Origin of the sequence: Massilia frigida (assembly GCF_011682175.1) — a bacterium.
Taxonomy (GTDB): Bacteria; Pseudomonadota; Gammaproteobacteria; order Burkholderiales; family Burkholderiaceae_D; genus Telluria_A; species Telluria_A frigida.
Window position 1 is genome coordinate 1 of record NZ_WHJG01000006.1, and the last position, 113,682, is coordinate 113,682.

Genomic DNA, 113,682 nt, shown 5'->3' on the forward strand with positions numbered 1-113,682 from the left:
GGCCCCGGCCCCCGGCGCCGCCGCCCCGCCCCACTTGCGCCCGCGGCGGCGGGGGCACCCGCACCGGGGGCCCGCGCCCCGCGGCGCCGGGGGGGGCGCGCGCCGGACCCCGCCCCGGCGCGCTTCTGATGCCAACCCCGGCACCGTCGTTCCTGCCATTGGCAGAAACGACGTGCGCGAAGGCGCCCACCCAGGGGTCCTGGCGTAGCATGGCAAACGGTTCCCCGACAACCCGCGCTGACGCCAGCGGGCAGCGGAGGAAGCGCATGCCAATCCGCCTTCGCAGGGAAAAACCTGGCTTATACCGCGATCTGGGCCTTGCGCTCGGCAATCTGCTGCCCCAGCGCTTCCAGATCCAGGCCGGCCGCGCGCGCCTGCGGGAACATCTCGTTCTCCTCTTCCTTGACGTGATGCTCGATCATCTCGGACAACACTTTTACCTTGGCATCGAACAGGTCTTCGGTCGCTTCCATGTCCATGATCTGGGCGATCAAGTCCTTGGCTGATGCATGCTCGACAGTAGCCTCGTCGACCAGATCTTCACTCTTCTTGGTCGCGGCGCGCACGGCCGGGTAGAAAATTTCTTCCTCGGCCGTTGCGTGCTTGGTCAGTTCGGTGCAGATCTGCGTGGCCAGTTTTTTCTTGGTTGCATGAGCGCGCTCGCCCAGGCCTTCATACTGCTCGAACATCTGCTTGACGTTCTCGTGGTCTTCGGTCAGCAGCGCAATCGCGTCCTGGGCTTCCTGGCCGCCGGGGATGGCCTTGGGCGTATTACGTGTGGTCGACGATGAGGTTCTCATGATGTGCTCCTGATATTTTCTGTGGTAACTATCGCGCTACCGGGTGGCTGGGATCTTTCCTGGCTGCCTGTCTTGTAGCAGAAAGTTCATGATAGGCGGCCTCAGTCGTGCGGGGAGTAGGCGCACTGGCAATATCGGCGTAGGACAAATCCACCTCCGGCTATCAGGACTAGGCTCGTACGCGCCTTACCCGCCGATCGGCTCGTGCGCCCATGCCCCCTCGGATATACTGTCAGGCAAGTTAATGACTATTAAGCAAGGAAGTGACAGTGGGTGACGATCGCAATCTGGAAGGACGGCTGGGACAGGGCCTGCGCGCGGCAGGCGAGCGGCTTCGGCGCGGCCGCGTGTATCTGATGGCGCAGCCGCCGTATAAGCGCGTCGGGCTGGCGCTGCTGTGGTGCGTCGGCGTCCCCCTGTCGTTGCTGCTGGTGTGGGTGCTGATCTTGCTGCCGTTCACCCCTGGCGTGGCCGGTCTCAAGCAGGCGCGTGCCGCCAAGGCGTCGATCCTGGTCGCGGCCGACGGCAAGGAGCTGGCCAGCTTTGAAGAAGGCTTGCAGGAACGCGTGACCCTGGCGCAAATTTCGCCGCACATGATCGCCGCCCTGATCGCCACCGAAGACCACCGCTTCAAGGATCACCACGGCATCGATTACAAGCGCACCCTGGCCTCGGTCGTGTACACCCTCGGCGGCGACGCCCAGGGCGGCTCGACCATTACCCAGCAGCTGGCGCGCAATATGTTCCCGGAAGAGATAGGCCGTTCGCGCAACCTCAACCGCAAGATCAAGGAAATGATCACGGCGGTCAAGATCGAATCGGCCTACAGCAAGGACGAGATCCTGGAAGCCTATCTGAACACAGTGCCTTTCCTGTACAACACGTTCGGCATCGAAATGGCGGCGCGCACTTATTTCGATACCACCGCCGCCAAGCTCGACATTCTGGAAAGCGCCACCCTGGTCGGCATGCTCAAGGGCACCAACTACTACAATCCGGTGAACAATCCCGAGCGTTCGGTGCAGCGCCGCAATGTGGTGCTGTCCCAGATGCGCAAGCACGGCATGCTCGATGACAAGCGCTACGACAGCTTGCGCAAGAAGCCGCTGCGGGTCTCCTTTTCGCGCCAGGCCGAGCGCAGCCCGACCGATACCCACTTCACCGCCTACGTGCGCAAGTGGCTGCTCGAATGGGCCGACGAGAACGACTACAACGTCGAGCGCGACGGCCTGGTGGTCCACACCACGCTCGACTACGCCTTGCAGGAAGCGGCCATGAAGGCCGTCGAGCGCCAGGGCAATGCCTTGCAGATCATCGCCGACGTCGAATGGTCGCAGCCCGACGGCGGCAATGCCGGCTCGGCCGGCGCCTACGCCGGCATGCACGGCTCGGTCACGCCCTTCGACTATTTCTGGCGCTCCAAAGGGACGCTGGTCAATGCCTTCATCCGCGAAACGCCCGAGTACAAAAAAGCCATCGAAAGCGGCGATACCGGAGCGGTGGCGCTCAAGCGGCTCAAGACCGACCGCGCCTTCATCGCCCGCTTGCGCGCCGCAAAAACGCGCCTGGAAACGGGCTTCGTGGCGATGGACCCGGAGACCGGCCACATCAAGGCATGGATCGGCAGCCGCGACTTTCATAAAGAACAGTACGACCACGTGGTGCAGGCCGCGCGCCAGCCCGGCTCGACCTTCAAGCCGATCGTGTACGGTGCCGCGCTGGAAAAAGGCTTCGCGCCGAATCGGCCTTACCGCGACGCCGTGACGAATATCAAGGCCGGCGACGGCACCATCTGGCGCCCGACCGACATGAGCGGATCGAGCGGCAACATGATGACCATGCGCGAAGGCCTGGTGTTTTCCAAAAACACGATCACGGCCCAGGTCATGCAGGATGTCGGGCTGCCCGGCATCATCAAGCTGGCGCGCGACCTCGGCATTCGCAACAGCAAGCTCGAATCGGTCCCCTCGCTGGCGCTGGGCACCAGTCCCGTGACCCTGCTGGAAATGGTCAACGCCTACAGCAGCATCGCGGCCCAGGGGCAATACCGCAAGCCGGTGTTCGTCACCAGCATCACCGACCGTTCCGGCAAGGTGGTGGCGCATTTCGGCGATCCGAAGTCGGAACAGGCGATGTCGGCGCAGAATTCCGCCGACCTGATCGACATGATGCGCGGGGTGATCAACCGCGGCACGGGCACGGGCATCCGCTATCGCTTCGGCATCAATGGCGACGTCGCCGGCAAGACCGGCACCACGCAAAACAATACCGACGGCTGGTTCATCATGATGCATCCCAAGCTGGTGGCGGGCGCCTGGGTCGGCTTCAACGACAACCGCGTCACCATGCGCAGCAGTTACTGGGGGCAGGGCGGACACAATGCGCTGCTCGTGGTAGGCGACTTCTTCAAGGCCGCAATTGCCGACGGCAAGGTCGATGCCGCTGCCGTCTTCCCGGGCGGGCGCCGTCCGGCACCGGTGGTGCAGGAAGAAAATCCGGGCGATATCGACGAAGAAGCGGGCGAGATGCAGCAAGAAGGCGTGGCGCCACTGCCGCCGCCCGCACCCGAGCCGGACGATATGGAAAACGGCGCGGAAGCACCGATGGATGGCGAGCGTGCCGAGCCATCATCCGGCTTGCCAGCGCTGCCGCAACCGCTGCCGCCGTCCGCGCCGCCACCGCCCGAGCCGGATGCCGGGGCGCCGCAGCAGCAGCGCGAATAGGGAAAGAACAGCGGGCCAGCGATGCCCGCTGTGTCACGCTGGCGACGAAGAAAAAGCAATATTTCCTCGCGGCTATGATAATGAATGATATTTACGCTATCATCGTCGTTTCTGTCGGAGACGCTGCACATGAAACGAACGCTGTACACCATTCTTGGTGTCGATCCCCTCGCCAGTTCTGAAGAGATTGCTGCGGCGTACGCGCGTTTGCATGCGGCGTTCCAGAGCGGTTCGTACGACCGCAACGACTGGGTCCTGGTGCGCGAAGCGTATGCCGTGCTGTCGAACACCGACAAGCGCGCCATGTACGACCGCAGCCAGATTGCGCCGCCGCTGACGCGCAGCGTCGAGCAGGCGCCCTCGCAACAAGGTTTCAGCCTCGACTGGCGCTATGGCCTAGCTGCCGGCCTGCTGGTGGCCGGACTGGTGTACTTTGCCAAGGGCCGCGCGCCGGCCGCAGCGCCGGTCGTTGCCACCACAGGCGCCACTCAGGGCGCGACCCCGGTGCTGATGCAGGATAGCGGCGGGCGCACCGATCAGTTCGCTGCCCAGCCGCAGGCGATGCAGGCGCCGGCCGCCGGCGGCTCGTCCGGCGCGATGGGCATGGAAGACCTGTTCGCCAAATTGTCGCCGTATGTCGCGCGCATTAATATGTACAAGGGGAGCACCCTGGTCGGGACCGGCAGCGGCGTTGCCCTGGGCGGCGACGCGATCATTACCAATTGCCACGTGGCGCTGGCGGGCTCGCGCCTTCAGGTCAAGCTGGGGCAGGACAGCTACGAGGCGAGCGTCGCCGTGGCCGATGAAGAACGCGACCTGTGCAAGCTGTCGGTCAAGGGCCTCAGTGCCCCGGCGGTGGTGATCGGCGCCTCGAGCGAGGTGCGCACCGGCCAGCGCGTGATTGCCATCGGCGCTCCGCACGGGCTCGATTTGACGATCAGCGACGGCATCGTGTCGTCGCTGCGTCCGCTTGACGGCGGCACCTTGATCCAGACCACGGCTCCCGTGTCGCCCGGATCGAGCGGCGGCGGGCTGTTCGACAGTTCCGGCCGGCTGGTCGGGATCGTCACTTTCCAGATGCGCACGGGACAGAATCTGAATTTCGCCGCGCCGGCCGAATGGATCGGCAGCATGCGCACGCGCAGCGGCGGCGGGCTGATCGGAAAGATGAGCGCGGAACGCGCGCAGGATAATCCTGCTCAAAGCGCACAGAATGGCGACATGGTGGTGGGCGCATGGCATTGCCACGATACGATAGGCGGGACCTCGGTGCTGATTTCCTTCCAGGATGACCGCACGCTGGAAATGCGCTATGAAAACAGGGTGTCGCCTGGCCGCTGGATGTACCGCGACGGCCAGCTGGCGATTCAGTTTGCGAACGTGGCCGATACCTTGCGCGTGGAAGAGCTATCGCGCGACAAGATGATCCTCAAGTTCAACGTCGGCCAGCGGCTGGTCTGCGCGCGGCGTTAAGGGTCGTCGCTGGCGCCTTCCCGTTGAATTTGCCGTCGCGGGCCGGACGGCGGGTTTCCCTGCACAGGTTCAGATAAAACCTGTGCGCACTCCCCGGGGCCAGACAGCTATGTGCTTGTGGCGGCAGCGGGGGGCGATGGTGCGCGTAGTGGATCTTCCATCTTTCTGCGAAGCCGGTGACGCCAATAGCGGGAGCGACAGGGTGAATCAACTACGTTGTCCCCGGCGCCATCAGCGCAGCAAAAAATTCCCTTTCCCCGCTGTAAGCGCACCGGCATCGGCAACCGTGTCATCCTTGAGCGACACGCCCGACATCCCCCGCTGGCGCGCCTGCGTCAGCAAATAGTGCAATCTGTACGCGGCCTCGTCATAGCCCAGCCCGGCCGGCCGCACATTCGAAATACAGTTGCGGTCGGCATCGCTCAAGCCAACGCGCGGCGCCCAGCTCATGTAGATGCCCATGCTGTCCGGCGAACTGAGCCCGGGGCGCTCGCCGATCAGCACCGCCACCGCGCGTGCGTTCAGCAACTCCCCGATCTCGTCACCGATGGCCACGCGCGCCTGGCTGGCAATCACGATCGGTCCCATACGCCATTGCTCCTGTTGCAATCGTGCCAGCAGCACAGCCAGGAAGGGCTGCGCGTTCTGCTCGATGGCCAGCGCCGACAAGCCATCGCCAATGACCAGCACCAGGTCGCACGAGGCCGGTGCTGCGGCGGCCAGCGCGGCACGCGAAGGCGCATCGAGCACGCGGCCCAGGTCTGGGCGCTGCAGGTAAGTGGCGCGGTGCGGGCAGGCACTGTGCACGGTGAGGCAAGCGTGCCCGTCCCCGGATAGCGCCGCCGCCAGCGCACCGGCATCGAGCGCCATGTGCACCGCATCGCGCGCGCGCGCATGCGCCAGCTGGAAATCAAGCTGCGCCGAGGTGGGGACACTCACGCCGCTGCGCCCGAGCGCGATACGTGCCTGCGTCAGTCCGCGCAAGGCTTGCCATGGGTTGGACAGCACATGTTTGGGAAGGTTCATAAGCGCAGCAAGGCTGGTTGAAAGGCCGGTGCCAGGGCGTCCGGCAGTTGCGCGGCGCCATCGCCGCAAAAGATCTGCATGCGGTGCAGCCAGGCTTCGAATTCGGGCGCGGCGCGCAAACCCAGCACGCGCCGCGCGTACAGGGCATCGTGGAACGACGTGCTTTGATAGTTGAGCATGATGTCGTCCGATCCCGGCACGCCCATCACGAAATTGCAGCCGGCCGCTCCCAGCATGGTCAGCAGCACGTCCATGTCGTCCTGGTCGGCTTCGGCATGGTTGGTGTAGCAAACGTCGCAACCCATCGGCAAGCCGAGCAGCTTGGCGCAAAAGTGGTCTTCCAGGCCGGCGCGGATGATCTGCTTGCCGTCGTACAGGTATTCCGGGCCGATGAAGCCGACCACCGAGTTCACCAGCAGCGGCTTGAAGGCGCGCGCCACCGCGTAGGCGCGCGCTTCGCAGCTTTGCTGGTCGACCCCGTGGTGGGCATTGGCCGACAGCGCGCTGCCCTGGCCGGTTTCAAAATACATGACGTTGTCGCCCACCGTGCCGCGTCCCAGCGACAGGGCGGCACTGCGCGCTTCGGCCAGCAGCGCCAGGTTGATGCCGAAGCTGCGGTTGGCGGCCTCGGTCCCGGCCACCGACTGGAACACCAGGTCGACCGGGGCACCACGGTTGATCGCCTCGATGGTGTTGGTGACGTGGGTCAGCACGCAGGACTGGGTCGGAATCTGGTATTGGGCAATGACGGCGTCGAGCATGCCGACCAGCGTGACGACCTGGCCCACGTTATCGGTGGCGGGGTTGATGCCGATCACGGCGTCGCCGCTGCCGTACATGAGGCCGTCGAGCATGCTGGCCGCGATGCCGCTGGCGTCGTCGGTCGGGTGGTTTGGCTGCAGGCGCGTGGCCATGCGGCCTTCCAGGCCGAGCGTGTTGCGAAAAGCCGTGACCACGCGGCATTTGCGCGCCACCAGCACCAGATCCTGGATGCGCATGATCTTCGATACCGCGGCCGCCATCTCGGGCGTAATGCCGGGCGCGACGGCGGCCAGGGCGGCGCTGTCGGCCGCGTCGCCCAGCAGCCAGTTGCGCAGGTCGCCCACCGTCAGATGCGCGATGGGGGCGAACGCGGCCGCATCGTGGCTGTCGACGATCAGGCGCGTGACTTCATCGTCTTCGTAGGGGATCAGGGGGTGCTCGAGCAGGGTGCGCAGCGGCAGCTCGGCCAGCGCCATCTGGGCGGCCACCCGCTCTTCGGCGCTGGCGGCGGCCACGCCCGCCAGCAGGTCGCCGGCACGGGCCGGCGAGGCGCGTGCCATCACGTCCTTGAGGTCGCGAAACGCGTAGGTGCGCGGCCCGACCATGTGCGAAAACCGCTGTGTTGTCACGGGGATATCCGGCGGTGGTTAGCTTGGAAACAGCATAGCACGGTCCCGTGTTACAGCAGGTCGGCACGCGGATAGCCCCAGGCCGGCACGCCGGCGGGGCAGGGCTGGCGGTTGGCCTCATCGATGGGCAAGGTGGTGAAGTTGCCAGCCGGGGTGTTGCTGAAGCGGACGTCGAACGCCGTCACCGTCCCCAGCGCCGGCATGCGCGCGAAGCGCAGCCAGGCATCGAAGCGGCAGTTGCTGGCCTGTAGCGTACGCAAGCGCGCCAGCGACGTTTCCTGGCTCCAGTCGATGACGATCTGCGCCGTGGGTCCGCGCATGCCTTCGGACAGTGCCGCCGGACAGGCATCGAGCGCGAGCATGTCCGGCGCCACGCTGAGCATGCCACGCCGTAGCCGGTAAGTGCCGGCGACGGCATCGCGTTCGGCCGACACGAATATCCAGCAGGCCGGGTTGGCGGGAAAGGCCGTCATGGCGGTGTCGAGCAGGGTGCTGGCCGGATCGAGCAAGCGCAGGTGGTCGGCCACGATGGTTTTGCCGCGCTGCATCGCCGCGCCCTGCATGCTCACGAAGCCGGCCGCGCCCAGCAGGGCGGCGCACAAGGCGCGTTTGCCGTTCTTGCCGGCACGCTGTTGCAACAGGGCGAGCCCGGCACCGAAGAGCAGCAGGGCTGTCAGCGAACCCCAGTGCAGGAAACCGCGCAGCGTGAAGTAGGCGAGCGTGGCGGCCAGTGCGCCCAGCAGGAGCGCGCGCCAGACGCGGCTGCCCAGCATCATCGCCAGCGGCACGGCGCCGGCCACCCAGAACACCGGTTCCAGGATAAACACCATGTCGCCATACATCCAGCGCGCATCGAAGGGATAGAACGGGTGCACGCCGTAGGAGTTCAACGCATCCATTCCCAAGTGCAGCAGGAAGCCGGCGCCGACGGCTGCCAGCAGTCCGGCGCGAGCCGCTTTGCTGGCGCGCAGCAGGGTGCGCGCGCCCGGCCACAGCATCCACAGCAGCGCGATCAGCAGCAATGCTTGCGGCACTTCGAGCAGCAGGGTGTGGGTGTGGCCCCGGTGATGCAGCAGGTAGCCCAGCGGCATGGGCAAGCGCCCGCTCAGCACCAGGTCGAGGTCGGGAAAATTGCTGGCAGCCCAGCAAGAGAAGAGCATCAGGCGGCGCCGGGTGCCCTGCTGGGCCGGATCGCCTTCCGCCGGCAAAGTACGGTGAACCAGTTCGCCGACGGCCAGTCCAACCAGGGAGTGACTTAAATTATCCATGAGGGCGATCTTACCGTGCCTGCATCGTTCAGGCAGACGAGTTTGCAGCGGGAGGTTTCTTGATGGCTGGATATACGCAGCATCAACCGGGGAAGCACACAATGACATTATCCATCTCAGTGGTAGCAGCAGCCGTGCCTGGTTTATTGAGCGGCTGGGCCTGTGCGCAGTCTTCCATGACCATGTATGGCGTTGTTGACGCCGGCCTAGTGCGCGAACAGGGCGGAGCCAGTGGCAACCTTGCGCGGGTCAGCAGCGGGGTCGGCTCGGCATCGCGCATCGGCTAGCGCGGCTCGGAAGACCTGGGCGAGGGCTGGAGCGCCAACTTCCTGCTGGAAGCGGGCGTGCGGCTCGACACCGGCGAGCAGGAAGCCGCCGGCGCGCTGTTCCACCGCCAGGCCTACGTAGGGGCGCGTCATCGGCAGTATGGCGCGGCCACCCTGGGGCGCCAGTACACGCCTTACTATACTGCGCTGGTCAGCGTGGCGGTCCCGTTCGGCGGGGGCTACGCCGGTAGCGCGAAGAACCTGTCCCCGGCTGGCGGCCAGAAAACGCGCACCAGCAATGCCATCGTCTATTCGATGCCGGAGATCATGGATGTGACGGGGGAGTTGTCGTACGCGCTCGGCGAGCAGCCCGGCAGCGGCACGCCAGTTCGGCGTGTCGCTGGGTTACAGCATGGGTGGGCTCAATGCACGCGTGGCCTATAAGCACCGCAACCACGACCTCACGGCGGCTGCCGGCGCGGCTGCCGTGCCGCCAATGCCCGCCGCCGACCGCGACATCGGACGCAACACGCTGCTGGCGGCAAACTACGATGTTGGCGTCGCCCGCGCTGATGCGGCGTATGGCGTGGACAAGGGCACCAACGGCGCGCCACTGCCCAACAACGGTAATCCGTATGGCGGCGTGCGCCCCACTGCCTCGACCGATAGCCGCGACATGCTGCTCGGTGTCTCGGTCCCGTTCGGCGTGATGACGCTGATGGCATCGTATATCCGCAAGGATGACAGGACGGCCTACAACCAGGATGCGCACCAGTGGGGCGTTGGGCTGAGCCATGCGCTGTCGCGGCGCACCAGCCTGTACACGGCGTATGCGCGCATCAGGAACAAGCGCGGCGCTGGCTACACCGTTGGTAACAACACGGAGCCCGGCAGTGGCGACAGCGCCTTTAACCTTGGTGTGCGACATGTGTTCTGACGGGCTATCGTGTATTGCGCGGACGCGGATAAGTTCCGCGTAGCCGGGCGAACGCGTTTGACAGGGCGCAAATGCGGGTAGGCGCACAAGGCTAGTCTGTCGTTTTGAGGCGCTTGCCCCTGGGCCGCACGGGTTCGCCTATCGAGGCGTCGCATCGGCCCGCATTATTGCCGGCCGGACGGACGGTGCGGTGATTCGCGACGGGATGCCAAACTATGGGAGACCAACATGGCATATAAAACAATCCTGGTGCATGTCGACGAGTCGGCTCAGGCCGCCGCGCGCATCGACACTGCAGCCCGGCTGGCCATCGAACACAATGCGCATTTGATCGGCACGGCGCTGACCAATCTGCCGCCGCGCCTGCTCGCGCTCAGCGGGCTCGATCCCAGCTTGCCGCCCATGCAGGCTCCGCTGGACGAGTTGCGCCGCCTGGCGGACCGCGCGCTCGACGTTTTCGAACAGCGCGCCAGTGCGCTCGGCGTGCTGTCGGTCGAGCGGCGCCGGCTGGAGGAAGAAATCGGGCTGGGCATGAGCTTGCAGGCGCGCTATTGCGATCTGGTCGTGATTGGCCGGCACGATGCCGCGCATCCTGTGCCGGGTATGCGCGCCGATTTTCCCGAGTACGTCCTGCTCAACTCCGCCAAAGCAGTGCTGGTGGTGCCTGCGGCGGCGCAGGCGTCGCCCCCGGCATCGCCATTGGGACAGCGGATTGTGGTCGGCTGGAACGGCAGCGCCCCTGCCAGCCGCGCGATCGCCAGTGCGATTCCGCTGATGCAAGGCGCGCGCCAGGTCGATATTGTGGTGGCCGATGCACGGGCGCACGGCGACCTGCACGGCCCGACGCCGGGGGCGGATCTTGCCTTGTATCTGGCGCGGCACGCAATCCGGGTCAACGTTCGTGAAGTCGATAGCCACGCCGATCCGGGGCGGGTGTTGCTGGCGGCGGCAGGCGAGGCGGGCGCCGACCTGATCGTGATGGGCGCTTATGGTCGCTCGCGCTTTCGCGAAGTCTTGCTTGGCGGCGCGACCAGGACCTTGCTTCGGACATCGACGCTGCCGCTCTGGATGGCGCACTAAGGCGAGATAGCGGACGGGCGCGGAGTTGTCGGCCTGTGTATAGCGCTGGCCGAGGGAAGCTGAGGTGGCGGACGGTCACGGAGTAGCCAGGATGTAAGTAGTGCGGGCAAAGGGACGGCGATGTAGTGGACGGTCAAGGAGTCGTTGGAATGTGGATAGCGCTGGCGGGTCTGGGGGCCGCGTTTTCGTCGCGAGGAAAAGGTGCGCGCCAGCGGCCTCCCTTTCGTGCACCAACTTGCTGTATCGCCCCCCGTCCTGGCGCGATCTGGCGGCGTCGCAAGAGAATCAGGCAAGCCTGCGCGAGGATTTGATCTTGGCGCGCAGGCGTTATGCGGCTTACACTGGCGGCTGACGAACCCGCCACAGAGAAGCCGATGCCAACGCCGCCGAGCAGACAAGACCGCATGATCGCCTTGCTGGGCAGGCTGGCGCCATCCGAGGGCTACACCGCGTCCGCGCTCGACGACGTGCGGTTCATGCGCGCCAACCGGGCCGTGCCGCGCGTGCCCGTGCTGTACGAGCCATGCATCGTGATCGTGTGCCAGGGGCGCAAGCGGGGCTATCTGGGCGAGCAAAGTTTCGTTTACGATGCCCAGCAGTTTTTGGTGTTATCGGTTCCATTGCCTTTCGAGAGCGAGACCGACGCCAGCGAAGCCGAGCCGCTGCTGGCGCTCAAGATGCACATCGATCTGGCAGTCGCTGCCGAGCTCGCGCTGGCGCTCGGTCCCGCCCAGGCGGCCCACAGCACGCCGGTGAGCATGTGTTCGACCGCCATGGATGACGCCATGGGCGACGCCGTGCTGCGCCTGCTCGAAGTGCTGTTGTGCCCGGTGGAGGCGCGCGTGTTGGGGCCTGGCATCACACGTGAGATCCTGTACCGCGTGCTGACCGGGGAGCAGGGTGGCGCGGTGCGTGCGGCGCTGGCCCAGCACAGCCAGTTTGGCAAGATTGGCAAGGCCTTGCGCCGCATTCATGCGGGTTTCAGCGGCGAGCTGGACGTACCGACCCTGGCGCACGAGGCGGGCATGAGCGTGGCGGCTTTTCACGCCAACTTCAAGGCGGTGACGCAAACGTCGCCGATCCAGTATCTCAAGAGCACGCGCCTGCACAAGGCAAGGCTGTTGATGGTGCAAGAGGGCATGAGCGCCTCGTCCGCCTCGAACCGGGTCGGCTACGAAAGCAGTTCGCAGTTCAGCCGCGAATTCAAGCGCTTTTTCGGCCGCAGCCCGGTGCAGGAGGCGGCGCTGATGAAGACGATCCTGAGCCAGGCGCCAAGCGAGCCGCCGGGCTACGTCACGGCGCATTGATCGCAAAGCCAGAAGGCACGTTGGCGCCTGTTTCAGCTGGCCTCACGATCAGGGGCCATTGAAGAACGCCACCCATCCCTCGAATTGTTGCTCTGGTCAAAGGTCATATCGCCCACATCGGCGCGCACGGTGTTGAATTTTCAGATATGTTCGCTCTGAATTTTCGATCGTTGGCGAAGGCAAGGGGGCAAGCACGGCCCTGACGGCGGCAATCCGATGCCCGCCAAGGCCGCATGCGCCGGCCGCAGCGTCTTCCACATCCGTCACGGCGCCGCGGAATGCAGCAACACCGTCGTCACGCTGCCATCTTTATCCACGATCAGCTGATACAGCCGGTCGAATTCATCTTCCCCGATATCGCTCACCGGTTTGGCGCCGAACAGGCGCACCAGTTCGGGCACGGTATTCGAATGGCCGACCACCAGGGTGGTACCGCCGGTCGCCTTGACTTGCTCGACCAGTTTGACGCTCTGCGCAGGGTCGTACACGTGCACCTGCAATCCCAGCTCGGTGGCGAGTGGCTGGGCGGTCTGGCGGGTGCGCTGCGCCGTACTGCTGTAGATATGCGCAATGCCGGTTGACTTGAGAATGGCGGCGATGTTGCGCGCGCGCGCCTGGCCTTGGGTTGTCAAGGCGGGATCCTTCTCGGCCGATCCCTTTTCGCCGTGCCGGACCAGATAAATGATGGTCGGGTCGGCTGCGGCCAGAGCGGGCGCCAGCAGGGCCGCAGCCAGGAACAGGCCGCCAAAGAGGGAAGAACGCATGCGCATGGTCGGCTTTCAGGATGTAGGGATATAAAAACAGCAATGTATCCCAGGCAGGCGAGGAAGCGCAACTATTCCCGCTCCCGCTCCCGCTCCCGCTCCCGCTCCCGCATCCCCTCCCTCCCGCCAGCCGTGCCGGCGGGAGGCATGTTGGCGCGTATCTTGCTTGTCTGGTAAGGACATGGCCTCACTCCCAACCAATAAAATGCCCAAAACCCCCGCGCCACCCCCTCGCAAGCTGCGCATTGTCGTCGTCAATACGATCGTGCCGGAAGGTGGCGAGCATGATGCCGCCCTGGCAGTCCAGGTCTTGCGCGGCAACGCGTTGCGCATCGGCCTGCTCGAATCGGGCTACGACATCATCGCTTCGCTGCCCGCCGATATCTATCTGCCCGACAGGATCGCGCAACTTCAACCCGACATGATCATCATCGATGCCGAATCGGACGCGCGCGACGTGCTCGAACACATCGTCATCGCCACCCGCGACGAGCGCCGCCCGATCGTGCTGTTCACCGAGGACGACACCACCAGCAGCATGGACGCGGCCATGGCCGCCGGCGTGTCGGCCTACATCGTGGCCGGCTTGCAATCCGAACGCATCAAGCCGGTGCTGAACGTGGCGCTGGCGCGCTTCCGCCAGGAGCAGAAGCTCCTGGTCGAGCTGAACGAGACCCGCCACAAGCTGGCCGAGCGCAAGGTAATCGACCGCGCCAAGGGCCTCCTGATGACCCATCACCGGCTGACCGAGGACCAGGCCTACCAGAAACTGCGCAGCATGGCGATGAACAAGAATTTGAAGCTGGCGGAGATCGCCCAGCGCATCCTCGATGTCGAGGATCTGCTCGGTTAATTCGCCGCGGGCCACAGGAAAGCAAGGAGCTGTATGGCAGAGACAAAAGTAAATCAATTGCGTACGGTCAGGATCGGCTTCATGCCGCTGACCGACTGCGCCTCGCTGGTGATGGCGGCCGAGTGCGGTTTCGACCGTCAATACGGCATCAGGATCGTGCTCAGCCGCGAAACCTCGTGGGCCAACGTGCGCGACAAGCTGGGCTCGGGCGCGCTCGACGCCGCCCATGTGTTGTACGGCTTGATGTACGGCGTGCAGCTGGGCATCGGCTGCCAGCAGCAGGCGATGGCGGTCCTGATGAACCTGAGCCGCAATGGCCAGGCCGTGACCCTGTCGCGCGCGCTGGCGGAGCAGGGCGCGCTGGATGGGCCGAGCCTGGCGCAGCGGATGCGGGACCTGTCGCGCGGCTATACCTTCGCCCACACTTTCCCCACTGGCAATCACGCGATGCTGCTGTATTACTGGCTGGCCGCGCACGGCATCGACCCGCTGCGCCAGGCGCGCGCCTTGACGGTGCCGCCGGCCCAGATGGTGGGCAGCCTGGGCGCCGGGATGATCGATGGTTTTTGTGCCGGCGAGCCGTGGGGCCAGCGCGCCATCGACGAGGGCGTGGGCGTGACGGCCGTGACCAGCCAGCAGATCTGGCCCGATCACCCGGGCAAGGTGCTGGGAACGACAGCGGCGTTTGCCGCGAGCGATCCGGATACCTGCCGCGCCATGATTGCGGCGGTGCTCGATGCCAGCCGGTGGATCGAGGCCTCCCGGGCCAACAAGGAGCAGACGGCCACGGTGCTGGCCGGCTCGGCGTATCTGAATACGGGCAGGGCAGCCATCGCGGCGCGCCTGGCGGGGCAGTATGACAATGGCGCGGGCGGCCAGTGGACCGATGAAAAGGCGCTCAGTTTCCATGGCGACGGCGAAGTGAATTTTCCGTATCTGTCGGACGGGATGTGGTTCATGACGCAGCAGCGGCGCTGGGGTTTGCTCAGGGACGAGCCGGATTACCTGGGGCAGGCGCAGGCCGTCAACCGGATCGACTTGTACAAGGGAGCGGCGGAGATGACCGGGACCCTGGTGCCGTCGTCAACGATGCGCAGTTCGACGCTGATCGATGGCGCGTGCTGGGACGGCAGCGATCCACGCGGATATGCGGAGTCGTTCCGGATTCATCACTGCCCCCCTCGTTGAGTCGTTCCGGATTCATCACTGCCCCCCTCGTTGGCCAGCGCACCGTCTTCCCCGCGAAGGCGGGGACCCAAGTTCGTCGTTCAGTCTGCGGCGCCGAAAGAAACCCGGGTTCCCGCCTCTCCACTGCGGATGGATGCCAGGCAGCGCACGCTCCCGCGCATCATTTTCGGGCATTGGTGCACCGCAATGTAGCGTTCGCTTCAAATCCCCGCCTCACCCCTCCCATCCCGCCCCGCATCGACCCTGGCACGGCGTTTGCTAAACAGTACATATCGGATCAATGGCGATCCCCTGAACAACTTGCGCTGATCTAACGACGGATCGGCAGGACAACGGCGTCCGTCCAGCCTGGTTTTGACAACCGGGTCTGGCCGGACGCCTTTTTGTTTTTAACGGGATAAACAATGGCCACCAAAGCAAACACCATCGAACTTTTCAGTATCAGCACACCGCAGATGCGCGCCTTCCACCTGACCTGGATGGCTTTCTTCGTCTGCTTCTTCGCCTGGTTCGCCTGCGCGCCGCTGATGCCCATCATCAAAGGCGAATTCGGCCTGACCCTCGCCCAGGTCGCCAACATCAACATCGCCGCCGTCGCCATCACGATCCTGGTCCGCCTGATCGTCGGCCCCATGTGTGACCGCTTCGGCCCGCGCAAGGCCTACACCGGCCTGCTGCTGCTCGGCGCCATCCCGGTGCTCGGCGTGGCTGCATCGCAAAGCTACGAAAGCTTCCTGTTCTTCCGCCTCGGCATCGGCGCAGTGGGCGCGAGCTTCGTCATCACCCAATACCACACCTCCATCATGTTCGGCCCCAAGGTCGTCGGCACCGCCAATGCGGCTGCCGCCGGCTGGGGCAATGCCGGCGGCGGCGCGGCGCAGGCGCTGATGCCCCTGCTGGTTGGCGCGCTGCTGATGCTGGGCGTGAGCGAAGCGGCCGGCTGGCGCGTGGCCCTGCTGGTGCCGGGCGTGCTGATGATCGTCATGGCCGGCTTGTACTGGAAATTCACCCAGGACTGCCCGCAAGGCAATTACGACGACATGCGCGCCGCCGGCGTTCCTATCGAAGGCGGAAAAAAAGGCGGCTGGGAGAGCTTCAAGGCGGCCAGCACCAATCACCGCGTGTGGCTGCTGTTCGTCACCTACGGCGCCTGCTTCGGCATCGAGATCTTCATCCACAACATCGCCGCCGTGTACTACGTCGACCATTTCAAACTGAGCCTGAAGGAAGCCGGCATGGCCGCCGGCAGCTTTGGCCTGCTGGCGCTGTTTGCCCGTGCCCTGGGCGGCTGGGTGTCGGACAAGATGGCCATGCGCGGCACCATCAACAGCCGCGTCACGCTGCTGTTCATCATGATGATCGGCGAAGGCGCCGGCCTGCTGTGGTTCGCCAAGGCCGACAGTGTTACCTTCGCGGTGATCGCCATGCTGGTCTTCGGCCTGTTCACCCACATGGCTTGCGGCGCCACCTACGCCCTGGTGCCTTTTGTGGACAGCAAGGCGCTGGGCGGCGTGGCCGGGATCATCGGCGCCGGTGGCAACGTGGGCGCGGTCGCCGCGGGCTTTCTCATGAAAGGCACCGGCGACATCGGCCAAACCCTCACCATCCTCAGTGGCCTGGTGCTGCTGTCGGCGCTGTGCGCCATCGCGGTCAGGCTCAGCGCCGCCGTGGACGACCGTCCGGTCGCCGTCAACAACGCTGTCGCGTAAGGAGAACCAGCATGAAGATCATCGTCATCGGCCACGGCATGGTAGGCCACAAATTCCTCGAATCGCTCGGCGCCGCCGGCGCGCCGGCGCTCGACGTGACGGTCTTGTGCGAAGAGCCGCGCGCCGCCTACGACCGCGTGCACCTGTCCGAATTTTTCTCCGGTAAATCGGCCGAGGACCTGTCGCTGGTGCCGGCCGGCTTCTTCGAGGGCGGTAATATGCTGCTCAAGCTGAACGCGAAAGCCGTCGCCGTCGACCGCGCAGCGAAGACTGTCACTGTCGCCAGCGGTGAAGTGCTGGCCTACGACAAACTGGTGTTCGCCACCGGCTCGTATCCGTTCGTGCCGCCGCTGGCCGGCAAGGACCGCAAGGATTGCTTCGTCTACCGCACCATCGAAGACCTGGAAGCGATGCTCGAATGCGGCAAGCGCTCCAAAACCGGTGTGGTGATCGGCGGCGGCCTGCTTGGCCTGGAATGCGCCAAGGCCTTGCGCGACATGCAGCTGCAGACCCACGTGGTGGAATTTGCCCCGCGCCTGATGGCGGTGCAGGTCGACGAAGGCGGCGCGCGCGTGCTGCGCGCCAAAATCGAAGACCTGGGCGTCACTGTCCATACCCAAAAGAACACGCTGGAGATTATCGACGGCGAAGAGGGCACGCACCGCATGCGCTTCGCCGACGGCAGCCACCTGGACACCGACATGATCGTGTTTTCGGCCGGTATCCGTCCGCGCGACGACCTGGCGCGCCTGTGCGGCCTGACGATCGGCGCGCGCGGCGGCATCGCCATCGACAACAGCTGCCTGACCTCGGACCCGGACGTCTACGCCATCGGCGAGTGCGCGCTGTGGAACGGCCAGCTGTTCGGCCTGGTGGCGCCGGGCTACGACATGGCCCGTGTGGCCGCGCGCCACCTGCAAGGCGAAGGCGCCGCCTTCACCGGCGCCGACATGAGCACCAAGCTCAAACTGATGGGCGTGGACGTGGCCAGTATCGGCGATCCGCACGCGTCCAGCCCGGGCAGCCGCTCCTACCAGTTCACCGACGAGCGCAAACAGGTATACAAGAAGATCGTCGTCTCCGACTGCGGCAAATTCCTGCTCGGCGGCGTGATGGTGGGAGACGCCAGCGAATACGGCACCCTGCTGCAGATGATGCTGAATAAAATCGAGCTGCCCGAGTCGCCGGAATTCCTGATCCTGCCACAAAGCGATGGCAAGGCGCGCCCGGGTTTGGGCGTGGACGCCTTGCCCGACACGGCCCAGATCTGCTCGTGCAACGACGTTTCCAAGGGCGACCTGTGCGCCGCTGTCTGCGGTGGCGCCACCACCATCGGCGCGCTGAAAAGCTGCACCAAGGCCGGCTCCACCTGCGGCGGCTGCGTGGCGCTGGTCACGCAGGTGATGAAGGCCGAGATGAAAAAGCAGGGCATGGCCGTCAACAACCATGTCTGCGAACACTTCCCGTACTCGCGCCAGGAAATCTACCACCTGGTCAAGGTCGGCAAGATCACCTCCTTCGAAGACCTGCTGGCGCAGCACGGCACGGGCCGTGGTTGCGACATCTGCAAACCGGTGGCCGCCAACGTGCTGGCGTCGACCTGGAACGATTTTGTCCTCAAGCCGGAACACGCCAGCCTGCAGGATTCGAACGACTACTTCCTCGGTAACATCCAGAAGGATGGCACCTATTCGGTGGTGCCGCGCATGCCGGGTGGCGAAGTGACCGCCGACGGCTTGATCGCGGTCGGCATGGTGGCCAAAAAATATGGCCTGTACACCAAGATCACCGGCGGCCAGCGGGTCGACCTGTTCGGCGCGCGCGTCGAGCAGCTGCCGTTCATCTGGGAAGAGCTGATCGACGCCGGTTTCGAGTCGGGCCATGCGTACGGCAAGTCGCTGCGCACCGTCAAATCGTGCGTCGGCTCGACCTGGTGCCGCTATGGCGTGGCCGACAGCGTCGGTTTCGCGATCGAACTGGAAAACCGCTACAAGGGCTTGCGCACGCCGCACAAGATCAAGTTCGGCGTGTCCGGCTGCACCCGCGAATGCGCCGAAGCGCAGGGCAAGGACGTCGGCCTGATCGCCACCGAAAAGGGCTGGAACCTGTACGTGTGCGGTAACGGCGGCATGAAGCCGCGCCACGCGGAGCTGATCGCATCAAGCCTGGACCAGGAAACCGTGGTGCGCTACATCGACCGCTTCCTGATGTTTTATGTCCGTACGGCCGACCGCCTGCAACGCACCAGCGTCTGGCGCGACAACCTCGAAGGCGGCCTGGAATACCTGAAATCAGTCGTCATCGACGACAAGCTGCACCTGGCCGCCGAACTCGAAGCCGACATGCAGCACGTGGTCGATACCTACGCCTGCGAGTGGAAGAACGCCGTCAACGATCCGGCCACGCGCCAGCGCTTCCGCCATTTTGTGAACAGCGACCAGGCCGACCAGAACGTGGTCTTCATGCCCGAGCGCGGCCAGATTCGTCCCGCCACGATCGAGGAACGCAAGCGCGTCATTCCACTCATCGTCAAAACCGCCTAAGGAGAAGCTCATGCACCGCGATATCGAACTGACCAACTGGACCGCCGTCTGCTCGCTCGACGAGATCGTCCCCAACACCGGCGTGTGCGCGCTCCTGAAAGGCGAGCAGGTCGCCGTGTTCCACGTGAGTGATGCTGAAGAACGCGTGTTCGCCATCGGGAACTACGATCCGAACAGCGGCGTCTCGGTGCTCTCGCGCGGGCTGGTGGGCAGCCTGGGCGAACGCATCGTGGTCGCCTCGCCCATCTACAAACAGCACTTCGACCTGTTCACCGGCGAATGCCTGGAAGCGCCGGAACACTCGGTGCCCAGCTACCGCGCGCGGGTCGAGGACGGCAAGGTGTGGGTCTGCGCATGACAGAGATACCGACAGCGCCCGTCGCCAGGCAATCGCTGGTCGTGATCGGCAACGGCATGGCCGGCATGCGCACGGTCGAGGAAATGCTCAAGCTGGCGCCGGAGCTGTACGACATCACGGTGTTCGGCGCCGAGCCGCATGGTAATTACAACCGCATCCTGCTCTCGCCGCTGCTGGCCGGCGAAAAGAATATCGACGACATCATGCTGCACACGCGCGAGTGGTACGCCGCCAACGGCATCACCCTGCACGCGGGCGACCCGGTGGTGCACATCGACCGCCGCAAGCGCATGGTACGTTCGCAGTCGGGGCGCGAAGTCTGGTACGACCGGCTGCTGATGGCCACCGGCTCCAAGCCCTTCATTGTGCCGGTGCCGGGCCACAAACTGGCGGGCGTGATCGGTTTTCGCGACATCCAGGATGTCGATACGATGCTGGAAGCGGCCCGCAGCGGCGGCCACGCGGTGGTCATCGGCGGCGGCTTGCTCGGGCTGGAGGCCGCCAACGGCCTGCTGCGGCGCGGCATGCAGGTGACCGTGGTGCACGTGATGGACAGCCTCATGAACCAGCAGCTCGACAAGCCGGCCGCGCTGCTCCTGAAATCCGCGCTGGAACTGAAGGGCCTACGCTTCCTGCTTGAAGCTCACACCAGCGAGATCGTGGGCGATACCCGCGTCAAAGCCGTGCGCTTCAAGGATGGCAACGAAATCCCGGCTGACCTGGTGGTGATGGCCGCCGGCGTGCGCCCCAACATCGAACTGGCCAAAGCGGCCGGCCTGCACTGCGAGCGCGCCATTGTCGTCGACGACACCTTGCAGACCTACGACCCGCGCGTCTACGCTGTGGGTGAGTGCGTGCAGCACCGCAGCGCCACGTTCGGCCTGGTGGCCCCGATCTGGGACCAGGCCAAGGTCTGCGGTGCCCACCTGGCGCGCAACGGCCACCGCCGCTACGTGCAGCAAGCTACGCCGACCAAGCTGAAAGTGACCGGCGTCGACCTGTATTCGGTCGGCGACTTTATCGGCGGCGAGGGCAGCGAAGACCTGGTGCTGCGCGATCCGCGCCGCGGCATCTACAAACGCCTGGTGCTGGCCGGGAACCGCATCGCGGGCGCGGTCCTGTACGGCGATGTGCAGGATGGCCCGTGGTATTTCGGCCTGATCCAGAACCGCACCGACATATCGGCCATGCGCAATCGCCTGCTGTTCGGCGAAGCCCTGTGCGCCCAAGCCGCCTGACACGGAGCCCGACTTTGAACCTTTCACCTATACCACTCGCGGTGCGCAGCACCTGTCCTTATTGCGGCGTAGGCTGTGGCGTGACCGCCATGCCCTTGCCCGATGGCGCCATCGCCATTGCGGGCGACGCCAGCCACCCGGCCAATCGCGGCCGCCTGTGCGTGAAGGGAGCGGCGCTGGGCGAAACCACCTCACTTGAGGGCCGCCTGCTGCATCCGGCGCTGCGCGAAGATGGCGTGCTGCGCCAGGCGTCGTGGGACGAAGCGCTGGACCGTGTGGCCGGCGGCCTGCGCGCGATCATCGACGAGCACGGGCCGGACGCGGTGGCACTGTATGTATCGGGCCAGTTGCTGACCGAAGATTACTACGTGGCCAACAAGCTGATGAAAGGGTACATCGGCAGCGCCAACATCGACACCAATTCGCGCCTGTGCATGTCGTCGGCCGTGGCGGGACACAAGCGCGCCTTTGGCGCCGACCTGGTGCCGGGCTGTTACGAAGACTTCGACCTGGCCGACATGGTGGTGCTGGTCGGCTCGAACACGGCGTGGTGCCATCCGATCCTGTTCCAGCGCATCGCGCGTCTCAAGGAAGCGCGTCCCGACGTGCGGATCGTCGTCATCGATCCGCGCCGCACAGCCACCTGCGAACTGGCCGATCTGCACCTGCCGGTGAAACCCGGCACCGATGTGTGGCTGTTCAACGGCTTGCTCAGCTATCTGGCGCGCGCCGGGGTGCGCGACGCCGCCTTCATCGAGGCCCACACCAATGGACTGGAACCGGCGCTGGACGCGGCGCAGGTCGATTGCAGCGATCCGCTGGCGGTGGCGCGCCATTGCCGCGTCGAGCCAGGCGACCTGATGGCCTTTTATGGCGGCTTCGCGGCGACCACGAAAGTGATCACGGCGTTCTCGCAAGGCGTGAACCAGTCGTCGGCGGGCACCGATAAAGTCAACAGCATCATCAACTGCCACCTGCTCACGGGCCGCATCGGCCAGCCGGGCATGGGGCCGTTTTCGATCACTGGCCAGCCGAATGCGATGGGCGGGCGCGAAGTGGGCGGCCTGGCCAATATGCTGGCCGCACACATGGACCTGGATAATCCGCAGCACCGCGACACCGTGCAAACTTTCTGGTCGTCGCCGCGCATGGCGGCCAAGGGCGGCCTGAAGGCGGTCGACCTGTTCAAGGCGATCGAAGAGGGCAGCGTCAAGGCGGTGTGGGTGATCGCCACCAATCCGATGGTGAGCATGCCGGACGCAAACCAGGTCCAGCGCGCGCTGGAAAAATGCGAGCTGGTGGTGGTGTCCGACATCATTGCCAGCACCGACACCAATGCCTTTGCCGACGTGCTGCTGCCGGCCCTGGGCTGGGGCGAGAAGGATGGCACGGTCACCAATTCGGAACGCCTGATTTCGCGCCAGCGCGCCTTTTTGCCGGCGCCGGGCGAAGCGCGCGCTGACTGGCGCATCCTGGCGGACGTGGCGCGGCGGCTGGGCTTTGACGGTTTCGATTTCGCCGGAGCGCACGAGGTATTCGATGAACATGCGCGCCTCTCGGCCTTTCGCAACGAGGGTACGCAGCGGCGCGTGTTCAATCTGTCCGGCCTGTGCGGCTTGCAGGCGCCGGACTACGACAAGCTCGAACCGGTGCAGTGGCCGGTGCGGCGTGGCGCCGATGGTGCCCTGGAAGGCAGCGCGCGCCTGTTCGCCGACCGCCGCTTCGCCCATGCGGACGGCAAGGCGCGCTTTGTCGCCACGGCGCCGCGCGCACCGGCCAACCCGGTCGATCCGGAGTATCCGCTGGTGCTCAACACGGGCCGCGTACGCGACCAGTGGCACACCATGAGCCGCACCGGCCGCGCACCGCGCCTGGCCGACCACACGGCTGAATCGTTCATCGACATGCATCCGCAGGACGCGCTCCTGTACGGCGTGCGCGAAGGGGAGCTGGCGCGCGTATCGAGCCAGTGGGGCGCGATGGTGGCGCGCGTGCAGCACGGTGGCGGCATCGCGCGCGGTTCAGTGTTCGTGCCGATTCACTGGAACGGCCAGACGGCGTCCGACGCGCGCGTTGGCACCGTGGTCAATCCGGTGGTCGATCCGGTGTCGGGCGAGCCGGAATTCAAGCATACGCCGGTGCAGGTGGAGCGCTTCGGCGTGGCGTGGCACGCCTTCGTGTTGAGCCGCAGCGAGCTGGCGCTGGACCAGGTCGCGCACTGGACGCGGGTGCAGGGGCGCGGCTTTGCACGCTACGAGATGGCGGGGCGCGGCCAGTTGCGCGACCGCGCTGCCTGGGCGCGCGCGCTGCTCGGCGTCGCCGATGACGCCGACTGGCTCGATTACGAGGACGCCAGCGATGGCGTGTACCGCGCCGTGCACGTGGTGGGGGAGCGCATCGAGCAGTGTATCTTCCTGTCGCCGCGCACCGACCTGCCGGCGCGTGCGTGGCTGGCCAGCCTGTTCGCCAGCGAATCGCTGACGCAGCTCGACCGCGCTGGCCTGCTGGCCGGGCAGGCGCTGGGCATGCGGCTCGACAGCGGCCCGACCGTGTGTTCCTGTTTCGGGGTCGGCCGCAATACGATTTGCGAGGCGATCGCCACGCGCGACCTGAAGACGGTGCCGGAAGTGACGGCGTGCCTGAAAGCGGGCGGCAATTGCGGGTCCTGCGTGCCGGAAATCAAAGTGTTGTTAATACAGACCAGGGTACGCGAAGTTGCCTGAAAATATAGTCCAATGCTGTGATGAGAATGATATTATTGCCCACCTAAAACAATATTATCTGCGGGAACATAACGATGGCGATGGAACTGGAAGCGGTGGGCGGTTTGGCGCAGGCGTCGCTGGTGGCGCACGAGGTCGATGGCGGGCAGATGGGCGCGCATGGCGCTCACGGCCACGCGACCAGCTGCGCCAACTGCAACGCGCCTCTGGCGGGCGCCTTTTGCCATCAGTGCGGGCAGCATGCGCATGTGCACAAGTCGCTGCTGCATCTCGCCGAAGAGGTGCTGCACGGCATCCTGCACTTCGACGCCAAGGGCTGGCGCACCATTCCCATGCTGGTCGCGCGGCCGGGCCAGCTCACGCGGCGCTACATCGATGGCCAGCGCACCCGCTTCGTCTCGCCGCTGGCCTTGTTCCTGTTCCTGGTGTTTTTTCTGTTCTTCGTTGCGTCCCTGACCAGCGGCAAGTCGGACCTGACCCTGTCCGGCTCGCCGGAAGCGAAGGCGCAGATACGCGGAGAGCTCATGCGCGATGTGGAGGCGGCGCGCGCAACGCTGCGCACGGTCGATGCCGGCCAGCCGGGCAAGGAAGCGCTGGCGGAAGCCAAGGCCGACCTGGCCAGCGCCGAGAATGCACTGATCGAGTTCGATAAAACCGGCGTCATCGCGCGGGCGGGTGGCGTGACCTTGAAGGCGGACAAGTTCAAGGTGGAAACCAGCTGGCCATCGGTCAATGCCGCCATCGAGCACGCGGCGGACAATCCCGAGTTGACGATGTATAAGCTCAAGAGCAGCGGCGCCAAGTTTTCCTTCCTGCTGGTGCCGATCTCGCTGCCGTTCCTGTGGCTGCTGTTTTTCTGGCGGCGCGGCGTGACGATGTACGACCATGCGGTGTTTTCGCTGTATTCGCTGTCGTTCATGGCGCTCATGTTCGCGCTGGTGTTCGCCATCGGCCATGCCGGCTTCGGCACTCTGGCCGGGGCGCTGGTGGTGTGCCTGCCGCCGGTGCACATGTTCCTGCAACTGCGGGGCGCCTATGCGCTCAGCCGGGGCGAAGCTTTCTGGCGAACCCTGGCGCTGTTGTGCATCGCGGGCGTGGTGTTCCTGCTGTATATCCTGTTAATTCTAATGATGAGCGTCGCATGACCAAAGATGACCTTCTTGGCTGGAGCGGGCTCCTGAGCGTTATCGCAGGCCTGATGATTTTGCTGATGACCTTCGACCGGCCGGGGTGGGAGTGGCAAGCGGGTGGGGCGCTACTGGTGCTGATCGGCATCTTGCTGATCTGGTACCGAAGGCGGCGCCGCAGCGACGAATCTGGCGATGATCGCGATCTCGCCGGTCTCGATGATATCAGCAGCCTCGACGGCGACTAGACAATCCCCCATGCCGCCATGTCCGCCAACCTGACAGGGCGGAGGTTTGAAATTTCGTCGCCTTGCGGCTATCGGCATTACACTTTCTTGACGAACTCCGACTTCAAGCTCATCGCGCCGAAACCGTCGATCTTGCAGTCGATGTCGTGGTCGCTGTCGACCAGGCGGATATTCTTGACCTTGGTGCCCATCTTGACGGTGCCGCCCGACCCTTTGAGCTTCAAATCCTTGATCACGCTGACGGTGTCGCCGTCCTGCAACACATTTCCCGCAGCATCGCGGTAAACCTTGGGGCCGTCATCGGCCGCCGCCGCCTCCTGGGCGCTCCATTCGTGGGCGCACTCGGGGCAGACCAGATTGCTGCCATCTTCGTAAGTAAATTCTGAATTGCATTTAGGGCAGGGTGGAAGTGCGCTCATAGGAATCGTCCTTAATTGCTTGAAAGGGATGGAGTATACAGGCTGCGCCATGGTTGCGAGCAGTTGCATATTGAGTAGAAGCAATGCTTCTCGTAAACAGTGATGTAAAGATGGCTCTTCTTTCAGCTTCGATTTGAATGATACCTCTGATAATTGCCTAAGAGCATCAACAAATTCCCAGCAGAACGAGGAGCACGACCATGGCCAGCATTCCTTTCAGCAGCGTCCGTCAGCCAGTCATCCATCCGATCTTCAGCCGCGCCGGGGTAGGCGCCCCGGTCGCGATCGAATTGCTGCCGTTCACCGTGCGCCCGGTGCGTACCGAGGCCGACCTGCGCAAGGCGGTGGCCGTGCGTCATGCGGCCTATGCGCGCCACCTGCCGGACTTCGCGCGCTCGCTGGAGCAGCCCGAAGCGGCCGACTACGATGGCGACACCGTGATCCTGCTGGCCGAATCGAAGGCCGATGGCAGCGCGCTCGGCAGCACCCGCATCCAGACCAATTTTCGCCAGCCCCTGCACCTGGAAGGCTCGGTCGATCTGCCGCTGTGGCTGGCAACCCAGCGGCTGGCCGAGGTGACCCGGCTCGGCATCGTGGAAGGACGCATCGGGCGCCAGGTGAAGCTGGCCCTGATCAAGGCATGCTTCGAACATTGCGAGCAGAACGGAGTCGACACGGCGGTCGTCAGCGGGCGCGCGCCGATTGACCGGCAGTACGAGCAACTGCTGTTCACCGATGTGTTCGCCAGCCGCGAACCCGTGACCCTGCGTCACGTCGGCAACCTGCCGCACCGCATCATGTACTTCGACATCGCAAGCGGCCAGGAGCGCTGGGAAGCGGCGCGCCATCCCTTGCTCGATTTCTTTTGCCATACGCGCCATCCGGATATCGATCTCGTCCGCCACGTTCCTTCTGCTTGGAAACATGGCTTGCCGCGCGGTCAGCAAGCGGCGGGGGCTGTTGTTGTTGGGCTCGCCGCGTAGAAAATCAGGCAGGACGGCGTGACGGTAACGATGTATGCTTTGACATGATTGCCGCCTAACAGCAAGGAATGGCGGCGCTTGCTGGTTAGCCGGATGCCGCTCATGTCAACGCCGACTTCTTCGTCCCGCATGTTGCCCGACAGCGTACAGCACGCTCTCGAAGCGCTGTTGCGCCTGCTCGCCTTCTATCTGGTTCCGCTGGCCATCGGGCTGCTGTCGGCCGTGGCGCTGGTGTTCTGGAACAACCAGTACCGGGCGCCCGCCGGCCAGGCGCTGGCATTGCGCGTGATGGCACAAAGCATGGCACAGGGCGGGGCGCCGGCCGGGCCCGAACAGGCGCGCGCGCAGCTGGCGGGCTTGCCCGAAGTGGCCTACCGCGAAACGCGCATGTCGCCCGATCCGCTCTGGTTCAGCTTGGCCGTCGCCGCGCCGTCCGGCAGCGTGATCGAATTTCCCTCCCGTCATATGGTCGACATCGCGTGTTGGGACAGCGACACCCTGCGCCCGCTGGGAAGTTCCAGCCGCGCCGCCTCGGCGGGCGCCATGGCGCCGTTGATGGCCGGGTTTGCGCTGACATTGATGCCGCCGCTCGCGCCAGCCGACACCTTGCAGCAGGCCCAGGCGCGCATGCCGGTTCGCTTGCTGTGCCGTACCGTGCTCATCGGCCCAGCGCGCCTGTCCGCCACGCAATGGGAGGCCGCCGAACTCGCCCTGGCGGTACAACAATACCACCGCAAGTCCGGCTTGCTCGACGGCGGCATGATCGTGCTCACCTTGTTCGTGCTGACCACCGCGCTGATCAACCGCCAGGCCCTGTACGTATTGCTGGCCGGCTGGCTGATCCTGAACCTGCGCATGGGGGCGCTCTCGGCCGGCTGGGATATCCAGTGGCTGGGCCAGGTCGTACCGGCGCGCTGGCTGTTGCCGGGCAGGGCGCTCACGATTGCCCTGTACGCGGCCTCGACCCTGACCCTGTACCAGACCTTGTTCCGCGATGCCCTGGCGGCCACGCGCTACCGTGCGCCGCTGCGTTTTGCCGAATGGTGCTGCCTGCCGCTGCTGGCGCTGGCGGTGTTTTTGCCCTACCACGTTTTCCTGCCCGTGATGTGGGGCTTCGTCGCCTACGGCCTGGTGCTGATGACGCTCGGCCTGGTCAGCCTGATGTCGCAAGCGCAGCCGCAGTCGCACACGCGCGTGGCGTTCTGGTTCGCCGCCTCGTTCGCGGTGACGATGATGTCCGGCTTGGCGGAAGTGGTCGCCGCCGCGCTCGGCATACGCGACTTGACCGGCCTGGTCAACAGCGTCACGGCCGCGCTCGCGTCCAGCCTGCTGGCGGCCTTGGCGGTGGCCGAACAGATGCGCCAGGAAACCGAGCAGCGCATCGCGGCCCAGGCCGAACTGCAGCACACCTTCGAGGCGATGCCGGTCGGGCTGTTTACGCTGGACCTGGAGGGCCGCTTCCTCAGCGCCAACCCGACCTTGCACAAGATGGTGGGTGCGGACGGCCCCGTCACTGGCGGAATGCGCTTCCAGCAGTTTTTTGCCGATGGTATCTGGGATACATTGCACGCGCTGGTCCAGCAGGCCGACGCCGAACTGCGCATCGAAAACCGCGGTGGCTCGCATTGCTTCCTGGTGCGCGCCACTGTGGCGCGCGGCAAGATCGAAGGCGTGTTGCAGGATACGACCGAGCAGCACAAAGCAACCGAGCAATTGCGCTTCATGGCCAATAACGATGCGCTGACCAAGGTTTTCAACCGGCGCGGCATCGAGCGCGTGTTCGAGCAGGCGTCCTTGAAGCCGATGACCCTGGCCTATCTCGACCTGGACCGCTTCAAGCTGATCAACGACCTGTTCGGCCACGGCGCCGGCGATGAAGTCCTCAAGCAAGTGTGCGAACGGATCGGCGCCGTGCTCAGCGGCGAGCAGCAGGTCGGGCGCGTGGGCGGCGACGAATTCGTGATCATCCTGCCGGAGACCTCGATCCGGGTGGCGGCCCTGATTTGCCGCTGCCTGGTAGGGCGCATCGGCAACACGCCTTACCGCGTCGGCGACAAGGCCTTCCACGTGCGCGGCTCGATCGGCTTGATCGAGGTGCAGCCCGGTATGCAGATGAAAGATGCCGTCTCGACCGCCGACCGCGCCTGCCGCGAAGCCAAGGCCGGGCACCGCGACGGGCTGGTGGTGTACGAACGCGATTGCGCGGCCTTTCATGAGCGCGAGTCCGAACTGAACCTGGTTGAGCGCCTGTCGGCGAACGATGCGACTGCCTGCATGGTGCTCGAAATGCAGCCGATCATGTCGCTCAAAATGCCCTACGATTCGATGAACTTCGAGGTCTTGCTGCGCATGCGCGAAGCGGACGGCAGCCTGCTGGCGGCCGGGCCGATTATTGCCGCTGCGGAAAAGAGCGGGCGCGTCGGCGTGATCGACCGCTGGGTGCTGTCGACGACGCTGAGCTGGATCGAGCGCCACGCCGACATGCTGGTCAATACCCAGTTCGTGTGCATGAACCTGTCCGGGGCCTCGCTCAACGATGAACGCTTCATCCAGGACACTATCGACATCCTGCGTCGCCACCGCGATGCGGCCAGCCGGCTGTGCATGGAGATCACCGAAAGCGTGGCCTTGCACGACCTGAACAACACGCGGCGTTTCATTGAACAGGTGCGCAATTTCGGCGTCAAGGTAGCGCTCGACGATTTCGGCGCGGGCTATACCTCCTTCTCTTACCTCAAGGAATTGCCGGCGGACATACTCAAGATCGACGGCAACTTCATCGTCAACATGAACGCGCATCCGGCCGACGTGGCCATCGTCGAGGCCATCGTGAAGCTGGCGGTCAACCTGGGCATGAAAACGATCGCCGAATGGGCCGAGGATGGCGCCACCGTGCAAACGCTGGCCGATATTGGGGTGGACTACGTGCAAGGGTTTGCGATTGCGTCGTCGATGGCCCCCGATATTTTGCTGACGGTGACATCGGCCGCCGGTTTTATTATTGACGAGGAACTCAATCTCCTGGTTGGTGCGCTGGGCGGCCCGGTCAGCGCGCCGGCCACAGTCGTCGCGCTGGCCGAAGCACCGCTGACCGGGCTGCACTGAACTGTCCGGCCTCGTGCTGGTCGAATTGCGGTGAACAACCGGAAGAAGGGGAGTACCATGATCAATCATGCGGTAATGGGCGTGTTCGACGCGTTCGACACGGCGCAGCAGGCACGCGCCGCCTTGCTCGCCGATGGTTTCGGCGCCGATGCGCTTGAACTCAAGGTGCATGACGATGAAGCAGGTCCGGTGGAAGGCAATTTTTTGGTGGGCAACACGCCGGTCGAAAGCGAGGAGCACGTCTACGAACGCAACTACGCAAGGCCGGTCCAGCGCGGACAATGCATGCTGATGGTCAACGCGGCCGATGCGGCAACAGCGGCGCGCGCCTCGGCCATCCTGGCTGGCTTTGGCGCCCGCGATCCTGATCGCCTGTCCGGCGCGCCGCCCTGAACCAGGATGAACCGGTAACCGGTCCGGCATTATTGCAACATCGTGTTTTCGCTCGTCTGTTCTCCCTTGTCCGGCGGCGGGGCACCCTCCAGCAGGTTTTTCATGCGCTCCAGGTCTTCCTCCAGTTCATGTTCGGGATTGGCGCCGAACAGCGTTGCCACCGCCTTGCCCACGGCGCCGGCCGGGGGGCGGTACGATAGCCTGACCGTGGCCAGCGTGCCGCCATCCGCAGGGTCGAAGCGCACCGATCCCGATTGCTCGACTTCCGCCCCGGGCTCGCTGCGCCATGCCAGCCGGCGCGGGCGCACCTGCTCGGTCAGCACGGCGTCGAGCGTGAACTCGCTGCCAGCCGGTCCCCTGACCACCCAGTGCGAGCGGCGCTTGCCAAGGTCGCGCACCTCGATCACATTTGCCATGAAGCGCGGGAAATTCTCGTAATCGGCCCACAGGTCGTACACCTGCTCGGGCGTGGCCTCGATGCGGATGGTCTTTTCAATCTCCGTGGTGTCGCCGTGGCCCTGCTGCCGCGCGAGTCCGGGCAAGGCGCCGTTACGGACTGAGCGCATCAGCAATGCCACCCCGGCAAGGGCCATGGCAGCGGCGAGCGGCATGCGCCGGCTCAGCATGCCGCCCAGGCCGCGCATGTCGCCGCCGGGCATGGCGGCCTTGTGCGGCGACGCGGGCCAGGGCGAGCGTGCCGGGGATGCACGCCGGTCCGCCAGTTCGTCCGCAGCGCCCGTCGCCGCCGGGCTGGTGGCGGCGCCGTGTGCATTGCCGCCGCCGGACGCCTGCACGCCGGGATCGACGCCGGCCCCGCTTGCACCGATGCGTTCGCCCACGTCGTGCACGACCTTGCCGAGCATGTCGCCGCTTTGGTGGCCGAGTTCGCGCAGCCGTTCCCCGGACCTGGCCCGCCGCGCGACGCCCCGGTCCGGGTCCATCATGTACATGGCAAGCGCGCCGAGCGCAGCCCCGCCCAGCCATTTACCGAGGTGAAGATCGTGTTCGGACAAGTGTTTCATGATTGCCTCCGTTCGCTTGCATTGGTGGATGAAAGGTGCGCCCGCACCTGGTCGCGCCAGGCGATGGCCAGCAGGTCTTGTACTTCCTCGTCGCTGGTTTGCCCGAAATCCCGGTACCACCGGCTGACCGCCCCGAAGTCGGCCGGCTGGCTCAGGCAGACCAGTTGGTCGACCTGCGCGGCCAGCGTGGCGCAGCTGTCGGGCGCGCCAGCCGGCACGGCCACGACCACCTGCGCCGCACTGCGCGCGCGCGCCGCGCGCACGGCAGCGCACATGGTGGCGCCGGTGGCGAGCCCGTCATCGACGAGGATGGCGGTCTGTCCCGCCAGGTCGGGCTCGGCGCGCGCGCCCCGGTACTGGCGCTCGCGCCGCACGATCTCGCGCTCTTCGCGCGCGCACGCGGCATCGATCTGTTCGCGGCCGACACGGTGGGCACGGATGGTCGCCATATTGAGCACGCGGATGCGGCCGCTGGCGATCGCGCCCATGGCGAATTCTTCGTGGCCGGGAAGGCCGAGCTTGCGCACCAACAGCACGTCGAGCGCCAGCCCGAGCGCCCTGGTAATGGCGAAGCCGACCGGCACGCCGCCGCGCGGCAGGGCCAGCACCAGCGCATCCGCGCGGCCGGCGTATGGTGCCAGCGCCAGCGCCAGGAGTTTGCCGGCATGCATGCGGTTTTTGAATTGTCGATCGGTCGCCATATAGCTTCGACAGATGAAGCGCACGTCGGTTGCACAAATGTCGTCAAATACTTGCGCTGTCTTGCTTGGCGTGGCGCAGCGCAGAGGTTTGTGCAAATGCCGTGGTATTTGCACTGACTTTATGACGCACGATTGATCTATCACATGCCGGGCGCCTGCGCGCCGATCAAAACCGGGCGGACGCTGTCTTATCCAGCAGGGAGGAAAGATGCCATGAACGATACGCTTCTGCGGAACTGGTGGTTGCTTGCCGCGCGCGGTGCCATCGCCATCGTGTTCGGCGTGCTGGCCATTGCGTGGCCCGCCGTCACGCTGCTTACCCTTGCGGCCCTGTTCGCCGCGTTTGCGCTGCTCGGTGGCGCGGTCTGGATTTTCGGGGCCGTCAAGAACCGCAGGGAAGATCGGCACTGGTGGATACTGATGCTGTTCGGCCTGGTCAGCCTGGCTGTCGGCGTGCTCGCCACCTTCAATCCGGCGCTCACCCTGCTGACGCTGGTCCTCCTGATGGGGGCCAACGCCCTCGTCAGCGGCGTGCTCGATATCGTCATCGCCATCCGTGTACGCAAATTCATTCGCGGCGAATGGCTGTTGCTGCTCAGCGGCGTGGCGTCGATCCTGTTCGGCCTGATCGCCCTGCTGTTTCCGCTCGGCGCCGGGGCCGTCATGCTGGCCACCATCATCGGGGTATATGCGCTGATCAGCGGCGTGTTGCTGGTTTGCCTGTCCGTACGCGTGCGTGCCTGGTCGCGCATCAACACCGGACGCAGCAGCCCGGCGGCGGGAACGATCTGATCATGACATGACCGCGCGGCCGGGCGCGCACACCGGCCGGTCTGCGCGCGCGATGGCTGCCGTGACGGGCCTTAGCCCAACTGCGCCCGGTGAAAGCGCAGATGATCGTCGATGAAGGTGGAAATGAAGTAATAGCCATGGTCGTAGCCGGCGTGGCGCCGCAGTTCGAGCGGCTGGCGGGCCTTGGCGCAGGCCGCTTCAAAGGCTTCCGGATACAACTGCGGTTCCAGGAACTTGTCGGCCAGGCCCTGGTCGATCAGGATGCCGCCGGGGAAGGGCGCTTGCATGGTCAGCATCAATTCGCTCGCATCGTACTGCTTCCAGGCTTCCCGGTCGCCGCCGAGGTAGCCGCTGAAGGCTTTTTCGCCCCATGGGCACCGGGTCGGCGCGGCGATTGGCGCAAAGGCTGATACCGAACGGAACAGGTCCGGGCGTTTCAGGGCCGTGACCAGGGCGCCGTGTCCGCCCATCGAGTGCCCGAAAATGCCGACCTTGGCGGCGTTGACGGGCAGTTCGGCCAGCACCAGCGCGTGCAGTTCGAGCAGATAGCTGAACATACGGTAGTGCTTGCTCCACGGCTCCTCGGTTGCGTCCAGATAAAAGCCCGCGCCGGCGCCGAAATCCCAGGCATCGGTTTCGCCGGCAATGTTGGCGCCGCGCGGACTCGTGTCCGGCGCGATCAGGATCAGGCCCTCGCGCGCCGCTGCGCCTTGGGCGCCGGCCTTGGTCGGAAACGTCTCTTCGGTGCAGGTCAGGCCCGCCAGGTAAAACAGCGCCGGCAGCGTCTGGCCAGCGGGTACGGCCGGGATGAAGGCGGAAAAGCGCATCGGCAGGCCGGTCGCCGTCGAATCATGGCGATAAAAGCGTTGTACGCCGCCGAAACAGGCGTGTTCTGATAAAAGTTCGAGCATCGGTCCGTCCAAGTGGTGAGTGATGCGCAAGTATGCCTTGTCGGGGACCACTCGCCCAACTACTTCCTGTGTAGAGATGGACGCCGTCACCGGCGTGGCTGCGTTGCAGGTCTGGGTCGATGCCACTGAGGCGGCGTGGACGCTGCCGCGCCTGGCCAGCGGGGAAAATCCATCATGGCCGGGACGCCGGCATTGCGGCAGGAAGGGTGGTTCATCGCAGAAACAGGTGCACGGAAGTCGCTGAAGCGCCGCCGCACACGTCTGAGGCAGCGCAAAGGAAGGGCATCGATGCTCGCTACAATGCCCCATGCCCGCCCTTCACGACCTCGGATACCGTTCGCTGTTCGCCCACCCGGAACTGGTGCGCGAACTGATCACGGATTTCACTCCCTTCAAGCTGCTCGACGAGGCCGCGCTGTCTTCCTTCGAGCGGGTCAATCCGGCGTATGTGAGCGAGCGCTTGTCGGCCCGCGAGGACGACATCGTCTGGCGCGTGCGGCTGGGCGACGAGTTTCTTTACGTGTACATCCTCCTGGAATGCCAGTCAGGCGTGGACCGGTGGATGGCGCTGCGCATGCAGACCTACATCGGTTTGCTGTACCAGGACCTGGTCAAGGGCCACGCATTGTCCCCTGGCTTGCTGTTGCCGCCGGTGCTGCCGCTGGTGTTCTACAACGGCTCGCCGCACTGGAGCGCCAGCATGGACCTGGCCGGCCTCCTCATGCAAGCGCCCGCCGAGCTCGCGGCGCTGCAGCCAGCCCAGCGCTATGTGCTGATCGACCAGCAGCGCCTGGACCCCACCGCGCTGGAAACAAACGCGACCTTGCTGGCGCTGCTGTTTCGGCTGGAACTTTCGAGCGCGCCCGATGTCCTAAGGAAGGTCGCTCCTGCGTTGACGGCCTGGTTCCACGAAGCACCCCAAGCCAGCCTGCGGCGTTCGGTCGAGGTATGGGTGAACCACCTGCTGGCGCGCAGACCCGGCAAATCGGGGCCATTCACATGTAACAGTGTCAAGGAGGTCGCTGACATGGGACGTAAATTTGAAACCTGGGCCGAAGAATTCGAGGAGATCGGCTTTCAAAAGGGAAGCGCCGAAGGCATCGCGAAAGGCGAAGCGAAAGGCAAGGCGGAAGGCAAGGCGGAAGGGCAAGTCATTGCACTTCGCGGGGTACTGGGCAGTCTGCTGCGCAGCCGGTTCGGCGAATTGCCTGCGCCGGTAACGCAGCGCATCGATCAGGCCACTCAGGCCGAGCTTGAGCAGTGGTTCGAGCGCAGCCTTAACGCGCCGAGCTTGCAGGCGGTGTTTGACGCTCGTCCGGCATAGTCGGGCTAGACCAGTTGCAGCCAGCCGAGCAGGGCGCCGCCGGCCAGTATCCACAGCAAATGGAGCTTGGTGCGCCAGATCAGCATGGCGCTCGCCACCGTCAGCAGCCACGGCGGCCAGTCGCTGGCGAAGCGGCCGCTGGCGCTGCCCAGAATCCAGCTGGTCGATAGCAGCAGGGCGATGACGACCGGCGCCATGCCTTGCTTGAAGGCGCGCACGGCCCGCAAATCGCGGTTGCGATGGCCCCACTGGGCGGCGAAATAGGTCAGCACCGTCGAGGGAATCAGGATGCCGAACATGGTCACCGCCACGCCCAGGAAGGCGGCGCCGGTGCTGCCGGCGTTCATGCCGACTTGCCAGCCCATCAGCGCGACGAACAGCACGTTCGGCCCCGGCGCGGCCTGGGCCAGCGCGATGGCGTTATTGAATTGCGCCTGGGTCAGCCAATGATGCTGTTCGACCAGGTAGCGATGCATTTCCGAGGTGGTCGAGATTGCCCCGCCAACCGACATCAGCGATAGCATCAGGTAGTGTCCGAACAGGCTGAGCCAGTCGCTCCAGCTCAGGACGATCTGCGGCGCGCTCATGGCCGCAGCCGGCGGTAGGTGAGGTAACAGCCAAGCCCGCCTACCCCGAACAAGACGTAGGCCAGCGGCACCCGCACCAGCGCCACCAGCACGAAGCCGGCCACGCACAGGGCCCAGCACCACAGCTGCGGCATCGGGTTCCTGGACAGTGCCAGCGACAGCTTCAGGCCGGTGGCGCCGATCATGCCGGCCGACACCGCCGCCATGCCGCGCAACGCACCGGCCACGCCCGGATGATCGATAAAGCGCGCATGGAGCAGGGCCAGCAGCAGCACCAGCACCAGCGGCACGGCCAGCATGCCGGCCAGCGCCGAGAGCGCGCCGGCCAGGCCGAAATAGCGCCCGCCGATCATCATCGACAGATTCACCACGTTCGGCCCCGGCAGGATCTGGGCCACGGCCCAGTCCTCCAGGAATTCCTCCTGCGTCAGCCATTGCTTGCGTTCAACGATCTCGCGTTGCACGACCGCCAGTACCCCGCCGAAGCCTTGCAGCGCCAGCAAGGTAAACGACATGAACAGGTCGGCCAGCGATTGCGGACGCGGACGGGCGGGGAGGGACGGGTCGGTCATGCCGCATTATCGCGCCGGTCCGCCCGCCTGTCCATGCGGACTCAGCCGCCGCCGATGCCGCGCATCACGCGCCCCGTGCCGCCGCATTCCGTGCAGGCGCCGCCGTTGTCCAGCGTGCCCTTGCCGCCGCACGCGTCGCACAGATCCTCGGCCGCACCGGGCGTGCCCGGTTTGGCTTCGTCACCCGGGTTAAGCCTCGGTTCGCTTGTGATCTTTTCAGGGGGAATGGTCATGATGTCCTCGGTCGTCGTGGCAGGCATGCGCACAGGCGTGTGGCGGCATTCTAGGCCGCGGCGTCAGGGACCGGCGCTATGTTGCCAGCTGTAAAAATGGCGCCCGTGACACTATGCCTCAAGCATATTTTTTGCCGTTTCGATGGAACCTTGACATTGACTTTGATCTTTATTGATGGATACTCCCTAGGCAGTATTGGGTTCCCTTTCCGACGTTTCTGAATGCCCTGTAAGGAAATCACAACATGAATCGACAGCAACGCCCCGACAGCGGCGGTCTCGCCGTGGTTGAGCCACCTTATCGACGCCAGGACGTGCGCCAGCGCGACATCGTCAACCATGCCATCTCGGTCCAGGAAAGCAGCAACACGATGTGCGCCATCGAATACCTCAAGGCGCAGGAAATCCATCCCGACGTGATCGAACGGGTCTTGCTGGAACCGCAGCGCCGGCGCGAGATGCTCGCTCATTGAGTGGCGCAGGGTGGTGGCGCCGGAGCGGCACGGCGTGCGCCGCATGCATATCAGAATGTTATCAAACCACCCGCCTTGAGCCGTGTGCAAAACAGGCGGTTATGCACAAAAAAATCTTGTAGGAAATTTCTTAATATTTTTTACCGCTTTCCCCATTGACTTTGCAAGTGCTTGATTTATATAGGTATAATTTCTGCCTCACGAATGAGCATTTTGTTGAAACCCGCATCGTTACACGCTTGCGGACTGTCAAGAGGGGATTATCCACAAAGTTATCCACAGCGATTGTGGATATCCCAAAAAGCGCTTTAGAAACGGCTACTTAGCGTGCATAGGGTGATGTTGAGCGTCGCTTTCGCGGCTGGCGCGCATGCGCCACCGGCGCCGTGGCGGAACGGCGGGAAGGTTTTTACTTGCGTAATAATACTGTATAAATGTACAGTCATGTCAATCCCAGTCTGAATGCCCGCCATGACCGCTGTTCCCCTTGCCGCTTGCGCCGACGATCCCTTCGCCAGCCTCAATCCCGCCCAGCGTGCCGCTGTCGAGCATGACATCGGCGTGGCCGCCGGCAGCGCACGGCCCTTGCTGGTGATTGCCGGCGCCGGGTCCGGCAAAACCAATACCCTGGCGCACCGCGTGGCGCGCCTGATCATGAGCGGCGCCGATCCCCAGCGCATCCTGCTGCTGACGTTTTCGCGCCGCGCCGCCAATGAAATGACGCAACGCGCCGCTAACGTGCTGCACCGGATCATGGGCGCGCGCGGCGGCCAGCCACCAGCCAGCCTGCCCTGGGCCGGCACCTTCCACAGCATCGGCGCGCGCCTGCTGCGCGATTACGCCGGCCGCATCGGCCTGGAGGAATCGTTCACCATCCACGACCGGGGCGACTCCGAAGACCTGATGGGCATGGTGCGCCACGAGGTCGGCCTGAGCCGGACCGAGAAACGCTTCCCCCTCAAGGGAACTTGCCTTGCCATCTATTCGCGGGTGGTCAACAGCCGCGACACGCTGGCGCTGGTACTGCAGAGTACCTTTCCGTGGTGCAGCGAATGGGAAGCCCAGCTCAAGACCCTGTTTGGCGCCTACGTCGACGCCAAGCAAGAGCAGAACGTGCTCGATTACGACGATCTTTTGTTGTTTTGGGCCGAGATGGCGGCCGATCCCGACCTCGGCGCGCACCTTGGCGGCCTGTTCGACCATGTCCTGGTCGACGAATACCAGGACACCAACCGCTTGCAGGCCGCGATCCTGATGGGCATGAAGCCGGGCGGCGAGGGCGTGATGGTGGTGGGCGACGATGCCCAGTCGATCTACTCGTTCCGTGGCGCCACGGTGCGCAATATTCTCGACTTTCCCAGGCAGTTCGCCCGGGAAGCCTGCATCGTCACCCTGGACCGCAACTACCGCTCGACCCAGCCGATCCTGGACGCATCCAATGCCGTGATCGGCGCCGCCCTCGAACGCCACGCCAAGACCTTGTGGACCGACAAGGTCTCGACCGTCCTGCCGCAACTGGTGCTCATTCCCGACGAGGCCGAGCAGGCGCGCTGGGTCTGCAAGCGCATCCTGGAGCACCGCGAGACGGGCATGGCGCTCAAGGCGCAGGCGGTGCTGTTCCGCGCGGCCAGCCACAGCGCCGCGCTGGAGCTGGAACTCATGCGCCGCAACATTCCTTTCGTTAAGTTTGGCGGCCTCAAGTTCCTCGAAGCTTCCCACATCAAGGATGTGCTGGCGGTGCTGCGCTTTGCCCAGAACCCGAGCGGCAGGGTATCCGGTTTTCGCGTGGTGCAACTGGTGCCGGGGATCGGCGCCGCCACCGCCACCCGCCTGCTGGACGCGGTCGGCGAGGCGGCCGAGCCGCTGCTTGCGATCGAGCAATTTGCCGCGCCGGCCAGGAGCGGTGGCGACTGGCAACAGTTCGTCGCCCTGTTCCGCGCCCTGCGCGCGCCGGGGCTGCGCTGGCCGGCCGATATCGAGCTGGTCAAGACCTGGTACCTGCCGCACCTCGAACGCATGCATGACGACGCCCAGGTGCGCGTGGCCGACGTGGAACAGCTGGCACGCCTGGCGGGTGGCCACGGCTCGCGCGAAACCTTCCTGGCCGAAATCACGCTCGACCCGCCCGAAGCGAGCAGCGACCGCGCCGGGCCGCCCCATCTGGACGAGGATTATCTGATTCTCTCGACCATTCATTCCTCCAAGGGGCAGGAGTGGAAGTCGGTGCATGTGCTGAACGTGGTGGACGGCTGCATTCCGTCCGATATGAGTACCGGCAACGCCGCCGATATCGAGGAGGAGCGCCGCCTGCTGTACGTGGCCATGACGCGCGCCAAAGAGCACCTGCACCTGGTGGTGCCGAACCGCTTTTTCATCAAGCAGCAAGCCCAGATGGGCGACCGCCATGTGTACGCGGCGCGCACGCGTTTCATCAGCCCGGCCATGCTCAAGTACTTCGAGGAAACGGTATGGATGACGGCCGACACCCGGCAGAGCCGCAAACCCATGCCCGACAGCGTGCGCATGCTGGTGCGCGAGCGCGCCCGCAATGCGTGGAAGTAGCGGGCAGCGTCGTTCGGGCAGCCGCCGTCAGGGGCCTGGCGTGGGGTCGTGCAGCGTTGCCACCGCCACGTACTCGTAAGGCGCACCGCCCGGCTCGCTCAGGGCCAGCAGGGCGCAGCGCAGGTGCAGGGCGCTGCCGTCGGCCGCCCGGGTCTGGATGTCGCCCGACCAGGCGCCATCGCGCGCCAGCCCCTGTGTGATGTCGAGCACCAGCGGCGCGGGGAACGCGCCGGCATGCAAGGCGTGCAATGCGTGTCCGATGAGCGCCTCGGGGCGGGCGCCGGCCAGTTGGCACAGGCGCTCGCTGGCCTCGATGATGCGGCCTTTGGCGTCGAGCTTGAGCACCAGCGCTTGCTGGCCGAGTAGCGCCTGCACCTGGCGCGCCTTGTCGAGTTCGGCAGACATCGCGGCGCGGTCGGCCGCGGCCGCCTGCAGGCCGGCATAGGCGCGCAGCGAGGCGATCACGGTGGTAAACAGCTTGCGCGTGGTCAGGTCGGCCTTGCACCAAAAATCATTGATGTCGTAATCACAAATGATGCTGTGTTCCAGCGCCTGGCCCGGTTGCCCGGTACGCAGGACGATGCGCACCAGCTCATTGTGCAGGTCGGCGCGGATCTGGCGCGCCACGCGCAGGCCGGCATCGTCCGTCTCCATAATAACGTCGAGCAACACCAGCGCGATATCGGGTGTGGCACGCAGGGTAGCGAGGGCTTCCTTGCCGCTGTAGGCATGCAGGAAGCTCAGGCGTCGTCCCTGGAATTGGGCATTGCTGAGTGCAAACTTGGTCACCACGTGCACATCGACATCGTCATCGACGATCAGGATGCGCCAAGGGATACTTTCCTGCGCGGGCGACATGGACAGGTCGGACGGGTCGTCGTCGACGATGAGAAGGTTGCCGTGGGCGGGGGTGGCGGAAGAGGGCATGGCTCCACACTAAGACAGCTGGCGCGCTTTGTCAAAGGCCACGCGAGTTATCCCCTGTTTTGCCTGCGTGTAGGAATTTACCGAATGGACAGTTTGCCAGTGTGCTGGGGGGCGTTTTAAGTTCATGATTTCATTCAACTTAATGGCTGCCTGCTGAACGGGCATTTTATTGAAACCCGCTTAAAACCGGGCGCTAAGCGACGTTTGGCGGGGCTTATCCACAATGTTATCCACAATTCTTGTGGATATCCTTAAAAAGCCTGTGAAATCCGTGACTTGGGCGAGGAAGGGGGGCGGCTGGCTCAGACACTGGCCTTGAGCCGGTTCAGCTCATCGAGAAAGCGGGTGCAGGCCAGTTCGGGTGTCCACGGCTCCCAGGGGGTGCCGCCGTAAATGGGAAACAGGGGATCGTCGATCTGGGGCTTGGCGGAAATTTTCAGGGTGTTTTTCACCTCGTCCCTGGTCCATCCGGCAACGTGCACCGCTTCGCTGGCGGCCGCGAGGCGGTCGGCGCGCTTGTGCGAGGCATGCTCCCTGGTGGTCCAGCCCGGCAAGCCGTAGCGCAGGAAAATAACCTGTTCCAGGCGCAGGGTCAGGCTGCGGAAAGCATCGCCGAGAAAGGGCTTGATCACGGAAATGGCGTCGAATCCGAGCAAGCCTTCCTCGGCATCGTGCAGCAGTTCGCGCAGTTCGCTGAGCGGATCGAGCATCCCGCCCGCCGCGTTCTTTCTCAACTGCATAACCGCAATTGAATGCTGGGCGACCGACAGCGGCAGCGGCCACACCGAATGCCCGCCCCAGCGGTAGGTGCGGGCCAGCCCGATCGCCAGGTCGGCGTCGTCCCAGTCGAAGGGCGTGGGGTTGAGCAGGTCGAGACGGCGGCCCGATGGCATGCGCACCCAGGCACGTGTTTCCGGCATCGTTCGCAAAGTCGCTCCTTCCATCGGTTTCCCCGGATCATGCGTTCCCTCCACAGGGCGATCGCCCTATCTTACACACCGGTGTTGGGATCCGGGCGCGAGATTGGCCGGCGCCGCGCGGTCGCTGGCGCTGTTGACGGTCGTCACCGAAAGCGGCCGTTGGGCTGGCACTTGCGCGACCCTTGATTTACTGTGATTACGGCAATTTACTTGTCATCCCACTCACACCGGAGAATCAGCATGGAATCACAAGACCTGGCTTTAACGATGTTCCTCATGTGCATGTGCGCTCTGTACATGATGTATCTGAAGCAGGATGAACAGTTCAGGAGGCTGAAACGCCTGGAACGCATGCTCAGTTCGGTTCCGGGCGCCGGGTCGGGCCATGACGACCTCCACCCGCGCGTGCTGGCCAAGATTGGCGCCGGCGAGATCAGCGCCGCCATCCTGCTCCAGCGCAGCATCGAGGAAACCTCCTTCAGCGACGCCGATGCCGCTGTCAGAAGCTACATCGCCAGGCAGGACTAATCCGATTTCCCACCATCGGCCTCCAGCAGGGCGACAAACTCCTCGGCCGCGACCGGGCGGCTGAAGAAATATCCCTGCACTTCATCGCAGCCCGCGCCGTCCAGATAATCGCGCTGTTCGCGGGTTTCCACTCCCTCCGCCACCACCGTGATCCCAAGGCCATGCGCAAGCGCAATCGTGGCCTTGGCGATCGCCGCGCTCTTGGCATCCGCGGTAATATTGCGTACGAAACTCTGGTCGATTTTCAGCTTGTCCAGCGCAAAGCGGCTCAGGTAGCTGAGCGACGAATAGCCGGTGCCGAAATCGTCCAGCGCCACCGCCACGCCCATCCCGCGCAACTCGGCAATCTGCGCCATCGCCAGCTCCGCTTCCTGCATCAGCACGCTTTCGGTCAGTTCGATGGCCAGGAAGCGCGCCTGCATGCCGCTGTCAAGCAGGGCGCTTGTCACGATCGCGGGCAAGGTGCCGGCCGTGATCTGGTGTGCCGACACGTTCACCGCTACCGGCAGCGCGCGCAGGCCGGCATCCTGCCATGCCTTGTTCTGTGCGCAGGCGGTGCGGATCACCCATTCGCCGATCTCGACGATCAGGCCCGAATCTTCCGCCAGCGGAATGAATTCGGCCGGCGAAATCATGCCCAGCTCGGCGCTGCGCCAGCGGATCAGCGCTTCCGTGCCGCACACCCGCTGGTCTGCCAGCCGCACCTGGGGCTGGTAAAACAGCGAAAATTCGGCGCGTCCCAAGGCGCTGCGCAAACGGTGCTCCAGCGCCATCCAGTGCAAGGCGCGTGTGTTCATTTCTGACGTGAAATAGCGGAAGCTGTTGCGCCCGCTGTTCTTCACGTGCGACAGCGCCGTGTCCGCATTCCTGATCAGGTCGTTTGCGGTGACGCCATCGAGCGGAAACAGCGCGATCCCCACGCTGGCGGTGACCACCACCTCGTGCCCCAGCAACTGGCAGGGCGCGGCCACCGTGTCGAGCATGTGCTGGGCGACGGCGTTGATATCATCGTTGTCGTCCACGTGCGAGAGCACCAGCACGAACTCGTCGCTGCCGATGCGTGCCAGGGTGTCGCCCGGGTGCAGGCGCAGCAGCAGGCGCTGGGCCATTTCGCGCAGCAGCTGGTCGCCAGCGTCATGCCCGATGCTGTCGTTGACGCGCTGCAAGCGGTCGATATTGAGCAGCAGCACGGCAATCATGCGCTGCCCCTGGTGCGCCGCCTCGATCGCCTGTCCCAGCCGGTCGTTCAGCAGCGAGCGGTTCGGCAAGCGCGTCAGTGGATCATGGTTGACCATGAATTGCAGTTGCTCGTTGGCTTCGGTAATGTCGCTCAGGTCGGTGAACACGCCCACATAACCGGCTGTGCCGTGCTCCGGACTGGACACCGCGCTCACCGTCAGCCACTCGGGAAACACCTCGCCATTCTTGCGCCGGGTCCAGATTTCTCCGCGCCAATGGCCGTCGCGTGCGATCGTGTCCCATAGCTGCCGGTAGAAATCGCTATCGTGCACGTTCGAGCGCAGCATGCGGATATTGCGTCCCAGCACGTCCGCCTCGCTGTACTGGGTGATGCGCTCGAACGCCGCGTTCACCGCCACGATGGTGCTGGCGGCGTCGGTGACCACGATGCCGTCGCGCGTGCAGGCGAACACGCGCGCGGCCAGCTCCAGCTTTTCGTCGGACTGGCGCCGCTCCGTGATGTCTTGCAGCGTGCCCATCAGTGCCGTCACATTGCCGGCCGCATCGTGCACGCCCGTGCTGCGCGAATGAAAATAGCGCTGCGGGCCGAGCGCGGGATTGCTGCGCAGCTCGCCCGTCCAGTTCATGCCATGCCGCACGGCCGACTCGACCAGATGGCGGTCGCCCGGGTGGATTTGCTGCAGAAAAACGTTGAGCGGCGGTGGCTGGTCCGCCGCCGGCAGGCCGAGCAGGCGATACATCTGCTGCGACCACTGTCCGCTGCGGCTGACCAGGTCGAGCCGCCAGCTGCCGATCAGCGCCAGTTGCTGCGCCGCCTTGAGCGCATCGTCGCTGTTGTGCAGCGCCTGGTTCAGCCCGTAACGCTTGTGCAGTTCGCGCAGCGCCATGTAGCTCAGGCCGGCCAGGGCCGCCAGGAATGCCAGCGAGACCGCGATGTAGGCGCGCGCCATGCTGTACCAGTCGGCCAGCAATTCCTCCTCGCCCAGACCGACCACGACCACCAGCGGCCGGCCGCTGACGCGCTGGTAGAAATACCGGCGGCGGATGTGGTCGATGCTGCTGTCGGCCGTGTAGCTGCCGGCCTCGGGCGGGGATGGCGAGGCCCTGAAATCGGGGAAGAAGGTCAGGCGCTTTCCTTCGGCCATGTTGGCGACCGGCATGCGCAGCATCAGCACGCCGTCGGTGCGCACCAGGGCCACCATGCCATCCCTGCCGACCTTGACCGAGTCGTAAAAGCGGCGCAGGTAGGTCGGTTCGAGCGCGGCCACGATGACCCCGCCGAAACTGCCGTCGGGGCGGTTGATGCGGCGGCTGAAACTGATAAAGGGTACGCCCAGCTTGCTGATGACCGGCCCTTCGATGTGCATGCCATGCTCGGGATGGTCGCGATGGATGCGGAAATACGCGCGGTCCGACAGGTTGTAGGATCCCGGCAATTTCTGGCTGTCGTGAATCATCTTGCCATCGGCATCGAGCAGCCAGATGGCGCGGATGAAGGGCAGGTTGTCGATGCTGCTGTCGAGCAGTTCATTGACCAGGCGTTCGCGGTCGGCCGGTCCGCGCGGCACCATCTGCACCGCCTTGATGGTGGTCTGCATCGCCAGGTCGACCGCGAACACGCTGTCGACCGCCTGCTCCTCCAGCACCTTGACCAGCATGCGGGCACTGGTGGTCTTCTGGGTGACGACATGGTTGCGCGCCTGCACCAGCTCGAACACGAGATTGGCGATGATGCCGACGAACAGCAGGCCGGCAAAGCCGAGCACCAGCAAGGTGATGCCGCGCTCGTCGCGATTGGCAAGAAGAGGGTTCATCGAAGTGCACCTTGAAAAATTGGGCGGGACTGTGTGGCTCCCGCCATGGCATTCTGGACCCTGATGCATGTCTGTTATAGCAGATCATGTATGAGTAATAAAGTACGAATTGCCGTGCTCGATGCGCCTGCGAACGGACGTTTCCGGCACGCATTCCGGCCGACCCTTTAAAATAGCCGGTCTGTTCCCTCTAAAAGTCCGTCGTGAATGCCCGTCCGCCCACCTGCCTGCCCCCTGGCGCCGCCCGCAAGGACCTGGTGCGCGCGCGCCAGCTGCTCGCGCCGGGCGAGCTGGCGCCGCTCGCGCGCAACGGCGCCGTGCGCCTGCTGGAAGTGGGCTGCGCCGGGGCTGCCGCTTTCGAGGCGGCCCATATCGACGGCGCCGCCTGGCTCGACACCCGCTTGCTGGAAGCGCCGCCCCTGTTCAATAAAGTCGGCGATGCCGCCCTGCTGCACCTGCTGCTGGCCCACGGCATCGGCCACGACAGCACCGTCATCGTCTACGGACGCAATCCGCTGGCGGCGGCGCGCGCGGCACATTTGATGCTGTACGCGGGCGTGCTGGACGTGCGCATGCTCGACGGCGGCTTCGCCGGCTGGTGCGCGGCCGGCCTGCCGGCCGTCGCCGGCCCGGGCCGCGTACCGGTGGCCGCGCACAGCTTCGGCGCCCCGTTTCCCGGCCGCCCCGACTATGTGACCGGCATGGCCCAGGCCCGGCAGTTGCTGGCGCGCAGCGATGCGGCCCTGGTCAGCATCCGCACCTGGCGCGAATTCACGGGCGCCACCTCGGGCTACAGCTACATCGCGGCGCGTGGCGAGATTCCCGGCGCGCTGTGGGGCAGGGCCGGGCGCGAGGGCGACGTGAACAGCATGAGCCATTTCCAGCACGCGGACGGGCGCATGCTCGATGGCGACGCCATCGCCGCCCGGTGGCGCCTGGGCGGCATCCATCCCGGCCGCCACAACGCCTTTTACTGCGGCACCGGCTGGCGCGCCTCGCTGGCCTTCTTTTATGCGTGGCTGATGGGCTGGGAGCGCATCAGCGTCTTCGACGGCGGCTGGTACGAATGGAGCGCCGACCCGGCCAATCCGGTGGTCATGAATTTTTGACCGTCACGGCGGCGGCGCTGCCGCCACGATGCGAAATGCCAGCTCCATGGGATCCTGCACCGTCAGGGCGCCGCCCATCACCGACATCGGCGTGATGCCGAAATCGCTCTGGCGCAGCGTCAGCGTGCCGCTCGCGCTCACGCCATCCTTGCTGCGCTCGATGGTGGTCGGCACCTCCACCGTGCGCGACACGCCATGCAGCTCGACCGTCAGTTGCAGCGTGTCGCCCTTGCCGGCGGCGCGTTCGGCATGCAGGGTCACCAGCGGAAAGCGCTCCGCCTCCAGCACGCGCGTGAGCATATTGGTGCGCGTGGCGGCGATGGCGTCGGCGTCGGGCTGGGTGTCCAGGCCCGCCTTGCTGCGCAAGGCGGTTTCGTCGACCGTCATCTGGTCCAGCCGGAAGCGGAAGTCGGCGCGGCCGGCGTCGGGCGCGACGAAGCCTTCGATGCTGCGGCTGGCGACCACGTGGTCGTGCCCCAGGCGCGAGAACGTGCCCCCGCGCCGCACGGTGACGGTAATGAGCGACCTGGCGCTATCGATGCGCAGCACCTGCTGCGTGCGTGCCGCTTCCTGGTACCAGGGGAAGGTGGCGTCGGCCGGCGTGGGCGCCGGCGCTGGCGTGGGCGTGCTGGCGCAGCCGGCGACGAGGACCAGCAGCGGCAGGTAAGTTCGGATTGGTTTCATGGGCTCGATTGTGGCACGGAACGGCTCAGGGCGCGGTTCAGGATGGTACTGCCGCGCTCAGCGAACTGCCAAGGATCTGCACCGCCATCCACAGTGCCACCAGTGCGTAGAACAGGCGCGGCAGCCAGGCCATCAGATCGAGCTGGAAGCGGTTGATCGACTCGGTCTCGCTGGCGGCGTGCCGGCGCAGCATGGCGGGCAGGGTGCCGCTTTGTTCGCCCGTCAGCACCAGCGCGTGCAGCTGGCCGGTGTCGGCCAGGCGCAGTGCGGCGATGGCCTGCGCCAGCGTGGCCCCCGATGCGAGCGCCGGCTCCATGGCCGCCAGGTCGGCGCGCACGATGCGGTTGTCGACCGTGGCCAGGGCCTCGGGCAGGGCATCGAACAGCGGCAGGCCGGCCTCCAGCAGCAGGGCGAGGCTGTCGACAAAATCGCGCATATTGCGGCGCAGGTGCATCGGGCCGAACACCGGCAGCGCCAGCAGGGCGCCTTCGATGCCGGTGCGCGCGGGCGACTCGCTGCCGGAGCCGAACCAGGCCAAGGCACGCGCCGCCAGCAGCGCCGCGCCGCCCAGCACCAGCAGCGGCGCCAGCGCCCGCCACAGGTAGCCGCCCGCCGTCAGCGTACCGCTCACCAGCGCCGGCAGCGGCTGTACGAACAGGGCGATGGCCAGGATCGCGACCGGCAGCACCATGCGCGAGCGCAGCGTGGCCAGTTGCTGCGCCCTGGTGGCGTGAAAATCGGCCAGCCTTTGAAACGTCGCCAGCGGGCTGCCGGCGGCCAGCGCGGCGCGCACCAGGCGCGCCTCGAACACGGTGAACAGGCCGCTGGCCAGGCCGGCGCTGGCGGGATCGTTGCGGCGTGCCGCCAGCTTGCGAAATGCGGCCACGCGTTCGCGTCCCGCCGCGCCGAGATCGAGCAGCGCATACGCCCGGTCGGGCGGCAGGCCGGCCTTTTCCATCGCCGCGAGATGTTGATAAAGCTGGGCGCGCAGCAGGGCGGGAAGGGGGCGGTGGCGGGTCATCCGGCGATTGTGGCACAGCGCGTGCGGGCACGCCAAATTGACGCTATGATGCGCCTTGCTCTTTCGTCATCTACCCGAAAAGGAATGCCATGATCGACCTCTATTCGGCGCCCACGCCGAACGGCCACAAAGTCTCCATCGCGCTCGAAGAACTGGCCTTGCCGTACACCCTGCACGCGCTCGACCTGCACCAGAACCAGCAAAAGGAAGACTGGTTCCTCGCGATCAATCCGAACGGGCGCATTCCGGCGATTGTCGACCGCGCCGAAGATAACTTCGCGGTGTTCGAGTCGGGCGCCATCCTGGTCTACCTGGCGGAAAAGACGGGCCAGCTGATGCCGCTTGACGCCAAGGGCCGCTCGCAGGTGATGCAGTGGCTGATGTTCCAGATGGGCGGCATCGGTCCGATGATGGGGCAAGCGAACGTGTTTTACCGCTACTTCCCCGAAAAGATCCAGCCCGCGATCGACCGCTACCAGGGCGAGAGCCGGCGCCTGTTCCGCGTGCTCGACGGACGTCTGCGCGATCATGAATTTTTGGCCGGCGACTACTCGATTGCCGATATCGCCAACTGGGCCTGGGTGCGCACGCACAAGTGGTCGGGCGTATCGATCGAGGAACTGCCGCACCTGAAACGCTGGATCGACGCCATCCGCGTCCGTCCCGCGGTGGAAAAGGGCTTGCAGATGCCGCCATCGCCGCGCGACCTGACCAGCGCGAGCGAGGAGGAAGCGGCCAGATTCTCGGCCGCCGCGCGCACCATGCTCGAAACCGGCCAGTCGCGCAACAACTAACCCCCTGCAAGGATGTCATGAAACTCTACATCAGCAATTTCGCACCCAATCCGCGCCGCGTGACCATGTTCATCGCCGAAAAAGGCATTACCGGAATCGAACCGGTGATGATCGACCTGGCCACCAATGAACACAAGAGCGAGCGCTTCGTCGCCAAGAATCCATTGGCGCGCGTGCCCGCGCTGGAACTCGACGACGGCCGCGTGCTGACCGAAACGCGCGCCATCTGCACCTATCTGGAAGGCCTGCATCCCGAGCCGAACCTGATGGGCGAGGGCTTCGAGGAGCGCGCCTTTATCGAGATGGCCGACCGCCGGGTGGAGCTCCATCTGCTACTGGGTATCGCCAACTGCGTGCGCCATACGCACCCGGGGCTGGCCATGCTGGAGCAGCCGCAGTTCCCCGAGTTCGGCGCCTCGCAGGGCGAGAAGATGCGCGAGCATGCGCGCTGGCTCGACGGCGAACTGGCCAAGCGCCCGTTCGTGGCCGGCGAGCGCTTCACGGTGGCCGACATCACAGCCTGGTGCGCGCTTGAATTCGCGCGCGGGCTGATGAAGTTCAAGCCGGGCGCCGAAGGCATGGCCAACCTGCAGGCGTGGCGCGACCGCATCGCCGAACGGCCGTCGGCGGCGCGTTAGATCACTTACTGCCAGGGCGTCCCCGGGCGGTATTGCGCCGCGGCCTTTGATAAATAGCCCGCTCTCGCCACGACATGATGAAACGTCCATTCCTGCTGTCCCTGTTCTCCCTGCTCGCCGGCCTGCTTGTCGGCGCGATTGCTTTCTGGTTTTCGGTCAGCCAGACGCAACCCGTCGCTAGTTTGCCGGCGCTGAAAAGCGGATATACCGTTTCGATACTGGAAACAGGAACCGAGGTCGTTTTTTTCAGCATGCAGCCGCGATATCAAATACTCATCAGCTTGAAAAACTCGCCGTACGGGCACTCCAGCGACCTGTCTCTATATAACTTTGATGAAGATATTTCGCGCTATCTCCAGCGAAGCATTGTTACCGAGAGCAATGAAGGGATTACCTTTACTCAAGCGTCGGGACATACATTGTTCGTGCCGCGCCGTTGGTATGTGGGCGGCCGTTGAAGTTGTAAACCGCGCTATCTCTATATGTCGACCTGAAGTAGAACGCGTCAGGTAAACGATGACAAAAAAAGTGAATCAGGACTATGACAAGGAAGGTCAATCAGGACGACGTGAATCTGTTCATGCGCGCACTCGAAGAATATCATCGGACCGGGACCAATACGCTGGTCTGCGAAAGCTGCCAGGCACCAATCAGGTTTCATGAGCGGGGAAGCGCAGTATTGCACGAATGCGACTGCGCCAGATTCACCGGAACCCTGCGCGGTTTGTGATACCTGCGCCCGTTTCCTCCAAATAGCACGACGAATCGAGATAACAGAAGATGAAAAATACGATGACGAACATGACCGCTCTATTGCGCAAAGCGGGCGTCCAGTTGCGCAAGAAAGAGTATGCCGCCTGCCTTGCGTTTGCCGATGCGGCACTGCCCATTCTCGAAGAACTGTCCGACGATGATGCGCTTGACGACGAAGATGCCACCTGGAGCGCCTATTTCCAGCTTCGACTCGCGAGCCTCGACAAGCTCGACCTGCCCGGCGACATGACTGCGACCTGCGAAGCCGTCCTGGAGCGTTTTCCCGTCGACCAGGATGACCTTGACGATGAAGAACTCATCACTCTCGCCAATGTGCGCACCGCCTTGACCAGTCTCGCCCTGCTCGCGGCTGGGCGCGGCGATGTCGACGACGCCGTCGAACTGATCGAGCGCTGCTTCCGGCTGGTGGCGAGCGACGCCGAGCACGACGATCCCTTCGTCGACAGATACCAGCAACGCGCCTCCATTTATCTGCGCGCATACCAAAGCGCGCCGCAACGCTACCGCGAGGGCTTCTTCGCCAGCGTGTACCACCTGGAGTACAAGGCCCGTAAAGTCCACGACGTGCGTATCGACGATGCCGCGCTGGTCGCGTATCTTGCGGACCCTGCCTACCAGGCCTTCAAGGCCTCGCATCCTGTCGAACGGCTGCGCATCGGCGCGGCCGGTGAAACCTGGCAGGCGGCATTGGAGCGCTTCCGCGCGCTAGCCCACCAACTGCGCGTGGCGCAAGACAGTCCCTTGTGCGATGCCCATTTCACGCTTGAATGCAAGCCGGTCACACCGGCCGATCTTGACGCGCGCGAGCAAAAGTGGGCTTGCAAGCTGCCCGCCGCCTTGCGTGCGCTGTATCTCGAACAGGGCAGCGTCGAGGTACAGGACCCGGAGCAATCAGGCTCGCTGCGGCTCTACCCTGCGCACCACTGGAGCATGATCCTGTTTGGCGGCCTGGTTGACATGATTATCAAGCTGTGGGGGGACCGCTGGGAGTTCGGCGCATACTTCACGGACGCCGAGCTGGCTTTTCTCGATGCGAATTTCTTCATCTTCGGCCATGTAAAGAATAGCGAAAACAGATACACGCACCTGTTCTTCGACCGTGAAGGGCGCTTCGGCAGCGTCACGTACGACCAGGACGACTGGAACAAGATGGCGCCGCAAGTGAAGGCCATGCTCAAAGGGAAATTGACAGGCACCATGAGTCTCGATGCACTGATGTCGGATCAGATCGATGGAGTCATTGACTGCCTGATCGAGCGCGACGACGAAGCGCGCCTGAATATCGACTAAGCCGCCCTGCGGGTATGTCAAGCGACGCGCTAGGCGACGCGCTAGGCGACGCGCTTGTACCACGGCTGGTGCGCAAACACCGGCCGGTAGCTGGCCGCCAGCGTGTCGCCGGGCGCCAGTTCACGGTCGATTCCCAGCACGCCGAACAGCGCCAGGCTGTCGTGGAACAGGCGCAGGGTGCGCTGGCGCAGGACCGGACCGAAATCGGCCAGCGCGCGCCGGCATACAATCAGCTGGAACTCGTTGAATGAGGCATCCGTCACCAGGTTGTATTGCGCCCACGTGATGCGGCTGCGTAGCGCCGGCAGCAGCACCGCGCGCTTGCCGCGCACCTCGAAATAGTCGGCCAGGTTGGCCGTGCCGCCGCTTTTCAGGTAGTTTTCCTGATACTGCTGCATGCGTTCCATCGGGATGCTGGCCTCCAGCGCCTCGGCCAGCAATTCCTCATTGGCGACGGTGGCGAAGATCTCGGTGCGGTGATGCATCTGCTGCTCGGCCAATAAAATCGCCAGCGACCACGCTTCCTCCGCATGCGCGCACTCGGCCAGCCACACTTTCGGCAGCGCCGACGCGCGCAGGCAGGCGCCCAGCACCTCGCGCGTCTGGCGCGCCTGTTCCGGATCGTCGAACAAAAAGGCCGGCCGCACGCTCAGCGCGCGTAGCAGGGCGGCGGCCGTCGTTGCATCGTGCAGCACGCGGTCCTGCAGCAGCGATACCGTGGCCAGCCCGCGCTCTTCCATCAAGGCCAGCAGCCGGCGTTTCAGGCCGGGCCGGTCGTAGGCGCGGAAGTCGAAGCCGTAGCGCTGGAAAACGCCCTCCAGCAGCAGGTCGATTTCCAGCTCGTCGGTGGCCAGCGCGCCGGCCTGCCTGGATGGCCCGTTCAATGCAGCCACACCCGCATCAGCGACAGCAGCTGGGCCACGTCGACCGGCTTGGTGATGTAGTCCGAGGCACCGGCGGCGATGCATTTGTCGCGGTCGCCCTTCATCGCCTTGGCGGTCAGCGTGATGATCGGCAGCGACTTGAACTTCGGTATGCGCCGGATCGCGCGCATGGTGTCGTAGCCGTCCATTTCCGGCATCATGATGTCCATCAGGACGATCTCGATGGTCGGGTCTTTTTCCAGCACTTCGATGCCGTCGCGGCCATTTTCGGCGAACGACACCTGCATCTGCTGGCGTTCCAGCAGCGACGACAGGGCGAAGATGTTGCGCAGGTCATCATCGACGATCAATACCTTGCGTCCGGCCAGGCCGCCATCGGCCGCGTGGATTTCTTCCAGCATGCGGCGTTGCAGTTCCGGCAGCGAGGCGTGCGAGCGGTGCAGGAACAGGGCCGTTTCGTCCAGCAGGCGCTCGGGTGAGCGCGCATCCTTGATGACGATGGTCTTGGCATAGCGTTTGAGCTTGGTCACTTCCTTGCGGCTCAATTCCTTGGCGGTGTAGATCACGATCGGCAGGTCGCGCAGGGCAGTGTCCTTGCCGATCACGTCGAGCAGATCGAAGCCGCTGATGTCGGGCAGGGTCAGGTCCAGCACCATGCAGTCGAAATGCGAGCCGCGCAGCGCTTCCAGCGCGGCCGCGCCGGTTTCCACGGCCACGATGCGCAGGTCGGCGTCGCCGATCAGCGCGACAATCGAGTCGCGCTGCATCTTTTCGTCATCGACCACCAGCAGGCTGCGTTTGCCGCCCAGCAGGAACTTCTGGATGCGCGTGAATTCTTCCTGCAGCGCTTCGCGTTCGACCGGCTTGCTGATGTACGAAATGGCACCCTGGCGCAGCGCCCGTTCGCGCTCGCGCAGGGTGGACATCACATGCACCGGAATGTGACGCGTGCTCGGATCGCGTTTCAGGCGGTCGAGCACCGTGAAGCCGTCGATGTCGGGCAGGTCGAGGTCGAGCATGATGGCCGACGGCAGGTAGTCGCGCGCCAGCGACAGCGCCGAATCGCCCTGGTGCGTGACGATCGCCTTGAAGTTCTTCTCGCGCGCGAACTCCATCACTTCCTTGGCGAAGCGCTCGTCGTCCTCGATGATCAGGACCGACGGGTCGCCCGGGGCGATCAGGCCGCGGTCGTCCAGCACCGACGCGTATTCGACCAGCTGCGCTTGCGACGCGGCCGGATCGGCGTGGATGGTGCCGCTGTCGTACGGCGTGACCGTGCTGGCATACACCACGGTCGATGGCGGCGGCGCCAGGCGCGCAGGCTGCGGCTGGCGTGCCTGGTCGTAGTTGATGAAGCCGGCCCGGTTGTAAGGCAGGAACAGGGTAAAGGTGGAACCGGCGTTGACCACCGATTCGACCCGGATCTCGCCGCCCAGCAGGCGCGCCAGTTCGCGCGAAATCGACAGGCCAAGGCCGGTGCCGCCGTATTTGCGGGCGGTGGAGCCGTCGGCCTGCTGGAACGCTTCGAAGATCAGCTGCAGCTTGTCGGCCGCGATACCGACGCCGGTGTCGCGCACCGAGAACGCCAGCACCGCATCGGCATGCACCAGGTTCGGGTGGTCGCTGGTCCAGCCGCTCGTCACCAGCGAAATTTCGAGGGCGACTTCGCCGTGGCTGGTGAACTTGAAGGCGTTCGACAGCAGGTTTTTCAGCACCTGCTGCAAGCGCGTGGTGTCGGTCATCACGGCGGTCGGCAGGGCGTCGGCCAGCAGCACCGTGAAGCCCAGGTGCTTGGCTTCGGCCATGTGGCGGAAGGTGCGGTCAACGTAGTTACGCAAGTTCGAGAAGCGGTATTCCGACACGTCGAGTGTCACGGTTCCGGATTCGATCTTGGACAGGTCGAGAATGTCATTAATCAGAGTCAGCAAGTCCGATCCGGAACCGTGGATCGTCTTTGCGAACTCGACTTGCTTTCCCGAGAGGTTGCCCTCAGGGTTATCCGACAGCTGCTGCGCCAGGATGAGCAGGGAGTTGAGCGGGGTGCGCAGCTCGTGCGACATATTCGCGAGGAACTCGGATTTGTACTTCGACGACAGCGCCAGCTGGGTCGCTTTTTCTTCCAGCGCCAGCTTGGCCTGTTCGACCTCGCGGTTCTTGCGTTCTACCTCGATGTTTTGTTCGGACAGCAGGCGCGCCTTTTCGGCCAGTTCCTGGTTGGTTTGCTGCAGTTCCTGCGCCAGCGACTGCGACTGCGTCAGCAGCGACTCGGTGCGGCTGTTCGCTTCGATCGTGTTGAGCACCACCCCGATCGATTCCATCAACTGGTCGAGGAAGGAGAGGTGGGTTTCGGTGAAGCGGTCGAGCGAGGCGATTTCGATCACCGCCTTGACCTGCTGCTCGAACAGGATCGGCAGCACCACGATATTGGTCGGCGGCGCCGCCCCCAGGCCCGACGACACCACGATGTAATCGCGCGGCACGTCGGTCAGCCAGATGCGGCTTTTCTCCAGCGCGCACTGGCCGACCAGGCCTTCGCCCGGGAGGAAGGAGGTGGCCAGCTTGCGGCTGGAACGGTAGCCGTAGCTGGCGATCATGCGCAGGCGCGCGTCGAGTTCCTGCGAGTCCATCATGTAGAACACGCCGTGGTGGGCCGATACCAGCGGCGCCAGTTCGGACAGGATCAGTTTCGTCACGGCCTGCAAATCGCGCTGGCCTTGCAGCAGGCGCGTAAAGCGCGCCAGGTTGGTCTTGAGCCAATCCTGCTGCGCATTCTTCTGCGTCGTCTCTTTCAGGTTGCGGATCATCTCGTTGATATTGTCCTTGAGGTAGGACACCTCGCCGCGCGCTTCCACCTGGATCGAACGCGACAAGTCGCCGCGCGTCACGGCGGTCGCCACCTCGGCAATCGCGCGCACCTGGTTGGTCAGGTTGGCCGCCAGCTGGTTGACGTTTTCGGTCAAATCCTTCCACGTACCGGCCACGCCGGACACATTGGCCTGGCCGCCCAGCTTGCCTTCGGTACCCACTTCGCGCGCCACCCGCGTCACTTCCGAGGCGAACGAGGACAATTGATCGACCATCACGTTGATGGTGTCTTTCAGTTCCAGGATCTCGCCCTTGACGTCCACCGTGATCTTCTTGGACAGGTCGCCGCGCGCCACGGCGGTGGTCACCGCCGCGATGTTACGCACCTGGCCCGTCAGGTTCGACGCCATGAAGTTCACGTTATCGGTCAAGTCCTTCCAGGTGCCGCCCACGCCCGGCACGTAAGCCTGGCCGCCCAGCTTACCCTCGGTGCCGACCTCGCGCGCCACGCGTGTCACTTCCGACGCGAAGGAAGACAATTGGTCGACCATCACGTTAATCGTGTTTTTGAGCTCCAGGATTTCGCCCTTGACGTCCACCGTGATTTTCTTGGACAGGTCGCCGTTGGCCACCGCGGTGGTCACGTCGGCGATGTTGCGCACCTGGCCCGTGAGGTTACCCGCCATCGAGTTCACGCCGTCGGTCAAGTCTTTCCAGGTACCTGCCACGCCGGGCACGTTGGCCTGGCCACCGAGCTTGCCTTCGGTACCGACCTCGCGCGCCACGCGCGTCACTTCCGACGCAAAAGAGTTCAATTGGTCGACCATCACGTTGATGGTGTTTTTCAGTTCCAGGATCTCGCCCTTGACGTCCACCGTGATTTTCTTGGACAGGTCGCCGTTCGCCACCGCCGTCGTCACGTCCGCGATGTTGCGTACCTGGCCGGTGAGGTTACCCGCCATCGAGTTGACCGAGTCGGTCAAGTCCTTCCAGGTACCGGCCACGCCTTTCACCTGCGCCTGGCCGCCCAGCTTTCCTTCGGTACCGACTTCGCGCGCCACGCGCGTCACTTCCGATGCGAAGGAAGACAATTGGTCCACCATCACGTTAATCGTGTTTTTCAGTTCGAGAATTTCTCCCTTGACGTCCACCGTGATCTTCTTGGACAAGTCGCCGTTCGCCACGGCGGTAGTCACCGCCGCGATGTTCCTCACCTGGCCGGTGAGGTTGGACGCCATGAAGTTCACGTTATCGGTCAAGTCCTTCCAGGTGCCGCCCACCCCAGGCACGTACGCCTGGCCACCCAGCTTTCCTTCGGTACCCACTTCGCGCGCCACCCGTGTCACTTCCGACGCGAAGGAGCGCAATTGGTCCACCATGACGTTGATGGTGTCCTTCAGCTGCAGAATTTCGCCGCGCACGTCCACCGTGATTTTCTTGGACAAGTCGCCGTTCGCCACCGCCGTGGTCACCTCGGCGATGTTACGCACCTGCGAGGTCAGGTTGCCCGCCATCGAGTTGACCGAGTCGGTCAAGTCCTTCCAGGTGCCGGCCACGCCTTTCACCTGGGCCTGGCCGCCCAGCTTGCCCTCGGTACCGACTTCGCGCGCCACGCGCGTGACTTCCGATGAAAACGAGGACAGCTGCTCGACCATCGTGTTGGCGGTGGTGGCCGCGCGCAGGTACTGGCCCTTGAGCGGATGGCCGTCCACTTCCAGCGCCATGGTCTGCGACAGGTCGCCCTTGGCCACCGCGCCGATGACGCGCGCCATTTCCGTGGTCGGGCGCACCAGGTCGTCGATCAGGGTGTTGACGGAGCTGATGATGGTGGCCCAGCCGCCCACCACGTTCGGGACCGAGGCGCGCTGGGTCAGGCGGCCTTCGCGGCCCACCACGCGCGAGACGTCGGTGACCGCCTGCACCATCTTTTCCTTGGTCTCGATGATCTCGTTCAGGGTGTCGGCGATCTTGCCCGAAATGCCGCTCCAGTCGGATGGCATGCGCGCCGTGAAGTCGCCTTTTTTGAGCGCCATCAGGGTCGATAGCAGGAGCTTGATGTCCAGTTCCTCGGCCATGTCGGTCATGTTGTTCATCGGCTTTGTCCTCGTTTTTTGGGAGTTGAAAGAGCGGCCCGATGCGGATTCGGGCTCGTTGTCGGGTCGGTCTTGCATTGGTCGCGCAGCAGCGCCAGCATGGCCGGCGCGTGCAGGGGAGGGCTCAGTAGTTCTCCCTGGAATTCGTCGCAGCCGAGCGAATGCAACACGGATAGCTGTTCTTCGGTATGCACGCCCTGGGCCAGCACGCGCAGGCCGAGCGCGCGCCCGAGGTGGACGATGGCGGCGGCCATGTCGGTGCCGCCGCCGCTGCCGATGGCGTGCACGAAAGCGCGGTCGATCTTCATGGCGTCGAGCGGCAGCTCGCGCAGCATGGACAGGGCCGCGCCGGCGCTGCCGAAGTCGTCGACCGTCAGGCGCACGCCGGCCGCTTTCAGCTTGCGCAGCACGGCAGCGCTGTCGCGCGTGTCGAGCAGCAGGTGTTCGGGGATTTCGAGTTCCAGCCAGCCCGCCTCCAGCTTGCAGGTGCGCAGATGCGCCAGCACGCGCGCGGCCAGTTCGGGACGGATTTGCAGCAGCGCCAGGTCGACCGCCATGAGCACTTGCGGCAGCGGCTGCGCGCGCCAGCGTGCGGCCTCGGCGCAGGCGGCGCCCAGCATCCATTCGCACACCTGTTCGAGCAGCAGGCGGTCGGCCACGTCGGGCAGGAAGCTGGACGCCGCAATCAGGCCGTGGCGCGGATGGCGCCAGTACAGCAGCGCCTCGACCGCGCATACGGGGCCGTCGGGCAGGGCGGCGCGCGGCTGGAACAGCAGTTCGAATTCCTTGCGTTCGAGCGCCGCGTGCAGTTCGGCCACCCATTGGGCGCGTTCGCGTTCGCGCGCGTTGAGCTCTTCGCGGAAAAATTCGATGCTGCCGCGCCGGTACTGCTTGGCGTGGTACATGGCGGTGTCGGCATTTTTCATCAGTTGCGCGGCGCTGTTGCCGTCCTGCGGGTACAGGCCGATGCCGATGCTGGTCGAGGTGGCGACGCGCTTGCCGTTGATCTCGAAGGGGCGCGTGTGCGCCTGTTCGATCTTGCGCGCCACCCGGGCCGCGTTGGCGGCGCCGCCGCGGCCTTCGAGCAGCACCACGAATTCGTCGCCGCCCAGGCGCGCCACTACGTCCGACACGCGCACCGCCGCCAGCAGGCGCGCCGCCACCTGGCGCAGCAATTCGTCGCCCACTTCATGGCCGAGCGAATCGTTGATCTGCTTGAAGCGGTCCAGGTCGAGGAACAGCAGCGCGAATTCGCCCTGGTGGCGGTCGGCCGTGGCCACCGCGTGTTCGAGCTGGGCGATCAGCGAGCGCCGGTTCACCAGGTTGGTCAGCGGGTCGCGGATCGACAGCGCCTGCGCGCGTTCCTCGGCCACCTTGCGCTCGGCCACTTCCTGTTCCAGCGCGCGGTTGATGCGTTCCAGGTCTTGCACGCGCTGCACGCGCAGGTCCTGGTTGAGCCGCGACAGTTCGCGCGTCTTGGCCTGCAGCTCCAGGTTCTTGCGGGTCAGGTCGACGAACACCGCCACCTTGGTTTGAAGCACCTGCGGAATGACTGGCGTAAACAGATAGTCGGCCGCGCCCTTGCCGTAGGCTTGCAGGCGGTGGCGCTCGTCGTCGTAGTGGGCGGTGATGAAAATGATCGGCACCGCGCCCGAACGCGGATGCGAATGGATGGCCTCGGCCGTCTCGAAGCCATCCATGCCGGGCATGTTGGCGTCGAGCAGGATCACCGCGAAGTCGTGGGTCAGCACCATGCGCAGCGCGTCATGGCCGGAGCTGGCGGTGAGCAGTTCGTAATGCTGTTCGCGCGCGGCCCCGGTCAGCAGGCTTTCGAGCGCCAGCAGGCTGGCTGCATCATCGTTGACAAGTAAAACTTTCGGAATGATCTGCACGGTGCGGGTAGGTCTGGTTGGGTGGCTGCCGATCACAGCGTTTTCTACGCAACAGCAACTGTATACCAGTGCGCCCGCCAGTCAAGCACCGGCGGCGCGCACCGCCGGCGGTGGCAAGACGTGCAACTTACCCGTTTCTGCTAAGCTGGCGACAGAAAGTTGCTAAAGACTAGCGGAAAACAAATTTCCACGACGCACAATTCATTGTGCCCCAGTCCCATGTTGTGATTGCGCTACGCCTTTGCTCTCCCGCCGCAAGTCAGCCCAACGTAACTATTAGTTTACTTTCCACGGCGAATTGTCGGCGAAATTTGTCCGTTGCAGGAGAGCGGAACGGCCTAAAATACCAACTAACAGTTACATTTGGCGTATTTATAGTTAACGCGAGCATACCCGCTAGTGTCATTACGCGATATTTGTGTAAAATAGGCAACAAAAGGGAGTGACGGCAATGGTGAAAATGGGACAACTGATGACGCTGTTAAAAAGCGACCAGGAGAATGGATGGAGTTCCGCCCTGTTTTCGCTGGCCTATGACCAGGGATTCGACCAGGTGCTGTACGGCGCCGTCGGCTCCAAGCATGTCAAGCTGGAAACAGCTTTCTTGCACAGCAACTACGCGGCCGCCTGGCGCACGCGCTACGACGCCGACAAGCTGCACTACGTCGACCCGACCGTCTCCCATTGCCTGACCAGCTCGCTTCCCATCGTGTGGGAACCCGATACCTTCCATGCGCCCGGGCAGCGCGAGATGTACGAGGAAGCCTGCGGCTACGGCATCCGCTCCGGCATCACCTTTCCCATCCACGGGCCGAGCGGCGAATTCGGGGTGGTCAGTTTCGCCTCCGACGCCCCGCCCAACGGCGAGTTCGACAGCACCATCAGCCAGCTGATGCCATCGCTCTCGCTGATCCGCGACTACGCCTTCGAGTCCTCGCTCAAATTCGTCGCGCCCAAGCCGGGCGCCGAACCCATCCCGCGCCTGACCAAGCGCGAACTCGAAGTGCTCAACTGGGTGATGGTCGGCAAATCGTCATGGGAAATCTCGAAAATCGTGCTCTGCTCCGAGGCGACCGTGAATTTTCACATCGGAAACATCCGCGTGAAATTCAATGTCAACACCCGGCAGCAGGCACTGGTGAAGGCGATCAGTCTGGGCATTATCAGCCCGGAAGATCCCCATCGCTGAGCTTACCCTTGACATACAGCTTGACCAAAATCGCCACCGGCGCCGGGATACCCAGGCCGGTTTCGAAGCGGCTGCCGCTGGACTGGGTCACGCCGAAGCGTCCCCAGAACTTTTCCTGGCTTTCGCGCTTGCTGATCCTGAAGCGTTTTAATTCGCTGTGGGGCGTGCCGGCCATGCTTGCTGCCTGTGCGGTGCCGCTATCGTGATCGATCTCGCCGCGCTGTTCTGCCACGGCCGTCGTCTGGTAATTGAAATCCTGAGCCATACCGTTTCCTCGCAAACAAAAGGGCAGTATTCCATTCACTGTGCTTACGAGCCACCTAGCAACTCTACTAGTTATGTCAATGACTTTTTTGCATGATTCTTCATGCAAGTTGCATAACTTTTATAAAGCGAGGTACCAAACATGGCTCTGCACATTCGAATCGCCGCACGGCGCGACTTTAAATCCCGCGATCTGTGGGAGATGCACACACTGCGTGCCAAGGTTTTCAAAGACCGGCTAGGCTGGGAAGTTCCCATCATGAGCGGCATGGAGATCGATGGCTACGACGCCCTCGAACCGCTCTACATGATGATCCGCGAGCCGGGCGGCGGGCCCCTGCGCGGCTGCTGGCGCCTGTTGCCGACCGAGGGCCCTTACATGCTCAAGGATTCGTTTGCGCAGCTCCTGCATGGCCAGGAAGCCCCGCAAAACGCCCGTATCTGGGAATTGTCGCGTTTCGCCATCGAAACTGATGGCAACCAGCATTTTGGCTTTTCCGATATCACCATGGAATCGATCGGGGAAATCATCTGCCACGGCCACCACGCCGGGCTGGACCAGTACGTGACGGTCACCACCACCGCCATCGAGCGCTTGCTGCGCCGTGCCGGGGTGCTCACCGCGCGCTTCGGCGATCCGGTCCAGATCGGGGTCGAGCGCGCCGTGGCCCTGTATATCGACATTGCCGGCACCTATGAAGCGATGTTCGAGGCGCGCCTGGCGTCCTGAGCGGCCGGCACCGGCCTCAGTCGGCCCGCGCCGGGGGGAAGCTGGCGATGCGCGCGGTCAGTGTGCGCCAGGCCGGCAGGGCGGCCTGCAACTGCGCATGGACCTGGCTGCTGACGGCGGGGCCCGCCAGCAGGACGTTCTTCAGGTCGTCGAGTTCGGCGCGCAGGGCGCGCGTGCCGGCCGCCAGCGTGCGGATACCGGCCCCGATGCGGTCCATGCCGCTCAGATAGGCCGACAGGGTCGGCAGCAAGCCTTGCAGATAGGCCGCCTCGGCCATCATGGCGCTCTGGCCGTTGCGGATATGGTCGAGCTGGCGCATCACGCTCTCGAGCGCGCCGTTGTGAAGAGTGATGTCCTGGCGCGCTTCGTCGGCCTCCGGCCCGAGCAGCCAGTGGCTGTGGCGGCGCGCGCGCGCCTCGGCCAGTTTTCCCTGCAAGGTATTGACTTGCTGCGCCAGGATGAAGGCGTGCACTTGGTCGGCCTGCAAGCGCTGGGTGACCAGCGTCGTATCCGTTTCCAGGTCGGCCGAGGCGCACGCCATCTGCGCCAGATAGCTGCCGACATCGGCGTCGATGGCGTCGAGGGCGGCGCTGGGGGCCGCCAGGCGCCGTACCAGGCCATCGACCAGGCGCACCGCGCCCGGACCGTCCGAGGGGCGGCCGTGGAACATGTTCAGCAGCGCCGTGGCCAGGGGCGGGGCGTCTTGCGCCAGCAAGCTCTCGCCCAGGTGGCGCAGGCCGTCGAGCCCGGCATCGAGGGCGGGCCGGCTGCGCGTGGCCCAGGCGGCGGCCAGGGTTTTCACCATGAACAGGTAGTGGCTGACCATCGGCCGGGTGGCGCCGGCACGCTCGGGCAGCTGGGCGATGCGTTGCGACAAGCTGTCGATGTCGGCCGACAGTTCCAGGATGATGGCCGCGCCGAGCCCGATGCCGGGCCTCCAGAACATGCCGCCGCCGATGATGCGCGGGGTGGACTCTCGCAACAGCGCCGGCTGGGCGGGGGAAAGCTGGGGAGTGAGGGAGGCGAGCTGTTCCATGGTGATGATTCCAGTCATGCTGCGGGTTGATCGGCGGGTCGATAAGTTCGCTTGACGAACTATTACAAACCGGGCAGCCGGGCCGGGGTAGCTGGCAGAAATGAGGGTGGAAAGCGGGCCGGCGGAGGGGGAAAGGGCGTGGCGCGGCGGCGGGAATCGCGGGGAGAGGGGAAGTTTCAGGCGAAAGTTTGCGCTAATCGATATGGAGGATGGATGGTGTTGGCATGAATGAGACATATTCTGTTGTCTCTGGCCCTGCCGCGTCGTCCCGCCACTGGCGCGACGACGCGGCAGGGCGGCGGCGGATAAGGTGGCCGGCCTTACCCCTACCGCAACTGTTCCAGTAAAAACGTATACGTCAGCGCCCACATCTGCGCCTGCTGGTCGTTATTCGCCGCTCCGGCGTGTCCGCCCTCCAGGTTTTCCCAATACAGCACGGCATGCCCCTGCGCCTCCATCAGGGCCACCATCTTGCGCGCATGCCCCGGGTGCACCCGGTCGTCGCGGCTCGAGGTGGTCAGCAGCATGCGCGGATAGCGCTTGTCCCTGAATACATTGTGATACGGCGAATAGCGCGCGATATACTCCCACTCGGCCGCCACCTCCGGGTCGCCATACTCGCCCATCCACGAGGCCCCGGCCAGCAGCTTGTGGTAGCGCCGCATGTCCAGCAGCGGTACCTGGCACACGACCGCGTTGAACAAATCCGGCCGCTGCGTCATGGCCGCTCCCACCAGCAAGCCGCCGTTGCTGCCGCCCATGATGCCCAGGTGGCGCGGACTGCTGAGCTTACGCCCGATCAGATCCTGTGCCACGGCAATAAAATCATCGAAAGCGCGCTGGCGCTGGTCCTTCAGCGCTGCCTGGTGCCAGCGCGGCCCGAATTCGCCGCCGCCGCGTATATTCGCCAGTACGTACACGCCGCCGCGCGCCAGCCAGGCTTCCCCGGTCACGCCGCTGTAAAACGGCTTCATCGCAATCTCGAAGCCGCCATACCCGTACAGCACGGTGGGATTGCTGCCATCCATGCGCGTTTTCCGGTCCATGACCACGAAATAGGGCACCCGCGTGCCATCTTTCGACTCGGCCTCGAACTGCCTGACGATGTAGGGCTTGGCCGAAAAAAACACCGGCATCGCCTTGAGCGCCTGGCGCCGGTCGCTGCCCACCTGGCAAAGGTAGAGGCTGGTCGGCGTCAAAAAGTCGCTCACGGTCAGGAAATACGCATCCGAGGTGGCGGCATCGAGCGCGCTCACGCCGAGCGCGCCAAACTCCGGCGCCGTCACTTCGCGCCGCTGCCACTGGCCTTGCACATGGCGCAGCTCGACGACGCGGTTCCTGACCTTGTCCAGCTCCGTCAGCAGCAGGGCGCTGGCGGTCATGGCCACGCCGTCGAGCGAACTGGTGGCGCCCGGAGTAAACAACAGGTCGAAATCGCGTTCCCCTTGCATGAAACGGGCAAAATCGGTCGCCACCAGCGCCCCTTGCGGCCAGGTGCGCCCGCCCACCTGCCAGTCCGAGCGCAATTCGATGACCAGCTGGCCGCGCACGGTGTAGGCATTGGCGTCGTCCGGCTTGTCGACGCGGATGAGCTCGGCGCCGCTGCGCAGGAACAGCTCGCTGCTGTAAAAACCGATCTGGCGCTCCACGAATTCGTGCTCGAAGCCGGGCGTGAACACTTTATATGCCGACACGCTCAAGTCATCCTCGCGCGCCTCGAACAGGGTGCTGGCCGCGGCCAGCGGCGTGCCGCGCCGCCATTCCTTGACGATGCGCGGATAGCCCGATGCCGTCATGCTGCCCGGACCGAAATCGGTGGCCACCGCCAGGCGCCCGCAATCGAGCCAGCGCGCGCTGCATTTCGATTCCGGCAGGACAAAGCCATCGGCCACGAATTGGCGCGTGTCGAGGTCGAATTCGCGCACTACATGGGCGTCGCCGCCGCCGCGCGACAGGAACGCCAGGCAGCGCGCGCCGGCCGGCGGCAGGAAGGAGGCGCCGGCCCAGACCCAGTTTTCGCGCTCCTCCCGGGCCAGCAGGTCGAGGTCGAGCACCGTGTCCCAGGCGGGCGCGGCGGCGCGGTAATCGGCCAGGGTGGTGCGCCGCCACAGGCCGCGCACATGGATGGCGTCGCGCCAGAAGTTGTAGACATGGCCGGCATGCTCGCTGACCCAGGGAATGCGCGCCTTGTCGTTGAGGATGGTGGCGAGCCGCTCGCGCAGGGTCGCGAAGCCCGGCTTGCCTTCGAGCTCGCGTTCGCACACGGCGTTGCGCGCGCGCACCCAGTCGAGCGCGGCGGCCGACGTGATGTCTTCCAGCCACAGATGCGGGTCGTCCCCGGCGTCAGCCGCGTGCACCGTTTTCACCGATTCCGATATGATTTCGCCAATCAAATGTCGCATTCCTGCTCCTGTTTCCTAGACTGCTTTCGTGGCCGCCATATGGCATGGGCGCGACAGTGCAATTTATAAATTGCATGTTCTCTTGCTGCAAAGTACCCTTGGATATATGAATCGGGCGGCGCGTTCGTGCGCACTTTTCATTCTATTAATAGTATGCTGCCTGCACGGCGGTTTCCAAGTACGGCCGAGCGAAAATAACGGGGTTGGACGATGATGCAAGCGATCAAGCGCACCATGACAGGCACCGCCGGTGCTCGTTCCGGCGCGCGCCTGGCATGGTGGGCCGCGGGGCTGACGTTGTCGGCGCTGGTGGCCTCCTTGCTGTCGGTGGGCGCCAGCAGAATGGTCGACGGCGATGCGCGCCAGCGTTTCGACGCCATTGCACGCAGCGCGCAATCGAGCCTGTCGACCCGCGTCAAATCGTATTCCGACCTGGCACGCGGCGTGTCGGCCCTGTTCCAGGGCGCCGAGACGCCCAGCCGCCTGCAGTTCCACCGCTACGTGCAGGCGCTGGGCATGCGCAGCAACTACCCGGCGATCGAAGGAGTCACGTTTGCGCGTTACGTGAGCGCGGCCGAGCGCGCCGACTTCATCGCCTCGGTGCGCGCCGACCGCAGCGTGGACGCGGGCGGCTATCCCGACTTTACCATCCGGCCCGAGGGCGAACGCGCCGGCTACACCGTGCTCACGTACATCGAACCGCAGGCCGCGCGCGCCGGCAATCGCATGGGCCTGGACATCGGCGCCACGCCGGCCGCCACGGCGCTCCTGGAGCAGGCGCGCGACAGCGGCAAGGTCAGCGCGACGGGCATGCCGTTCATGGTTGATGCACCGCGTCCGCACGTGGCGCTGGACATGCGCATGCCGGTCTACCGCAGTGGCCCGCTGCTCTACACCGCGCAGGCGCGCCGCGATGCCTATATCGGCAGCGTGGGCATCGACTTTTCGATGCCGGCGCTGGTCGGCAGCGCGCTCGAGGAAATGCCGCAGCGCCGCCTGCGGCTGGCACTGTACGCCGACGGCGGCCCCGATCCCGAGCGGCGCAGCCTGGCCCTGGGGCGGCTCGACCGGCTGCTGTACAACGATCACGATGCGCTGGCCGCCGACGCCCGGGATGCTGCCCATTTCGACACCGTGCTGCCGGTCGACTACAACGGCAACCTGTGGAAAGCGCATTTCCGCATCGCGCGCGCGGACCTGTACAGCGGCTTCGACGTGCTGCTGCCGCCACTCACGTTCGGGGTCGGCTTCCTGGTTACGCTGCTGGTCTACGCCTTCTTCTTTACCCTGTACCGCTCGCGCCGGGCCGCCATCGAACAGCGCGTGCTGCTCGATTCTGTCCTCAACAGCATCGACGCGCATGTGTACATGAAGGACCGCGAGCGGCGCTACATCTATATCAATGCGCGCACCGCCGAAGCGATGGGCCAGCCGGCCGAAGCGATCATCGGGAAACTCGACCGCGAGGTGATGGCGCCGGAACTGGCCGATATCTCCTGGAACCAGGATATCCAGATCTTCGCCAATGGCGCGCGCCACGCCAGCCAGGTGGAATTTACCCAGCTCGATGGCGAGGTGCGCCAGCTGTGGACCGTCAAGGTGCCGGTACTGCTCGACGGCGAGGTGAGCGCCGTGATCGGCCTGTCGACCGACGTGACCGAACTGCACCAGCTCAAGGCGCAGGCCGACGCCGCCAATCTGGCCAAGAGCAACTTCCTGTCCAACATGAGCCACGAAATCCGCACGCCGATGAACAGCATCATCGGCATGTCGCACCTGGCGCTCAAGTCGGTGGCCAATCCCAAGCAGCGCGACTACCTCGAAAAAATCCATCATTCGAGCCAGCACCTGCTCGGCATCATCAACGACATCCTCGATTTTTCCAAGATCGAAGCGGGCAAGCTCGAACTCGAAGTGCTCGACTTCGGCCTGCGCGCGCTGATGCAGAACATCGCCAACCAGCTGGGCGACGCGGCCGCCACCAAGCATCTGCATCTCGACTTCGAGATCGACCCGCTTCTGGCGCCGCAGTTGCGCGGCGACCCGCTGCGGCTGGAGCAGGTGCTGCTCAATTTCACCTCGAACGCCATCAAGTTCTCGGAAAACGGCAGCATCCGCGTGCGCGCGCTGGCGCTTGAAGAGGGCGAGAGCGACGTCATCGTGCGTTTCGAGGTGGTCGACGCCGGCATCGGCATGAGCGACGCCGAAATCGCCGACCTGTTCAAGTCCTTCCACCAGGCCGACCCGTCGACCACCCGCAAATACGGCGGCACCGGCCTGGGGCTGGTGATCAGCAAGCAGCTGGCGGAGCTGATGGGCGGCACGGTCGGCGTCGACAGCACGCCGGGCCATGGCAGCACCTTCTGGTTCACGGCGCGCCTGGGCAAGGCACTCAACTTCCTGCCGGGCGACCGCAGCGCGGTCGATCCGGCGGTCCTCGAACAACTGCGCGGCGCCTACATCCTGCTGGTGGAAGACAATATCTTCAGCCAGCAGGTGGGACAGGAATTGCTCGAAGAAGCCCAGGTCACGGTGGTGGTGGCCAACAACGGCAAGGAAGCGATCGACCTGATGCTCAAGGAACGCTTCGACTGCGTGCTGATGGACGTGCAGATGCCGGTGATGGACGGTTTTGAAGCGACCCGCATGATCCGCTCCGACCCGCGCCTGCGCGATGCGCTGGTGATCGCCATGACCGCCAACGCCGGCAAGGATGACCAGGCGCGCTGCCTGGAAGCGGGCATGAACGAATTCGTCACCAAGCCGATTTCGCCCAAGCTGCTGTTCGAGGTGATCGCCCGCTGGCTGGCCACGCGGCCGGCGCGCAACGGACGGCGGCGCGTGGCGGCGCTGGCCGACCAGGCGCCGACCCGCATGTCGGCCGCGCCGGTGGCGTCGAGCGACGCCGGCATGCTGGACATGGGCGCCTTGTCGCTGACCTTCGGCGGCAATCCGGTCAAGATGCGCAAGTACGCGTTCATGTTCCTCGACTCGGCGCGCGACGGCCTGGCTGACGTGAGCGAAGCGCTCGATCGCGGCGACCTGGAACGCCTGGCCGACCTGGGGCACCGCATCAAGGCATCGGCCAAGGCAGTGGGCGCAATGCGTTTCGCGGGCCTGTGCCAGGACCTGGAGCAGCTGCGCGACGGCGCCACGGTGGACCAGGCGCGCACGCTGGTGGCCAGCATGTACACGCTGCTCGACCAGTTAAATGAGCACATCGCGCACGAACTCACCGAATCGGCCAGCTGAGCTCGCATCGCCGGGTTAACGGCACGTATCACCCTACCGCACCCAGCCCAAAGCTAGTATGCTGTGCGCCATGTCTTCTCCCGTCACGCCCGGCCTCCTTATTCTTCATGGCAACCAGATGGAGCAATTGCGTGCCGCGCTCTTCGCCTGGCTGCGCAGCCACCCGCTCGACCCGCTCGAAACCGAAATCATCCTGGTGCAATCGAACGGCGTGGCCGAGTGGCTGAAAATCGCGCTGGCCGAGGAAATGGGCGTGTGCGCGGCCACCCGCGTGGCGCTGCCTGCGCGTTTTTTGTGGGAAGCCTACCGTGGCATGCTGGGACGCGAGCGCGTTCCGACCCGCTCCCCGTACGACAAGGGCCCGCTCACCTGGCGCCTGATGCGCCTCCTGCCGCATCTGCTGGCCGACCAGGCCTTCGCCCCGCTGCGCCATTTCCTGGGCGACGGCGACCCTGAACGGCGCCTGCAACTGGCCGAACGCCTGGCCGACCTGTACGACCAGTACCAGGTGTACCGTGCCGACTGGCTCGACGACTGGACGGCCGGGCGCGACCGCCTGCGCAATGCGCGCGGCGACCTGGTTCCCCTCGCGCCGGAGCAGCGCTGGCAAGCCTGCCTGTGGCGCGCCGTGAACGACAGCCTGCCGCCGCAGCTGCGCGACTCGGGCCGCGCCACCATCCACCAGCAGTTCGTGCGCGCCAGCGAGAGCGGCGAGGCGCCGGCCGGACGCCTGCCGCGCCGCGTGGTGCTGTTCGGGATGTCGGCGCTGCCGTACCAGACCTTGCAAGCCATCGCCTCGCTGTCGCACCATACCCAGGTGCTGCTGGCGGTGCCCAATCCCTGCCAGTTCTATTGGGGCGACATCATCGAAGGGCGCGAACTGCTCAAGGCCGCCCACAAACGCCAGCGCCAGCGCGGCGGCATCGACCTGTCCGGGGTGCCGCTCGAAGAACTGCACGCGCACAGCCATCCGCTGCTGGCCAGCTGGGGCAGGCAAGGGCGCGATTTCATCCGCATGCTCGACGAATTCGACACCGAATCGAGCGAGCGCGCCGACCAGCTGCGCATCGATCTCTTTAGCGACGGCGAAGGCGAGACCCTGCTGGCGCAGGTGCAGGCGGCCGTGCGCGACATGCTGCCGCTGCGCGAGCATCCCTGTGCCAGGGGGCTGGCGCAATCCGGCGCCGTTGCCAACCCTGCGCCACGCGACCGCTCCATCGAATTTCACGTCGCCCACAGCGTCCAGCGCGAAGTCGAGGTGCTGCACGACCAGTTGCTGTCGTGGTTCGGCGCGCCCGGCGCCAGGCTGCGCCCGCGCGACGTGGTCGTCATGGTGCCCGATATCGACACCTTCTCGGCCGCGATCCACGCCGTGTTCGACCAGCACAAGCGCAGCGACCCGCGCTTCATCCCGTTCGAGATTGGCGATGTGAAGGACCGCAGCGTCAATCCGCTGCTGGTGTCGCTCGAATGGCTACTGCGGCTGCCGCAGCAGCGCTGCCGCCAGAGCGAGGTGCGCGACCTGCTCGACGTGCCGGCGCTGGCTGCGCGCTTTGGCCTGAGCGAAGACGAACTGCCCACCCTGGGCAACTGGATCGAAGGCGCCAGCGTGCGCTGGGGCCTGGACCAGCAGCACCGCGACGGCCTCGGACTCGGTTCGGCGGGCGAGCAGAATGCCTGGATTTTTGGGGTGCGCCGCATGCTGCTCGGTTACGCCAGCGGCGCCGGCGGCAGCTTCCGCCAGATCGAGCCGTACGCCGAAGTGGGCGGGCTCGATGCCGCGCTGGCCGGCTCGCTGGCGCAACTGATCGAAACGCTGCTGGCCTGGCGCGCCACGCTGGCCGCATCGCGCACCCCGGCGCAGTGGGGCGAGCAGGCGCGCGCGCTGCTGGCGGCGTTTTTCGCCGCCACCGAGGAAGGCGACCGCCTGACCCTCGCGCAACTGCACGACGCCCTGCAAAGCTGGCTGGAGACCTGCGACAGCGCCGGCTTCGACGAGCAAGTGCCGCTGGCGGTGCTGCGCGAAGCGTGGCTGGGCGCCCTTGACGAGCCGACCCTGAACCACCAGTTCGTGTCAGGCGGCGTGACCTTCTGCACCCTGATGCCGATGCGCGCCGTGCCGTTTCGCGTGGTCTGCCTGCTCGGCATGAATGACGGCGACTTCCCGCGCCGCGCGCGCCAGGCCGACTTCGACTTGCTGGCGCTGCCCGGCATGGCGCGTCCGGGCGACCGGTCGCGGCGCGACGATGACCGCTATCTGATGTTAGAGGCCGTGCTGGCGGCGCGCGACAAGCTGTATGTGAGCTGGGTCGGGCGCAATGTGCGCGACAACAGCGAGCAGCCAGCCTCGGTGCTGGTATCGCAACTGCGCGACTACCTGGCCGAAGGCTGGGACCTGGACCTGGCCGCGATGACGACCGAACACGCGCTGCAGCCGTTCAGCCGGCGCTATTTCGAGCAGGGCGGCATGCTGACCTACGCGGCCGAATGGCGCGCCGCCCACGGCGCTGGCGACGCCCTGGATGACACCATGCTGCCGCCGTTCGAGCTGGAACCCGAGTACCGTCTGAAACTGGGCGAGCTGGCGAACTTTCTGCGCCAGCCGGCGCGCTATTTTTTCCGGCGCCGTCTCGGCGTGGCGTTCGGCGACGCCCAGGCCGTGGGTGAAGACGAGGAACCGTTCTCGCTCGACGCGCTGGAACGCTATTTTTTGGAGGATAGCCTGCTCGACGACGCCAGCACCCCCGAGGAACTGCACGAAGTGCGCGACAGCCTCGGTGCGCGCGCCGAACGCCTCAAACGCGAAGGCGTGCTGCCGATTGGCCTGGTCGGCAAGCAGTGGCAGGAGCAGCTGGTCGAGGGCCTGGTGCCGGTGCGCACCGCCTGGCTGACCCTGGGCGCGCGCTTCGATGCAGTGGCGCCCAAGCTGGCCGTGAGCCTCGACCTCAACGGCGTGCACCTCGAAGACTGGGTCGACAAACTGCGCAGCAACGCCAGCGAAACGGCCTGGCTGCTGCAAATTTCGTCGAAGGTACTCGATAAAAAAGGTGCACCGCGCGGCGACAAGCTGATCGCCCCGTGGCTGCGCCAGCTGGCTGCGGCGGCGGTCGGCCAGCCGGTCACCGGCTACCTGGTCGCGCGCGACGCCATCGTCATGCTGGCGCCGCTCGAACGCGAGGAGTCGCACGCGCAACTGGCCGGGCTGGTGGCGCTGTGGCGCCGCAACATGGATCAACCGCTGCCGGTGGCCTGCAAGACTGCGCTGGCCTTGTTGCAGCAGGGCGAGCCGCGCAGCACCTACGAAGGCGGCTTCGAGCTCTCGGGCGAAGTGCTGGACCAGTGCCTGGCGCGCCTGTGGCCCGATTTTTTGGCCCTCAATGCCAGTGGCGAGTTCCCGGCCATCGCCGAGGCGCTCTACGGCCCATTGGTGCGCTGGCTCGACCAGCACATCGAGATCGCCCCCATGGACACGGACGCGCCATGAGCCAGCTGCTCGACGCCCTGCATTTCCCGCTGTCCGGCACGCGCCTGATCGAGGCCAGCGCCGGCACCGGCAAGACCTGGACCATCGCCGCCCTGTACCTGCGCCTGGTGCTTGGCCACGGCGGCGAGAACGGCTTTGCGCGCGCACTGCTGCCGTCCGAAATCCTGGTGATGACGTTTACCCGCGCCGCCACCCGCGAGCTGTCGAACCGGGTGCGCGAGCGCCTGGTCGAAGCGGCGGGATTTTTCCGGGGCGAGCTGGAACTGGACGACCCATACCTGCACCAGCTGGCCGACGCCTGCGGCAGCGAGGGCGAACGCATGGTGGCCGCGCACCGCCTGATGCTGGCCGCCGACACCATGGACGAAGCGGCGATCTTCACCATCGACGCCTGGTGCCAGCGCATGCTGCGCGAGCACGCGTTCGACAGCGGCAGCCTGTTCGACGAAGAACTGGTCAGCGACGAACACGCGCTGTTCGAGGACGCCGCGCACGACTACTGGCGCCAGAACGTCTACCCGCTCGACAGCGGTGCGCTCGGCGCGCTGCTGGCGTGCTGGCCCGATGTGCGCGCGCTCAAGAACACGGTGCGCGACCTGGTGCGCCGGGTCGCGGTGCTGGGCGATCCGCCCGACGAATCGCTGGAAGAAGCCATCGACCGGGTCGAACGCACGCAGGCGGCCGCACTGGCCAAGCTGAAAGCCGGTTGGGCCGAGCGCGCCGACGCCATGGAGCAATGGATCGCCGCCCAGCGCGAGATGGCGCCCAAGTGCTTCAACGGGAACAAGCTGCGCGCCGATTCCCTGCTCAAATGGTTCGAGGCGCTGCGCACCTGGGCGCGCGCGTCCGCCATGCTGATGCCTGCCCTGACCGACACGGCCTGGCACCGCCTCACGCCGGACGGGATCACGGATGCCTTCAGCAAGGGCTTCAGCGTCGACATTGCGCCGTGCTTCGACGCCACCACCGACCTGTGGGAAGCGCTCAAGGCGATCGATCCGCTGGCGCACGCGCTGTACCGCCATGCCGCTTCGCATATCGCGCGCCGCATGATGGAACTGAAACGGCGCAAGCGCCAGTTCGGCTTTGCCGACATGCTCGAGCGCCTGAAAAGCGCGCTTGAAGGCGCCAATGGCGAAGCGCTGCGCCAGCGCATCGTCGACCAGTTTCCGGTGGCGATGGTCGACGAATTCCAGGATACCTCGCCCGACCAGTATGCGATCTTCAACTTGCTGTACCGGGTGGCCGACAACGACCCGTCGCGCGGCCTGTTCCTGATCGGCGATCCGAAGCAGTCGATCTACGGCTTTCGCGGCGCCGACATCCACAGCTATCTGGACGCGCGGAGTGCCACCGAAGGGCGCCACTACCAGCTCGGCACCAACTACCGCTCGACGGCGGCGCTGGTGGAAGCGGTCAACCAGCTGTTCCTGCACGCCGAAGGGCGCGATGGCCATCCCGGCTTTGCGGCCGGGGCTTTTCGCTTCCGCAAGGGTAGCGTCAATCCGCTGCCGTTCGACGCGGTGGCGGCAAAGGGACGCGCGCAGCAGCTGGTGGGCGTGGACGGACCGTACCAGGCGCTGGCCATTTGCAGCACCAGCCGCGACGACCTCAAGGCGGACGACTACCGCGAATTTTTTGCCCATCACAGCGCCGAGCATATCGTCGGCCTGCTGAACGACCCGCACGCGGGGTTCAATGAAAACGGCGTCTTCACGCGCCTGGTGCCGGCCGATATCGCCATCCTGGTGCGCGACCGGCGCGAAGCGACCGCGATCCGGCGCGCGCTGGCGCAGCGCAAGGTGCCCAGCGTGTACCTGTCCGACAAGGACTCGGTGATCGAGAGCGAGGAGGCCGCCGACGTGCTGCGCTGGCTGCAAGCGGTAGCCAATCCGCTCGATGGGGCGCTGGCGCGTGCGGCATTTGCCACCCGCACCTCCGGCCTTTCCTTGGGCGAACTGGCGCGCCTGTCGTCGGACGAACTGGCGTGGGAAGTGCGGGTCGAGCAGTTGAAGGGTTTGCACATCGTGTGGCAGCGCCAGGGCGTGCTGGCCATGCTGCGCCGCTTTATCCATGACATGCGGCTGCCCTCGGCGCTGCTGCGGCAGGCCGGCGGCGAGCGGCGCCTGACCAATCTGCTGCACCTGGCCGAACTGCTGCAAAGCGCCAGTAGCCAGCTCGAAGGCGAGCAAGCCCTGATCCGCTGGTTCGCCGAACAGCTGGCCGGGGTGGGCGAGGGCGGCGATGAACGGGTGCTGCGCCTGGAGAGCGACGCGGAGCTGGTCAAGGTGGTCACCGTGCACAAGTCCAAGGGGCTTGAATATCCGCTGGTGTACCTGCCGTTCGCGGTGACGGCGCGCACCACCGACCGGCGCAACCGCAGCTTTTTCGAATTCGTCGGGCGCGACGGCGTGCGCCGCATCGACCTAGCGCTGTCGGACGAAGCCTTGCATGCCGTCGACCGCGCGCGCATCGAGGAAGACTTGCGCCTGCTGTACGTGGCGCTGACGCGCGCGCGCCATTTCTTGTGGCTCGGCGTGGCTGCGGTCACTGCGCGCAAGGCGGGCGACAACAAGCTGCACGAGTCGGCGCTCGGCTACCTGCTGACGGGCGGGCAGCCGATTGGCGCGGCCGATATCGAGCCGTACTGGGAAAAGCTGCGCGCCGGCTCGCAGGCGATCGGCCTGCGCTCGCTCGATACGCCGCAAGGCATTACCATGCTGGCGCGCGACGAAGCGCAGCCCGCGCTGGTCGATGCCGCGCCCTTTGGCGGCAGTTTCGAGCGCAACTGGGCGGTCGGTTCCTTTACCTCGCTCACGCGCCAGACCAACGCGGCGCCGATGCGCGCACAGGAAGAAACCTTGTTCGACGAAGAGCAGCAACAGCAGCTCATGCAGCAAAACCTGCGCACCGACGACGCACCCTGGCACCGCTTCCCGCGCGGTTCCGTGCCCGGCAATTTTTTGCACGAGCAACTTGAGTGGATGGGGCAGGAGGGCTTTGCGATTGCCGAGGACGAGCAGTTCGCCGCGCGCCTTGGCCAGCGCTGCGAGCGCGCCGGCTGGGGCCACCGCCAGGATGATGCCGTGGCCTGGCTGCGCGCGGTGGCCACCACGCCGCTGCCGCACCTGGGCGTGCCGCTGGCCGCCATCGATCGCGTCATTCCTGAAATGGAGTTCTGGTTTCCCAGCGAGCAGTTGAACAGCGCAGCGCTCGACCGCCTGTGCGGTACGCACCTGCTCGGGAAGACGCCGCGCCCCTCGCTGCCCGAGCGCTACCTGCACGGCATGCTGAAAGGCTTTGCCGACCTGGTATTCGAACACGAAGGCCGCTACTGGGTGATCGATTACAAGTCGAACGCGCTCGGCACCGGCGACGCCGCCTACGGCAAGGCCGCGATGGCGGCCGGGATGGCGCTGCACCGCTACGATATCCAGGGCGCGATCTACATGCTGGCCCTGCATCGCTTGCTCAAGAGCCGCCTGGGCGAAGCCTACGATCCGGCGCGCCAGCTGGGCGGCGCGATTTTCCTGTTCCTGCGCGGGATCGCCAACGCCGGCACGCGCGGCTGCTACCTGCTCGAACCGGACCTGGTATTGCTCGACGGCCTCGATGCGCTGCTCGGCGTCGCGCCCTCGCGGGAGGATGCATGAAGCGCGTCGCCTCGCGCGCCGCCTCGCCCGCCGCCTCGCTCGACGCCCTGTGGGTGCAGGTCGCCATGCTGACCGAAGATGGCCAGCTGCGGCGCCTGTCCGGCACCTTTGCGCGCTTCGTCGGCTCGCTCGGCAGCGCCACGCCGGCGCTGATGCTGGCCTGCGTGCTGCTGTCGGAACTGGAAGGGCGCGGCCACAGCTGCCTGATGCTCGACCAGCTGGCGCTGGACCCGGCCGCGCTGATGGCATGGGACAAGGAGCAGTGGGATGCGCTGGCGCGCTCGGCCGGCGCCCTGCCCAGGAACCGCAAGGGCTGGATCGACCAGCTGACCGCGTCCGACCAGGTGTGGCATGTGGGCGACCTCGATTTCGACCAGCCGCTGGTGCTTGACGGCGAGCGCCTGTACCTGCGCCGCTACTGGCGCGACGAAACCCTGGTCGCGCACACGATCCGCGCGCGCGCCGAACAGGTGCGCGAGGTCGACGCGCCGGCGGTGCGCATCTGGCTCGACATCCTGTTCGCGTCGGAGCGCCGCACCAAGGGGCCGGACTGGCAAAAGCTGGCCTGCGCCATCGCGCTGCGCGGCTCGATCGCGATCATCACCGGTGGGCCGGGGACCGGCAAGACCTACACCGTGGCGCGCCTGCTTGCGCTGCTGTTCGCGGTGGCGCCGGACGCGGGACGGCAGCGCATCGCGCTGGCCGCGCCGACCGGCAAGGCGGCGGCGCGCCTGAAGCAATCGATCGACAAGGCCTTGACCGAACTGGCCGACAAGGTCGGCACCACGCTGCCGCTGCGCGACCTGACGGCGCGCATGGGGGCGGCGCGCACCTTGCATAGTTTGCTGGGAGCGCGGCCCGACACCCGTACCTTCGCGCACAACAAGGGCAATCCGCTCGACATCGACGTGCTCATTGTCGACGAAGCGTCGATGGTGCACCTGGAGATGATGGCCTCCTTGCTGGACGCGCTGCCGGTGGGCGCGACCTTGATCCTGCTGGGCGACAAAGACCAGCTGGCGTCGGTGGAGGCGGGGGCGGTGCTGGGTGACCTGTGCCGCGATGCGCAGGCGGGCGGGTATTCGGCGGCCACGATGGCGTATGCCCTGGCGGCCAGCGGCGAGACCATTCCGGCCGACTATGGCGGCGCCGGCGGGGCGCTGGCGCAGCAGACCGTGATGCTGCGCAGCAGCCGCCGTTTCAGTGGGCCGATCGGGCAACTGGCGCTGGCGGTGAACGCCGGCGACGTCGCGCGCGCCGAGGGAGTGCTGCGCGCTGGCGACGGCACGGTGCGCTGGATCGAGCATGGGCACCAGCAGCATGTGGTGCAACTGGCGTTCGATGGCTACGCGCCGTATCTCTCGCTCATGGGCGAGGGCGATGGCGGCCAGGCGCACGAGACCTGGGTGCGCGCGGTGCTGCATCGCTTCGAGGCGTTCCGGGTGTTGTGCGCGGTGCGCGAGGGCGAGTGGGGCGTGGGCGGCTTGAATGACGCGATCGAGCAGCGGCTGGACGGGGCAGGGTTGATCCGGCGCCGTGGCGAGTGGTATGTGGGGCGGCCGGTGATGATCACCCGGAACGACTACGGCACCGGCGTGTTCAATGGCGACATCGGGCTGACCTTGGGCGATCCGGCGCGTCCGGGCTCGTTGCGCGTGTATTTCCTGGAGGGGGACAAGGTGCGCAGTGTGCTGGCCACGCGCTTGCGGCATGTGGAGACGGCGTTCGCGATGACGGTACACAAATCGCAGGGATCGGAATTTGCGCACACGGTGCTGGTGCTGCCGCGCGAACGCGGGGCGGTGATCGCGCGCGAGCTGATTTATACGGGGATCACGCGGGCCAGTGCGCAGTTTACGCTGGTGTCGCCGCTGGCGGCGATCCTGGGCGAGTCGATTGCGCAGCGCACCCAGAGGGCGAGCGGTTTGCGGGAGATGATTGCGGGGTGAGGAACACCGTCGTTTCCGCCAATGGTGGAAGCGACGGAAACGACGGGAGCTGCGTTTTTTACGCGCGGCGGTGGCGGTAGATGACCGGCTTGTTCTGCTTGAGCTTCACGCGGCTGTGCAGCCCCGCTTTGACCACCGGACCATGGGCGGCGGTGACGATCACAGGATGGTGGCGTCCACGGCCACGCAAGCTGGCCTTGATCACCGGCGCACGCGCCGCCGACGCCACGATCACCGGCTGCGCGCGCTGGCGCACCGGTGCACGGGCGATCACCGGCGCTTCGTCGCCGGCAATGAAGCGGCGGATGCTGAGCGCGTCCAGGATCCGGGTCGAACTGGCCTTGGCATTGAGTAGCACCAGGGTCGCATTCTTGCCCGCCGATTTGATCTTCATGATCAGGCAGCGGCCCGCTTCTTCCGTGTAGCCGGTCTTCGACAGGCCGATTTCCCAGCCCTTGGCGCCGACCAGGCGGTTGGTGTTGCGGTACTCGACCTCGCGGCCGCTGATATTGATCGTGTCGCTCGACTCGGTCGTGATGCGCGCGATTTCCGGGTAGGCCGATGCCGCCCTGGCCATCTTGACCAGGTCCGATGCCGTCGACTTGTTGTTCGGCGACAGGCCGGTCGGCTCTTCGATCACGGTCTGCGTCATGCCCAGCGCGGCCACCTTGGCGCGCACCGCCGACTTGAACGCCACCACGCCACCCGGATAGGTGCGGCCCAGGGACGCCGCGGCGCGGTTGTCGGAGCTCATCAATGCCAGTGCGAGCACGTCGTGGCGGCTGATCACGGCGCCCACCGGCACGCGCGAGGTGCTGTGCTTGAGCACGTCAACGTCGCGCTGGTCGATGGCGATCTGCTCGTTCATGTCCTGTTTGGCGTCGAGCACGACCATGGCGGTCATCAGCTTGGTCAGCGAGGCGATCGAGACCACCTGGTTGGCATTCTTTTCGAGGAGGATCTTGCCGGTGTCGTCCTCGATCACCAGTACCGATTGCGATCCGAACGGCACGGCCAGGGCGGCCGTGGCGGACATCGACATCAATAGGGTGACAAGCAATTTCTTGATCATGTGGTTGGTCTTTGCAGTTGGGCTGGGTCAATGGCGGCGCGGGGAGCGCGGCAGCTGCTGAGTGGGTTAATTCTATACGGCAACTACTATAGGGGCACGATAGCATCAAAGGCGCGGCCATGTCTAGCGTGCATGAGGCAAAACGAGCTCAAGCGCAATAAACACCTTAATAAAGTGGCGTAAGTCCCTGAATTATTTCAGGAAAGTAAAGTTTCTCGTGCGCTACTTGGGTGGCGGAAATGCTATGGGCGGATGCCGTGCGGGCAGGAAAAAGGAGGGGGGCTGGAGGAATGGCCGCTTGCGCGTGGAGGGCGCAAGCGGCGCGGGCAGGACTATTTCACCTGGTAGATCTTGTCGAATTCGCCACCGTCGTCGAAGTGTTTTTTCTGCGCCTGTTTCCAGCCGCCGAAGACCTCGTCGACCGTGAACAGCGCGATCGGCTTGTAGTTGCCGGCAAATTTCTTGGCCACCGTTTCCGAGCGCGGGCGCAGGAAGTGCTTGGCGCCGATGGTCTGGCCGGCATCGGAGTAGAGGAAGTTCAGGTAGGCGGTGGCCTGCTTGCGCACGCCGCGCTTGTCGACCACCTTGTCGACCACCGCCACCGGCGACTCGGCCAGGATCGACACGGCCGGATAGACGACCTCGAAGTTCTCGCCGAATTCGCTGCGCACCATCTGCACTTCGCTCTCGAAGGTCACCAGGGCGTCGCCGATGTCGCGCTGGGTGAAGGTGGTGGTGGCCGCGCGGCCGCCGCCATCGAGCACCGGCACGTTCTTGAAGATGCGCGCAACCAGCTCGCGCGCCTGGGCTTCGGTGCCGCCTTTCTTGATCACGGAACCCCATGCGGCCAGATAGGTGTAGCGGCCATTGCCGGCTGTTTTCGGGTTGGGGATGACCACCTTGGTGCCGGGCTTGGCCAGGTCGTCCCAGGTCTTGATCTGTTTAGGGTTGCCTTTGCGCACCAAAAAAATCATGGTGGAATAGAAGGGCGCCGCATTGTGGGGAAACTTCTTGGCCCAGCCGGCCGCCACCACCCCACGGTCGGCCAGCATGTCGATGTCGTTGGCCTGGTTCATCGTCACCACCGATGCTTCGAGCCCGTCCGCCACCGAGCGCGCCTGCTTGCTCGAACCGCCGTGCGACTGGTTGATGGTGATGGTTTCGCCCGTGTTTTTCTTCCATTCTGCAATAAAAGCCGGATTGATTTCCTTGTACAGCTCGCGCGCCACGTCGTACGAGACGTTGAGCAGCTGGGCCTCGGCGGCGCTGGCGCCGAGCGGCAGGAGGGCCATGGCGGCGGCCAGCGACAGGATTGCCCGGCGGGTACGCAAATTGCATGTTGTTTTCATGGTGTTCTCTTGGGCTTTCTATTGTAGGAACCGAGACGCATGGTCTAAAATCCGCAGCCAAAACGGAAGGATTGTTTTGTCATATGCTTAGACGGGGCCGTGCGGATAGTGTCGCATAAGCTTCCTTGATTTTCTTCGTTGGCAGGGGCTGCCGGGCGGCGTAGGCTGGTCGGGCTGGGCAAATTCGCAACAAGCGGGGATGTCCGTTCTTGGTATAGTCGGGTTGTGCTTGAACTGCGGCAACACCATTTTATTGTTTGTTATTGCTTATCGTGATCGCACATGGGTATTGAGATTCGCATTGCTGTGCCAGAAGACGCGTTTGCCGCGTGTGACGTCTTGCGCCGCTCGATCACCGAGTGCTGCGTGGCCGATCACCGGCACGATCCGGAGGCGCTGACGGCGTGGCTGGGCAACAAGACGCCGCAAAATGTGGCCACCTGGTTCGTCTCACCGGCCAACCATGCCCTGGTCGCGGAGCGCGATGGCGCGGTGGTGGGCGTGGCCCTGCTGACCCAGGCCGGCAAATTGTCGCTGTGCTATGTCTTGCCCGAAGCGCTGTACAGCGGCGTCGGCAAGGCGCTCCTGCGCGGGGTGGAAGCCCAGGCGCGCGCCTGGGGCGTGAGCGTGCTGCGCCTGAACAGCACCATCACCGCCAGCAAGTTCTACGAACGCAACGGCTACATCCTCGCGGGCAAGGAAAAAAGTTGTTACGGACTGGAGTGCGACTTCTTCTGGAAGAAATTGAACGCCTGCGAGACCATCGATCCCAGCCCGCGTAAGCGTTTTTGCAACTGTACCGGGCAATAATGCACGTGCGCCCTGTGCGCGCGGCAAGCTTGCGCTATAGTGTGCGCCTTGTTTACTAAGTATTCGTCATGGCCACGCGCAGAGATTTTCTACATCAAGGCTTATGCCTGTCCACCATGGGCATGATTTCGGTTCCGCTGATCGGTTGCGGCAGTGCCAGCGCGGCACCGGCGGACAAGTCCCGGCGGCCGGTCCAGGTCGCTAAGGCGGGCAAGCCGGCGCCGGCAGTACGGGCGGCGGCACCGTCCGCGCCGGCCCCGGAAACCGAGCTGGCGCCCCCTCCCGATATTTTCGACGCGCAAGCGCTGGACCTCGATTTCTGGCTCAAGCCGCGCGTGCTGACGCTGACGCGTCCGCAAAGCGGCGAAAAAACCAAGGTGCTGTACTGGAAGGATGGCCAGGTCATCGATGCGGCCTACCAGGAACTGTGCCATTTGATGCGTGACGTCAACGGCAAGGAAACGGCACCGATCGATCCCAAGCTATTTGAAACGCTGTGGGGCACGCAGGCATTCATCGCGCGCTACGGCATCGAGCAACCGCTGGAAATCCTGTCCGGCTTTCGCACCACCAAATCGAATGACAAGCTGCGCGAAGCGGGCGTGCCGGCGGCGCGCCAGTCCCTGCATATCGAAGGCAAGGCGGCCGATATCCGTATCGCCAACCTGAATGCCGAGGTGCTCGGCGGGCTGGTGCGCAGTTTTCGCCAGGGCGGGGTAGGGTATTACTACCGTTCCGGGCCGCGCGGCGGCTGGATTCATGCCGATACCGGGCTCAAGCGTACCTGGAAGGGCTAGGCGCCGCACGGGATGTGCAAGCGCCTGGGTCGGTGTCACTGCGTATTGTTCATTGACGCGTGATCGATGGACCCGGCATTGCCTGCCGGGTCCGCGCAAGGATTACAGTGAATTCAACATGACCGTCTTGGTCTCGCCTGGCTTGACTTCGTGCTCCGCGGCTAACACGCCGCCCTGGATGCCGTGGTAGGCCACATCCCACGTCAGTTCGGTACGCAGGTAGTACGAGCCGGCCGGCAGCTTCGAAAATTTGAAGCGGCCGTCGGCATCGGCGGTGACGCTGCGGCGGGCACTGGTGAAGCCTTCCGACGGCGGCAGGGACAGACGGTATTTCCACGTGCGACCCGCTTGCTTCCAGCAGTTGCTGCTGGTTGTGGTGACCGGATCGAGGGTGACCATTCTTCCCGCTGCCTTGACAGTGCCGCCATTCTTTTGCACCAGGAAGGCCTAGCCGCTGATTTCCGACGTGCCGTCGACCAGATACGGCGCGTAGTCGCTTTCCGACGTCTCGTTGTAGGCGGGATAGACCGGCATCCGGATGTTGTTGCGGTTTGCGCATCCTGCCGATAATGCTAAAAAGACGAATGACAAGACTGTTTTTTTCATTGTTCGCGCTCAGTTTTCGAGATTGACGTGCACTTGTTTGAATCCGTGTGGCACGTCAAGTGGTGATTCTATCAAAGTTTCCGCCAGAAAATTGCCGAAATTGAGCAAGAAGGGTCTTCGGCCGACGGAGTCCCGGAGCCGCCGGCGGGCGTCGTTGGCCGCGCCGGGGGCACTCATCGGAACGTTGCAGGGCTGCGCGCTAGCTGACGAGGTCAGCGGTCTTCTGGTCCTGGCGTCGGTTGGTCATGGCATATCCTCCTGCCGAGACGCTACACAATCTTATTCCATGAATTTTGAGCATTCTCAAGCTGACCAAACGGCCAAAAAAATTGGCGATAATTTGGCGAAAATGGCGACTTTTTGACACCTTGCTGGACCGAACAATTTTGCTAACTCGTTGAATTAACTCGGTCTAGCGAAGGCTGGGGACGTCTATTCTGGTGCGTGGTCCAGGAATCGAACCTGGTTATCAGTCATTCGGTCTGAGACACTCCTGACTGGGCTTTACCAAATAAGCGAACCGCGCAACTTCATGATACCGTGAAAATTCCAAATTGCAATAAATATTTGCGTGTACCAATGATGCAGTCTAATCGTACACATACGGCTTGACCGGCAGCTCGTTCTTGCGCTGCTTGTCGAGCTCATCCAGATCGACGCGGTGATCCCACCAGATATCCCAGCCGCGCCGGCGATCTTCCTCCACCTCAGGATGCTGCGCCAGGAAACCGTGCATGAACTCCTCGAATTCGGACCGGTAGCCATCGCCCGGCCGGTGATATTTCGTGTGCTTCATCGTCCCCCCTCCCGTTAACGCTACTATGACCTCCCGCGCGCGCAGCGGTTCCATGTACGCGCGCCTGAAAATGCCGTACGATACGCGCCGTTAAACGCTTACTCTCAGGACGCAATGAACTCAGAAACACCCGCGCCCGCGCCGCGCTTTCGCCCGCGCCCCTGGACCGCACTCGAAACGCCGCAAGACGTCGAACTGTGGATCGACGAGCACAACCAAAGCCTGACCGAACACATCGCCCCGCACGAAACTGGCTACGGCGTCTGCTTCACCCTGGCCGAGGGCGGCAATATTTATATGCAGACCAGCGCCGACGCCGTCATCCTCGACGTCGACGACGATGCCGCCTGGATCGCGCCCCTGATCATGGCCGCCACCGGCGTCGAGGCGCCGCAGGGCCAATTGTGGGTGCTGCCGGACGATAAACTGGTGCAGCTCATCATCGGACTGTCGACCCTGGTCGCCAGCACGACCCTGGTGGTCGGCCATAATTTTGGCGGACGCCACCGTAAGGCCAGCTATTCGCGCTAAACTGCTTTTCTATTCCATAACATTCCACACTCCATGCCTATCCAGCCCCGTCGCCGCCTGACCCTGACCCTGACCCTTGGACTGATCGGCGCCGCCCTGGCCATGCCGGCCGCCAGCGCCGACCTGCTCACCAGCGCCAAGGCGCGCGGCACGCTGAAAATTGCGATGGAAGGCACGTATCCGCCATTCAATTTCAAGGACTTGAAGACCAACCAGCTGGCCGGCTACGACGTCGATGTCGCCACCTTGCTGGCGGCACGGCTGGGCTTGAAACCCGAATTCATCACCACCGAGTGGAGCGCCATCCTGGCCGGGCTGGCCGCCGGCAAGTTCGATGTGGTCGTCAGCCAGGTGGGCATCAACCCCAAGCGCGAGCAAACCTTCGATTTTTCCGAGCCTTACACCTATTCGAATCCGCAACTGATCGTGCGCAAGAACGACAAGGCGACGTACGCCACCCTGGCCGACCTCAAGGGCAAGAAACTCGGCGTGGGGCAGGGCAGCGTGTACGAACAGCAGGCCAAGGCCGTGCCCGGCGTCGACGTGCGCAGCTATCCGGCCGCGCCGGAAACGCTGCAAGACCTGGCCTTCGGCCGCATCGACGCCGCCCTCAACGACAGCCTGATGGTGGCTTACCTGCTCAATCACTCCAAGCTGCCGATCCAGGCCGGCGCGCGCGTCGGCAATGTCGAGCGGATGGGCATTCCTGTCCGCAAAGGCAATCCCGAACTCAAGGCTGCGTTGAACCGCGCGCTGGCCGAGGCCCAGGCCGACGGCAGCCTCAAGACAATCTCGCTCAAATGGTTCGGTAGCGACGTCAGCCGCCCGGCCGCGCAGCCCTGATCCGGGCCGGTGCCGATGGATTGGAGCGCGCTGGCCGAACTCTTGCGCGATGCCGCGCCCTCGATGCTCAAGGGCACCGGCTATACGGTGATCTTTGCGCTGGCCTCGATGGTCGGCGGGCTGGCGCTGGGCTTTCCCACGGCACTGATGCGCCTGTCGCGCTGGAAACTGGTGCGCGCGCCGGCCGAACTGTATGTGAGCGCGATGCGCGGCACGCCCCTGCTGGTGCAGCTGTACGTCATCTATTACTGGCTGCCCAGCATCGGCATCGACTTCCCGCCGGTGGTGGCCGGCGTGCTGGCGCTGTCGCTCAATGCCGGCGCCTTCCTCTCGGAGAGCTTGCGCGGCGCCGTGCTGGGCGTGAGCCAGGGCCAGTGGCGCGCCAGCTTCAGCCTGGGCCTGGGTTACTGGGCCACCCTGTACCACGTGGTGCTGCCGCAAGCGCTGCGCGTGGCCGTGCCGTCGATGAGCAATACCCTCATCAGCCTGATCAAGGATACCTCGCTGGTCTCGGTCGTCACCATTAGCGAGCTGATGCTTGCGACCAAGGAAGCGGTCGCCGGCAGCGCCAATCCCTTGCCGCTGTATATGACCGCAGCCCTGATCTACTGGTGCCTGAGCCTGCTGTTCGAGGCGCTGCAGCGCTATCTTGAACGGCGCCTGAACCGCGCGCACCACTAGCCGTGTTCGCCGCCTTCGCGCAATCTGCGGCACCATCGGTGGTGGCGCTCGACATGGCGCCCGCGCCCATGCTAGTCTTGTGAACAGTGCTTCCATCTCCGTTGTGCGCCAGCGCGTGCCGGTGTGGCAGGTGTCCGCTGGCGTGTGCAATGTGTGCGAGGTGAGATGGACAACGATCACGATCCGGCAGCACAGGGTGGTTCAGCGCAGGCACATGCCCGCCGCGCCGATCACGCCTTGCCCGGCGGCGCCTTTGCCTTCGACCCGGGCCAGCCAGCCCCCTTGCCCGCGCTGGCCCGCAGCGACTTGCCGGCCCCCTCCACCGACAGCAGCGGCGTCACCCTCGAACGCCTGCACGACGAGCAAGACCTGGCGCGCGCCGGCGACCTGTATCTGCTGGCCCCCGTCGGCTACTTCCTGCTGGCCTTCGACAGCACCGTTCTTCAAGTAAATCTAGTCGGCGCCACCATGCTGGGCGTGGCGCGCGCCCATCCCGGGCTGCACCATTTCCGCACTTTCGTGGTGCCCGCCTTCCTGCCCGACTTCGACGGCTTTTTCGCCCGCGCCCTCAACAGCGACAGCGCTGAAACCTGCCGCGTGCGCTTGCGAACGCCGGACGCGGGCGGGGGCGACGTCACCCTGCGTGGCAGCGCCGACGGCAGCGGCCAGGCTTGCCGCCTGCTGGTCGAGCGCGCCGAAGGCAGGCTGGCCGCGCTCGAACGCAGCGAAGAGCGCTTTCGCCGCATCGTCCACAGCGCCGGCGAGGGCATCTGGGAGATCGATGCCGCTGCCAACACCACTTTCGTCAACCCGCGCATGGCCCAGATCCTCGGCTACAGCATCGAAGAGATGCTGGCCCGCCCGCTGCTCTCGTTCATGGACAACGACGGCATCGCCATGCTCGCCCGATGCGGCGCCGGGCACGCCCACGGCCCGCCCATCGCCCAGGAATACCGCTTCATCGGCAAGGATGGCAGGGTGGTCTGGACCTCCATCTCGAGCAGTCCCATCCTCGACGCCGACGGCGCCTGCCTGGGCGTGCTGGCGCTGGTCACCGATATCACCGAGCACAAGCAATCAACCGAGCTGATCTGGCACCAGGCCAACTACGACACGCTCACCGGGCTGCCCAACCGCCACATGTTCATGGACCGGCTGCGCCACGAGACGCGCAAGGCCGACCGCGGCGCCGCTTTCCTGGCGCTGCTGTTCATCGACCTCGACCACTTCAAGGCGATCAACGACCGCTTGGGCCATGCGCGCGGCGACCTGGTGCTGATGGAAGCGAGCCGCCGCATCGCCAGCTGCGTGCGTTCCAGCGATACCCTGGCACGGCTGGGCGGCGACGAATTCACCATCATCCTGGCAGGGCTCGACCATATCGGCAGCGTCGAGCGCATTGCCCACGCCATCATCGCGGCGCTGGCCTTGCCGTTCGACCTGGACGGCGAACTTGCCTTTGTGTCGGCCAGCATCGGTATCGCCCTCTACCCGCCCGACGCGCGCGACATCGACCAGCTGGTCGAGCGCGCCGACCGCGCCATGGTCGCCGCGAAAAACGCGGGCGGCCATCAGTTCAGCTATTTCACGCCCGACCTGCAACACGCTGCCCAGGCGCGCCAGAGCATTGCCGCCGACCTGCGCGCGGCCATCGCGCTGCGCCAGTTCGAGATCGTGTACCAGCCCATTGTCTCGCTGCAAACGGGCGCCGTGCACAAGGCCGAGGCGCTGCTGCGCTGGCGCCATCCGACCCGCGGTTTGCTGGGACCGGCCGAATTCATCCCGTTTGCCGAGTCGAACGGGCTCATCGTCGAGATCGGCGACTGGGTGTTTCGCGAAGTGGCGCAGCAGGTCCAGCGCTGGCAGCGCAGCATCGACCCCGCGTTCCAGGTCAGCGTCAACAAGTCGCCGGTGCAGTTCCGGCGCGATGCCGACCTGTACCTGAGCTGGCTCGACTACCTCAACGAGCTGGGCCTGCCGGCGCACAGCATCGTCATCGAAATTACCGAGGGCGTGCTGTTCGAAGGGGCGGACCAGGTCATCGAGCGCTTGCGCCAGTTCCGCGCCATGGGGCTGCAAGTGGCGCTGGACGACTTCGGCACCGGCTATTCCTCGCTGTCGCACCTGAAGCGCTTCGATATCGATTACGTGAAGATCGACCACTCCTTCGTGGCCACGCTGGAAAACGATGTGGACGACCTGGCGCTGTGCGAAGCCATTATTGCCATGGCGCACAAGCTGGGGCTGAAAGTGGTGGCGGAAGGGGTGGAGACCAAGGTGCAGCGCGCGCTGCTGGTCGATGCCGGCTGCGACTTCGCGCAGGGTTATGTGTTTGCCAAGCCGATGCCGGCGCAGGAATTTGAAGCGATGGCCCTTGCGGGCATGCCGCGCTTGCCGCATTGAAGATCGACGCCGGTCCCGCCCTGGGCGGAACCGGCGCATGGGGCTTACATCCCCGGGTAATTCGGCCCGCCGCCGCCTTCCGGCGTCACCCACACGATATTCTGGGTCGGATCCTTGATATCGCAGGTCTTGCAATGCACGCAGTTCTGGGCATTGATCTGCAGGCGGTCCTTGCCCTCGTCGGTCTTGACGAACTCATACACGCCGGCCGGGCAGTAGCGCGACTCCGGCCCGGCATACTGCGCCAGGTTGACCGACACCGGAATGCTGTCATTCTTGAGCGTCAGGTGAATCGGCTGGTCTTCCGCATGGTTGGTGTTTGAAATAAACACCGACGACAGGCGGTCGAAGGTCAGCTTGCCATCCGGCTTCGGATACGCGATCGGCGCATAGTTTGCCGCCGGTTTCAGGCATTCGTGGTCGCCGTAATCGCGGTGCAGGGTCCAGGGCGCCTTGCCACGCAAAATCAGCTGGTCGATGCCGGTCATGATCGAGCCCAGGTACAGGCCCTTCGACAGCCACGGCTTGACATTGCGCGCCACGTGCAATTCCTCGTGCAGCCAGGATTGCTCGAACGCGGCCGGGAAGCTCGACAGTTCGTCGTGCTGGCGCTGCTCGCCCAGCGCCGCGAAAGCCGATTCGGCCGCCAGCATGCCGGTCTTGATCGCCGCATGGCTGCCCTTGATGCGGCTCATGTTCAGGAAACCCGCCTCGCAGCCGATCAGCGCGCCGCCCGGGAACACCAGCTTCGGCAAGGCTTGCAGGCCGCCGGCCGTGATCGCGCGCGCGCCGTAGGAAATGCGCTTGCCGCCTTCGAAAAAGGTGCGGATTTCCGGGTGCGTCTTGTAGCGCTGGAATTCTTCATACGGCGACAGATACGGATTCTCGTACGACAGGCCGATCACATAGCCCACCATGACCTGGTTGTTTTCCATGTGGTACAGGAACGAACCGCCATAGGTATCCGAGGTGAGCGGCCAGCCGGTGGTGTGGATGACCAGGCCCGGCTTGTGCTTGGCCGGATCGATTTCCCACAATTCCTTGATGCCGATGCTGTACGACTGCGGGTCCTTGCCCTTGTTCAGGTCGTACTTGACCATCAGTTGCTTGCCGAGGTGGCCGCGCGAACCTTCGGCGAACAAGGTGTACTTGGCATGGAGTTCCATGCCGAGCTGAAAGGCTGGCGTCGGCTTGCCATGGCGGTCCACGCCCATATTGCCGGTCGCCACGCCCTTGACCGAGCCATCCTCGTTGTACAGGATTTCCGCGGCAGCGAAGCCGGGGAAGATTTCCACGCCGAGCGCTTCGGCCTGCTGTCCCATCCAGCGCACCACATTGCCCAGCGAAATCACGTAATTGCCGTGGTTTTCGAAGCAGGCCGGGGTCACGAAGCCGGGTGCCTGGTAAGCCTTGTTTTCGGTCAGGAACAGGATGCGGTCTTCGGTCACGGCGGTATTCAGCGGTGCGCCGAGTTCCTTCCAGTTCGGAATCAGTTCAGTCAGGGCGCGCGGGTCCATCACGGCGCCGGACAGGATGTGTGCGCCAATTTCGCCGCCTTTTTCCAGCACGCAAACGGACACTTCCTGGCCTTTGTCGGCCGCCATTTGTTTCAGGCGGATGGCGGCGGACAAGCCGGCAGGGCCTCCGCCGACGACGACAACGTCGTACTCCATCGCTTCGCGCGGACCGTATTGTTCGAGGATATTGATAGGCTCTGTCATGGTCTCTTCATGGGATAGAAAAATTTAAGCACGAGTGTGCGGCTTTTTGTCGAGGATTGCAACTTTGGCGCCATTTTACGGACAATATTAGACGCTGCCATCTAATACTGGCAATTTGTGACATCATTATGCTTTCGCAAGACCACCGCACAGGAGCCGATCGTGGGTATTGAAGTAAATTTCGAAGGAAAAATCGCACTGATCACCGGCGCATCGAGCGGCCTGGGCGCGCGTTTCGCCAAGGCCCTGGCCGGTGCCGGTGCTCAGGTCGTGCTGGCTTCGCGCCGTACCGACCGCCTGAAAGAGTTGCGCGCCGAAATCGAAGCCGACGGCGGCGCCGCCCATGTGGTGTCCCTCGACGTGACCGACCTGGCCAGCATCAAGTCGGCCATCGCGCACGCCGAAACCGAAGCCGGCCCGATCGATATTTTGGTGAACAACTCGGGCGTCTCGACCACCCAGCGCCTGATCGACGTGACGCCGGAAGATTACTCCTACGTCATGGATACCAATTTGCGCGGCGCCTTTTTCGTGGCCCAGCAAGCGGCCAAGCGCATGATCCAGCGCGCCAAGGGCGATCCGAAAAAACAGCATCGTATTATCAACATTGCCTCCGTTGCCGGCCTGCGCGTACTGCCGCAAATCGGGGTGTATTGCATGAGCAAGGCCGGTGTGGTGCAAATGACCAAGGCGATGGCGGTGGAGTGGGGCAAATATGGCATCAATGTCAATGCGATTTGTCCTGGTTATATATCCACTGAAATCAATGAAGAGTACTTCGCCACCGAACAAGGCCAGAAACTGATCGACATGCTGCCGCGCAAGCGCCCGGGCAAACCGGAAGACCTGGATGGCTTGCTGCTGTTGCTCGCGGCCGAAGAAAGCCACTTCATCAACGGCGCCATCATCACCGCCGATGATGGTATGACAGCGCAGTAATGTAAAAGTTCGTCGCCGGCGCTGATTGCTCGCTTGCCTGGCCAGCGTCGGGCCGCTAACACGAGCAATTGCAAAACCGGCACAGGCCCGGTTTTGCATTGAAAGCCAACATCCCGCCGCTATTCCCGCTCCCTCCTGTTTCTCCGCGACACGATGGGTTGCCGGCATCGGCTATCGGCGCTATCGCCGAGCGTCGCATTTATTGCTCCCAAATCCCCTTGAATACACATTTTCTGTTGTTTATCAGATATTTATTTGCATAAAATCCCGTAACAGTGGGACAATTCGCAGTTCTGTTGCTTGCCGCTACTATAGTTTCTCGAATGGAAGTATTCCTCTAGGAGCCAGCAATACCGGCAGTTTATAATTCAGGCTGTATGTACCTTAGAGAAATTAGCACCAAATGCGAGTAGACGGCCTGAAGTTTTCTATTGCTGCGCACACAGCGTGGGCGCCCGGGCTGGCAACGGCCGAGGCCTGGGCCGGATGGGCGCAGGCACCCGTACCGGCTAGGATAGGTGAAGGTCCCGATCCGGCCGTGGCTGCGATGCCGGCCATGCTGCGCCGCCGCGCGGGCTTCCTCGGCAAGATGGCGCTGGAAGTGGCTTATCGCTGCCTGGATGGCCGCACCGATATTGCGGCCGTGTTCTGTTCGCGCCATGGCGAAGTGTCGCGCGCGGTCGACCTGCTGGGCGAGTTATCCCAGGGCGACCCGATGTCGCCGACCGGCTTCGGCCTGGCCGTGCATAACGCCAGCGCCGGCCTGTTCTCGATCGCACGCACCGACCGCGCCAATCACATGGCCCTGTCGGCCGGCGCGGCGACCGTCGAACACGGCGTGGTTGAAGCCTGCGGCCTGCTGGCCGACGGCGCGCCCATGGTCCTGCTGGTGGTGTACGACTGCGCACTGCCGCAGGCCCTCGCGCATTTCGAGGATTGCGACGAACAGCCGCACGCGTGGGCGTGGCTGATGACCGCGCCCGGTGCGGACGCCATCAGCCTGGCCTGCGCCGCCGCCGATGACACGGCGCCGGTGTCGACCCAGCCCGGTGGCCTGGACGTGCTGCGGTTCCAGTTGAGCGGCGCCGCGAGCCTGGTGCGCCAGGCGGGCATGCAGCGCTGGACCTGGACGCGTGATGTTTGACCGGATCGGCCGCTACTGGCGCGTCCTGGCCACCGGCATCAGTTTTCTCGCCTTCGGTATCGGCGGCCTGCTGCTGCGCATTGCGGTGTTCCCGCTGCTGCAGGTGGTGGTGTGGGAGCGCGCCGCGCGCGTCACGGTGGCGCGCGCGATCCTGCGCCTGACGTTTCGCGGCTTTGTGGGCCTGATGCGCGGCCTGGGTGTGCTGCGCTATGAATTCATCGGGCTCGAAAAGCTCGAACGGGGTGGCCTGCTGATTCTCGCGAACCACCCGTCACTGATCGATACCGTGTTCCTGATGGCGTTCGTCAAGCGCGCCGACTGCATCGTCAAGAGCCACCTGTGGAATAACCCGTTCACCCGTGGTCCGGTGCGGGCCGCCGGCTACATCAGTAACGACAGCGGCGAGCAGCTGGTCGAGGCGTGCATCGCCTCCCTGCGCGCCGGGAACAACCTGATTATCTTCCCGGAAGGGACGCGCACCCCGGCTGGCGGCGCGATCAGCCTGAAACGCGGCGCCGCCAACATCGCCGTGCGCGGCGGGCGCGCCGTGACCCCGGTGCTGATCGACTGCCAGCCGCCCACGCTGGGCAAGGGCGACAAGTGGTGGCGCGTGCCGGAGCGCTTCGTGCAGTTCCGGCTTGAAGTGAAAGACGACATTGAGGTCGGCGCCTTCCTGGGCGGCGACATGAGCGAAGTAATGGCGGTGCGTCATTTGACGGACCACCTGCAACAATTTTTTACTGGAGAGTACCAAGGCCATGCTTGAAACAGAAGTGAAACAACTGATTATCGACGTCCTGCAACTGGAAGATATTAGCGTGGACGATATCGACAGCGCCGCGCCGCTGTTCGTCGAAGGCCTTGGCCTGGACTCGATCGATGCGCTCGAACTGGGCGTCGCGCTGCAAAAGCGCTACGGCATCTCGCTGTCGGCCGATTCGGAAGACACCCGCAGCCATTTCGCGTCGGTGCGCGCGCTGGCGGCTCTGATTGAAACCCACCGCAAAAAGTAAGGAGTTTGTATGGTAGACGTAAACAATATGAGCCGTGACGAGCTGCATGCGTGGGTCGTCGATCTGCTGGCCGACATGTTCGAGCTCGATAAGTCCTCGCTGACGGCGGACTCGAACCTGTACGCCGATCTCGATATCGACAGCATCGACGCGGTCGACCTGGCGGTCAAGCTCAAGCAGCTGACCGGCAAGCGCCTGCAGCCGGAAGTGTTCAAGACCATCCGCACCATCGGTGACGTGGTCAATGCGCTCGACGATCTGGTCGAGGAGCAGGCGTTATAAGCATGCGCCGGTTGGCCGCGCCGTTGGCGGTGATCTCGGTCGTGCTCACGCTGTCTTATCCGCTGGCCGTCTGGTACGGACAGGGCAGGGTGGAGCCGCGCTCGCTGGCGCTGCTGCTGCTGCTCGCCGCCCTGGCGCGCCTGCCGGCCTTGAAGGCCAGCGTGGCCGCGCGCTGGTCGGTTGCCGGCGCCCTGGTGCTGGCTGCCGTGGCGGTGATGGGCAACGCCATGCTGCCGTTGAAGCTGTACCCGGTTTTGGTCAGTGCCGGCTTGCTGGCGGCTTTTGGGTATACGCTCACCACGCCGGTGTCGATGGTCGAACGCTTTGCGCGCATGCGCGAGCCGGACCTGCCGCCCGCGGCGGTGGCGTACACGCGCACGGTCACCAAGGTGTGGTGCGGGTTTTTCGTGGTGAACGGCGCGATTGCGCTGGGCACCGCGCTGTGGGCATCGCAAGAGGTCTGGTCGCTGTACAACGGCGTGATTTCGTACGGTCTGATGGGCCTGCTGTTCGCCGCTGAATTTTTGGTACGTCTGCGCTTTAAGCGATTGCATCATGGTTGATCTGTTTTCCGTTCTGGGCGCGCGCGATGGCGCCGCCATCGCCGGCTGGCGCGAGGCCGCTTCCGTCCGCACGCCGGTCACCATCGGCGCGCTGCGCGCGCGCGTGGGAGCATGGCGCGCGCTGGCCGTGCGTACGCCCGGCGCCAATGCCGCCCTGTACCTCGAGGACAGCCTCGAATTCGCCGCTGCGCTGCTGGGCGCCTGGCAGGCCGGCAAAACCGTCTGGCTCACCGCCGACACGCTCGACGCCAGCTGCATCGCGCTGGCGCGCTCGGTCGACTGTTTCCTGGGCGAGTTCCCGGCGCGCTGGACCCCGCTGCAGCCGGCGAGCGACGACGCCTGCGCGCTGCCATGGAGCGGGCCTGACGGCGCCTTCCCCGCGCTGGTGGTGCACACCTCCGGCAGCACCGGTGCGCCGCAGGCGATCCCGAAACAACTCTCGCAGCTCACCAGCGAAGTGGCCACGCTCGAGGCCCTGTTCGGCCCCGCCATCGGCGAGGCCGAGATCTTCTCGACCGTCTCGCACCAGCATATCTACGGCTTGCTGTTCAAGGTCTTGTGGCCGCTGGCCGCCGGCCGCGCGATCCACGCCGCCAGCCTGGCCTATCCCGAGCAGTTGGCGCAGATGCTCGGACAGCGCCCGTGCGTGCTGGTCGCCAGCCCGGCCCACCTGAAACGCTTGCCGGCTCACCTGGACTGGAGCGCGGCGGCGGCTTGCCTGCGCGTCGTGTTTTCGTCCGGCGGCCCGCTCGCACCCGAGGCATCGGTGGCGGCCGCCCATCTGCTCGGCCAGGTCCCGACCGAAATCTACGGCAGCTCCGAAACCGGTGGCGTGGCCTGGCGCCGCCACCATCCCGGTTCGCCCGGTGCGTGGGAAGCGCTGCCCGGCGTCGCCTGGCGCATCGCGCCCGACAGCGGCCGCCTCGAAGTGCGCTCCAGCCACCTGGGCGACGACGACTGGCTGGCCCTGGAAGACCGCGTCAATCCGGCGCCGGACGGACGCTTCCTGCTGCTCGGGCGCGGCGACCGCCTGGTCAAGATCGAAGAAAAACGTATCTCGCTCGACGCCATCGAAGCGGCCCTGGTCGCGTCCGGCCTGGCCAGCGAAGCGCGCGTGATCGTCTGCCCCGAGCGGGCCGGCGAGCGCCAGGTGCTGGCCGGATTCGTGATTCCGTCCGCCAGCGGGCGCGCGCTGCTCGACGCCGAGGGCAAGCAGTCGCTCAACGCGTTGCTGCGCGCCCACCTGGGGCGCGTGGTGGAAGCGGTCGCGCTGCCGCGCCGCTGGCGCTACCTCGATCAATTTCCGCTCAACGCCCAGGGCAAGACCACCCACGCGCAGCTGCTTGCCCTGCTCGGCGTGGGCGACGCCCGTCCGCGCGTGCCGCAGGTACGCCTGCTGGAGCAGGACGCGCAGCGCGCCTTGCTCGAAATGGTGGTGCCATCGACCCTGTTCTACTTCGACGGCCACTTCACGCAAGCGGCCGTGCTGCCGGGCGTGGTGCAGGTCGACTGGGCGATTCGCTACGCTCGCCTGCACTTTGCGATGGCACCGGCGTTTCGCGCCATCCACGCGCTCAAGTTCCAGCAGGTGGTCAGGCCCGACACCCCGTTCCAGCTGGAGCTCAAGTACGACCGCGCCGACGACGGCACCAGCGGCACCCTGCATTTCCGTTATTTCTCCGACGCCGGGCAACACGCCGGCGGCCGCATCCTGTTTGGTCCTTAACCTAAAGCGTCGCATGTTAGATAAAAAATTCTCCCCTGATCGCCAGACTGCCTTTGAAGCCCGTTTTGAAGCGCAGAAAATCGCCTTCGGCCCGGTTGTATTCCAGTGCGTGCGCTACGCGTGGAAGCGCGGCATGCTGCAAACCCTGGCCGACGCCGGCGAAACGGGACTGTCCATCGCCGAACTGGCGGGCACCGGCCGCTGGACCGAGTACGCGCTCAAAGTCGTGCTGGAGACCTGCCTGTCGGCCGGCGTGGTGTTCGTGCACGATGGCCGCTATGCGCTCGACAAGGCTGGTTTTTGCGTCCTCACCGACAGCATCACCCAGATCAACATCGACTTCAACCACGACGTCTGCTACCAGGGCTTGTTCAAGCTGGACGAGTCGCTCGACGCCGAAAAGCCGATCGGCCTGAAAGCGCTGGGCGAGTGGCCTACCCTGTACCAGGGCCTGTCGGAACTGTCGGAGCCGGCCAAGACCAGCTGGTTCGCGTTCGACCACTATTATTCGGACACTTCCTTCCCCTCGATCATGCCGGACGTGTTCGCGACCGCGCCGCGCAAGGTGATGGACGTGGGTGCCAATACCGGCAAATTCAGCTGCGTTGCGCTGGACTACAACGCCGACGTCGAGCTGCACCTGGTCGACCTGCCGCGCCAGCTGTCGGTCGCCGCGACCTCGCTGGAGACGGCCGGCGTGCGCGAACGCGCGCATCTGCACCCGACCGACCTGCTCGACCCGGCCGTGGCGCTGCCGTCGGGGATGGACGTGATCTGGATGAGTCAATTCCTGAGCTGCTTCTCGGAGCCGGCCATTGCCACCATCCTGCAACGCGCGGCCGCCGCACTGGCACCGCAGGGCCAGCTGCTGGTGATGGACACCTTCTGGGACCGCCAGCGCTACGACATCGCTTCCTACTGCCTGATCAACACCTCGCCGTATTTCACGGCCATGGCCAGCGGGAACAGCAAGATCTACGAAAGCGGCGACTACGTGCGCCTGGCCGAAGCGGCCGGCCTCAAACTGCTCACCGCGCGCGACGGCATCGGCTATTGCCACTCGCTGCTGCGCTTTGGCCGGGCGGCGTAAATCATGTTCAAGCCTTGCGTGATGATCCCCGTGTACGACCACGAACACGCCATCGGCGCCGTGGTCGACGCGGTGCTCGCTCACGGCCTGCCGTGCATCCTGGTCGATGACGGCAGCAAGCCGTCGTGCGCGCGCGTGCTCGACCAGCTGGCGGCGGCGCATCCCGGCACGGTCGTGCTGGTGCGCCACGCCGTCAACCAGGGCAAGGGCGCGGCCGTGCTGACCGGCTTTCGCAGCGCCGCGCAGGCCGGCTACACGCACCTGCTGCAGGTCGACGCCGATGGCCAGCACAACACCGGCGACATTCCGCGCTTCGTGGCGCTCGCGCGCCTGCATCCGCACGCCGTCATCGCCGGCTGCCCGGTGTACGACCAGTCGGTACCGAAGCTGCGCCTGTACGCGCGCTACCTGACCCACGTCTGGATCTGGATTAACACCTTGTCGTTCGCGATCCGCGATTCGATGTGCGGCTTCCGCATGTATCCGGTGGCGCCGGTGGTATCGCTGGCGTCGCGCTGCTCGCTGGGCAAGCGCATGAACTTCGACTCCGAAGTCCTGGTGCGCCTGTTCTGGGACGAAGTGCAGGTGGTGAACCTGCCCACGCGCGTGACCTACCCGAGCGACGGCGTGTCGCACTTCATGGCCTTTCGCGACAACGTGCTCATTTCGCGCATGCATACGGTGCTGTTCTTCGGCATGCTGATCCGCCTGCCCAAGCTGCTGGCGCGCAAATGGCGGACCGCGTGACAAAGCTGCACGCCAGCCACTGGGCCGCGATCTCGGAATCGAGCTTCGTGGGCGGCATGCGCCTGCTGTTCTGGGTGTGCCGCGTGTTCGGCCGCTGGCCGTTCCGGGTGGTGCTCTATCCCGTGCTGGCCTGGTACGTGCTGACCAAGCCGGCCGCGCGGCGCGCCTCGACGGATTATCTCGACCGCGTGCGCGCTTTCGCGCCGGTGCCAGGCGGCTGGTATGGCGTGCTGCGCCACTTCGGCAGCTTTGCCGAAACCATTCTCGACAAGATGCTGCTGTGGGGCGGCCTGTTCGACAAGAACCTGGTCAGCCACCACGGCATGGAACCGTTGCGGCGCATGCTGGACGAAAAGCGCGGCGCGGTGCTGGTCTGCACGCACCTGGGCAACGCCGACTTGTGCCGCGTGCTGTCGAACGACGTGCCGGGCCTGACCCTGACGGTGCTGGTGCACACGCGCCACGCGCAGGCGTTCAATAATATGCTTGCCTCGCTCGACCCGCGCAGCCAGACCAACCTGCTGCAGGTGACGGAGATGAATCCGGCCACCGCGATGATGCTGTCGGAGCGGGTAGGGCGGGGCGAGTTCGTCGTCATCGCCGGCGACCGCGTGCCGGTCTCGCCCGACCCGCGCGTGGCGCTGGCGCCGTACCTGGGCGTCGATGCACCGTTTCCGGTCGGGCCGTACGTGCTGGCCTCGATCCTGCAATGCCCGCTCTACATGATGTTCTCGACCCGCGTCGGACGCGGCTACGAAGTGCACTTCGAACTGCTGCGCGAATCGGTGCGCCTGCCGCGCAAGGGCCGCGACGAGGTACTGGCCCAGGTGGCCGGCGACTTCGCGGCGCGCCTGCAGCATCACTGCATCCGCTCGCCGCTCGAGTGGTTCAACTTTTACGATTTCTGGCACTTACCCCATTTGGACAAGAATGATGCACCCTGACCTCTCCACTACCCGCCGCGCCGTCCAATTCGACCGCGAACGGCTGACGATCGAAGATATCGTCGATATCGCGCGCGGCACCGCCAGCGCGGTGCTCTCGCCCGACCCGGTGTTTCGCGCGGCGATCGCGCGCGGCGCCGATTTCCTCGACCGCCTGCTGCGCGAGGACGGCACCATCTACGGCGTCACCACCGGTTACGGCGACTCGTGCACGGTGTCGATTCCGCCCGACCTGGTGGCCGAACTGCCGCATCACTTGTATACCTATCACGGCTGCGGCCTGGGCGAGTACCTCACGCCCGCGCAAACGCGCGCAGTGATGGCCACCCGCCTGGCGTCGCTGTCCAAGGGCTTTTCGGGCGTGAGCGTCGAGCTGCTGGAACAGATCGCGCGCCTGCTCGACGCCGGCCTGTTGCCGCTGATCCCGAGCGAAGGCTCGGTCGGCGCCAGCGGCGACCTGACCCCGTTGTCCTACCTGGCGGCGGTGCTGTGCGGCGAGCGCGAAGTCTGGCGCGACGGCGTGCAGATGCCGGCCGCCCAGGCCTTGAAGGAAGCCGGCATCACGCCGCTGCGCCTGCGCCCGAAAGAAGGGCTGGCGATCATGAACGGCACCGCCGTCATGACCGCGCTGGCCTGCCTGGCCTACGACCGCGCCGAATACCTGACGCGCATGTGCACCCGCATCGCCGCCATGGCCTCGTTCGCACTGGACGGCAACGCCCACCACTTCGACGAAACCCTGTTCTCGGTCAAGCCGCACGCCGGCATGCAGGGGGTGGCCGCGTGGCTGCGCGAAGACCTGCATGTGGGCCAGGCCGAACGCAACGGCAAGCGCCTGCAGGACCGCTATTCGATCCGCTGCGCGCCGCACGTCATCGGCGTGCTGGCCGACGCGCTGCCGTTCTTCCGCCAGTCGATCGAAAATGAACTCAATAGCGCCAACGACAATCCGATCATCGACGCCGAAGGCGAGCGCGTGCTGCACGGCGGGCACTTCTATGGCGGGCATATCGCCTTCGCCATGGACGGCATGAAAAACGCGGTGGCCAACCTGGCCGACCTGCTGGACCGCCAGATGGCGCTCTTGGTCGACAGCCGCTACAACCACGGCCTGCCTGCCAATCTGTCGGGCGCCGAAGGGCCGCGCGCGGCCATCAACCATGGCCTGAAAGCCTTGCAGATCAGTTCCTCGGCGTGGACCGCCGAAGCGCTGAAACTGACCATGCCGGCCTCGGTGTTTTCGCGTTCGACCGAGTGCCACAACCAGGACAAGGTCAGCATGGGCACCATCGCCGCGCGCGACTGCCTGCGCGTTCTCGAACTGACCGAGCAGGTTGTCGCCGCCCTCCTGATCACCGTGCGCCAGGGCGTGTGGCTGCGCCTGCGCGTCAATCCGGAAAACCCGGCGCCGCAAGCGCTGGCCGACATGATGGAAAAACTCGGCGAAGACGTGGCGCCGGTGGCCGAAGACCGCCGCCTGGAGCCCGAACTGCGCGTGCTGATTTCGCGCCTGCGCGAGCAGGCATGGACCCTGTATGCGTAGGGGAGCGCCAGCAAGCCGCTGGTTTTCCGAAACAGAGATGCTGGTCCAGTTCTTCGACCTGGACCCGATGCAGATCGTCTGGCACGGCAACTACGTCAAATACCTCGAAGTGGCGCGCTGCGCGCTGCTCGACAAGATCGACTACAACTACGTGCAGATGAAGGCGTCCGGCTTCGCCTGGCCGGTGATCGACATGAACCTGCGCTATATCGGACCGGCCGTGTTCGGCCAGCGCCTGATCCTGCGCGCCGAAATCGTCGAATATGAAAACCGCCTGAAGATCGATTACCTGATCAGCGACGCCGCCAGCGGCAAGCGCCTCAATCGCGCCAGCACCACGCAGGTGGCGGTCGATATCGCCAGCGGCGAGATGTGCTTCATGTCGCCGCCGGTGCTGTTTGAAAAATTAGGAGTGTCCCCCGCATGAAACGTTTGATCTTTGCCCTCGCCGTCAGCGCCAGTTGCGCTGTCGCCAGCGCTGCCGCGCCAATCGCCAAAATCCAGGCGCTGCTGGCCAAGCCGACGGTCCTGTGCGGCCGCTTCGACCAGACCAAGCAGCTGGCCGGCATGAAAAAACCGCTCGCCTCGAACGGCCGCTTTTGCGTCGTCGCCGGCAAGGGCGTGCTGTGGCGTACCCTGAAACCGTTCCCGAACACCCTGCGCCTGACGCGCGACGAAATCGTCAGCTTCCAGGGCGAGCGCGTGGCGATGCGCCTCGAAGCGAAGCAGGAACCGACGGTACGCATGATTAACAGCGTGCTGTTTTCGCTGCTGTCGGGCGACCTGGGCCAGCTCGAAACCCTGTTCGAGGTCGATGGCAATGTCGACGGCGGCAGCTGGAACGTCGCGCTCAAGGCGCGCCAGCCGGCGCTGGCCAAGGCCATCGGCGCCATTTCGCTCGACGGCGGTGCCTATGTGAAGAATATCCAGATCGCCGAGGCGAGCGGTGATAAAACCTTTATCGTGTTCTCCGAGATCAAGACTGGCGAGGGCGCGATTGCCGCCGACGAGGCGGCGCTGCTGTGAATCCGGAGGTAAAGCGGCACAAGTGGCTAGCCTGGATCTGGGCATTGGTGGTGTGCGCCCTGCTGGGACATAACGCCTATTTGTGGATCGTCCAGCGCATCGTGCCCGACACCGACATCCTGGCATTGCTGCCGGTGCAGGAGCGCGACCCGATCCTGCAGCAATCGTTCACCCACATGGTGGACGCGGCGCAGCAGCGCGTGATCGTGCTGGTCGGCGCCGCCGATTGGGCCGATGCCACGCGTGCCGCCGACGCCTACAACGCCGTGCTGGCCAGCCAGCCCGGCGTGCTCGAAGCGGTGAAACTGTCCGACGAAACCCAGGGCGACTGGCTGGCGCCATTCCAGAAGCACAGCGTCGCCTTGCTGACCGCGCAGCAGGAAGCGCAGTTGCGCAGCGAGAGTCCGCAATTCTGGACCGACGCCGCCCTGGCCAAGCTGTACTCCGCCTTCTCCGGCCCGAAGCTGGGTGCCTTCCGCGACGATCCATTCGGCCTGTTTTCCGGCTGGGTCCAGGAACGCGCGCAAGAAACGCCGGTGCGCCCGCGCGACGGCAAGCTGTTCGTGGCCGACGCCGAGCGCCAGTATGTGCTCATGCCGCTGACCATGCGCGCGCCGGCGTTCTCGATGACGGCCCAGCAAACCGTGGTGCCGCTGCTCGAGCGCGCCAAACAGGCCGCGCTCAAGGCCGCCCCGCAGGCGAAGGTGATTACCGCCGGCGTGGTGCTGCATGCATCAAACGCCAGCAATCAGGCCGAAGGCGAAATGTCGACCATCGGCGTGGGTTCCCTGGCCGGCATCGTGCTGCTGACCTGGTTCACCTTCCGTTCGCTGCGCCCGATCGCGCTGGTGCTGCTGTCGATCGGGATCGGCTTTCTCGGTTCGCTGTCGGTATGCTGGCTGCTGTTCGGCCGCATCCACCTGCTCACGCTCGTCTTCGGGGCTAGCCTGATCGGCGTGGCCCAGGATTACGGCATTTACTTCCTGTGCAACCGCCTGAGCGCCGACCCGGCCGAGGGTTCGGTGCGCCTGCTCAAACGTTTGCTGCCGGGACTGGGCCTGACCCTGCTGGCGGCGGTGATCGGCTACACGGGACTGGGTTTCACCCCGTTCCCCGGCCTGCGCCACATGGCCGTATTCTCCGCTGTGGGACTGGTGTTCGCCTGGCTGACGGTAGCTTGCTGGTTCCCGCTGCTCGTTTCCGGCGGCACTTTGACAACCGGTGCACTGGCCCGCGGCTACGGCGCCGCGCTGGAGCACTGGCCGCAGGCGCGCATGAATGCGCCGACGCTCGTCGTGGCGGCAGTATTCGTGGCCGTGGCCGGTTTCGGCTGGTCGCGCCTGGGCGTCAACGACGACATCCGCTCGCTGCAAAACCCGCCCAAGCATTTGATCGACGACCAGATCAAATTGGGCAAGCTGCTGGATGCGCCGACGCCCGTCCAGTACTTCCTGGTGCGCGGCGCCAGCGCCGAAATCGTGCTGCAGCGTGAAGAAGCGCTCAAGCGCCGCCTCGACCCGCTGATCGCGGCCAAGCGTATTGGCGGTTATCAGGCGATGTCGAACTGGGTGCCATCCGCGCGCACGCAGTTGGAACGGCGTGCCCTGATCGACAGCAAACTGCTGGCGCCGGGCGGCCCGCTCGACGCCGTGGCCAAGGCCATTGACGAAGACAGCGCCTGGAGCGCCGCCACGCGCGCGCACCTGATGGCGCCGCGCGCACCGCTCACGCCTGCGGAATTCCTGAAAACTCCGCCGAGCGAGCCTTGGCGCCACCTGTGGCTGGGCGACATCGACGGCGTCCACGCCAGCATCGTCGCGCTGCGCGGCATGAGCATGGCCGCGCTGCCGGAGTTGCGCCGTGCCGGCGAGGGCATGGAAGGTGTGCAGTGGGTCGACAAGGTGGCCGAGATTTCATCGGTGCTGGGCCGCTATCGCCAGTACATGGGCTGGGTGGTCCTGGCGGCGTACGCGGTGGTGTTCGCGCTGCTGTACCCGCGCTACCGCGGCAACGCCTGGCGCGTGCTGGCGCCGAGCGCGGTGGCCAGCATCGCTACTCTGGCGGTGCTCGGTCTCACCGGCCAGGCGCTGCAGCTGTTCCACGTACTGGCATTGATGCTGCTGCTCGGCGTCGTAGTCGACTACGGCATCTTCATGCAGGAGCATCCGGGCCGGCGCGATACCACGCCGTGGCTGGCCGTCGGCCTGTCGGCGGCCAATACGCTGCTCGCTTTCGGCTTGCTTGGCCTGAGCCGGACCCCTGCGCTGCAGGCCTTCGGGCTGACGATGCTGATCGGGACCACGCTGGCGTGGCTGCTGGTGCCTTATTTTGCGAATACCAAGGAAAATGAACATGCTTGAAAACCGCCTCCACCTGGCTGCGCCGCTGCTGGCCGCCGTGCTGCTGGCCGCCTGCACCACGCCGCCCGCGCCCCTCGCGCGGCTCGGCATCAAACTCGCCCCGAGCGCGCTGGAATCGACCATCAGCGTGCAGCAGCACTTGAAAGTGGAGCGCAAGGGCCGCATCGACGAACTCGATGCCGCGGTCGAAGTCGACCCGCAGCAGGTGCAGATGGTCGGCCTGGCCTTCGGCCAGCGCGTCCTGAGCCTGAGCTATGATGGCAAGGAACTGACCTCGTGGCGCCACTTGATGCTGCCCAAGCAGGTGCGCGCCGAAGACGTGCTCGAAGACCTGCAGCTCACCTTGTGGCCGGCCGAGGCGATCGCGCGCAGCCTGCCGCAGGGCTGGCGCATCGACGACGCCGGCCTGCGCCGCACCCTGACCCTCGACGGCGCGGTAGTGGCCACGATTACCTACACGCAGATGCCGCGCTGGACCGGCACTGTGACCCTCGACAACCTGCGTTACGATTACCGCCTGACCATCGAGTCGGCGCCTTAAGAGAATATGAAGCTGTATCTAAATGAATGCGGGATCGTCTGCGCGCTGGGCGACTCGCATGAACAAGTCAAACGCGCCCTGTTCGCCGGCCAGAGCGGCATCGCCCCGACCGACGCCTGGTCGCCCGGCCGCGTGCTGCCGCTGGGACGCGTACTCTCCGCGCTGCCCGACGATGCGGCGCTGCCGCTCGGCCAGCGCAGCCGCAACAACCGGCTGGCGCTGGCCGCGCTGGCGCAGATCCGCGCCGCGGTCGATGCGGCGGTGCTGCGCTACGGGGCCGGCCGGATCGGCATCGTGATCGGCACCAGCACCTCCGGCATCGCCGAAACCGAAGCGGCGCTGCACGCGCACTTCAAGGGCGCGCCGCTGCCGGCCGGGTTTCATTACGCGCAGCAGGAAATGGGGTCGCCCGCCGCCATGCTGGCCCGTGAACTGAACGTCAGCGGCCCGGCCTACGCCCATTCGAGCGCCTGCGCATCCGGCGCCAAGGCCCTGGCCAGCGCCGCGCGCCTGATTCGCATGGGCCTGTGCGACGCCGTCATCACTGGCGGCGTGGACACCCTGTGCGGGTTCACGGTGGCGGGGTTTTCGGCGCTCGAATCGGTCAGCGCGGCGCGCTGCAACCCATTGAGCGCCAACCGCGAGGGCATCAACATTGGCGAGGGCGCCGCGCTGTTCCTGATGACGCGCGAGCCGGCCGCCGTCGCCCTGTGCGGCTGGGGCGAGGCGTCCGACGGCCACCACATGTCGGCGCCCGATCCGGCTGGCAGCGGCGCGCGCCTGGCGATCACCGAAGCGCTGACGCGCGCCGGTATCGACGCGACGCAGATAGACTACATCAACCTGCACGGCACGGCGACCATCCAGAACGATGCGATGGAGTCGCGCGTGGTGCATGACCTGTTCGGCGCCCAGGTGCCGGTCAGCTCGACCAAGGGCTTTACCGGCCACGCGCTGGGCGCGGCGGCGGCGCTGGAAGCGGCCTTGATCTGGCTGGCCATGCAGGACGATAATCCCGAAGGGCTGCTGCCGCCGCACCTGTGGGACGGCGTGCCCGATCCGGCGCTGCCGGCGCTGAACGTGGCCGCGCCGGGTGCGCGCCTCGGGCGTCCGCTCGACTGGGCCTTGAGTAACTCGTTTGCGTTCGGCGGCTCGAACGCCACCCTGATCCTGGGACGGACCCGATGAACAGCGACAGTTACCCCGACATCCGCGCGCTGGTCCCGCACGAAGGCGAGATGGTGTTTCTCGACCGCGTGCTCACGGCCGGCACCAGCACCCTGTGCGCGGAAGTGACGATCGGCCAGCACAGCGTGTTTTTCGACGCAACAGGAGTAGAGGCGGGCGTCGGCTCCTGGGTCGGTATCGAATACATGGCGCAGGCGATTGCCGCCCACGCCGGATTTTTGGCGCGCCTGCGCGGCGACGCCGTGCGCGTGGGCTTTCTGCTTGGCGCGCGGCGCTACCAGACCAGCGTGCCCCTGTTCGCGTTGGGCAGCGTGCTGCATGTGCACGTGCAGCACGTGCTGCAGGGCGAGAACGGCCTGGGCGCGTTCGACTGCCGCATCGACGATGGCGCCAGCGGGGCCAATCTGGCCAACGCCACCATCACGGTGTTCCAGCCCGATAATGTTAACGAATTTTTGCAGCGGAGTTTTTAAATGAGTAGCCAGAGCAGTATCAACCAGACAGTATTGGTGACGGGTTCGTCGCGTGGCATCGGCAAGGCGATTGCGCTGCGCCTGGCGCGCGACGGCTACGACATCGTCGTGCATTGCCGTAGCCAGCGCGCCGAGGCCGACGCGGTCGCGCGCGAGATCGAAGCGATGGGGCGCGGCGCGCGCGTGCTGCAGTTCGACATCGGCGAACGCGATGTCGCGGCCGCATCCCTGCTGGCCGACATCGAGCAGCACGGCTGCTACTACGGCGTGGTGTGCAATGCCGGCGTGGCGCGCGACAATGCGTTTCCGGCCATGAGCGGCGAGGACTGGGACATTGTCCTCAAGACCAACCTCGATGGCTTTTATAACGTGCTCAATCCCCTCGTGATGCCGATGGTCCAGCGCCGCAAGGCTGGCCGCATCGTCACCATGGCATCGGTTTCCGGCCTGGCCGGCAACCGCGGGCAGGTCAATTACAGCGCCGCCAAGGCCGGCATCATCGGCGCCACCAAGGCGCTGGCGATCGAACTGGCCAAGCGCGCCATCACCGTCAATTGCGTCGCGCCGGGCCTGATCGAAACCGACATGATCAGCGACGTGCCGATGGAAGAAGCGCTCAAGATGATTCCGGCCAAGCGGATCGGCAAACCGGAGGAAGTGGCCGCCGCGGTCAGCTTCCTGATCGGCGCCGACGCGTCCTACATCACGCGCCAGGTTATTTCCGTCAACGGAGGCATGGTATGAAGCACCGCGTCGTCGTCACCGGCATGGCCGGCATCAGCCCCCTGGGCAACGACTGGGCCACGATCCGCACGCGCCTGGGCGAGTACCGCAACGCCATCGTCCCGATGCAGGAGTGGGCCGATTACGAAGGCTTGAACACCAAACTGGGCGCGCCGGCCGCGCCGTTCGAACTGGGCGAACGCTTTCACCGCAAGGCGATGCGCAGCATGGGACGGGTGGCGCTGATGGCCACGCGCGCCAGCGAAATGGCGCTGGCGCATGCCGGCCTGCTGGAGCATCCGCTGCTCAAGAGCGGGCGCATGGGCGTGTCCTTCGGTTCCTCGGCCGGCACGCCGAGCGCGATCGGCGACTTTGGCCGCATGATGGAAGAGCGCAGCACGCGCGGCATCAACGCCACCACCTACATCAAGATGATGGCGCATACGGCGCCGGTGAACATCGGCGTGTTCTTCGGCCTGACCGGCCGCGTGATCACCACCTCGTCGGCCTGCACCTCGGGCAGCCAGGGCATCGGCTACGCGTACGAAGCGATCCGCAACGGCCAGCAGACCGCCATGGTGGCCGGCGGCGCCGAAGAACTGTGCGCGACCGAGGCGGCGGTGTTCGACACCCTGTTCGCCACCAGCACGCGCAACGACACGCCCGCCATCACGCCGCGGCCGTTCGACAGCGAGCGCGATGGCCTGGTGATCGGGGAGGGTGCCGGATGCCTGATCCTGGAAGAGCTGGAGCATGCGCTCGCGCGCGGCGCCACCATCCATGCCGAGCTGGTGGGCTTCGGCACCAACAGCGACGGTTGCCACGTGACGCAGCCGAATGCGGCGACGATGAAGATTGCGATGGAACTGTCCCTGGCCGACGCCGGCCTGGCGCCGGAGGCCATCGGTTACGTGAACGCGCACGGCACCGCCACCGAACAGGGCGACATCGCCGAAACCCAGGCCACCAACGCCATGTTCGGCGCGCGCGTGCCGATCAGTTCATTGAAAAGCTACATGGGCCACACCCTGGGCGCCTGCGGCGCGCTGGAAGCGTGGATCAGCATCGAGATGATGCGCGAGGGCTGGTTCGCGCCGACCATCAACCTGGAGCAGGTCGACCCGCGCTGCGCGCCGCTCGACTACATCCACACCGAGGGCCGCCGCATCGATACCGACTACATCATGACCAACAATTTTGCGTTCGGCGGCATTAACACGTCGCTGATTTTTAAGAAGTATGGCTAACCTGGAGAACTACACGAATGAAAAAAATCCTCTCGACGATGGCAGTCCTGGCAGTAATCGGTAGTGCCCTGCCGGCCCACGCGGCCGACAAGAAACTCATGTTGCCGTTCGCCGGCGCGCTGGAAGACAACGGCGCCAAAGAACGCCTGGGCGATACGATCAAGTATTATTTCGGTACGCAGAAAACGCCGAAGGTGCTGGAAAAGCGCGGCTCCGACCAGACCAGCCAGAAGACCAATGCCTTCGGCAAGACCGACCAGGCAGTCTGCCACTGGGCGTTCCTGTCGTCCATGCTGGCCTTGCAGAAGCGCGCGCAGGAAGTCGGCGCGAATGCGGTCATCAATATCACCAGCAACTACAAAAACACCACGTATTCGAGCGAGACCGACTTTGAATGCCACGTCGGTAACATCGTCGGCGGCGTTGCCCTGAAAGGCGACTTCGTGCGCCTGGCAGACGGCAAGAAGTAATTCCGCAGTCTTGAGCGCGGCCTGGAAACCAGGCCGCGCTGTATGTCATTCCCCGGCTTTGCCCGGGAAAAGCTGTTCGGTCAACTCAGCGATTTTTTTGTCCCCATTGATCATCTGGGACGCAAGGCTGGGATCGTCGTCCACCTTGTAGGTGGCACTGCCGACCTGCGTGCCCTTCTTGTACACAATGATCCCTGCCCGCTCCAGGTGGAAAGATTTGCGGTAGCGCCAAGTGCCGTCATACGTCGCGGTGACCGGGCAGTCGCTCAGCGAGGCGCCTTCGGGCAGCACCTTGACCTCGTATCCCTTGCTGACCAGGACACCCTGAACGATCTCGCGGATGGGCTGCGCGGCTTTCTTGTTGTCGATGATGCACACCGTCTTGCTGCCGAGACGTTCCACCGGCTTGACGGTTTGATGCATCCCGCAGCCCGAGAGGGCGGCCATGGTAAGGGAAATACAAGCGACTCTGGCGATCATGTCGTTTCTCTGGTGACGTTTGCAGTGAATAAACTATACCATTTCGCCACGCAAGAACCTCGTCCCCCGGCCTCTCGCGCGGCGCCGCGCTGTCTCTACGAGCCGGCCAGGTTCGGGAACAACTGGTCGACCAGTTCCGTGATTTTCTTCTCCGCAGCGATGAATTTTCCCATGTTGCCGCCGCCCCGGGTGGCGTCGTAGGTAGCCTTGCCGGCCGGCTTGGCATTCTTGTAGACGACGATCTCGGCGTACGCCATGTACATGGCCAGGTCCCAGCGCCAGGTCGCGGTGTAGGTCGAGGTGACCGGGCATTCGACCAGCGAGGAGCCCGAGGCCAGCTTCTTGACTGCATATCCCTTGTTGGTGAGCGCGCGCTCGTAGGCGTCCATGAAGCTCGCCCTGACGGAGGAATTGTCGACGATGCACACCACCTTGCTGTCGAAACGCTCGACCGGCTTGACGTTTTGACGAATCGCGCAGCCGGACAGGGCGAGCAGGGCGACGGCAGTACAGGCAAGTTTGGAGAACATGTAATTTCTTTGTGGAAATTTATGTGGATCTGTACTATACCATCGTGTTGTCACGTAAACACATCAGTGGCCGCGGCGCGATGCATTGGCGCCACTTTTGCGGTCATGTCCAGCCACACCGGTGCCGCCGCGCCTGTCATGGCGCAGGATAAAAGCGATCAGCGGCTGACCCCGACCAGCTTGTGCACCAGCTCGGACGAGGTCGACGCCGAAAACTTGCGCATCAGCTTAGCCCTGTGCATTTCCACCGTGCGCGGACTGAGGTCGGTTTCGCGCGCGATGACCTTGCTGGTCTTGCCTTCGACCAGCAGGGCGGCGATTTCGCGCTCGCGCGGGGTCAGTTCGGCCGTGACCGGCCGCTTTTCGCTGACATCCTCGAACGTCCACACGCCCGCGCCGAGCGGCTCGCGCGCATCGAGCGCGCGCCCGCTCACGTGGCACCAGAACAGTTCGCCCCCGGCGCGGCGCATGATGCGCTCGTCCGAATACACGCCGCGCGCGTTCATCACCGGAATGATGCGGTCGCCCGTGCGCAGGAATTCATCCATGGTCGGGTACAGCACCTGGAACGACTTGCCATCGAGGTCGCCGTGGCCGTAGCCGAACATCGATGTGAGCGCATCGTTGCAGGACTGGATCACGCGGTCGACCGAAATGCACATGCCGACCGGCGCGTGGCGAAAAATCGTTTCGTAATCGATGGCGTATGATGCGGTCATTGGAGGCTGTGAGTGATTCGGGGGCATGGGGAAAAAGCCGGTAGTTCTACGGTATTGTGCTTTTAGCCCGCGTATTTTATGCTGAGAATCCACTGTGCAGTGCAGTATGGACGAATTTAGCTCAACTATAAAAAAGGGACAGGGAATGAACAAAGTTTATCCTGACGCGGCATCGGCGCTGGCCGGTATCGTGAGCGATGGCCAGACCATCGCAGTCGGCGGTTTTGGCCTGTGCGGCATACCGGAAGCGCTGATCCTGGCCTTGCGCAATACCGCCGTGAAGCAGCTGACCGTGATCTCCAACAATGCCGGCGTGGACGACTTCGGCCTCGGCCAGCTGCTCACCACGCGCCAGATCAAGAAGATGATCTCATCCTACGTGGGTGAAAACAAGGAATTCGCGCGCCAGTACCTGGCCGGCGAACTCGAACTCGAATTCACGCCGCAGGGCACGCTGGCCGAAAAGCTGCGCGCCGGCGGCGCGGGCATCCCGGCCTTCTTCACCAAGACCGGTGTCGGCACCATCGTGGCCGATGGCAAGGAAGTGCGCGAGTTTGACGGAGAACAATACGTGATGGAGCGCAGTCTGGTAGCTGATGTGTCGCTGGTCAAAGCCTACATGGCCGACCGCGCCGGCAACCTGGTATACCGCAAGACCGCGCGCAACTTCAACCCGAACGTGGCGATGGCTGGCAAGATCACCATCGTCGAAGTCGAGAAACTGGTGGAAGTGGGCGAGATCGATCCCGACCAGGTGCACACGCCGAGCATTTTCGTGCACCGCATCGTCGTCAACGCCACGCCGGAAAAGCGCATCGAACAGCGCACCGTGCGCACCAACTAAGACCACAGGAGAAGAAGATGGCATGGACTCGTGATGAAATGGCCGCGCGCGCGGCAAAAGAATTGCAGGATGGTTTTTACGTGAACCTGGGCATCGGCTTGCCGACCCTGGTGGCGAACTACGTTCCTGCCGGCATGGAAGTGTTCTTGCAGTCGGAAAACGGCTTGCTCGGCATCGGTCCGTTTCCGACCGATGATGAAGTCGACGCCGACCTGATCAACGCCGGCAAGCAGACCGTGACGGCCTTGCCCGGCGCCGCCTACTTCAGCTCGGCCGATTCCTTCGGCATGATCCGTGGCGGCAAGATCAACCTGGCGATCCTGGGCGCGATGCAAGTGTCGGCCCAGGGCGACTTGGCCAACTGGATGATTCCGGGCAAAATGGTCAAGGGCATGGGTGGCGCGATGGACCTGGTAGCCGGAGTCAAGCGTGTGGTGGTGGTGATGGAACACGTCGCCACGGCCAAGGATGGCGCGACCTCGCACAAGATCTTGCCCAAGTGCGATTTGCCGCTGACAGGCGTGGGCGTGGTCGACCTGATCGTCACCGACCTGGGCGTGATCGAGGTCACCCCGGCCGGCCTGAAACTGGTGGAGCTGGCCCCTGGCGTGAGCAAGGAACAGGTGCTGGCCGCCACCGGTGCCGAACTGGACGCCAGCGCGTTCTAGCATGCCGCGCCTGCGCGGCGTTCGTCGAAAAAAGCACCGGAATGAACGCCGGTGCCTTTTTTTGGTTCAATCGTCGACGTTCTTGAGCATCCAGACGTACTTCATATTCATCCAGGCCGGCATTGGCTTGCCGTTCTCGGTGCCCGGCTTGAAGCGGCACTTCATGATGCCCGTGCGCGCCGCTTCGTCGAGCAGCGCATGGCCGCTCGACGAAGCGATGCGCGAGCCGGCGACCCGGCCGTTGGCACCGACCTTGAAGGCCAGCGTCACCGTGCCGGTGTGCTGCGCCTTGAACGACGCGGCCGGCCAGACTGGCTTGGCGCAGCTGGAAAAATCGACCACCGGCGCCACGCGCGCCAGCGCCGGCGTGACGCTGGCCCGGTCGTCGGCGGCGTGGGCGTACAGACTGAGGCAGGCCGCGGCCAGCCCCAGCGCGGGCAGCGAGGCTTTCCAGTCGAGCGCCTGGCGGTCGGGCTTGAGCAGGCGCCGCACGCGCGCCACCAGGTCGCCGCCATTGGCCGCCACCGCCAGGTGGTGCGAAGAAAACTGCAAGCGCTCCAGTTCCGACAAGGCGCGCGCCAGCCGGCGCGGTTCGCCCAGGTGGCGCGCCGCCAGGTCGTCGGCGATCTGTTCGCGTTCGGCCCGGATGCGGCCCGAAATCCACCACACGGCCGGGTGATAGAACAGCAGGATCTCGGCCACGTTCTGGCCCAGGTTGACCAGGTAGTCGACACGCCTGACATGCCCCATTTCGTGCGCCAGCAGCGCTTCGAGCAGGTCGGGCGGCATGCCGGACATCAGCGCGGCCGGCACCAGCACCACGGGACGCAGCCAGCCGATGGTCAGCGGGCTGTCCAGGTTCTCGACCACGCGCAGGCGCACCGTGCGCGTGATGCCGAAGGCCCCCGCCATGCGCGTGGCGCGCGCCTGCCATTGCGGCTCGGCCAGCGGCGCCCGGGCGGCATGGCGGATCCACGCCAGCCCGGCCGCCATGCGCAGCGACAGCAGTGCCGCACACACCGACCAGAAGCCGACGATCCACAGCAACTGCTCCTGCAGCCAGCCGGCGAGGCTGGCATCATCGGCGCGCGCGCCGGCCATCATGTGCTCGGCAAAGCCCAGGTGCGCCGCGCTGGCGCCGCCATCCTGCAGGCGCAGCGTCAGTTCGGCGGCGGGCCACAGCACGCAGGCCAGCAGCGCCGCGCAGGCTACGTTGTAGCGGTATTCGGGGCGGGTGTTGCGCATCAGGGCCAGTACGGCGGCGCTGGTGCAGCCGATCAGCAAGCCTTGCCAGGTGAAGTGGAGCAGGGTCCAGCCGATACTGTCGATCAGGGCAGCCGTCATTTGTCTTCTTCCTTGAGCATGTTTTCGATCTCTTCGCGTTCCTTTTTGCTGATGCCGCTGCGCAGTGCGGCCATGACCAGTGCCTTGGCCGAGCCGGAAAACGCTTTCTGGATCAGGTCCTTGAGCAGGTTCGTTTGCAGCGAATCCTGGGCTTGCGCGGGCGCGTACACGTGCGAGCGTTCGCTTTCGTCGCGGATCAGCAAGCCCTTGGTGTGCATGATCTGCATCAGCCGCAGCACGGTCGCATAGGTCACGTCGGGGCGCTCCTTGAGGATCGCCTGGTGCGCTTGCTTGGCGGTCGCCGCGCCGAGCGGCCACAGGGTTTGCAGCAGATCGAGTTCGGCTGCTGTCGGCTTGGGCGGGGCAGGGAGTTTGGCCATGGTGCGCTAGTGAGGTGAAGGTAAACCTGAGGTTAGCGCATCTAGACCTTCATGTCTAACAAAAAATCTTGAGGCGCTCAGGAATAGCGATTATCCAGTCTTACAAAGGGCTTTAATGTAGAAAACATTGTCTATTCCATGGGCGGCATGGGATAGCTGGATGGCCGGATCGGCGTTGCGGCCGGTTTCCTGCTGCCTGGCTTCGTGCTGTATGGCCTGGGCTATAACGCGCAGCTGCCCGCCGCCCAGCGCGGATTTGTTTTGCCAGCGGCGAGGCAGGCGCAGTACCATGCCTGGACCAATACACCGGGGAGCAGGCCTTGAAAACCGCACACGCGCAGTGGCATCACCCGCTGGCTGGCGCATGACGTGCGGCGCCGCGCATCTTGCGCTCGCGAGCACCGCCATCGCCGGCCTCACCTATGTGCTGGCGATCCTCGTGACGCGGGGGGCGTTTTCGGCATGGACCGGCGGCTGCGGCGATTTCGGCATGCGCTGCGTGGGGCAGGGCGTGATCGTGCTGGGCGTGGGATGCCTGGCCGGCCTGCTATGTGCGTTGCTTTCGCCAGGCCATGCCGACGGCCGGACCTGGCTTGGCTGGGCAGGCCTGCTGATGAACGGTGTGCCGCTGGCCGCGATCGGGGTGGGATCGGCCCTGATCGCGCTGCGTTAAGACGCGCTTGCGCCGGTGCATGCTCCCCGCCGCGCGGGGCGCCTGGATGCCTTGATTACAGCTTCCACACGTAGTCGATGTCGGCCCAGCTTTCAGCCGGCTTGCCCTTGGCGCTGGCGGCGCTGAACTTGCACAGTTTGATGGCATTGCGGGCGGCGCCGTCGAGCGCGGGGTAGCCGCTCGATTTTTTCACCTTGCTGTCGACAACCTCGCCGCCGGCACCGACCAGGAAAGCCAGTTGCACCGTGCCGGCATGTTTCGCGGCCAGTTCGGCGGCCGGGTAGACGGGCTTGGCGCAGGATGTCAGGTCGGCGACGGCGTGGCTTTTTCCGTCTTTGGCGGGTGCGGCTTGCGCACTGCCGGCCATGCAGCCGGCTGCGAGCGCGAACAGGGCCAGGCTGCGTGTCAGGCGGGCCGGAATGACCGGAGTCGAGCTTGGGGATGGGGTCATGCAATCTCCTTGGTTGGCGTCTTGCGCCATGGTTGGGGCGGGTGCCTGATTTATAGATTAATCTGTCTAGACAGAGTTGTCTATAGATTTCTTTCGCCTTTCTTTAGCGGGAATGTTTTTATAGACAATCATGTCTACAATGTTTATTCTAGCGTTTTCATCATCAGACTGACGTCCGGAGAAACCATGCTTAAAACGATTGCCGCCGTTGGCGCCCTGAGCTTGCTGCCCATGGCCGCGCAGGCTGGCGGCTTGCCCGACTATCCATTCATCCATGTCAGCGGCATGGGTACCATGACTGCCATGCCCGACCTGGGGCAGATCGATTTTGAAATCAGCGCCTTCGACGCCGATCCGGGCGTGGCGGTCGGCGTGATCGCAGTGCGCGCCACGGAGATCCGCGCGGCGATGGCGCAGGCGGGCGTGCCGCTGGAGGACGTGGAGATCCGCGATGTGCGCAAGGACTTCCGCAAGCCGGACCCGAACGCGGCGCCCGGACCGGTGCAGTACGATATCCGTGCCGGGGTGCGCATCAATGTGCGCGACCTGGGCAAATGGCGTGGCGCCGCGGCGCCGCTGCTGAACATGCCGAACCTGGACGGCTTCATGACGGTGTTCGATACCACCCAGCGCGAAAAAATCGAGATGGAGCTGGCCACCGATGCGATCAGGATCGCGCGGCGCAAGGCGGAGGGCATTGCGCTGGGGCTGGGGCGCAAGCTAGGGCCTGCAAGCGCGGTCAGTACGGGCGACCTGAAGAACCTGACGCGGGCCATGGGGCTGGCGCCGAACGAGTCGAATTACCGCTCGTCGCCGCAGACCGGCATGGACAAGGCCGATGTGCTGACCGTGATGGCGCTCAAATTCGCGCAGCCGGTCGATGTGATCTACCGCCTGAAATAAGCAAAATTCCCGCAGGGGCTGCAAGCCGCTGCGGGAAGGGGGGTGAAACTGGTGACGGTCAGGCGGCTTTGCGGACCGGGTACATTTCGCGGTCGTCGTCGATGTGGGTCGGATGCGCCAGTTCGCTCTGGAGACGGTCGTGATCGAGTTCTTTTTCCCAGTGCGAGACCACCACCGTGGCCACGCCATTGCCGACGAAGTTGGTCAGCGCGCGGCATTCGCTCATGAAGCGGTCGATGCCCAGGATCAGGGCCATGCCGGCCACCGGCACGGTCGGCACCACGGCCAGGGTGGCGGCCAGGGTGATGAAGCCGGCGCCGGTGATGCCCGATGCGCCCTTGGAGGTCAGCATCGCCACGCCCAGGATGGTCAGCTGCTGGCTGAAGGACAGGTCGGTATTGGTGGCCTGCGCCACGAACAGGGCGGCCATCGTCATGTAGATGTTGGTGCCATCGAGGTTGAACGAATAACCGGTCGGCACCACCAGGCCCACCACCGATTTCGAGCAGCCGAGTTTTTCGAGCTTGCGCATCAGGGCGGGCAGCGCGCTTTCCGAGGAACTGGTACCGAGCACGATCAGCAGTTCTTCCTTGATGTAGGAAATGAAGCGGAAGATCGAAAACCCGGTCAT

The 113,682-nt window shown here is 65.0% G+C and carries 99 protein-coding genes, 1 tRNA gene and 1 pseudogene (1 of these 101 only partly in view); 63 read left to right on the top strand and 38 right to left on the bottom strand.

Annotation, left to right across the window (positions count from 1 at the left end; all coding sequences use genetic code 11):
- Nucleotides 1-299: 299 nt before the first annotated feature.
- On the bottom strand, nt 300-800 hold the full coding sequence (locus F2P44_RS07895; protein ID WP_167086169.1) for a hemerythrin domain-containing protein: 501 nt from the start codon (nt 798-800) through the stop codon (nt 300-302).
- A 269-nt stretch (nt 801-1,069) separates the two neighbouring features.
- Between F2P44_RS07895 and F2P44_RS07900 the strand changes: the two genes are divergently transcribed.
- Complete coding sequence (locus F2P44_RS07900) at nt 1,070-3,523, top strand: penicillin-binding protein 1A (RefSeq protein WP_370662648.1); 2,454 nt, start codon at nt 1,070-1,072, stop codon at nt 3,521-3,523.
- A gap of 129 nt (nt 3,524-3,652) precedes the next feature.
- Entirely contained in the window at nt 3,653-4,996 is a 1,344-nt protein-coding gene (locus F2P44_RS07905) for a trypsin-like peptidase domain-containing protein (RefSeq protein ID WP_167086170.1), read from the top strand.
- Between the two features lie 231 nt (nt 4,997-5,227).
- Here F2P44_RS07905 and eutC read toward each other — a convergent pair whose 3' ends face one another.
- From eutC to F2P44_RS07920, 3 genes are all read right to left on the bottom strand, one after another.
- Entirely contained in the window at nt 5,228-6,022 is a 795-nt protein-coding gene (gene eutC / locus F2P44_RS07910; RefSeq protein WP_167086171.1) for an ethanolamine ammonia-lyase subunit EutC, read from the bottom strand.
- A complete protein-coding gene (locus F2P44_RS07915) occupies nt 6,019-7,389 on the bottom strand; it encodes an ethanolamine ammonia-lyase subunit EutB (protein ID WP_167086350.1) in 1,371 nt (456 codons plus the stop codon). The genes eutC and F2P44_RS07915 overlap by 4 nt, the downstream gene beginning before the upstream one ends.
- A 74-nt stretch (nt 7,390-7,463) precedes the next feature.
- A complete protein-coding gene (locus F2P44_RS07920; protein ID WP_167086172.1) occupies nt 7,464-8,681 on the bottom strand; it encodes a metal-dependent hydrolase in 1,218 nt (405 codons plus the stop codon).
- A gap of 101 nt (nt 8,682-8,782) precedes the next feature.
- On the opposite strand from F2P44_RS07920, the pseudogene F2P44_RS07925 reads away from it, so the two are divergent.
- The 3 genes and pseudogenes from F2P44_RS07925 to F2P44_RS07935 all read left to right on the top strand — a co-directional run bounded on the left by F2P44_RS07925 (nt 8,783) and on the right by F2P44_RS07935 (nt 12,271).
- Nucleotides 8,783-9,884, top strand: a pseudogene (locus tag F2P44_RS07925) (porin).
- Nucleotides 9,885-10,112: 228 nt separating this feature from the next.
- Entirely contained in the window at nt 10,113-10,964 is an 852-nt protein-coding gene (locus tag F2P44_RS07930; RefSeq protein ID WP_167086173.1) for a universal stress protein, read from the top strand.
- Between the two features lie 374 nt (nt 10,965-11,338).
- Nucleotides 11,339-12,271 (top strand): AraC family transcriptional regulator, encoded by a 933-nt coding sequence (locus F2P44_RS07935; protein ID WP_167086174.1) that lies wholly within the window; start codon nt 11,339-11,341, stop codon nt 12,269-12,271.
- Between the two features lie 263 nt (nt 12,272-12,534).
- Here F2P44_RS07935 and F2P44_RS07940 read toward each other — a convergent pair whose 3' ends face one another.
- Complete coding sequence (locus tag F2P44_RS07940; RefSeq protein ID WP_229423447.1) at nt 12,535-13,035, bottom strand: SixA phosphatase family protein; 501 nt, start codon at nt 13,033-13,035, stop codon at nt 12,535-12,537.
- Nucleotides 13,036-13,240: 205 nt separating this feature from the next.
- Between F2P44_RS07940 and F2P44_RS07945 the strand changes: the two genes are divergently transcribed.
- The 9 genes from F2P44_RS07945 (at nt 13,241) to F2P44_RS07985 (ending at nt 25,022) form a co-directional block, all read left to right on the top strand.
- Nucleotides 13,241-13,888, top strand: a complete 648-nt coding sequence (locus F2P44_RS07945) for an ANTAR domain-containing response regulator (protein WP_167086175.1) — start codon at nt 13,241-13,243, stop codon at nt 13,886-13,888.
- A 33-nt stretch (nt 13,889-13,921) separates the two neighbouring features.
- Complete coding sequence (locus tag F2P44_RS07950) at nt 13,922-15,076, top strand: CmpA/NrtA family ABC transporter substrate-binding protein (protein ID WP_167086176.1); 1,155 nt, start codon at nt 13,922-13,924, stop codon at nt 15,074-15,076.
- 404 nt (nt 15,077-15,480) lie between these two features.
- A complete protein-coding gene (locus F2P44_RS07955; protein ID WP_167086177.1) occupies nt 15,481-16,785 on the top strand; it encodes an MFS transporter in 1,305 nt (434 codons plus the stop codon).
- Nucleotides 16,786-16,796: 11 nt separating this feature from the next.
- The gene (gene nirB / locus F2P44_RS07960) at nt 16,797-19,328 is read left to right on the top strand and encodes a nitrite reductase large subunit NirB (RefSeq protein ID WP_167086178.1); all 2,532 of its coding nucleotides are present in this window, start codon (nt 16,797-16,799) and stop codon (nt 19,326-19,328) included.
- Nucleotides 19,329-19,338: 10 nt separating this feature from the next.
- Nucleotides 19,339-19,686, top strand: a complete 348-nt coding sequence (gene nirD, locus F2P44_RS07965) for a nitrite reductase small subunit NirD (protein ID WP_167086179.1) — start codon at nt 19,339-19,341, stop codon at nt 19,684-19,686.
- Nucleotides 19,683-20,924 carry an NAD(P)/FAD-dependent oxidoreductase gene (locus tag F2P44_RS07970; RefSeq protein WP_167086180.1) on the top strand — a complete coding sequence of 414 codons (1,242 nt, stop codon included), beginning with the start codon at nt 19,683-19,685 and terminating at the stop codon, nt 20,922-20,924. The genes nirD and F2P44_RS07970 overlap by 4 nt, the downstream gene beginning before the upstream one ends.
- Before the next feature lie 14 nt (nt 20,925-20,938).
- Entirely contained in the window at nt 20,939-23,647 is a 2,709-nt protein-coding gene (locus F2P44_RS07975; RefSeq protein ID WP_167086181.1) for a nitrate reductase, read from the top strand.
- 74 nt (nt 23,648-23,721) lie between these two features.
- A complete protein-coding gene (locus tag F2P44_RS07980) occupies nt 23,722-24,792 on the top strand; it encodes a DUF3667 domain-containing protein (protein WP_167086182.1) in 1,071 nt (356 codons plus the stop codon).
- Nucleotides 24,789-25,022: a hypothetical protein gene (locus tag F2P44_RS07985; protein ID WP_167086183.1), complete on the top strand. Its 234-nt coding sequence runs from the start codon at nt 24,789-24,791 to the stop codon at nt 25,020-25,022. Before F2P44_RS07980 ends, F2P44_RS07985 begins: the two co-directional genes overlap by 4 nt.
- 77 nt (nt 25,023-25,099) lie before the next feature.
- Here the strand turns inward: F2P44_RS07985 and F2P44_RS07990 are convergent, their stop codons facing one another.
- On the bottom strand, nt 25,100-25,441 hold the full coding sequence (locus F2P44_RS07990) for a zinc ribbon domain-containing protein YjdM (RefSeq protein ID WP_167086184.1): 342 nt from the start codon (nt 25,439-25,441) through the stop codon (nt 25,100-25,102).
- A 200-nt stretch (nt 25,442-25,641) separates the two neighbouring features.
- On the opposite strand from F2P44_RS07990, the gene F2P44_RS07995 reads away from it, so the two are divergent.
- From F2P44_RS07995 to F2P44_RS08005, 3 genes are all read left to right on the top strand, one after another.
- Nucleotides 25,642-26,424, top strand: a complete 783-nt coding sequence (locus tag F2P44_RS07995) for a hypothetical protein (protein ID WP_167086185.1) — start codon at nt 25,642-25,644, stop codon at nt 26,422-26,424.
- Between the two features lie 102 nt (nt 26,425-26,526).
- A complete protein-coding gene (locus tag F2P44_RS08000; RefSeq protein ID WP_229423448.1) occupies nt 26,527-29,529 on the top strand; it encodes a putative bifunctional diguanylate cyclase/phosphodiesterase in 3,003 nt (1,000 codons plus the stop codon).
- Nucleotides 29,530-29,586: 57 nt separating this feature from the next.
- Nucleotides 29,587-29,922: a hypothetical protein gene (locus F2P44_RS08005; protein ID WP_167086187.1), complete on the top strand. Its 336-nt coding sequence runs from the start codon at nt 29,587-29,589 to the stop codon at nt 29,920-29,922.
- 29 nt (nt 29,923-29,951) lie between these two features.
- Here F2P44_RS08005 and F2P44_RS08010 read toward each other — a convergent pair whose 3' ends face one another.
- Both F2P44_RS08010 and F2P44_RS08015 read right to left on the bottom strand, forming a co-directional pair.
- The gene (locus F2P44_RS08010; RefSeq protein ID WP_167086188.1) at nt 29,952-30,944 is read right to left on the bottom strand and encodes an SRPBCC family protein; all 993 of its coding nucleotides are present in this window, start codon (nt 30,942-30,944) and stop codon (nt 29,952-29,954) included.
- Nucleotides 30,941-31,645 (bottom strand): phosphoribosyltransferase, encoded by a 705-nt coding sequence (locus tag F2P44_RS08015; RefSeq protein ID WP_167086189.1) that lies wholly within the window; start codon nt 31,643-31,645, stop codon nt 30,941-30,943. The genes F2P44_RS08010 and F2P44_RS08015 overlap by 4 nt, the downstream gene beginning before the upstream one ends.
- Before the next feature lie 213 nt (nt 31,646-31,858).
- Between F2P44_RS08015 and F2P44_RS08020 the strand changes: the two genes are divergently transcribed.
- The gene (locus tag F2P44_RS08020) at nt 31,859-32,437 is read left to right on the top strand and encodes an HdeD family acid-resistance protein (RefSeq protein ID WP_167086190.1); all 579 of its coding nucleotides are present in this window, start codon (nt 31,859-31,861) and stop codon (nt 32,435-32,437) included.
- Nucleotides 32,438-32,508: 71 nt separating this feature from the next.
- Here F2P44_RS08020 and fghA read toward each other — a convergent pair whose 3' ends face one another.
- Complete coding sequence (fghA, locus tag F2P44_RS08025) at nt 32,509-33,348, bottom strand: S-formylglutathione hydrolase (RefSeq protein WP_167086191.1); 840 nt, start codon at nt 33,346-33,348, stop codon at nt 32,509-32,511.
- Nucleotides 33,349-33,655: 307 nt separating this feature from the next.
- On the opposite strand from fghA, the gene F2P44_RS08030 reads away from it, so the two are divergent.
- Nucleotides 33,656-34,672: an Rpn family recombination-promoting nuclease/putative transposase gene (locus F2P44_RS08030; protein WP_167086192.1), complete on the top strand. Its 1,017-nt coding sequence runs from the start codon at nt 33,656-33,658 to the stop codon at nt 34,670-34,672.
- A 5-nt stretch (nt 34,673-34,677) separates the two neighbouring features.
- Here F2P44_RS08030 and F2P44_RS08035 read toward each other — a convergent pair whose 3' ends face one another.
- From F2P44_RS08035 to F2P44_RS08045, 3 genes are read right to left on the bottom strand one after another with little or no spacing between them, the layout of a single operon-like run.
- Nucleotides 34,678-35,259 carry a chromate transporter gene (locus F2P44_RS08035; protein WP_167086193.1) on the bottom strand — a complete coding sequence of 194 codons (582 nt, stop codon included), beginning with the start codon at nt 35,257-35,259 and terminating at the stop codon, nt 34,678-34,680.
- Entirely contained in the window at nt 35,256-35,831 is a 576-nt protein-coding gene (locus F2P44_RS08040; RefSeq protein WP_167086194.1) for a chromate transporter, read from the bottom strand. Before F2P44_RS08040 ends, F2P44_RS08035 begins: the two co-directional genes overlap by 4 nt.
- 41 nt (nt 35,832-35,872) lie before the next feature.
- Nucleotides 35,873-36,064, bottom strand: a complete 192-nt coding sequence (locus F2P44_RS08045; protein ID WP_167086195.1) for a hypothetical protein — start codon at nt 36,062-36,064, stop codon at nt 35,873-35,875.
- Between the two features lie 245 nt (nt 36,065-36,309).
- On the opposite strand from F2P44_RS08045, the gene F2P44_RS08050 reads away from it, so the two are divergent.
- Both F2P44_RS08050 and F2P44_RS08055 read left to right on the top strand, forming a co-directional pair.
- On the top strand, nt 36,310-36,537 hold the full coding sequence (locus F2P44_RS08050; protein ID WP_187363269.1) for a hypothetical protein: 228 nt from the start codon (nt 36,310-36,312) through the stop codon (nt 36,535-36,537).
- Nucleotides 36,538-37,008: 471 nt separating this feature from the next.
- Nucleotides 37,009-39,099 carry an ATP-dependent helicase gene (locus F2P44_RS08055; RefSeq protein ID WP_167086196.1) on the top strand — a complete coding sequence of 697 codons (2,091 nt, stop codon included), beginning with the start codon at nt 37,009-37,011 and terminating at the stop codon, nt 39,097-39,099.
- Nucleotides 39,100-39,126: 27 nt separating this feature from the next.
- Here F2P44_RS08055 and F2P44_RS08060 read toward each other — a convergent pair whose 3' ends face one another.
- Together F2P44_RS08060 and F2P44_RS08065 are read right to left on the bottom strand one after the other, a co-directional pair.
- Nucleotides 39,127-40,026, bottom strand: coding sequence for a PAS domain-containing protein (locus tag F2P44_RS08060; RefSeq protein WP_229423449.1), 900 nt, complete (start codon nt 40,024-40,026; stop codon nt 39,127-39,129).
- A 302-nt stretch (nt 40,027-40,328) separates the two neighbouring features.
- Complete coding sequence (locus tag F2P44_RS08065) at nt 40,329-40,946, bottom strand: phosphohydrolase (protein WP_229423450.1); 618 nt, start codon at nt 40,944-40,946, stop codon at nt 40,329-40,331.
- Between the two features lie 240 nt (nt 40,947-41,186).
- Between F2P44_RS08065 and F2P44_RS08070 the strand changes: the two genes are divergently transcribed.
- Nucleotides 41,187-41,474, top strand: coding sequence for a hypothetical protein (locus F2P44_RS08070; protein WP_167086197.1), 288 nt, complete (start codon nt 41,187-41,189; stop codon nt 41,472-41,474).
- Here the strand turns inward: F2P44_RS08070 and F2P44_RS08075 are convergent.
- Nucleotides 41,471-44,488, bottom strand: a complete 3,018-nt coding sequence (locus F2P44_RS08075; protein ID WP_167086198.1) for a bifunctional diguanylate cyclase/phosphodiesterase — start codon at nt 44,486-44,488, stop codon at nt 41,471-41,473. The two genes, F2P44_RS08070 and F2P44_RS08075, sit on opposite strands and share 4 nt — an antisense overlap.
- 203 nt (nt 44,489-44,691) lie before the next feature.
- On the opposite strand from F2P44_RS08075, the gene F2P44_RS08080 reads away from it, so the two are divergent.
- Nucleotides 44,692-45,597 (top strand): rhodanese-like domain-containing protein, encoded by a 906-nt coding sequence (locus F2P44_RS08080; protein WP_370662649.1) that lies wholly within the window; start codon nt 44,692-44,694, stop codon nt 45,595-45,597.
- Nucleotides 45,598-45,600: 3 nt separating this feature from the next.
- Here F2P44_RS08080 and F2P44_RS08085 read toward each other — a convergent pair whose 3' ends face one another.
- Both F2P44_RS08085 and F2P44_RS08090 read right to left on the bottom strand, forming a co-directional pair.
- Nucleotides 45,601-46,281, bottom strand: a complete 681-nt coding sequence (locus F2P44_RS08085; RefSeq protein ID WP_167086199.1) for a YceI family protein — start codon at nt 46,279-46,281, stop codon at nt 45,601-45,603.
- A 37-nt stretch (nt 46,282-46,318) separates the two neighbouring features.
- Nucleotides 46,319-47,302, bottom strand: a complete 984-nt coding sequence (locus F2P44_RS08090) for a type II secretion system F family protein (protein WP_167086200.1) — start codon at nt 47,300-47,302, stop codon at nt 46,319-46,321.
- 89 nt (nt 47,303-47,391) lie between these two features.
- Between F2P44_RS08090 and F2P44_RS08095 the strand changes: the two genes are divergently transcribed.
- The 4 genes from F2P44_RS08095 (at nt 47,392) to F2P44_RS08110 (ending at nt 50,798) form a co-directional block, all read left to right on the top strand.
- Complete coding sequence (locus F2P44_RS08095; RefSeq protein ID WP_167086201.1) at nt 47,392-48,096, top strand: glutathione S-transferase family protein; 705 nt, start codon at nt 47,392-47,394, stop codon at nt 48,094-48,096.
- A gap of 17 nt (nt 48,097-48,113) precedes the next feature.
- Nucleotides 48,114-48,734, top strand: a complete 621-nt coding sequence (locus tag F2P44_RS08100) for a glutathione S-transferase family protein (protein WP_167086202.1) — start codon at nt 48,114-48,116, stop codon at nt 48,732-48,734.
- Nucleotides 48,735-48,808: 74 nt separating this feature from the next.
- A complete protein-coding gene (locus tag F2P44_RS08105; RefSeq protein ID WP_167086203.1) occupies nt 48,809-49,192 on the top strand; it encodes a hypothetical protein in 384 nt (127 codons plus the stop codon).
- 334 nt (nt 49,193-49,526) lie between these two features.
- The gene (locus F2P44_RS08110) at nt 49,527-50,798 is read left to right on the top strand and encodes an SMI1/KNR4 family protein (protein ID WP_167086204.1); all 1,272 of its coding nucleotides are present in this window, start codon (nt 49,527-49,529) and stop codon (nt 50,796-50,798) included.
- Nucleotides 50,799-50,839: 41 nt separating this feature from the next.
- On the opposite strand, the gene F2P44_RS08115 is transcribed toward F2P44_RS08110, so the two are convergent.
- Genes F2P44_RS08115 through F2P44_RS08125 form a run of 3 tightly spaced genes read right to left on the bottom strand, consistent with a single transcriptional unit; the run spans nt 50,840 to nt 58,508 of the window.
- Entirely contained in the window at nt 50,840-51,691 is an 852-nt protein-coding gene (locus F2P44_RS08115) for a CheR family methyltransferase (RefSeq protein ID WP_370662650.1), read from the bottom strand.
- Nucleotides 51,679-56,580: a hybrid sensor histidine kinase/response regulator gene (locus tag F2P44_RS08120; protein WP_167086206.1), complete on the bottom strand. Its 4,902-nt coding sequence runs from the start codon at nt 56,578-56,580 to the stop codon at nt 51,679-51,681. The genes F2P44_RS08115 and F2P44_RS08120 overlap by 13 nt, the downstream gene beginning before the upstream one ends.
- Nucleotides 56,577-58,508: a putative bifunctional diguanylate cyclase/phosphodiesterase gene (locus F2P44_RS08125; RefSeq protein WP_370662651.1), complete on the bottom strand. Its 1,932-nt coding sequence runs from the start codon at nt 58,506-58,508 to the stop codon at nt 56,577-56,579. Before F2P44_RS08125 ends, F2P44_RS08120 begins: the two co-directional genes overlap by 4 nt.
- Nucleotides 58,509-58,944: 436 nt before the next feature.
- Here F2P44_RS08125 and F2P44_RS08130 point away from each other — a divergent pair, with 436 nt between their 5' ends.
- Entirely contained in the window at nt 58,945-59,661 is a 717-nt protein-coding gene (locus F2P44_RS08130) for a helix-turn-helix transcriptional regulator (RefSeq protein WP_167086207.1), read from the top strand.
- Here F2P44_RS08130 and F2P44_RS08135 read toward each other — a convergent pair.
- Nucleotides 59,636-59,926: a helix-turn-helix domain-containing protein gene (locus F2P44_RS08135; RefSeq protein ID WP_229423451.1), complete on the bottom strand. Its 291-nt coding sequence runs from the start codon at nt 59,924-59,926 to the stop codon at nt 59,636-59,638. The genes F2P44_RS08130 and F2P44_RS08135 overlap by 26 nt on opposite strands.
- A 141-nt stretch (nt 59,927-60,067) precedes the next feature.
- Here F2P44_RS08135 and F2P44_RS08140 point away from each other — a divergent pair, with 141 nt between their 5' ends.
- Nucleotides 60,068-60,655: an acyl-homoserine-lactone synthase gene (locus F2P44_RS08140; protein ID WP_167086208.1), complete on the top strand. Its 588-nt coding sequence runs from the start codon at nt 60,068-60,070 to the stop codon at nt 60,653-60,655.
- A gap of 16 nt (nt 60,656-60,671) precedes the next feature.
- On the opposite strand, the gene F2P44_RS08145 is transcribed toward F2P44_RS08140, so the two are convergent.
- Together F2P44_RS08145 and F2P44_RS08150 are read right to left on the bottom strand one after the other, a co-directional pair.
- Nucleotides 60,672-61,691, bottom strand: coding sequence for a hypothetical protein (locus F2P44_RS08145; protein ID WP_167086209.1), 1,020 nt, complete (start codon nt 61,689-61,691; stop codon nt 60,672-60,674).
- A 326-nt stretch (nt 61,692-62,017) separates the two neighbouring features.
- A complete protein-coding gene (locus tag F2P44_RS08150; RefSeq protein ID WP_167086210.1) occupies nt 62,018-64,093 on the bottom strand; it encodes a prolyl oligopeptidase family serine peptidase in 2,076 nt (691 codons plus the stop codon).
- A gap of 210 nt (nt 64,094-64,303) precedes the next feature.
- Between F2P44_RS08150 and F2P44_RS08155 the strand changes: the two genes are divergently transcribed.
- The 4 genes from F2P44_RS08155 (at nt 64,304) to recD (ending at nt 76,431) form a co-directional block, all read left to right on the top strand.
- Entirely contained in the window at nt 64,304-67,345 is a 3,042-nt protein-coding gene (locus F2P44_RS08155; RefSeq protein ID WP_229423452.1) for a CHASE domain-containing hybrid sensor histidine kinase/response regulator family protein, read from the top strand.
- Nucleotides 67,346-67,415: 70 nt separating this feature from the next.
- The gene (recC, locus tag F2P44_RS08160) at nt 67,416-70,829 is read left to right on the top strand and encodes an exodeoxyribonuclease V subunit gamma (protein ID WP_167086211.1); all 3,414 of its coding nucleotides are present in this window, start codon (nt 67,416-67,418) and stop codon (nt 70,827-70,829) included.
- Nucleotides 70,826-74,482 (top strand): exodeoxyribonuclease V subunit beta, encoded by a 3,657-nt coding sequence (gene recB / locus F2P44_RS08165; protein ID WP_167086212.1) that lies wholly within the window; start codon nt 70,826-70,828, stop codon nt 74,480-74,482. The genes recC and recB overlap by 4 nt, the downstream gene beginning before the upstream one ends.
- On the top strand, nt 74,479-76,431 hold the full coding sequence (gene recD / locus F2P44_RS08170; protein ID WP_167086213.1) for an exodeoxyribonuclease V subunit alpha: 1,953 nt from the start codon (nt 74,479-74,481) through the stop codon (nt 76,429-76,431). The genes recB and recD overlap by 4 nt, the downstream gene beginning before the upstream one ends.
- A 58-nt stretch (nt 76,432-76,489) precedes the next feature.
- Here recD and F2P44_RS08175 read toward each other — a convergent pair whose 3' ends face one another.
- Nucleotides 76,490-77,503, bottom strand: coding sequence for a serine hydrolase (locus tag F2P44_RS08175; RefSeq protein ID WP_167086214.1), 1,014 nt, complete (start codon nt 77,501-77,503; stop codon nt 76,490-76,492).
- Nucleotides 77,504-77,835: 332 nt separating this feature from the next.
- Complete coding sequence (locus F2P44_RS08180; protein WP_308610036.1) at nt 77,836-78,852, bottom strand: sulfate ABC transporter substrate-binding protein; 1,017 nt, start codon at nt 78,850-78,852, stop codon at nt 77,836-77,838.
- 282 nt (nt 78,853-79,134) lie between these two features.
- On the opposite strand from F2P44_RS08180, the gene F2P44_RS08185 reads away from it, so the two are divergent.
- Both F2P44_RS08185 and F2P44_RS08190 read left to right on the top strand, forming a co-directional pair.
- Nucleotides 79,135-79,662 (top strand): GNAT family N-acetyltransferase, encoded by a 528-nt coding sequence (locus F2P44_RS08185; RefSeq protein WP_167086215.1) that lies wholly within the window; start codon nt 79,135-79,137, stop codon nt 79,660-79,662.
- A 68-nt stretch (nt 79,663-79,730) separates the two neighbouring features.
- Nucleotides 79,731-80,459, top strand: a complete 729-nt coding sequence (locus F2P44_RS08190; protein ID WP_229423453.1) for a YcbK family protein — start codon at nt 79,731-79,733, stop codon at nt 80,457-80,459.
- A 102-nt stretch (nt 80,460-80,561) separates the two neighbouring features.
- Here F2P44_RS08190 and F2P44_RS08195 read toward each other — a convergent pair whose 3' ends face one another.
- The 4 genes from F2P44_RS08195 to F2P44_RS08210 form a co-directional block, all read right to left on the bottom strand.
- Nucleotides 80,562-80,858 carry a carboxypeptidase-like regulatory domain-containing protein gene (locus F2P44_RS08195; RefSeq protein WP_167086216.1) on the bottom strand — a complete coding sequence of 99 codons (297 nt, stop codon included), beginning with the start codon at nt 80,856-80,858 and terminating at the stop codon, nt 80,562-80,564.
- Between the two features lie 48 nt (nt 80,859-80,906).
- On the bottom strand, nt 80,907-81,065 hold the full coding sequence (locus F2P44_RS08200) for a hypothetical protein (protein WP_167086217.1): 159 nt from the start codon (nt 81,063-81,065) through the stop codon (nt 80,907-80,909).
- Between the two features lie 438 nt (nt 81,066-81,503).
- Nucleotides 81,504-81,591, bottom strand: a tRNA-OTHER gene (locus F2P44_RS08205).
- A gap of 63 nt (nt 81,592-81,654) precedes the next feature.
- On the bottom strand, nt 81,655-81,861 hold the full coding sequence (locus F2P44_RS08210; protein WP_167086218.1) for a DUF3460 family protein: 207 nt from the start codon (nt 81,859-81,861) through the stop codon (nt 81,655-81,657).
- Nucleotides 81,862-81,975: 114 nt separating this feature from the next.
- Between F2P44_RS08210 and F2P44_RS08215 the strand changes: the two genes are divergently transcribed.
- The 4 genes from F2P44_RS08215 to F2P44_RS08230 all read left to right on the top strand — a co-directional run bounded on the left by F2P44_RS08215 (nt 81,976) and on the right by F2P44_RS08230 (nt 86,319).
- Nucleotides 81,976-82,392 (top strand): hypothetical protein, encoded by a 417-nt coding sequence (locus F2P44_RS08215; RefSeq protein WP_167086219.1) that lies wholly within the window; start codon nt 81,976-81,978, stop codon nt 82,390-82,392.
- A gap of 33 nt (nt 82,393-82,425) precedes the next feature.
- Entirely contained in the window at nt 82,426-83,235 is an 810-nt protein-coding gene (locus tag F2P44_RS08220; protein WP_167086220.1) for a cystine ABC transporter substrate-binding protein, read from the top strand.
- Between the two features lie 15 nt (nt 83,236-83,250).
- Nucleotides 83,251-83,916 (top strand): amino acid ABC transporter permease, encoded by a 666-nt coding sequence (locus tag F2P44_RS08225; protein ID WP_167086361.1) that lies wholly within the window; start codon nt 83,251-83,253, stop codon nt 83,914-83,916.
- A 165-nt stretch (nt 83,917-84,081) separates the two neighbouring features.
- Nucleotides 84,082-86,319: a putative bifunctional diguanylate cyclase/phosphodiesterase gene (locus F2P44_RS08230; RefSeq protein ID WP_167086221.1), complete on the top strand. Its 2,238-nt coding sequence runs from the start codon at nt 84,082-84,084 to the stop codon at nt 86,317-86,319.
- A 44-nt stretch (nt 86,320-86,363) separates the two neighbouring features.
- On the opposite strand, the gene F2P44_RS08235 is transcribed toward F2P44_RS08230, so the two are convergent.
- Nucleotides 86,364-88,040, bottom strand: a complete 1,677-nt coding sequence (locus F2P44_RS08235; protein WP_187363270.1) for an electron transfer flavoprotein-ubiquinone oxidoreductase — start codon at nt 88,038-88,040, stop codon at nt 86,364-86,366.
- A gap of 162 nt (nt 88,041-88,202) precedes the next feature.
- On the opposite strand from F2P44_RS08235, the gene F2P44_RS08240 reads away from it, so the two are divergent.
- From F2P44_RS08240 to F2P44_RS08335, 20 genes are all read left to right on the top strand, one after another.
- The gene (locus F2P44_RS08240) at nt 88,203-88,979 is read left to right on the top strand and encodes an SDR family oxidoreductase (protein ID WP_054263022.1); all 777 of its coding nucleotides are present in this window, start codon (nt 88,203-88,205) and stop codon (nt 88,977-88,979) included.
- A gap of 538 nt (nt 88,980-89,517) precedes the next feature.
- Entirely contained in the window at nt 89,518-90,123 is a 606-nt protein-coding gene (locus tag F2P44_RS08245) for a beta-ketoacyl synthase chain length factor (protein ID WP_370662652.1), read from the top strand.
- Nucleotides 90,116-90,889 (top strand): lysophospholipid acyltransferase family protein, encoded by a 774-nt coding sequence (locus F2P44_RS08250; RefSeq protein WP_167086223.1) that lies wholly within the window; start codon nt 90,116-90,118, stop codon nt 90,887-90,889. Before F2P44_RS08245 ends, F2P44_RS08250 begins: the two co-directional genes overlap by 8 nt.
- A complete protein-coding gene (locus tag F2P44_RS08255; RefSeq protein WP_099877909.1) occupies nt 90,882-91,136 on the top strand; it encodes a phosphopantetheine-binding protein in 255 nt (84 codons plus the stop codon). Before F2P44_RS08250 ends, F2P44_RS08255 begins: the two co-directional genes overlap by 8 nt.
- Nucleotides 91,137-91,145: 9 nt before the next feature.
- Complete coding sequence (locus tag F2P44_RS08260) at nt 91,146-91,418, top strand: acyl carrier protein (RefSeq protein ID WP_229423454.1); 273 nt, start codon at nt 91,146-91,148, stop codon at nt 91,416-91,418.
- Nucleotides 91,419-91,420: 2 nt separating this feature from the next.
- Entirely contained in the window at nt 91,421-91,981 is a 561-nt protein-coding gene (locus tag F2P44_RS08265; protein ID WP_167086224.1) for a COG4648 family protein, read from the top strand.
- Entirely contained in the window at nt 91,974-93,707 is a 1,734-nt protein-coding gene (locus F2P44_RS08270; protein WP_167086225.1) for an ApeI family dehydratase, read from the top strand. The genes F2P44_RS08265 and F2P44_RS08270 overlap by 8 nt, the downstream gene beginning before the upstream one ends.
- A gap of 13 nt (nt 93,708-93,720) precedes the next feature.
- Entirely contained in the window at nt 93,721-94,797 is a 1,077-nt protein-coding gene (locus F2P44_RS08275; protein WP_167086226.1) for a class I SAM-dependent methyltransferase, read from the top strand.
- Between the two features lie 3 nt (nt 94,798-94,800).
- Nucleotides 94,801-95,544, top strand: a complete 744-nt coding sequence (locus tag F2P44_RS08280) for a glycosyltransferase family 2 protein (protein WP_167086227.1) — start codon at nt 94,801-94,803, stop codon at nt 95,542-95,544.
- Nucleotides 95,541-96,488, top strand: coding sequence for a lysophospholipid acyltransferase family protein (locus F2P44_RS08285; protein ID WP_441295291.1), 948 nt, complete (start codon nt 95,541-95,543; stop codon nt 96,486-96,488). Before F2P44_RS08280 ends, F2P44_RS08285 begins: the two co-directional genes overlap by 4 nt.
- Nucleotides 96,475-98,031: an HAL/PAL/TAL family ammonia-lyase gene (locus F2P44_RS08290; RefSeq protein WP_167086229.1), complete on the top strand. Its 1,557-nt coding sequence runs from the start codon at nt 96,475-96,477 to the stop codon at nt 98,029-98,031. Before F2P44_RS08285 ends, F2P44_RS08290 begins: the two co-directional genes overlap by 14 nt.
- A 37-nt stretch (nt 98,032-98,068) precedes the next feature.
- A complete protein-coding gene (locus tag F2P44_RS08295) occupies nt 98,069-98,458 on the top strand; it encodes an acyl-CoA thioesterase (RefSeq protein ID WP_229423455.1) in 390 nt (129 codons plus the stop codon).
- Nucleotides 98,455-99,057 carry an outer membrane lipoprotein carrier protein LolA gene (locus F2P44_RS08300; RefSeq protein ID WP_167086231.1) on the top strand — a complete coding sequence of 201 codons (603 nt, stop codon included), beginning with the start codon at nt 98,455-98,457 and terminating at the stop codon, nt 99,055-99,057. The genes F2P44_RS08295 and F2P44_RS08300 overlap by 4 nt, the downstream gene beginning before the upstream one ends.
- Nucleotides 99,054-101,417, top strand: a complete 2,364-nt coding sequence (locus F2P44_RS08305) for an MMPL family transporter (RefSeq protein ID WP_167086232.1) — start codon at nt 99,054-99,056, stop codon at nt 101,415-101,417. The genes F2P44_RS08300 and F2P44_RS08305 overlap by 4 nt, the downstream gene beginning before the upstream one ends.
- A complete protein-coding gene (locus tag F2P44_RS08310; RefSeq protein WP_187363271.1) occupies nt 101,410-101,958 on the top strand; it encodes a DUF3261 domain-containing protein in 549 nt (182 codons plus the stop codon). Before F2P44_RS08305 ends, F2P44_RS08310 begins: the two co-directional genes overlap by 8 nt.
- Before the next feature lie 6 nt (nt 101,959-101,964).
- Nucleotides 101,965-103,146, top strand: coding sequence for a beta-ketoacyl-ACP synthase (locus F2P44_RS08315; protein ID WP_167086234.1), 1,182 nt, complete (start codon nt 101,965-101,967; stop codon nt 103,144-103,146).
- Nucleotides 103,143-103,619, top strand: coding sequence for a hotdog family protein (locus F2P44_RS08320; protein WP_167086235.1), 477 nt, complete (start codon nt 103,143-103,145; stop codon nt 103,617-103,619). The genes F2P44_RS08315 and F2P44_RS08320 overlap by 4 nt, the downstream gene beginning before the upstream one ends.
- Nucleotides 103,620-104,363, top strand: coding sequence for a 3-ketoacyl-ACP reductase FabG2 (locus F2P44_RS08325; RefSeq protein WP_167086236.1), 744 nt, complete (start codon nt 103,620-103,622; stop codon nt 104,361-104,363).
- Nucleotides 104,360-105,589 (top strand): beta-ketoacyl-ACP synthase, encoded by a 1,230-nt coding sequence (locus F2P44_RS08330; RefSeq protein ID WP_167086237.1) that lies wholly within the window; start codon nt 104,360-104,362, stop codon nt 105,587-105,589. Before F2P44_RS08325 ends, F2P44_RS08330 begins: the two co-directional genes overlap by 4 nt.
- Nucleotides 105,590-105,606: 17 nt before the next feature.
- Nucleotides 105,607-106,059, top strand: coding sequence for an excinuclease ATPase subunit (locus tag F2P44_RS08335; RefSeq protein ID WP_167086238.1), 453 nt, complete (start codon nt 105,607-105,609; stop codon nt 106,057-106,059).
- Between the two features lie 45 nt (nt 106,060-106,104).
- Here F2P44_RS08335 and F2P44_RS08340 read toward each other — a convergent pair whose 3' ends face one another.
- The 3 genes from F2P44_RS08340 to F2P44_RS08350 form a co-directional block, all read right to left on the bottom strand.
- Nucleotides 106,105-106,539 (bottom strand): Sbal_3080 family lipoprotein, encoded by a 435-nt coding sequence (locus F2P44_RS08340; RefSeq protein WP_167086239.1) that lies wholly within the window; start codon nt 106,537-106,539, stop codon nt 106,105-106,107.
- Between the two features lie 95 nt (nt 106,540-106,634).
- A complete protein-coding gene (locus F2P44_RS08345; RefSeq protein ID WP_167086240.1) occupies nt 106,635-107,069 on the bottom strand; it encodes an Sbal_3080 family lipoprotein in 435 nt (144 codons plus the stop codon).
- Between the two features lie 158 nt (nt 107,070-107,227).
- On the bottom strand, nt 107,228-107,788 hold the full coding sequence (locus tag F2P44_RS08350) for a PAS and helix-turn-helix domain-containing protein (RefSeq protein ID WP_167086241.1): 561 nt from the start codon (nt 107,786-107,788) through the stop codon (nt 107,228-107,230).
- A 145-nt stretch (nt 107,789-107,933) separates the two neighbouring features.
- Here F2P44_RS08350 and F2P44_RS08355 point away from each other — a divergent pair, with 145 nt between their 5' ends.
- A complete protein-coding gene (locus F2P44_RS08355) occupies nt 107,934-108,632 on the top strand; it encodes a CoA transferase subunit A (RefSeq protein ID WP_167086242.1) in 699 nt (232 codons plus the stop codon).
- 17 nt (nt 108,633-108,649) lie between these two features.
- Nucleotides 108,650-109,300: a 3-oxoacid CoA-transferase subunit B gene (locus tag F2P44_RS08360; protein WP_167086243.1), complete on the top strand. Its 651-nt coding sequence runs from the start codon at nt 108,650-108,652 to the stop codon at nt 109,298-109,300.
- 66 nt (nt 109,301-109,366) lie between these two features.
- On the opposite strand, the gene F2P44_RS08365 is transcribed toward F2P44_RS08360, so the two are convergent.
- From F2P44_RS08365 to F2P44_RS08375, 3 genes are all read right to left on the bottom strand, one after another.
- Nucleotides 109,367-110,644 carry a M56 family metallopeptidase gene (locus F2P44_RS08365; protein WP_167086244.1) on the bottom strand — a complete coding sequence of 426 codons (1,278 nt, stop codon included), beginning with the start codon at nt 110,642-110,644 and terminating at the stop codon, nt 109,367-109,369.
- Nucleotides 110,641-111,024 (bottom strand): BlaI/MecI/CopY family transcriptional regulator, encoded by a 384-nt coding sequence (locus tag F2P44_RS08370; RefSeq protein ID WP_167086245.1) that lies wholly within the window; start codon nt 111,022-111,024, stop codon nt 110,641-110,643. The genes F2P44_RS08365 and F2P44_RS08370 overlap by 4 nt, the downstream gene beginning before the upstream one ends.
- A 90-nt stretch (nt 111,025-111,114) precedes the next feature.
- Nucleotides 111,115-111,315 carry a hypothetical protein gene (locus F2P44_RS08375; RefSeq protein WP_167086246.1) on the bottom strand — a complete coding sequence of 67 codons (201 nt, stop codon included), beginning with the start codon at nt 111,313-111,315 and terminating at the stop codon, nt 111,115-111,117.
- A 73-nt stretch (nt 111,316-111,388) separates the two neighbouring features.
- On the opposite strand from F2P44_RS08375, the gene F2P44_RS08380 reads away from it, so the two are divergent.
- Nucleotides 111,389-111,697 carry a hypothetical protein gene (locus F2P44_RS08380; RefSeq protein ID WP_167086247.1) on the top strand — a complete coding sequence of 103 codons (309 nt, stop codon included), beginning with the start codon at nt 111,389-111,391 and terminating at the stop codon, nt 111,695-111,697.
- Nucleotides 111,698-111,752: 55 nt separating this feature from the next.
- On the opposite strand, the gene F2P44_RS08385 is transcribed toward F2P44_RS08380, so the two are convergent.
- A complete protein-coding gene (locus tag F2P44_RS08385; protein WP_229423456.1) occupies nt 111,753-112,148 on the bottom strand; it encodes an energy transducer TonB in 396 nt (131 codons plus the stop codon).
- Between the two features lie 186 nt (nt 112,149-112,334).
- On the opposite strand from F2P44_RS08385, the gene F2P44_RS08390 reads away from it, so the two are divergent.
- Complete coding sequence (locus F2P44_RS08390) at nt 112,335-113,051, top strand: SIMPL domain-containing protein (protein WP_167086248.1); 717 nt, start codon at nt 112,335-112,337, stop codon at nt 113,049-113,051.
- A 58-nt stretch (nt 113,052-113,109) separates the two neighbouring features.
- On the opposite strand, the gene F2P44_RS08395 is transcribed toward F2P44_RS08390, so the two are convergent.
- Nucleotides 113,110-113,682, bottom strand: the 3' end of a protein-coding gene (locus tag F2P44_RS08395; RefSeq protein WP_167086249.1) for a dicarboxylate/amino acid:cation symporter. It continues 729 nt past the right edge of the window; 573 of the gene's 1,302 nt are visible here — the last part of the coding sequence; its start codon lies beyond the right edge, outside the window; the stop codon is at nt 113,110-113,112.

What these genes read in the sequence shown, in the direction of transcription:
- F2P44_RS07895 (WP_167086169.1), bottom strand. Translation starts at nt 800, where the DNA reads ATGAGAACCTCATCGTCGACCACACGTAATACGCCCAAGGCCATCCCC.
- F2P44_RS07905 (WP_167086170.1), top strand. Translation starts at nt 3,653, where the DNA reads ATGAAACGAACGCTGTACACCATTCTTGGTGTCGATCCCCTCGCCAGT.
- eutC (WP_167086171.1), bottom strand. Translation starts at nt 6,022, where the DNA reads ATGAACCTTCCCAAACATGTGCTGTCCAACCCATGGCAAGCCTTGCGC.
- F2P44_RS07915 (WP_167086350.1), bottom strand. Translation starts at nt 7,389, where the DNA reads ATGGTCGGGCCGCGCACCTACGCGTTTCGCGACCTCAAGGACGTGATG.
- F2P44_RS07920 (WP_167086172.1), bottom strand. Translation starts at nt 8,681, where the DNA reads ATGGATAATTTAAGTCACTCCCTGGTTGGACTGGCCGTCGGCGAACTG.
- F2P44_RS07930 (WP_167086173.1), top strand. Translation starts at nt 10,113, where the DNA reads ATGGCATATAAAACAATCCTGGTGCATGTCGACGAGTCGGCTCAGGCC.
- F2P44_RS07935 (WP_167086174.1), top strand. Translation starts at nt 11,339, where the DNA reads ATGCCAACGCCGCCGAGCAGACAAGACCGCATGATCGCCTTGCTGGGC.
- F2P44_RS07940 (WP_229423447.1), bottom strand. Translation starts at nt 13,035, where the DNA reads ATGCGTTCTTCCCTCTTTGGCGGCCTGTTCCTGGCTGCGGCCCTGCTG.
- F2P44_RS07945 (WP_167086175.1), top strand. Translation starts at nt 13,241, where the DNA reads ATGCCCAAAACCCCCGCGCCACCCCCTCGCAAGCTGCGCATTGTCGTC.
- F2P44_RS07950 (WP_167086176.1), top strand. Translation starts at nt 13,922, where the DNA reads ATGGCAGAGACAAAAGTAAATCAATTGCGTACGGTCAGGATCGGCTTC.
- F2P44_RS07955 (WP_167086177.1), top strand. Translation starts at nt 15,481, where the DNA reads ATGGCCACCAAAGCAAACACCATCGAACTTTTCAGTATCAGCACACCG.
- nirB (WP_167086178.1), top strand. Translation starts at nt 16,797, where the DNA reads ATGAAGATCATCGTCATCGGCCACGGCATGGTAGGCCACAAATTCCTC.
- nirD (WP_167086179.1), top strand. Translation starts at nt 19,339, where the DNA reads ATGCACCGCGATATCGAACTGACCAACTGGACCGCCGTCTGCTCGCTC.
- F2P44_RS07970 (WP_167086180.1), top strand. Translation starts at nt 19,683, where the DNA reads ATGACAGAGATACCGACAGCGCCCGTCGCCAGGCAATCGCTGGTCGTG.
- F2P44_RS07980 (WP_167086182.1), top strand. Translation starts at nt 23,722, where the DNA reads ATGGCGATGGAACTGGAAGCGGTGGGCGGTTTGGCGCAGGCGTCGCTG.
- F2P44_RS07985 (WP_167086183.1), top strand. Translation starts at nt 24,789, where the DNA reads ATGACCAAAGATGACCTTCTTGGCTGGAGCGGGCTCCTGAGCGTTATC.
- F2P44_RS07990 (WP_167086184.1), bottom strand. Translation starts at nt 25,441, where the DNA reads ATGAGCGCACTTCCACCCTGCCCTAAATGCAATTCAGAATTTACTTAC.
- F2P44_RS07995 (WP_167086185.1), top strand. Translation starts at nt 25,642, where the DNA reads ATGGCCAGCATTCCTTTCAGCAGCGTCCGTCAGCCAGTCATCCATCCG.
- F2P44_RS08000 (WP_229423448.1), top strand. Translation starts at nt 26,527, where the DNA reads ATGTCAACGCCGACTTCTTCGTCCCGCATGTTGCCCGACAGCGTACAG.
- F2P44_RS08005 (WP_167086187.1), top strand. Translation starts at nt 29,587, where the DNA reads ATGATCAATCATGCGGTAATGGGCGTGTTCGACGCGTTCGACACGGCG.
- F2P44_RS08010 (WP_167086188.1), bottom strand. Translation starts at nt 30,944, where the DNA reads ATGAAACACTTGTCCGAACACGATCTTCACCTCGGTAAATGGCTGGGC.
- F2P44_RS08015 (WP_167086189.1), bottom strand. Translation starts at nt 31,645, where the DNA reads ATGGCGACCGATCGACAATTCAAAAACCGCATGCATGCCGGCAAACTC.
- F2P44_RS08020 (WP_167086190.1), top strand. Translation starts at nt 31,859, where the DNA reads ATGAACGATACGCTTCTGCGGAACTGGTGGTTGCTTGCCGCGCGCGGT.
- fghA (WP_167086191.1), bottom strand. Translation starts at nt 33,348, where the DNA reads ATGCTCGAACTTTTATCAGAACACGCCTGTTTCGGCGGCGTACAACGC.
- F2P44_RS08030 (WP_167086192.1), top strand. Translation starts at nt 33,656, where the DNA reads ATGCCCGCCCTTCACGACCTCGGATACCGTTCGCTGTTCGCCCACCCG.
- F2P44_RS08035 (WP_167086193.1), bottom strand. Translation starts at nt 35,259, where the DNA reads ATGAGCGCGCCGCAGATCGTCCTGAGCTGGAGCGACTGGCTCAGCCTG.
- F2P44_RS08040 (WP_167086194.1), bottom strand. Translation starts at nt 35,831, where the DNA reads ATGACCGACCCGTCCCTCCCCGCCCGTCCGCGTCCGCAATCGCTGGCC.
- F2P44_RS08045 (WP_167086195.1), bottom strand. Translation starts at nt 36,064, where the DNA reads ATGACCATTCCCCCTGAAAAGATCACAAGCGAACCGAGGCTTAACCCG.
- F2P44_RS08050 (WP_187363269.1), top strand. Translation starts at nt 36,310, where the DNA reads ATGAATCGACAGCAACGCCCCGACAGCGGCGGTCTCGCCGTGGTTGAG.
- F2P44_RS08055 (WP_167086196.1), top strand. Translation starts at nt 37,009, where the DNA reads ATGACCGCTGTTCCCCTTGCCGCTTGCGCCGACGATCCCTTCGCCAGC.
- F2P44_RS08060 (WP_229423449.1), bottom strand. Translation starts at nt 40,026, where the DNA reads ATGCCCTCTTCCGCCACCCCCGCCCACGGCAACCTTCTCATCGTCGAC.
- F2P44_RS08065 (WP_229423450.1), bottom strand. Translation starts at nt 40,946, where the DNA reads ATGCCGGAAACACGTGCCTGGGTGCGCATGCCATCGGGCCGCCGTCTC.
- F2P44_RS08070 (WP_167086197.1), top strand. Translation starts at nt 41,187, where the DNA reads ATGGAATCACAAGACCTGGCTTTAACGATGTTCCTCATGTGCATGTGC.
- F2P44_RS08075 (WP_167086198.1), bottom strand. Translation starts at nt 44,488, where the DNA reads ATGAACCCTCTTCTTGCCAATCGCGACGAGCGCGGCATCACCTTGCTG.
- F2P44_RS08085 (WP_167086199.1), bottom strand. Translation starts at nt 46,281, where the DNA reads ATGAAACCAATCCGAACTTACCTGCCGCTGCTGGTCCTCGTCGCCGGC.
- F2P44_RS08090 (WP_167086200.1), bottom strand. Translation starts at nt 47,302, where the DNA reads ATGACCCGCCACCGCCCCCTTCCCGCCCTGCTGCGCGCCCAGCTTTAT.
- F2P44_RS08095 (WP_167086201.1), top strand. Translation starts at nt 47,392, where the DNA reads ATGATCGACCTCTATTCGGCGCCCACGCCGAACGGCCACAAAGTCTCC.
- F2P44_RS08100 (WP_167086202.1), top strand. Translation starts at nt 48,114, where the DNA reads ATGAAACTCTACATCAGCAATTTCGCACCCAATCCGCGCCGCGTGACC.
- F2P44_RS08105 (WP_167086203.1), top strand. Translation starts at nt 48,809, where the DNA reads ATGATGAAACGTCCATTCCTGCTGTCCCTGTTCTCCCTGCTCGCCGGC.
- F2P44_RS08110 (WP_167086204.1), top strand. Translation starts at nt 49,527, where the DNA reads ATGACGAACATGACCGCTCTATTGCGCAAAGCGGGCGTCCAGTTGCGC.
- F2P44_RS08120 (WP_167086206.1), bottom strand. Translation starts at nt 56,580, where the DNA reads ATGAACAACATGACCGACATGGCCGAGGAACTGGACATCAAGCTCCTG.
- F2P44_RS08130 (WP_167086207.1), top strand. Translation starts at nt 58,945, where the DNA reads ATGACGCTGTTAAAAAGCGACCAGGAGAATGGATGGAGTTCCGCCCTG.
- F2P44_RS08135 (WP_229423451.1), bottom strand. Translation starts at nt 59,926, where the DNA reads ATGGCTCAGGATTTCAATTACCAGACGACGGCCGTGGCAGAACAGCGC.
- F2P44_RS08140 (WP_167086208.1), top strand. Translation starts at nt 60,068, where the DNA reads ATGGCTCTGCACATTCGAATCGCCGCACGGCGCGACTTTAAATCCCGC.
- F2P44_RS08145 (WP_167086209.1), bottom strand. Translation starts at nt 61,691, where the DNA reads ATGGAACAGCTCGCCTCCCTCACTCCCCAGCTTTCCCCCGCCCAGCCG.
- F2P44_RS08150 (WP_167086210.1), bottom strand. Translation starts at nt 64,093, where the DNA reads ATGCGACATTTGATTGGCGAAATCATATCGGAATCGGTGAAAACGGTG.
- F2P44_RS08155 (WP_229423452.1), top strand. Translation starts at nt 64,304, where the DNA reads ATGATGCAAGCGATCAAGCGCACCATGACAGGCACCGCCGGTGCTCGT.
- recC (WP_167086211.1), top strand. Translation starts at nt 67,416, where the DNA reads ATGTCTTCTCCCGTCACGCCCGGCCTCCTTATTCTTCATGGCAACCAG.
- recB (WP_167086212.1), top strand. Translation starts at nt 70,826, where the DNA reads ATGAGCCAGCTGCTCGACGCCCTGCATTTCCCGCTGTCCGGCACGCGC.
- recD (WP_167086213.1), top strand. Translation starts at nt 74,479, where the DNA reads ATGAAGCGCGTCGCCTCGCGCGCCGCCTCGCCCGCCGCCTCGCTCGAC.
- F2P44_RS08175 (WP_167086214.1), bottom strand. Translation starts at nt 77,503, where the DNA reads ATGATCAAGAAATTGCTTGTCACCCTATTGATGTCGATGTCCGCCACG.
- F2P44_RS08180 (WP_308610036.1), bottom strand. Translation starts at nt 78,852, where the DNA reads ATGAAAACAACATGCAATTTGCGTACCCGCCGGGCAATCCTGTCGCTG.
- F2P44_RS08185 (WP_167086215.1), top strand. Translation starts at nt 79,135, where the DNA reads ATGGGTATTGAGATTCGCATTGCTGTGCCAGAAGACGCGTTTGCCGCG.
- F2P44_RS08190 (WP_229423453.1), top strand. Translation starts at nt 79,731, where the DNA reads ATGGCCACGCGCAGAGATTTTCTACATCAAGGCTTATGCCTGTCCACC.
- F2P44_RS08195 (WP_167086216.1), bottom strand. Translation starts at nt 80,858, where the DNA reads ATGGTCACCCTCGATCCGGTCACCACAACCAGCAGCAACTGCTGGAAG.
- F2P44_RS08200 (WP_167086217.1), bottom strand. Translation starts at nt 81,065, where the DNA reads ATGAAAAAAACAGTCTTGTCATTCGTCTTTTTAGCATTATCGGCAGGA.
- F2P44_RS08210 (WP_167086218.1), bottom strand. Translation starts at nt 81,861, where the DNA reads ATGAAGCACACGAAATATCACCGGCCGGGCGATGGCTACCGGTCCGAA.
- F2P44_RS08215 (WP_167086219.1), top strand. Translation starts at nt 81,976, where the DNA reads ATGAACTCAGAAACACCCGCGCCCGCGCCGCGCTTTCGCCCGCGCCCC.
- F2P44_RS08220 (WP_167086220.1), top strand. Translation starts at nt 82,426, where the DNA reads ATGCCTATCCAGCCCCGTCGCCGCCTGACCCTGACCCTGACCCTTGGA.
- F2P44_RS08225 (WP_167086361.1), top strand. Translation starts at nt 83,251, where the DNA reads ATGGATTGGAGCGCGCTGGCCGAACTCTTGCGCGATGCCGCGCCCTCG.
- F2P44_RS08230 (WP_167086221.1), top strand. Translation starts at nt 84,082, where the DNA reads ATGGACAACGATCACGATCCGGCAGCACAGGGTGGTTCAGCGCAGGCA.
- F2P44_RS08235 (WP_187363270.1), bottom strand. Translation starts at nt 88,040, where the DNA reads ATGACAGAGCCTATCAATATCCTCGAACAATACGGTCCGCGCGAAGCG.
- F2P44_RS08250 (WP_167086223.1), top strand. Translation starts at nt 90,116, where the DNA reads ATGTTTGACCGGATCGGCCGCTACTGGCGCGTCCTGGCCACCGGCATC.
- F2P44_RS08255 (WP_099877909.1), top strand. Translation starts at nt 90,882, where the DNA reads ATGCTTGAAACAGAAGTGAAACAACTGATTATCGACGTCCTGCAACTG.
- F2P44_RS08260 (WP_229423454.1), top strand. Translation starts at nt 91,146, where the DNA reads ATGGTAGACGTAAACAATATGAGCCGTGACGAGCTGCATGCGTGGGTC.
- F2P44_RS08265 (WP_167086224.1), top strand. Translation starts at nt 91,421, where the DNA reads ATGCGCCGGTTGGCCGCGCCGTTGGCGGTGATCTCGGTCGTGCTCACG.
- F2P44_RS08270 (WP_167086225.1), top strand. Translation starts at nt 91,974, where the DNA reads ATGGTTGATCTGTTTTCCGTTCTGGGCGCGCGCGATGGCGCCGCCATC.
- F2P44_RS08275 (WP_167086226.1), top strand. Translation starts at nt 93,721, where the DNA reads ATGTTAGATAAAAAATTCTCCCCTGATCGCCAGACTGCCTTTGAAGCC.
- F2P44_RS08280 (WP_167086227.1), top strand. Translation starts at nt 94,801, where the DNA reads ATGTTCAAGCCTTGCGTGATGATCCCCGTGTACGACCACGAACACGCC.
- F2P44_RS08290 (WP_167086229.1), top strand. Translation starts at nt 96,475, where the DNA reads ATGATGCACCCTGACCTCTCCACTACCCGCCGCGCCGTCCAATTCGAC.
- F2P44_RS08295 (WP_229423455.1), top strand. Translation starts at nt 98,069, where the DNA reads ATGCTGGTCCAGTTCTTCGACCTGGACCCGATGCAGATCGTCTGGCAC.
- F2P44_RS08300 (WP_167086231.1), top strand. Translation starts at nt 98,455, where the DNA reads ATGAAACGTTTGATCTTTGCCCTCGCCGTCAGCGCCAGTTGCGCTGTC.
- F2P44_RS08310 (WP_187363271.1), top strand. Translation starts at nt 101,410, where the DNA reads ATGCTTGAAAACCGCCTCCACCTGGCTGCGCCGCTGCTGGCCGCCGTG.
- F2P44_RS08315 (WP_167086234.1), top strand. Translation starts at nt 101,965, where the DNA reads ATGAAGCTGTATCTAAATGAATGCGGGATCGTCTGCGCGCTGGGCGAC.
- F2P44_RS08320 (WP_167086235.1), top strand. Translation starts at nt 103,143, where the DNA reads ATGAACAGCGACAGTTACCCCGACATCCGCGCGCTGGTCCCGCACGAA.
- F2P44_RS08325 (WP_167086236.1), top strand. Translation starts at nt 103,620, where the DNA reads ATGAGTAGCCAGAGCAGTATCAACCAGACAGTATTGGTGACGGGTTCG.
- F2P44_RS08330 (WP_167086237.1), top strand. Translation starts at nt 104,360, where the DNA reads ATGAAGCACCGCGTCGTCGTCACCGGCATGGCCGGCATCAGCCCCCTG.
- F2P44_RS08335 (WP_167086238.1), top strand. Translation starts at nt 105,607, where the DNA reads ATGAAAAAAATCCTCTCGACGATGGCAGTCCTGGCAGTAATCGGTAGT.
- F2P44_RS08340 (WP_167086239.1), bottom strand. Translation starts at nt 106,539, where the DNA reads ATGATCGCCAGAGTCGCTTGTATTTCCCTTACCATGGCCGCCCTCTCG.
- F2P44_RS08345 (WP_167086240.1), bottom strand. Translation starts at nt 107,069, where the DNA reads ATGTTCTCCAAACTTGCCTGTACTGCCGTCGCCCTGCTCGCCCTGTCC.
- F2P44_RS08350 (WP_167086241.1), bottom strand. Translation starts at nt 107,788, where the DNA reads ATGACCGCATCATACGCCATCGATTACGAAACGATTTTTCGCCACGCG.
- F2P44_RS08355 (WP_167086242.1), top strand. Translation starts at nt 107,934, where the DNA reads ATGAACAAAGTTTATCCTGACGCGGCATCGGCGCTGGCCGGTATCGTG.
- F2P44_RS08360 (WP_167086243.1), top strand. Translation starts at nt 108,650, where the DNA reads ATGGCATGGACTCGTGATGAAATGGCCGCGCGCGCGGCAAAAGAATTG.
- F2P44_RS08365 (WP_167086244.1), bottom strand. Translation starts at nt 110,644, where the DNA reads ATGACGGCTGCCCTGATCGACAGTATCGGCTGGACCCTGCTCCACTTC.
- F2P44_RS08370 (WP_167086245.1), bottom strand. Translation starts at nt 111,024, where the DNA reads ATGGCCAAACTCCCTGCCCCGCCCAAGCCGACAGCAGCCGAACTCGAT.
- F2P44_RS08375 (WP_167086246.1), bottom strand. Translation starts at nt 111,315, where the DNA reads ATGGTACTGCGCCTGCCTCGCCGCTGGCAAAACAAATCCGCGCTGGGC.
- F2P44_RS08380 (WP_167086247.1), top strand. Translation starts at nt 111,389, where the DNA reads ATGACGTGCGGCGCCGCGCATCTTGCGCTCGCGAGCACCGCCATCGCC.
- F2P44_RS08385 (WP_229423456.1), bottom strand. Translation starts at nt 112,148, where the DNA reads ATGACCCCATCCCCAAGCTCGACTCCGGTCATTCCGGCCCGCCTGACA.
- F2P44_RS08390 (WP_167086248.1), top strand. Translation starts at nt 112,335, where the DNA reads ATGCTTAAAACGATTGCCGCCGTTGGCGCCCTGAGCTTGCTGCCCATG.